The following is a 97,803-nucleotide window of genomic DNA, read 5'->3' as shown; positions in this document are numbered from 1 at the left end:
CAGCATCGCTGCGAGGGGAAACGGCCGGCGGCCCGTTGCCTTGGTCGGGGCGTGCGGCGCAATCAGCGTCAGAAACTCATCCCAAGGTACCGCGCGCTCCATCTCATCGAGAAACACGCGCTTGCGCGTGCGGCGGTTGCTCAGGTCCAGGCCAAGGTCAGTTTGTTTCATGCACTTATTGTCGCTGGAAAACCCCGCCATGAGCGCCCGGTCTGCGGCGAGTTTTGAACACCATCCCTAAGCGAGTCAAGCAGGAAGATTGCTGGTTATGACTTCCTGGCCAAGTTTCGTCGTAGTGAAAAGCAAAAAAGTTCAGGGATAAACAAGGAGGAGATTGAAGATGAAGTATGTAGTTGTCGGGCTCGCAACATTTGGTGCAATGATGAACGCTGTGTACGCGCAATCGAGTGTCACGTTGTATGGCGTTCTGGACACGAACATTGAGTACGCGCGAAATGTCGCAGGGAGCGCGAGTTCAGGGGATCGATTCTCCATGAGTACTACTGGTGGTCCCACAGGGCCGCGCTGGGGGCTCCGCGGCAGCGAAAGACTCAGTGAAAATCTGGATGCTGTCTTTACTCTAGAGAATGGATTCGGAGTTGATAACGGCGTTGCCCAGCAGGGAGGCAGGATGTTTGGGCGTCAGGCGTTTGTCGGATTTCGAAGCAAGCAGTATGGAACGCTGACTTTCGGGCGGCAGTACATCACCAGTTTCGATATGCTGGCGAACTTCGGACCCCTTGTGTACGGGACCACCTATGAGCCGATGGTCTATCAGCTTGGCACAAACGTTCGAAGCGACAATACGGTTAAGTACACGAACGTATATGGTCCGCTTTCAATCGGAGCGCATTGGTCGTTTGGGAACGGTGTCGCGGGGAATAATGGGGAAAATCCGGGGCAATTTCGCCGAGATACGGGTTATGGCGCGGGGATGAACTATCAGTTCGGGTCGTTTAATACCGCGATCATGTACGATCAGGCAAATCCAAGTCAATTCAGTCAAACTGGTGCGGTTCTTGGATCAGGCACGAATAAAAAGGCGGCTGTTGCCATGACCTATTCACTGTCGAAATTCACCCTGTTTGCGGGTTACAGGTGGGGGCAGAACAAGAATCAAGTGGGGCAAACGGTCTATCGAGACAACTATTACTGGACGGGCGCGCAGTATGCGATAACGCCGGCAGTGGTGCTGCAGTTGGGATACTACTATGCTGACGTAATTAAGAACAACAATACCAATCCGTCCAATCCATGGCAGATCGGCTTCCTTGCGAACTACTCTCTTTCGAAGCGAACTGATATCTATATCGGAACAGGATACTCAAAAAATGCCGGGTTGAACTTCGATGGATCCTATGTTCTTGCCCCGGGAAAGGACCATATGATGGCAGTTGCACTCGGGATGAAGCACAAGTTTTGATGAAATGGATAACGTGGATTACGGGTAATTCTTTGAGTTTGGAATGGTGCGATTTTGCATGTATCAATCAATCACATTGAAGACTCACGAGATAGGGTGATTAATATGAATACTTTGGCCTCATCTTCTGAAGATTGGCGGGGATCGAAGGCGGGAAAATACCAGGAATTTACGCGTGGTTGGCGCGCAATTGTTCTCGGATTTTTTGGTGTCGCAATCGCGCCGCTACCGGTATTTCTCTATATTTTTGGAACACTTGTTCAGCCGCTGCAAGAGCAGTTTGGGTGGAGCAGGCCGGATCTGCAGTTGTCTATCAGCTTTCTTTTTGCTGGGCTGGTTCTGGCAACTCAAATCGTAGGTTGGTTTAATCGTAGATGGGGTATGAGGAATGTAACTATATGCTCCCTCATCGTGCTGTCTATGACGTGGGCAATCATGCCGGTCATGCTCAGAACAACCACATCGTTGTATGCATTCGCTTTCCTTTTAACACTTCTGGGACTAGGCGCGACGCAAATTACATGGTCAAACCTGGTTGTCCTCTGGTTTGAGCGCAATAGAGGGATGGCTCTGTCTATGATCCTGTGTGGGTCGGGGCTCGCGGCTACGTTGTTTCCATTTATTGTGACTTCAGTCATTGGTCAATGGGGTTGGCGTAGCGCCTTTTGGCTGATGGCTGTGTTCCCTTTGGCAATCGTGCTTCCTCTAACCATATTTTGGTTCACGACGCCACGTGAACAGTCACCAGTGGATGCAGAGGCGGTGACGAATGTAGTGGCAACTGGACTTGCCTTTAAAGAAGGGGTTAGATCCGTACGGTACTGGGCTCTCACGGTTGCTCTATCTATAGTGGTGGCGTGTGTTTTGTCGATGATGAGCATATCTATTCCGATTCTGCGTGATAAGGGATTTTCCGCAGATTTGGCTAGTAAGATTTTTGGTGTAACCGGTATTTCGCTCATTGTTGGTCGTATCGTTGTTGGCTATATCATCGATCGAGTGTGGGCGCCGTTGGTTGGTGCGATTGTTTTTGTCATGCCGGCTGTCGGAGCTCTGATACTGGCAAATCTTTCATCTCCAGATGCTATGTTGGGTATTTTGGCGATGATCCTGGTTGGTATCGGAACGGGGGCAGAACTAGACTTGGGTGCATTTCTGGTGTCCCGCTATTTCGGAACCCGCGACTATGGACGCTTGTTTGGAGTCCATCTATCCGCGAACACGATTGCCAGTGTGGCTGCTCCCCTGATTTTCAGTCGGGTGTATGTTGCAACGGGAACCTATGACTCCGCGCTGTTTATCTGTGCAGTCGGACTGTTTGGTGCCGCTATGATGCTCTTGACCCTGGGACGATACCCTCGATTTGAAGAGTGAGTTGACTGTCGTGCCCGGACACCGATGCCGATCAAATCAATTTGCTTGGCATCGGTGTCCGGTCGTTGGTCGAAGCATTGCTAAAGCCCAGGTAGCCGGTCGATGGATTGCTTCACGCTCTCCGAGCGTGAAGCAATCTCGACATGCCTTGGCCCTGAGCAAGCGGTGCACGTGAGCATGAGCCTTCCCGGAGACGGCACCCGATGTGTCGGGGCGAGGGCGCCTTGCGCGGACTTCCGCTGTAGACCCGGAAGAATGCACACTGCCCGGCCTGTTTTCGGTCGAAACGGAGGCGAGGTCGCCGGGTGGGATGTGGGTTCAGGGAGAATTCACGGACCTGGGCGACGACAACGGTGGTTGTAACCTTTGTCGGCCTGACTTACTCTTGCTCGAACGGTTTAGTATGTGTGGTGTCGGCCACAACATCCAACTGTTTCCGCAGAAGCGGCGACATTTTGGGCCGCCGGCTTCAGCGCTTGCTGTCGCTAGGCCGGCAAGCGATATCGTTTCGTTTTGAGGGGCGCGGCGAACCGGTAGTCGGAGTTGTCCGGGGCGGACTTTGTAGGGACCGCCCCCGCGCCCCTCGCACCCGTCTAGCGCACTAGCGTCAATCGCTTGCATACCCGAAGTGCTAGCTCGTATACTCCTCGTTGAATTTGGCCTGCCTTGCCAGTGCTCACTTATTGCGGCGGCGGTGTGCGCTTGCCCGCTTCTGCAGTTTGCATGCATTGCGTAGGCAAGGATACGGCCAGACTGGTGCCCCGGGTGCGAGAGGCGATTTTGGACGCCGATCAATTGAACAGTGTCCTCTAGAGGAAATTTTGGAATGCCGACAGTGAAGAAGGACGAGGACCTGGATGGTAAGCACGGCGTGCAAGCGGCAGAGACGGTATTGCAAATACTGAGCGCCTTTATCGATGCCGAGCCGATGCCAATGCTGAAAACTCTGGCCGAGAGGCTTGCGATGCATCCTGCAAAGGTACATCGTTACCTCGTCAGCCTGACTCGCATGGGCTATGTTGAGCAGGATCCTGGCACGAGCCGGTATCGGCTTGGTCCGCTTTCGATGCGTCTGGGCTTAGCCGCCATTTCTTCGGTGGATTCCATCAAAGTGGCGAAGCCGTTGATGCATGGTTTCTGCCAGGACTTGGGCCATACCACGATCTTGGCTATTTGGAACGGTGCTCCGACCATCGCGCTGATCGAAGCCGCGCCAGGTTTGATCACGCTGACCGCGCGAGAAGGCACGGTCCTGCCAATACTGAGATCTGCAATCGGCAGAGCATTTGGGGCGTGGATGCCTCGTGATAAGGTCGCAAATCTGTTGACAAAGGAACTCGCAGATATGCGCTCGAATCCGCAACCGGCCTGTCCCACAAACCTGAACGAGGCGGAGGAGCTTTTCGCCGATATTCGCAAGCGTGGTGTTGCCAGGGTAACGGGTCAGCTCGCCACCTCGTTCCATGGATTGGCTGCGCCGGTATTTCATGGCTCCGGCGATCTGGCGGCGGTGCTTTGCGTTCTTGGCTCTGCGAGCAGCCTCGACTCAGCCTGGTCCGGCCCAACGGCGAAAGGCTTAGTCAAAGCTGCAGCTACGCTTTCAGCAGGACTTGGATACGGAACGTCCGCTTAGGAAATATGCGCCACACGACAAACTCAGTCGATGGTGGCGGCGAGTTCTTGACGCGTGAACTCCGCAATGCTGGATGACCCGGCGACCAATGCGCGCCCGATGCACCGATGCCAGTAGGTCTCGCTACCCGCGGCAATGCGCCATGCATGCAGGCGGCGCGTATGCAATTGCAGGTCGCATTCCTCGGTAATTCCCATGGCGCCGTGAATGGCGTGTGCGAGCGAAGCTACTATTACTGCAGCCTCGCTCGTGCGTGCCTTCGCAACAGCCGCTAGCAGCATCTCGGGCCACGGTGTAGTTCCGGCACACGCCATGCGTACTGACATGCGCGCGGCTTCCACTTGCTCGGCAAGCACGGCGAAGTGGTGCTGAATGGCCTGAAACTTCCCAATCGAACGACCGAATTGCTGCCGTTCATTTGCGTATGTCAAGGTCTCGGCGAACACGTGACGGACGGCCCCGGAAATTTGCGCCGCCAGCACCAAAGCCTCGATCACGCGCAGATCATGCGTCGAATTGAACTGAAGTGAGGCCTCGAAATTGGCTGGCCAGTGCATTCGGATGTCGGTGGCAACGGTGCCCAGCGTGTCGTGCCTCGCCTCTTTCGTGTCAAGTAGTTTAAGTGCTTGGCCATCGCTCAGGAGTACCCAATCGGCAACGGCGCCGTAGAGAACATCCGCCGCGTCAGCCTTTCCCGTGGCAAGAGCAATGGAGCCCGCCGGTGGGATGTGGCCTGCGTCGGCGATTAACGCTCGAGCCATGACGGTTTGCGCCAACGGAATCGGCACTGCATGGCGCCCACAGGCCTCGAAGATTGCCAGGGCATCGCACATACCGAGTCCTGCCCCGCCCTTTGACTCCGGTAGGAGGGCGTCGCAGAACCCGGACTCTTCGACTGTCCGCCATAGCGCCGCGCTCGAAGCCCCGCCCTCGATCATTCGTACCACGTGGGGGGGAGAATGGTCATTGAGGAGTTGCTCGATCGAATCTGCTAATAAGTTATCACTCATCGTAGTTCCTTAACGAAGGCCGATGCCGCGCGCGATCATTCCACGCAGCACCTCTCGGGTGCCTCCACGCAGCGAAAAGGCCGGCGCGACCTGCGTCAGATATGACAGAGTACGTTGCAATTCCAGGTCAGGCTGCATCTCTGGATCTGCGTGAATTGCGTCGGCAAGTGCGGCGGGCAAGGACTGCTCGAACGTGGTTCCGAGATCCTTAACCAGCGCGGCCCCCACAACAGGGCTTTCACCGGCCGCAAGCAGGGCAGTTACCCCTATGGAAAGCGCGCGCAACACTGCCAAATCAGAGGCGATCGATCCAGTCAACGCAAGCTGCGCGTCGGTTGGTGCTTCTTGGGCGCGTAGCCAGTCGAGCCAGGGTTCCATCAGCACAATACTTGAATAGATCCGCTCAGGTCCGCTGCGCTCATATGCCAGTTCAGCAGTGACTTGTTGCCAGCCGGCCCCTTCGGTGCCGATCAGTGCTTCTTCCGCCAATTCAACGTTGTCGAAGAAGACTTCCGAGAAATGCGCATCGCCGGACAAGTCTTTGATCGGACGCACCGTAACGCCCGGCAGGGAGAGGTCGACAATCAACTGGGACAAACCTTTCTGGCGATCTTCTACGGTACCGGAGGTGCGTACCAAGGCGATCATGTACTGCGATCCAGGAGCATGTGTCGTCCAGATCTTCTGGCCATTGAGGCGCCAGCCTGTGGGCGTCCTGAAGGCTCGTGTGCGCACGCTGGCCAGGTCAGAGCCCGTGTTTGGCTCACTCATCCCGATACAAAAAAATGCCTCGGCTCTACAGATGCGCGGCAAATAGTATGCCTTTTGCGCTGTCGTGCCATACTTGGCAAGCAGTGGGCCGCTCTGGCGTTCAGTGATCCAGTGCGCCGCCACTGGCGCGCCGACGGCCAGTAATTCTTCAGCTAGAACGAAGCGTGCGAATGGCGAGCGCCCACCTCCGCCGAACTCGGGGGGCAAGGTAATGCCGATCCAGCCGCGAGCAGCGAGTGCGCGGCTGAACTCCAGATCGTACGCGGCCCAAGAGCGCGCGCGCCGATGCGGCGGAAGATGGTGGACGTGCTCGCGCAGAAAGTCGCGCACTTCCTCGCGGAGCGTCTCATCCTCTGCCGGGATTGAGGCAATTTGCAGGGTATCGATCATGGTCGCATGGATGATGGGAGGTGCCGCACGGTGGTGACAGCTATGGGCGAAGAGTACGTTGGGGCTGCGCTGGCCGTCTAATACAATCTCGGCTCGCCCCTATATCGATTGTGTATAGCTGGCTCGATCCTACGCCCGTCACAACCTGCACGATCGCCATTGCAATTGGGGTGGGTTCCAGCTAGTCGAACAATCCACCACCGGAGTTTTCATGCATCGCTTGCGCTCATTGGACTTTCGCCGAATCCAGCATTTCGTTGTGCTGGCGGAGACGCTCAACTTCAGCCGGGCGGCGGACCGATTGCACATGGCACAACCTCCTCTTTCTGTTTCGATTCGGAAACTTGAGTCCGAGCTTGGGGCGGCCCTTTTTGTGCGCCGCCCGCAAGGCGTTTCCCTTACGCCGACGGGTAACTTGCTCTTGCCCCACGCTCGCAAGATCATCTCGGATTCCAACCAACTCTTCGAGATTGCAAGAGACGCTGCTGTGGGCGCGCGAGGGACCTTGAGGATCGGCTTCGTAGGCTCGTCAACCTATGGGACGCTTCAGCGAGTACTGTCGCCTTTCCGAGAAAAATTCCCCAACGTACAGCTTGTCCTACGAGAAGCGACATCGGCAAGGATCGTTCGGGAAGTGGGGCATGGGGAGATGGATATCGGTCTGGTGCGCACACCACTACTGCTTGCCTCGTCAGTAGCTCTCATCGAACTCGAGCGGGACGCTCTTGTTGTCGCGTTGCCGATTGACAATCCGCTGGTGCATAAGCCGCACCTGTCCGTCGCAGATTTGGCGCATGAAAGCTTCATCATGTATAGCTCTGCTGACGCGGTTGGCTTGTACACGGCCGCAACACTGACGTGCGAGAAGGGGGGATTCTTGCCCCGCATTGCGCAGGAGGCCATTCAAATTCAAACGGTGCTGTCCTTGGTTGAGAGTGGCCTGGGCGTAGCGCTGGTGCCTTCGGTAGTCACCCGACACACGAGCGATCAATTGGTGTACCGGCGCTTTGATGTCGTTCCTTCGACAGCACATGTAGGGCTGGCGCTCGCCTATTTGCCCGACAACGAGAATGCCGCAGTACGTAACTTCTGTGACCTGGCGCTCCAATCATTTGGCTAAACGCGCCCGGCGGCGTGCGCCCTCCGCCGGGGATCATTTTGTGGTTGCGTATTGCGTAAGTAGGTTACGTAAAGCATAATTACGGGAAGATTCTCGATTCGGATGCCAGGATGGACATCGATCCCATCTTTCCGCAGGACGATGACAAGCGAGGCGTCCTGACTGGGGAGACGGCCTTACGGCTACTCTCCGCGTTCCTCGATTGCGAAGCCTTGCCAATGCTAAAGACCCTTGCTCTGCGTGCGGACATTCATCCGTCGAAGGCCCACCGTTATCTCGTCAGTTTGTGCCGCCAAGGGTATGTAGAGAAAGACAAGGCATCCAATCGCTACCGGCTCGGATCCACAGCGCTCAGGCTCGGATTTGCCGCCCGAGCGGTGATGGATGCGGTTTTTGTGGCACGGCCTCTCATGCCGTCGATCTGCAAAGACATGGGATGTACCGTGGCGCTGGCCCTCTGGTGCGAGCAAGGGCCGACAATTGCACTGGCGGAGTCGGCGCGTGGCCCGTTCACATTTGCCGTAGCGGAAGGGACCATCTTGTCACTTGTTGGGTCGGCGATCGGGGAAACATTTGCCGCATGGCTTCCGCGAGCCAAGGTGTCCGCAACACTGGAGACGGAGCTAGCGATCTTGAGTTCGTCACGGATTCCGGGATGTCCGGCGAACTTGCTTGAGGCTGAGCAGATTTTTGCGAAGATCCGAGAACGCGGCTTGGCGCGGTCCATCGGACTCCGTGAGCCCGATGTGCATTCTCTTGCCGCGCCGGTCTTTGCCGCTTCCGGAGACCTGGCTGCAGTGTTGTGCGCAGTTGGATCTTCTTCGGGATTCGATTCCTCCTGGTCGGGCCCAGTCGCCCGCGGTGTGTCGGCTTCCGCCGCCGTGATCTCGCGTAAGCTAGGGCACATATGAAGCCTATGCGCGGCATGCTATAGCGCCTTCCGTCTAGGCAACGGAGCGACGAGAAAAGGCTCGACCAAGGCGCAACAAGGCGCAGGTCACATCCCGATCGCAGATCGAAATCCGTGCCACGTGCATGCATCTGGCAAAGGGACTGCCGCCAGGTGGGGGACTGCGAGGTGCGAGCGCCAATTTCTTGGCGGCGAACTCTGTCAAGTTCATCTGTCCTGTGCATATGGGCTAACTATTCAGGGTTCCCAAGTTCGCGACAGAACAGGAACAACCACCGTCATGCCCGCGAATACGCATCCAAAGGGCACGTGGGCGGGAATTCGGCGTTTTTAAAGCCACTGTGTTCCCGCTTTCGCGGGAACGACAAGCATGAAGCGTTGTCGTGAATTTCGGAGTCCTCAATAGGAGCGGAGATGCCACCCTCCGTGGTGCCATGTGCAGCGAGGCCAGTGCCATTCAGCATTGGATACAACTACGTAGAGCCCCGGGCTTGACAACTTGCTAACCTCAAAATTACTATACTCGTAACATAATTATGCAAAACGTAATTATTGTGTGGAGTCACCCTCGTTCTGCTCGGCTGCACAGTCAGGCCAGCACCAAGAGACAAATCAGTAAGGAGACAAAGCGATGAACCAACATCCTCAAAGCGCGTTGACGGAAGCCGATATCGAGACCTACCGCAAGGACGGGGTGGTGTGCTTGCGAGGGCTTCTGGATGCGGAGTGGATCGAGCATTTGCGGCGCGGGGTGGAAGTGGCGCTGGAGCATGCGGACCGCAGCCCGAACGCGCGCAATATTGCGGCGGAGGCGGGCAAGGCAGGGCGCTTTCACAATGAACAGTCGCTATGGAGGACGCATGATGGCTTCATGCAGTTCATCCAGGATTCGCCGATTGCGGAGGTGGCGGCGAGGCTGAGCGGCAGCCAGGGCGTGCGGCTTTACAACGACCACCTGCTGGTCAAGGAGCCGGGGACGGACGCACCGACGCCCTGGCATCAGGATGGCACGTACTTCCGGCTGACCGGGGATCAGATTCTTTCGGTTTGGGTGGGTCTGGATCCTGTGCGCCGGGAGACTGGCGCGATGAGCTTCGTCAAAGGATCTCACGCCTGGAACAAGATGTTCCGGCCTAAGGCCTTTGCCACGGGCAGCGATCGTGAGTCGGATGCGTTCGATGGCCCGCTGCCGGACATCGACGGGAATCCCGAGGAATTTCCGACGGTGTGCTACGAGATGGAGCCGGGCGACGTGACGATCCATCACGCGTTGACGATTCATGGGGCGCTGGGCAACAGCTCCTCGACGGTGCGCCGGCGCGGGTATTCGATCCGCATGGCGGGTGACGATGTTCGCTATGCGGACCGCAAGTGGACTTCCTACGTGATCGGTGAGGGGCTGCGCGACGGAGACCGGATTGACGGCCACGCCGACTTCCCGTCGCTGTGGCCGCGCGTGGGCGCGAAGGGCTGAGCGGGGCGCGAAGCGCCAGAGTGTGTAGCCGGGGTGTCCTCGCCGAGCAGGCGGGGCGCCGCGAGGCGTTGTTGTTGGGGGTTGCCTGCGAAGGCAAGCGCCGATTATGTCAGGAACATCAATGAACAAGCTGGGTACCGAGCGCGCCAGTCAAGCGCCAGTCCTGATCGTTGGTGCCGGCCCGGTTGGATTGGGGCTGGCGCTGGAACTTGCCTACCGCAATATCCACAGCATCCTCGTTGACCAGGGCGACGGCGTGGTGCGGTATTCGAAGATGGGCCACGTCTCGGTGCGTTCGATGGAGCACTGTCGGCGCTGGGGTGTTGCTGAAGCCGTGCACAATTGTGGCTTTCCGCGGGACTACCCGTTGAATCAAGTGTTCTGCACGAGTCTGAATGGCCAGCACATCGGGACGCTGGAGTATCCGAGCATTGCGCAGGAGCGCACGACCCATGATGTGAGCCCGGAGCACAAGCAACGCTGTCCTCAACTGTGGTTCGACCCGATCCTGGCCAAGGCCGCGGCGGCGCGCCCGGAGATCGTGCAGCGCTATCGCACGAAGCTGCGGGGGTTCGAGCAGGACGGCTCGGGTGTGCGCGCGCAAGTCGAGGATCTGGAGAGCGGCCAGATTGAGACGATCACGGCCGAGTATATGGTGGGCTGTGACGGTTCGGGCAGCACGGTGCGCCAGGGCTTGGGCATCGAGCTGGAGGGGGATGCGGTGCTCAGCTACTCGGTGGGGATCTACTTCACGGCACCGGACCTGATCAAACACCACCGCATGGGGCCCGGCTCGCGTTACTGGCTGGTTGGAGAAGAGGGAACCTGGGGCAACCTGACGGTGGTCGACGCGAAGGATATCTGGCGGCTGACGGTGATTGGCGGCCAGCAACGGGTGGAGGCGAAGGACTTTGACGCCCACTACTGGCTCCAGCGCTGCCTGGGCAGTAAAGACATTCCTTACCACATCGACGCGGTGCTGCCATGGCGAAGGAGCCGGCTGCTGGCGAACCGCTATGGCAAGGGGCGTGTGTTCCTGGCTGGCGATGCGAGTCATGTGAATGCGCCCAATGGTGGCTACGGCATGAACACCGGGCTCGGGGATGCCGTCGACCTTGGCTGGAAGCTGCAAGCGGTGCTCGAAGGCTGGGGTGCAGAACAGTTGCTGTCGGCTTACGAGAGCGAGCGCCGACCTGTGGGGCAAAGGAATGTGGACGCGGCGGCGGTGAACTTCTCGCTGACGCGGCCAAAGCTGTCCTATGCGCATGTGGAGGAGGAAGGCTCGCGCGGAGAGGCCGCGCGGGCCATGCTCAGGCGGGACATGCTGGACGGGACCCGCCAGGAGTGGGAAACGCTGGGTGTGCATCTTGGCTACCGGTACGAAGGCTCGCCGCTTATCTGGAGCGATGGGACTGCGGCCCCACCCGATGACCTGTCGGAGTATGTACCCTGCGCGCGGCCGGGCCATCGGGCGCCGCACATCGGGCTGGGTGACGGGAGATCGATCCTGGATCTGTTTGGCAAGGCGTTCGTGATGCTGTGCCTGGGCGACGGTGCTGCGCCCGCAGGCGAGACAGCATTGGCGGGCGTGCAGGCGGCGGCGGCGGAGTTGAAGATGCCGTTCGAGATCCAGGTGGTGCCTGATCGCGCGGCGCATGTGTTGTATGAGCGGCGCTTTGTGCTGGTGCGCCCGGATGGCCATGTCGCGTGGCGTGGTGATGCCATCGACATCGATCCCCACGCGCTCATGCGAACCGTCGCTGGGTGGGATGCTCAAACGCTTCTGGAGCCGGCAGACCACAACCTCGCTCTGAGCAAGTAGCCAACTCAAGCAAATGCCAAGTTCAAAGTCAGCGCCGCTGACACCGTCAGAATTCATCGGAGAAAATATGAAGCGCTATGACAATTTCATTGATGGAGAATGGGTGGCTGCGCAGGGTACGCGAGCCAACATCAATCCGTCGAATACGAATGACATTATCGGCGAGTTCGCTTCAGCAGGCGGCGACCACGTGCGTCACGCTATTGCCGCGGCAAACGCTGCCTTTCCGGGCTGGGCAGCATTTCCGGTGCAGCAGCGCGCCGATATTCTGTTGCGTGCATCGGAAGCGCTGCGCAACGATAGCAAACGACTCGGGGAGTTGCTGGCGCGGGAGCAAGGCCGGCCGCTCGTGGAGGCCGTAGGTGAGGTCATTCGCGCTGCCCAGATTTTTTCATTCTTTGCCGGCGAAGTTGTGCGAACGGGGGGGGAAATTTACCCGTCTACGCGTGTCGGTGGTGAAGTCTATGTCACGCGCGAACCGTTGGGCGTAATTGGCATGATTACCCCTTGGAATGTGCCAATTGCAATTCCTGCATGGAAAATTGCGCCCGCGTTGGCATATGGAAACTGCGTGGTGCTGAAGCCGGCAGAATTGGTGCCGGCTAGCGCGTGGGAACTGACTCGTATCCTCAGTGAGGCAGGTTTGCCAAAGGGCGTGCTCAATCTGGTGATGGGCAGCGGACGCGAGGTCGGTGCTGCATTGCTGGAGTCGCCCGACATCCAAGCCGTCAGCTTTACTGGATCGGTTCAAACGGGCCGGCAGATAGCAATTCAAGCGGTCCAGACCGGGAAAAAAGTCCAGACCGAAATGGGTGGAAAGAATCCGCTGATCATTCTGGATGACGCCGACCTGGACATCGCTGTTGATTGCGCCATCGATGGCGCATTCTTCTGGACCGGCCAAAGGTGCACCGCTTCAAGTCGGCTTGTGGTGACACGCGGAATTCACGACGCCTTCGTCGAGAGAATGACGAAGCGCATGGCCGATCTGAAGATTGACAATGCATTGAAGCCAGGTACCGAAATCGGTCCGGTGGTTGATGAGCGTCAACTCGAGCAGAACCTGCGCTACGTAGAAATTGCAGGCAGCGACGGGGGTGAGGTTGTTGGCGGTCAGCGGTTGGAGCGCGATGCTCCGGGCTTCTATATGGCGCCAGCGCTGGTCCTGAACACGAACAACGCTATGCGCATCAATCGCGAAGAGGTGTTTGGCCCCGTTGCTAGCGTGATTAAGGTAAGCGATTACGACGAAGCTCTGCACGTGGCGAACGACACAGAGTTCGGGCTGTCTTCGGGCATTTGCACCCAGTCCCTGTCACGGTCTACGCACTTCCGTCGCCATTCGAAGGCGGGCACCGTAGCGGTCAACTTGACCACAACCGGATCTGAGTATCACGTCGCCTTCGGTGGGCGAAAGGGTTCAAGCTACGGCGCACGCGAGCAAGGGCGTTACGCGATTGATTTCTACACATCAATCAAGACATCTTACGTACGGGCCTGAAGTAGAAATCAAGGCGTTTTGTGCGGTCCGGCGGCACCTGGCCCGAAATGAACGGCTACCTGCAGGCGCAGTGCTTGCAGGATTGCGTTCTGCAGCGCTATGGAAGTGATGCAGCGGCGCAATAGCATTTCTGTTCTCGGGCCGATACGACAAATCAGTTTTTCAGATGATCAGAGAGTTCGTATGTCAGAAGTAGCAGAATTCGACCCACGCAAAACGGCCATCCTTGCTATGGATTGGCAGGCGTCGATCCTCGGATTCCTTAGCGATCCTGGCTCTGTGCTGGCCAACGTCGGCCGCGCAATCACAGCAGTGCGGAAGATGGGGGGCAAAGTCGGTTACGTGCGCGTGGCGTTCGAAGATGCGGACTACGGCGCCTTCCCGTCGCATAGTGCAATGGGTGCCCGCATAAAGGCGGCTGGCCCCAACATGCGCGCTGACTCTTCGCAGACCGCGGTCCATGCATCCATCGCCCCCCAGTCTGCCGACATCGTGGTTCGAAAAACTCGTGTCGGGGCGTTTTCCACTACTAATCTCGATGCCCAACTCAAGCTCGCAGGTGTGGAGACGCTAGTGCTGACCGGAGTTCACTCAAGTGGAGTAGTTCTTACCGCCGTGCGGGAAGCACATGATCTGGACTACCGCGTCATAGTACTCTCGGACGCCTGCGCCGATCCGGATGAGCAAGTCCACGAGTTTCTCATATCCACGATATTTCCACGCCAGGCCACCGTTATGACAGTCGCTGAGCTTGTTGGGCGATTGGATGCCGCTTGAGTGGATTATTGATATTGCGCCTTATCTATTTGAAGAGGAGATGCCATGCTTGCTCCATGCGACAAGCTTGAAATCATAGCTCTCTACGCAGCCTACAACCGGGCGATCGATGGTGGTGATGCTGCTGCCTGGGCTCGCACTTTCGTCGAGAATGGTGTCTTCGAACACCCGATGCGTGGCTACCGCGGCACCACGCAGCTCGAAGGCTTTGTTCTGGAGCGGACGGAAAAGCTCGCGACCCATCCGGTCGCTCACCAACGGCACTGGAATGACGCGCTCCGATTGGACGGGGACGGCGGCATCGCTACCGGTACGTGCGATTTGATCGTCGCCGGCGTGAAGCGTGATACTGCCGCGCCGCTAGTGCTAGCAAGCGGCAGCTATCGTGACGAGCTCGTCAAGGTTGGCACCGAGTGGCGCTTCAGCAAGCGGACGCTTCAATTGCGCTAGAGAAGGCTCCCAGGGGTTGCCTGTGCATCATGTGCGTCTGTGCAGTCGCCGGGTCAATCCGAACACGGAGGTCAAGTAATCAATAATCGGGGCGACCGGTAGAGTGCCTTCCCGCTATCGCGTGGGCCCGCGCTTTGATAATCACTGGCGCAAGCACCCGACAAGTTTCTTCGCATTCCTTGTAGGTTATCGAGAAGATCATGGAAAAATTTCTGAGAGTTGAGCGCGACGGCAACATCATGGTGCTTACGATGAGTCAGCCTGAAACGCGAAATGCGCTCACGGGAAACACTGCGGTTGAGGAACTCCTGCAGGCCTGCAATGACGCTTCGATGGATCCGAGCGTGCGTGTGGTGATACTCACGGCAGAGGGGACCGTCTTCAGCTCTGGCGGGAATGTAAAAGATATGCTTCGGTACCAGCAAGAGAACCTGTCGCCCGATGCCATCCGAGAGGAGTATCGTCGAGGCATTCAGCGTCTTCCGAAGGCACTATATGAGCTCGACGTGCCCATCATCGCAGCGATCAACGGGCCTGCTATCGGTGCCGGCCTTGATCTTGCAACGATGTGCGATATCAGAATCGCATCAGATAAGGCTATCTTTGCAGAGAGCTTCGTCAAGGTTGGCATTGTCCCTGGGGACGGGGGAGCATGGCTGCTACCGCGCACGGTGGGCAGGTCCAAGGCCGCGGAAATGGCCTTCACCGGGGAGGCGCTTAGTGCTGAGGAAGCACTGGAATGTGGCTTGGTCTCACGTCTTGTTCCTCACCACACACTGATGGATGAGGCGAAAGCACTTGCGCGAAAGATTGCTGCAAATCCCGGGGGCGCTTTACGCATGACGAAGCGACTGCTGCGGGAGGGCGAGCGTAGTTCGCTGGGCTCGCTCCTGGAGCTCTCTGCAAGTTTCCAGGCGCATGCCCATATGACGACGGATCATCACGAAGCCGTCAATGCGTTTATCGAGAAAAGATCTCCCCGGTTTTCCACCTGAGAGTCTGTTTGAAAAATCAAGACTAAGTAACTACGGGCCGGTGCCACCAGGGCGCACGAGACACCGGCATGTGGTGCTTCGAACCTGGTCGCGCGCGATCCGTGGGGTTCGGACCCGTTTTTCGCCCGCCCCCACAGCGTACCGACGACGGATTGACCGCTGCTCGTGGCGTTGTTGCGTAAATCGAGTTTGAAGGAAAAGGGGCTCGTGTGGTCTTGAGTTCATGCGATGCGGACGGACTGAGGGCGAGCGAGCGCTGCCATGCGGTTCAGCACGCCGAGGCGGATCGCCACCTCGGCGGCAGAGGCCCTTGCAGCCACCGGCCGACGGGAGTTGCCGGGAAGGTATCGGCCCACCAGAGTCGCCAGCGCTTGAGGGTGATCCAACTGACATTCGGCAGTGCCTCGAAGCTGGAGCCGTGGGTACGGCTCGATCGCAGCACCAGGATGATGGCCAGGTAGACCCGCCGGCCCAGGAACCGCACCGATGCCGGTGTCGTGCGTTTGCGGCAATCGGCGCAGCAAAGGCTCAGGCGCGCGCAGCAGTCCGGATGTGCCGCCGGCGGGCATCCTCGCGGTTTGCGCGGATAGTCGGCGCGATGAAGCGGCTGGCCACAATGGCAACAGCCATTCTCCTGAGCAGCTTGCATTGATAGATGAGGACCTATTGTGCTTATCTATGCTTCAACATCTAGACGGTACTGACCGGAGGCTTACAGCGTCGACGACAACAGCCTGAAGAACTTGATTCGTCGGCGGAGCGGTCAAGCGGCGGCTGGAACTACCAAACCTTTACGAACTGCCGGGCGGTCAAGGAATGCGCTGAGTGCGCCAGTCACGTTCGCATAGTTCTCCATACCCACGGTGTCTTTCAGGCCTTGGTTAGCGGCGATAAGGCGTACAGAGGAAAGCACCGCGATATCTACGATTGTGTATTCCTCACCCATCGTCCAGCGTCGTCCGTAGAGCCGCTGATTCAGCACCGCGAGGAGACGCTGCGTTTCCGAGATGTAGCGCTCGCGCGGCCTGGCATCGTCGATGTCTTTGCCCGCTCCGTTTACAAAGTAGACAAGCTGCGCGAACGTTGGAGAGATGCCGCTCGCTTGAAGTATCAGCCATTGAACAGCTTCGATTTTTTCATTGACAGCGCTTGGCATTAACTTCCCGCTCTTCTCAGCCAAGTAGAGGAGGATCGCCGCCGACTCGAATACCGTGATTGGCTTCCCGTCAGGCCCATTAGGGTCGAGGATCGCGGGGATTTTCTGGTATGGATTTATGGAGCGGAACTCGGGAGACAACTGCTCCTTTGCGGCGAGATTGACGAAGTGTGACTCGTAGGGGAGCCCCGTCTCCTCCAGCATGATGGAGGCCTTCGCTCTGTTTGAAGTCGGGTAAGAATAGAGCTGGATGCATTTGGGGTCTGCTGGTGGCCATTCTTCGGTCACCGCAAAGCTTTCTGGCGAGATCGTGAGCATCGTGATTGGCAGTCTTTCGGGTCAAAGAGAGCAGCAATTCAGCAAATGGAGATCGCACTTTCGACGTGAGCGGAAGCCTTGACGTGATCGCGTGCGTGCGGCTCGGCATCTCGGAAACGCCATCAGTTCCGAATCAATTGCGGTTGGCGCATAGGTTCCGGAGGGCGGCCAGAAGGTCAGCGATCTGCAACTCGGTTTCCTTGTCCTTCAACTGACCTTGCTCATTAAATTTCTTGTCAGCTTCTCCTATGAATACCTCTGGCCTTGAGACGGTCACGCAATTCATGCATTGGAGGACTTGTCGCAGGTGGTATTGGGCGCGCGCGGTTCCAAGTCGTCCGGTACTGGCGCCGATGATCGCGACGGGCTTACGTGACAAAACAGGATCAGGAGGTCGAGAGATCCAGTCTAGGGTATTCTTTAGTACACCCGGAATGGAGAAATTGTATTCTGGGCTGGCAAGTAGAACTGCATCCGCGCATCGCAACTGATCCTTGAGTTCAGTCACTTGATCGGGGCATCCGGCACGATAGATGTCGTCGTCATAGAGAGGAATTCCTCGAATATCTGCGATATGGATTCGCATCCCGGTCGGCGCCAACCGTTGGACCGCGCGAAGTGCCATTGCATTTAACGAATTTTGGCGAAGACTGCCAGATATTCCAACAATATTGAGCATATTGGATAGCTTTATGTTTTCCGTTCGGGAAAGTGCCAGAGCCATGGTCCGGCACGACTGCTATTTAAATTATGGAATGCGGAGGGGGGCAGGGGTGACAGCGGCCACCCGGAGCGACCGCAGGCCATCTATTTCGCGCTCGCTTTTGCTGAAGTTTCCGGCTTGGGATCCGGTGTGGCTTGGTCTGCAGTGGCCGCCGTCACCAGCCGGTCCACTTGCGTTTGCGGCAGTCCAAGACTATCCAGTATTTCGCGGGTGTGCTCGCCACTTCGCGGGGCGAAGCGATTCAGTCCGCATGGCGTTGCAGAATATCGAATCGCTGGTCGAATATGATGATAAGACCCCTCCGAGGGGTGTTCAACGACTTCAAACATCCCTGTGGCGACGAAATGCGGGTCGTTCCTGAGTTCATCCAGGCCAAGTACAGGCATGCAAGGAATGCCCACCTCGTCACAGTAGTCCACCCATTCCTTGGTTAAGAACCGGTCTGAGTGCTCTTCAATCAGGGTGTAAAGCTCATCGATATGAGTGACCCGATTCGAGATCGTTGCGAAGCGTTCCACGGTACATAGTTCACTTCGACCAATGAAGGCGAAGAAGTCCTTCCAGTTCTTGTCGGAGTACGGAAGGATGCATGCCCAACCGTCTTTGGTGCGGTAGGGCCGCCGCCGTGCCGACAACTGGCGCGCAAAGCCAGACGGTCCCATGGGCGGCTCGAATGCGCCGGCGCCAAAGTGCTCGGCCAGCATAAAGTCAACCGACACTTCGAACATCGGGACCTCGACTTCCTGGCCACCGCCGCCGCGCACGCGGTGCAAAAGAGCACCGAGCACGGCATAAGCGATGGCCTGGCCAGCGATCTTGTCGCACCACGCTGTCGGCGCATACCTTGGTTCGCCGTGGATAGCTGTGCCGAGCGCCGCAAAGCCGGAACCAGCCTGAAGCAGATCATCGTAGGCGGGCTTGTCGCCGTAGGGGCCCTCGCAACTGAACCCGCGTGCGGCACAAAGGACAAGGTTTGGCGCGACTTTCGAGATGGAGGCCCAGTCGAGGCCGAGTCGCCTTGCCGGGTTGGGGCGAAGATTGTGGATGAGCACGTCAGAGGAGGCGATGAGCTTGTCGAACGCGTCTCGAGCCAGTGGATCCTTCAAGTCAAGCTTCAGGCTGCGCTTGTTGCGGTGCAGGTTGAGGATGGAGCCTCCCATCCCTGGATGCCTTGCGGGGCCGTAGGCGCGGAAGCTGTCCCCTTCCGGCGATTCGATCTTGATTACATCTGCACCCATGTCGGCGAGGATGCGGGTCCCATAGGGACCCATGATGACCGTGGTGAGGTCAAGGATTCGGAATCCGGCAAGCGGCCCATTCAGTTGGGTGACAGAGTCAATCGTCATGCTGAGTCGTTTCTAAAGGGGGGGTGGTTGACGCAGGTTGTCTTCGGAATTATTGTATGAGAAATCGAATTATGCAATCCGTTATTTTGGCGTGTGCTGTAAAAGGCTGTGGCTACTCTGCGGCACACCAGCATGCGCGCAGCAATGCCGGATCTGCAGTGTGGTTGGAACACTGGCCGCGGGGGAGAGGGCGGGCGCTTAGTTCCAAGTGAGGTGAGCTTTCTCTCAGGTGCGGCGAGGCATCAACAGAAGCTCCGGGGTGCCGGGATGCCGCACTCTGCGCAGCGGCCGAGCTGCCTGTTCGTAGTCGGCCAGGCTGGAAATTGCAGTTACAAATAGAAGGAGACAAGGATATGCGCAGAAGAAATGTGTTGATTGCGGGCGCTTCGGTTGCAATGGGACTCAGTCTGCCGTGCATTGCGGCGGGCGAGCCGGAGTGGAAGCCGACGCGCCCCATCAAGTGGGTCCATCCAGCGGCACCAGGCGGGGCGTCGGATGTGTTGGCGAGGCTAATCATGGACCGGCTTGGGCAGCGGCTCGGGCAGCCAGTAGTGATCGAGTACAGGCCTGGCGCCGGATCGGCAATTGCAGCGGAGTATGTGATGCAGCAACCGCCCGATGGGCATGCGCTGTTCTTCACCACTACGACTTTCAACCTGAATCCGCTTATCAACAGAACACGCTACGATCCCCTCAAGGATTTCACGCAACTCATCCTTGTTGCCGACATCAACATGGTGCTCGCGGCTAATGCCTCGGGCCGCCGGTTCCGCTCGCCGCAGGAGTTGGTGGCGTGGGCCAGACAGAATCCGGGTCAAGCCTTCGTTGCATTGCCCAACAAAGGAGGCACTGGTGAGTTGATCGTCAGTCTGATCAACCTGGCGACAGGGGCGAAGCTACAGCCAGTGATCTACAAAGGCGGGGCGCCCATGATGACGGACGTGCTTGGTGGGCAAGTTCCGTTGGCTGTGGAAAGCATGGCGACCTTCGGCGAGTATGTGAAGAGCGGTCAAATTGTGCCGATCGTTGCGTCGGGTAAAAGACATCTTCCTGGTTACCCGCAGGTACCTACCCTGAACGAGACTATTGTTCCGGGCGCTGACATCAATGCGTGGTTCGCGCTACAAATGCCTCCGGGGGTGCCGCCCCGCATCGTTGCGCGGTTGAACCGCGAGATTAACGAAATCATTCGCGATCCCCAAGTTATTGAAGGCTTTGCGAGGGGGGGCGCTACGATGGTGGGAGGGACGCCGCAGGCGGCCGCGGAAACGATCGCCGCTCGTACGGAAGTCTTCAGAAAGATTATTAATGATGCGCATATCAAAGCCGAATAGCGTCGTCATCCCTACCGTCTAACGGTGCGCTGGTCGACCAAGGGGCATGGGCACGGTACTTACTGACATGTCAGCAGCCGTTCCCTGTTGCAGTCCTTGCCGGCCTACATGTGCCCGATAGGCGTTTGCCCCTCCCTGTGGGTGGTGAGTATGCGTACAGGGACCTTAATCGCGGGGCAGTTCGTCAGCGCCATATGGCCGACTACGCGGAAACGCCGAGTACCACGCCGGACAGGGCACGCCACGGTGATTCGCAGTTCGGCTAGCGAGCCATCACGGCCGGACTTGATCTTGCTGCGCTTGAAAGCGAGATGCCATTGTACGAATCCACTTTGCATATCCTCGCGCGGGCTCGATCCCACTCATAAAAGCACGGGCCTAGTGGTTTGTACGGAGTGGAATGATCTCACTCTGTAATTACTATATAGGTAATGCACTTACGAATACAGTAATATGAATCTGACGGGGGAACCAAACCAGTCTGTGCGCGCATTCGCGCTCGATGAGATTTGGGGAGTACTCGCTCGAGGTTAGCAGCGAACTTGACGGAGGGAGTTATGCAGAAAGCGATAGGGCTGGCCTCGATCTCTGATCTTGGCTGGGCGGTCGACGTGATAGGACTTTTTGCTCGATAACGTTGAGCCGAGCGATCGCCTGCGGTTGACTTCGACAGTGGTCACCGGTTTTGAGTAGTTACTGACTGCCCCAATTAGTTCGGACCGCCCCCGGCGCTGCCGCCGACCCTTTTGGTTTGCTGCTGCAGAACCTGTTGAACATCGATATGACGACAGCGCCTTACTGGGAACGGGATTAGATCCAGACCAAAAAACAGGAGTGAAGTAGCAATGACAAGCGACAACGAGCTATTTTCTGTGAACGGCAAGGTCGCGCTGGTTTCGGGCGGGACAAGCGGTATAGGCCAGATGATGGCGGAGAGCCTCGTCAAGGGCGGTGCCAAAGTCTATCTTGTCGCCCGTAACCCGGATGACTGTGCGCGCATTGCCGCCGAGCTAGCGGGGTTCGGTGAATGCCAGCCACTCCCGGGCGACCTGTCAACTCTCGCCGGTATTAAGGCCGTTGCATCTGCCTTTGCCCGCAGGGAGTCTTGCCTCAACATCTTGCTGAACAATGCGGGCATACATAAAGTCGAACCAATTGACGACTTTTCTGAGGAGTCTTGGGACTATTCGGTGAGTCTAAACTTGAAGGCAGCGTTCTTCATGGTGCAGACATTCCTGCCGCTGCTACGCAAAGGTGGAACCTCATGCGATCCGGCACGCATCGTCAATATTGGGTCGGGGCACGGGTTGCGAATTCCGCGATTCGAATCTTATGCCTATCAGGCGAGCAAGGCTGGCCTTCACCATCTGACCCGCTCGCTTGCCGGGCGGTTGGCGCGCGAGCGAATCACGGTGAACGCAATTGCGCCGGGTGTATTCCCTTCGCGCCTCACACAAGATTTCACTGAAGCGCAAGTAAAGGCCATCTCCGATAGCGTGCCGCTTGGCCGATACGGCCAGCCTGATGACGTTGCAGGCGTGATCCGCTTCCTGTGCTCGCGCGCGGGTGCTTACGTTTCCGCGACGATCCTGCCGGTCGATGGTGGGTGGGCGGGAGCCGCGTGATGGCGCGTCGACTCGAAGACAAGGTATGCGTTATCACCGGTACCGGCGGTGCCATCGGCGCGGCCAGTGCCCTTGCATTCGCGCGTGAAGGCGCGCTGGTTGTTGGGTGCGACCTGGTTCCCGAATCCGCTCGGTCAACGGCTACGCGCGTCCGTTCAACCGGCGGCACCATGGTCTCTCTGGAGCCATGCGATCTTTCGAGTGCCATCGATTGCACTCGACTGATCGAATTTGCGTTGGTGGAATTCGGGCGAATCGACGTCCTCTTCAACAATGCCAGCAAGCCGCATTATGGCTGGATGACCGATCACTCTGACGAGCATTGGTACAAGACAATCGACCACGAACTGCACAATGTCTATCTTTTGTGCAAGGCCGCCTGGCCTTCTCTCCGCGTGAGTGGGGGAAACGTCATCAATATGGGATCGATATCGGGCTGGATCGGACTTCCGGCATTACCCGGCATTGCCCATTCTGCCGCCAAGGCCGGAGTGATCGGCTTGACCCGGCATCTGGCAATGGAGGGGCGTGAAGCGAGGATCCGGGCAAACTCCATTTCGCCGGGCGTGATCGGAACTCCGGCAGTGCTAGCGCGCGCCGAGGATCCAGAATGGGCGGCGGCCATGACGCAGCGCATCATGGGTGGCAGATTTGGCACGCCGGAAGAAGTCGCAGCCGTCGCATTGTTCCTTGCGTCGGCCGAAAGTTCGTTTGTGAACGGTACGGACATCAGGGTGGACGGCGGCACGCTGGCCTGGTAGCCGGCGCTGCCTTAAAGACTGCCTTAAAGACCGCTTACGTTCAGGCCTATTCTCCCCGCCAGCGCGGTGATCGCTTTTCAACAAAGGCGCGCACGCCTTCGATCCGGTCTTTGCTGAAATAGGGATTCGGGCCAACGTCTAGCCGCAGGGCGGAGTGAACTGGAAGTTCCCACCCTTTGAGCGCCATATGCTTGTAGCGTTGCAGGGTGATTGGGGCGTTTCCTGCAATCTCTCCAACGAAAGATGCAACACCGTCGGTAAACGCAGCGCGGGGGAGCACGCGGCTGACCAAACCGACCTTGTAGGCCTCTTCAGCGGTCAGAGAACGTCCTGTATAGAGCATTTCGAGCGCGACACTACGGGGTACCAAGCGCGGAAGGAGGACGGAGCCGAAGTTCGCACCCATGCCACGCCGCGCTTCAGGCAGGCCAATGCTGGCATCTTCGATAGCCACGCGCAAATCACATGCGAGCGCCAACTCGCACCCGGCTCCCAATGCCACACCGTTGATTACTGCGATCGTTGGCTTGGGTGTTTCGAGCACCACCTCAAACACATTGCGATTAGGTCCGGTCATTGGCAGCGCCATAGGAATCCCGGCCCGCGCTGCTTCATCAAGCTCCTTTAAGTCGGCGCCGGCACAGAACGCCAACTCTCCAGCGCCAGTCAAGGCGATGACCCAGACACTCGGATCGAGAGCGGCGCGTGAAAATGCGTCGACAAGCTCGCTCGATGCCCGGGTTCCAAGTGCGTTGCGTCTTTCCGGGCGATTGATCGTCACATAGGCCACATGGTCCTTTACTTCGTATTGGACGTGGCAATCGGGAACTGTGGGAGCAGGTAGCATCAGGCCAGCCTTCAAAAGATGATTTGTTGATTACGTAATACGTAATCACGTTATGAATATGGTAATATGATGACGGGTTGTGCGTCAATCTGGTCAATCCGTACCCTCGGACGTGGTTCGCGCGTTGCTGTAAGTGGGCGCGAGGCCGGCGTGATGTTTCCGCTTGAAGTTCGGGATTGAGCATATGTCTGAGGGTCTGGTGGTCGCCTCCATTGGTACATACCCTTAGATCCCTCGAGTTTTGACCCCGCTAACGCTGTTGCCGGTTGACAAGCCAATCTCTCAAAATTACTATTTACATAACACAATTACGTAATACATAATTAGAATCGATGGTGTGAGTGCACACGGGTCCATCGTGGAAATCTGGCTGCGGGGCGTTGTCGCAACGCGGCGAGTTGGCACGTCTGTCATGCCGATAGGGAGATCGATGACCAGGGTACGTCCACCAAACGCATTCGAAGAGGTATCTATCTCTCGCTCAGGAAGCGGCTCAAGAAAAACCATATGGCTAGCCCGGCGCCGTTCGGCGGGCTATTTGAAATGTAACGAAAGCACCGAGAGACAAATCAGTAAGGAGACAAAGCGATGAACCAACATCCTCAAAGCGCGTTGACGGAAGCCGATATCGAGACCTACCGCAAGGACGGGGTGGTGTGCTTGCGAGGGCTTCTGGATGCGGAGTGGATCGAGCATTTGCGGCGCGGGGTGGAAGTGGCGCTGGAGCATGCGGACCGCAGCCCGAACGCGCGCAATATTGCGGCGGAGGCGGGCAAGGCAGGGCGCTTTCACAATGAACAGTCGCTATGGAGGACGCATGATGGCTTCATGCAGTTCATCCAGGATTCGCCGATTGCGGAGGTGGCGGCGAGGCTGAGCGGCAGCCAGGGCGTGCGGCTTTACAACGACCACCTGCTGGTCAAGGAGCCGGGGACGGACGCACCGACGCCCTGGCATCAGGATGGCACGTACTTCCGGCTGACCGGGGATCAGATTCTTTCGGTTTGGGTGGGTCTGGATCCTGTGCGCCGGGAGACTGGCGCGATGAGCTTCGTCAAAGGATCTCACGCCTGGAACAAGATGTTCCGGCCTAAGGCCTTTGCCACGGGCAGCGATCGTGAGTCGGATGCGTTCGATGGCCCGCTGCCGGACATCGACGGGAATCCCGAGGAATTTCCGACGGTGTGCTACGAGATGGAGCCGGGCGACGTGACGATCCATCACGCGTTGACGATTCATGGGGCGCTGGGCAACAGCTCCTCGACGGTGCGCCGGCGCGGGTATTCGATCCGCATGGCGGGTGACGATGTTCGCTATGCGGACCGCAAGTGGACTTCCTACGTGATCGGTGAGGGGCTGCGCGACGGAGACCGGATTGACGGCCACGCCGACTTCCCGTCGCTGTGGCCGCGCGTGGGCGCGAAGGGCTGAGCGGGGCGCGAAGCGCCAGAGTGTGTAGCCGGGGTGTCCTCGCCGAGCAGGCGGGGCGCCGCGAGGCGTTGTTGTTGGGGGTTGCCTGCGAAGGCAAGCGCCGATTATGTCAGGAACATCAATGAACAAGCTGGGTACCGAGCGCGCCAGTCAAGCGCCAGTCCTGATCGTTGGTGCCGGCCCGGTTGGATTGGGGCTGGCGCTGGAACTTGCCTACCGCAATATCCACAGCATCCTCGTTGACCAGGGCGACGGCGTGGTGCGGTATTCGAAGATGGGCCACGTCTCGGTGCGTTCGATGGAGCACTGTCGGCGCTGGGGTGTTGCTGAAGCCGTGCACAATTGTGGCTTTCCGCGGGACTACCCGTTGAATCAAGTGTTCTGCACGAGTCTGAATGGCCAGCACATCGGGACGCTGGAGTATCCGAGCATTGCGCAGGAGCGCACGACCCATGATGTGAGCCCGGAGCACAAGCAACGCTGTCCTCAACTGTGGTTCGACCCGATCCTGGCCAAGGCCGCGGCGGCGCGCCCGGAGATCGTGCAGCGCTATCGCACGAAGCTGCGGGGGTTCGAGCAGGACGGCTCGGGTGTGCGCGCGCAAGTCGAGGATCTGGAGAGCGGCCAGATTGAGACGATCACGGCCGAGTATATGGTGGGCTGTGACGGTTCGGGCAGCACGGTGCGCCAGGGCTTGGGCATCGAGCTGGAGGGGGATGCGGTGCTCAGCTACTCGGTGGGGATCTACTTCACGGCACCGGACCTGATCAAACACCACCGCATGGGGCCCGGCTCGCGTTACTGGCTGGTTGGAGAAGAGGGAACCTGGGGCAACCTGACGGTGGTCGACGCGAAGGATATCTGGCGGCTGACGGTGATTGGCGGCCAGCAACGGGTGGAGGCGAAGGACTTTGACGCCCACTACTGGCTCCAGCGCTGCCTGGGCAGTAAAGACATTCCTTACCACATCGACGCGGTGCTGCCATGGCGAAGGAGCCGGCTGCTGGCGAACCGCTATGGCAAGGGGCGTGTGTTCCTGGCTGGCGATGCGAGTCATGTGAATGCGCCCAATGGTGGCTACGGCATGAACACCGGGCTCGGGGATGCCGTCGACCTTGGCTGGAAGCTGCAAGCGGTGCTCGAAGGCTGGGGTGCAGAACAGTTGCTGTCGGCTTACGAGAGCGAGCGCCGACCTGTGGGGCAAAGGAATGTGGACGCGGCGGCGGTGAACTTCTCGCTGACGCGGCCAAAGCTGTCCTATGCGCATGTGGAGGAGGAAGGCTCGCGCGGAGAGGCCGCGCGGGCCATGCTCAGGCGGGACATGCTGGACGGGACCCGCCAGGAGTGGGAAACGCTGGGTGTGCATCTTGGCTACCGGTACGAAGGCTCGCCGCTTATCTGGAGCGATGGGACTGCGGCCCCACCCGATGACCTGTCGGAGTATGTACCCTGCGCGCGGCCGGGCCATCGGGCGCCGCACATCGGGCTGGGTGACGGGAGATCGATCCTGGATCTGTTTGGCAAGGCGTTCGTGATGCTGTGCCTGGGCGACGGTGCTGCGCCCGCAGGCGAGACAGCATTGGCGGGCGTGCAGGCGGCGGCGGCGGAGTTGAAGATGCCGTTCGAGATCCAGGTGGTGCCTGATCGCGCGGCGCATGTGTTGTATGAGCGGCGCTTTGTGCTGGTGCGCCCGGATGGCCATGTCGCGTGGCGTGGTGATGCCATCGACATCGATCCCCACGCGCTCATGCGAACCGTCGCTGGGTGGGAGATCGAAGCGTCAGTCGAGGGAGCGTAAATTCCGGGCAGTGCAGGGGCAACGCCCCACTGGGGATTGATTGAGAGCGCCGCGCGTGACGGTAGTCATGCAATCGAAGGAATGCGCCGAAACAAGGGAGACATTGCGTGACAAGTACTAGCGAGGCCGCTACACGGGGCATCGGCAACGCGCGGCCCATCGCCTCCAGGGACGGTGTCGGTCGGTTCGTGGCAAATGACGAGGCAACGATGGAAACGGGAGCGATGCCCCGCGCCACTCCGCCCACTCCGCGCGTTTCCTACCCCGAACGCAGGAGAACGATTGGGGCTCGAGTGCCCCTTGTCTCCCTACAAGAGCTGCATGAACATGGGAGCGCTTGTGGACGCCGATAGTTTGGGAACGTTCGACTATGTGATCGTTGGGGCCGGATCCGCGGGTTGTGTCCTCGCGAACCGACTGAGCGAAGATCCATCGATATCCGTGCTGCTGCTGGAAGCGGGACAGAAAGACGATTGGCGCTGGATTCATATACCAGCAGGAACCTTCTATCTCTTCGGCCATCCTCGCTTCGATTGGTGCTACTCGGGTGCCCCGGAACCGATGCTGGACGGGCGGCGGCTTCCATTGAGCAAGGGAAAAGTCCTGGGAGGCAGCTCATCTATCAATGGCATGGTCTACATTCGCGGTCACGCGGAAGACTATGAGCGGTGGAAGCGGCTCGGCAACAGTGGCTGGGGATGGCAGGACGTACTGCCCTACTTCAAGAAGTCCGAGCGACAAAGCCGAGGCAGCGACCGTTACCATGGTGGGGAGGGGGAGTTGTATGTCGAAGATCTGCGCACACACTGGGACATCTTCGACGACCTGGTCCAGGGTGCAGCTTCACTGGGCATCCCGCAAACCAGCGACTTCAATCGTGGCGACAACGAAGGATGCGGCGTGATGCAAGTCACTCAGCATCGAGGCCGTCGGTGCTCGGCCGCGGCGGCCTTTCTTCGGCCGGCACTTTCCCGGAGCAACCTCCATGTACTGACAGGCGCAACGGCCACCCGGTTGCGATTCAATGGGAAGCGTGCCGTCGGAGTTGAGTTTATCCGGGACGGGGTCGTACAGACTGTGAGTACGCGACGGGAGGTCTTGCTCTCGCTGGGAAGCATTGGCTCTCCCCAGCTATTGCAGTTGAGTGGCGTCGGCCCTGCTGCTATGTTGCAGTTGAGAGGAATTCCGGTACGCCACGAGTTGCCCGGGGTAGGCGCCAATCTTCAAGACCACCTCAGCCTGCGCTTTTCCTACAGAATGCGAAATGTCTCGACGCTGAACGAGCAATTTCACAGCCTGCCACGCCGTGCATTGATGGGTCTTCAGTACCTGTTACGCCGTTCGGGCCCACTCGTGATGGGCGCGCCAACCCTGGGAGGGTTTACGCGCAGTGACGCGGGGCGAGTCAAGCCAAACGTCCAGTTTCTTATCGCCCCGATGAGTATGAAAATGCCGGAGAAGATACTGAACCGCTTTCCGGGAGTTTCGGGGGGTATTTACAATCTTAATCCCGAGAGCCGCGGACATGTGCACGTGCGAAGCGGAGACCCACTTGAAGCTCCAGAGATCTTGCACAACTATCTCAAGCACGAAGATGACCAGCGCGTGGCGATCGACTCGGTCAGGCTTATCCGGAAACTATTTGCATCCGAGGCACTTGCCCACACGGAGCCGGAAGAACTCCTGCCTGGGCCGGACGCACGGAGCGACGACGAAATTTTTGCCGCCCTCAAGTTGAGTTGTGGAACGGCCTTTCATCCGGTCGGAACATGCAAGATGGGCGGCGACACCATGTCTGTCGTCGATGAGCGGCTTCGGGTTCGCGGCACCTCAGGTTTGCGGGTGGTTGATGCGTCGATCATGCCGACGATTCCTTCCGGCAACACAAATGCGCCAACCATCATGATCGCTGAAAAGGCCGCAGATATGATAAAGATGGATTCTCGGATATTGATGGAATGTGAGGAAATGAGCTTGTGAGTAGCGTGTGAAGCCATCAGCGACAATCGTTTAAGAAGTCTTATATTTATAAAGAATCGATTTTTATAAAATGGACAAATTGATGCAATCGAGACGAAATTTCATAAAATCTGCAATCGTCATCGCTGCTGCTGGCGGCAGCAGTTTATGCGCGGCCGCAGATGAGTTTCCTTCGAAGCCAATCCGGCTGATCGTGCCGTTCTCGGCTGGCGGCTTTACTGATGTCTTTGCGCGAATCACTGCGGCAAAGATGGCGGAGATTTTGAAGGCTCCAGTGGTGGTTGATAATCGGATCGGAGCCGGGGGAATCATTGGGGCGGCCGCTGCGGCGAGGTCAGATCCAGATGGATACACGATGATGCTGGGAAATAATGCAATCTACGCAATTAACTCGTCTTTGTATCGGAAGCTTCCCTACAAGCCGAACGATGATTTCGCTCCATTGACGATCACTTCGCGTGCCGATTTGTACCTGGTTGTAAACCCCAGTGTTATCAAGGCTACCACGTTCGCGGAGCTAAAGAAGGAGATCTCTGCATTACCCGCGGAGAGCCCATTGCGATCATACGGATCGGTTGGTGTTGGATCGACCCATCATCTCGCTATGGAATTGCTGAAGCGGGAGAGTGGGATTCAGGTCACGCATGTCCCTTACAAGGGCTCGACGCCCGCCATGCAGGATCTGATCGGTGGGCAGATACCGATGATGTTCAATACGTACAGTGAGGTGGGCCAATTTATCAGACAGGGGAAGCTTCGTGTGTTGGGAATGGCACGCAACGGCCGTTCCGACGATATGCCCGAGGTCCATCCGTTGGCCGCCTCCGGCGTACCGGGGTTCGACGTCTGGGGCTGGCAAGCGCTCGCGGTGCCCGCTGCAACGCCTGCACCTATACGCGAGAAGTTGCACGCCGCATACGCGCGTGCGATTCAAGATCCCGCTACCCGGAAGAAATTGATTGACCTGGGCGCTCCGCCGCTGTTGACCTCGGAGCAGGAGGCGCGTGACCTTATCCAGGCCGAGACGAAGAGGTGGGCGAAGGTGATCAAAGAAGCCAATATTCAGGTTACCGATTAACGCCTGAGCAGGGACTAGCCGAGCGTAGGTGGCAGTGTCCTCGCAGTTTGGACGACAGATGCGTTGGTGTCTGCTCCAGACGGAAGGCGACGCCGTGTTCGGGCTTGACCCGGGGTTCGAAGGGGCCTGCGGCGAAGTCTCAGCGTTACGCAGTTGCAGGCAACCTGGGCTGTATGACCCGGCGCGGGAACTACGTGCGGTGCCCTGGCGTGCCCGAGGTGCTGGTCTGCGGCGCAATGGGCGGACCTCTGCAACGCAGAGGTGTCCAGCATTGAAACTTCAAAGAGGCTCCAGGAGGGCGGAATCGCATGAAATCGTTTGAGGAATATGGCATCCGAATCGCCCATTCCAACAAGCTCTTCATTGATGGAACGTGGGTGGCGCCGCTTCATGGTCGCACCATTGATCTCGTGTCTCCAGCATCCGGAGAGACAATCGGGACCGTCGCCGAAGCTACGATAGAAGATGTTGATCAGGCGGTACGCGCCGCACGGGCTGCATTTGATGATGGCCCTTGGCCGCGAATGGCACCTGCGGATCGTATTGCTCTGCTGTACAAATTTTCTGAGGCATTGGCAGCGCGGCGCGAAGAGCTCGCGTCTGCTTGGATGCTTCAGGTAGGCGCTCTGCCAGCAATGACGGAGCGCGGAGTCACCAACGGGCTCGCGCAGATCACAAACGCGATCAAGGTCGGCGAAGCGTTCAAGTTTGCGGAGACCTGTGCCAGTCGGATTGCGGATCGCGCGGTCATCGTGCGTGAGCCGATAGGCGTTGTGGCAGCTATTTCGGCTTGGAATGGGTCGCTCTTGCAGTTGGCCGGGAAGCTAGGTCCTGCACTGGTCGCAGGCTGCACGGTAGTCATGAAGCCAGCATTGGAGTCTCCACTCGAAGCCTTCATCCTGGCCGAGTGCGTAGAGGCGGCTGGACTTCCCAAAGGTGTCGTAAGCCTCGTTGTAGCTGACCGGACGGCAAGCGAGGCATTGGTGAGCAATCCGCGTGTCGATAAGGTTTCGTTCACGGGCTCCACAATTGTTGGTCGCCATATTGCGGAAGTGTGCGCCAGGCGTTTATCGCACTACACGCTGGAGCTGGGAGGGAAGTCGGCTGCGATCATTCTGGATGATTTTCCTATAGAAAGAGCGGCAAAGATCCTAGCTGGCACTATCACGGCGTTGAGTGGCCAATTGTGCTGCATGCTGTCAAGGGTGATCGTATCGCGGGAGCGGCACGATGCGCTCGTATTGGCGATAGCCGCGGAATTAGAGAAAGTCAAAGTGGGGGCACCAGACGAGCCTGGGGTCACAATGGGGCCAATTGTTTCCGCCAGGCAGTTGGCAAACATCTTGCGGTACATCGACCGGGGCATACGGGACGGTGCACGGTTGGTGTTCGGTGGTAGCCGGCCGGAGGGTATGGAACGTGGCTTCTATGTCCAGCCCACGCTTTTCGCCAACGTGGACAATCATTCGGTAATTGCCCAGGAGGAGATCTTTGGACCTGTCATGTGCGTGATTGCGGCGCAAGACGAGGACGATGCAATCAGAATCGCGAATGAAAGCGACTACGGCCTGCACGGCGCAGTGTTTAGCACCGATTCGGACAAAGCATATGCAGTTGCCAAGCGGATTCGCACCGGGTCATTCGGGCAGAACGGCATGAGGCTGGATTTCTCTCTCCCATTTGGCGGCTACAAGCAGTCTGGAGTGGGTCGCGACGGAGGCGAGGAGGGGCTAATGAACTATTTGTTGACAAAAACCGTGCTACTCGACGCATGAACCAACGCAGGTTAAGGATGAAGTGCCTTGCAAAGGTTTCGGGCCGTACGGTATCAAATATTTGTCAAGCACTTGACAGGGAGCGGACGTGGAACGTGAAGTCGTTGTAGTTAGCGCAGTACGCACGGCTATTGGTGAATTCGGAGGCAGCCTTAAAGACATTTCTGCGACCGAACTCGGGTCCAGGGTAGTGCGTGAGGCCTTAAGGCGTGCTTCGATTGACGGTGCGGATGTCGGGCACGTTTTTTTCGGTAATGTTATACAGAGCGAACCGAAGGACATGTATCTCGCTCGGGTTGCATCCGTCAATGGTGGTGTCTCGCACGAGTGTCCGGCCCTAACCGTGAATCGATTGTGCGGCTCGGGCCTGGAGGCAATCATTGCGGGCGCGCAAGCAATCTGGCTTGGCGATACCAACATCGCAATCGGCGGCGGCGCAGAGAGCATGAGCCGCGCGCCGCACTCGACAACACAGGGGCGATTCGGAGTGAGGATGGGCGGTCTGGATTTGGTAGACATGCTAATCGGCACGCTTACCGATCCCTTCAATCGCATCCACATGGGGCAGACGGCCGAGAACGTCGCCAGGAAGTTCGGTATCACGCGGGAAGAACAAGACACCCTGGCACTGGAGTCGCATTTGCGTGCAGCAAACGCAATTCGGAGCGGCTATTTCAAGGAGCAGATTCTTCCGGTCGAGCTTAAGTCGAAAAATGGCGAAGTGCTGTTCGATACAGACGAACACGTGCGCCTGGATGCGGTCATGGAGGATTTTGCCAGGTTGAGGCCGGTCTTCGTGGACAAGAATGGAACGGTTACTGCCGGCAATGCGTCGGGTATCAACGATGGCGCAGCCGCCGTTGTTCTGATGGAACGCTCCGAGGCGGAGAGGCGCCGGGCCACACCGCTCGGAAGACTTGTTGCATACGCGCATAGTGGAGTCGATCCACAGATCATGGGAATTGGTCCCGTGTCGGCGACAAAGATGGTTCTTGCCCGGGCGAATTTGACGATCAATGACATCGGTGTCATCGAAGCCAATGAAGCGTTTGCCGCCCAGGCTTGCGCTGTAGCGGGGGAACTTAAGCTTGATCCGGCTAAGGTCAATCCAAACGGATCGGGCATTTCACTTGGTCATCCAGTCGGCGCGACGGGCGCCATCATCACAGTGAAGGCCCTCTATGAACTACAGCGCATTGGCGGCAGGTACGCATTGGTTACGATGTGCATCGGGGGAGGGCAAGGGATTGCCGCTATCTTTGAGCGAATTTGACCGCTCGCGCGGTAACCTTCCGGCCATGCGCAAAGTGACTCAACCGCCAGCGCTGTTTCCTATGTTGAAGACCGAGGCAGTTCGCCTCGAGCCTCGACAGGAGCGCAGCCATGCCAGTCGGGACGCCTAGCATCAGCTCGCCATCGAGGCTTTCACGCTTCAGCGCTTCCCCCTTCATGGAGGCCTCCGCAGCTTCTTACTACATGCTCCGCACCATCACAATTGCTCGATCCGCCGGCAGCGGCTTTTCTTGGCGTGATCTTGAAAGGGGGCAATGGCATTCCAGTCGGAATGAGCGGCTATTTCGCTGAACCGAATTGCGCCGACGCTCCGCTGCCAAATGCACGGCGACGCGCCGGCGCACCATCAGACGTATGTCCAACGCTCAGCACGGCTTGCGAATAAGGCGGCCGCCAGTGATCGCGTCAGTGGTCGCTAAAGCGAACCAGGCTTTGCTTACTGTCGTTCCAGCCCGGCCTCTTTGATGACCTTCGCGAGCCTGCCCTGCTCGTCGGCAAGAAACTTCGCGTAGTCGGCTGGCGTTCCGCCGTAAGGTTCCGCACCACTCGCCTCTAGCTTCTTGAGGAATTCGGCGTCCTTGAGAGCCATGTTAACCGCGTCGTTCAGCCGTTCCACGACTTCCTTCGGCGTGCCCGCTGGGGCAACAATGCCGTTCCACGCCGTAAGCTCGACGTTGGCAATGCTCGTGGCCTCTGCAACGGTGGGGACGTTTGGCAGCAATGGCGAGCGCTCTTTGGAACCCACCGCAAGCGCCGTGAGCTGCTTGTTCTGCACAAAGGGTAGCACTGTGCTGAGTGTCGTCATAAAGATTTCGGTCTGACCGCCGATGAGGTCCGCGAGCGTCGGTGCGGTTCCCTTGTATGGGACGTGTGTGAGTTGAATGCCCAGTTTGGAATCGAGCATTGCAAAGGCGAGGTGGTCAATGGTCCCGGCGCCGGAAGACGCGTAGTTCATTTTCCCTGGCCTCTTCTTCGCGAGCGCGATGAACGCTTGCATGTCCTTGGCCGACACCTTCGGGTACATCGCAACAACGAGCGGAACGCCAACCGTCCTCACTACGGGGACAAAGTCCTTGAGTGGATTGTGCGTCGCGGAGCTATACGTCAATGCACCGAGTAGGAATGATGAGGTGTTGTAAAGCAGCGTGTACCCATCCTTGGGTGCTCTCGCGGCCACCGTGGAAGCCACGGTACCGCCGGCTCCTGGGCGATTGTCGACGACCACTGGCTGACCTAGCTGATATGACTCCCCCATGTCAATCGAGATTGGTTTGATTTAGTTTCACAGTTGCATGTTGTTCCCCCCTCCCAATTTCCTGAGGGCGACGTAGCAGTAAGTCTCGACGGTGGATCACGCTGATATCCGCGGGTTGGTTACCGCATTACAGAGGTCCGCCCAATGAGCCTGCCGCTATCTTTTGCCGCAAGTCGGATGAAATCCGTTGCCTAGCTAGGTCGCGAGTTGCTCGTGTGCCGGGCTACGCCGCCTTCAGGAAACTGGTCTCATAGTAGTGACAGATAGACTGATTTCTGGCCCTGGTTACGCTGTCTGGGCCGCGTTCGGTACGGCAAGCGACATCGCGAGCTGGCTGATGTCCCAGATGAACCCGCTCAGTTCGCGAGCAACTGCAACCACCGCAATGTTCGGGTTCTTGCCGCGCGCGGCAAGTCTCCGATAGCGCCGGCACAGTCGAAGCTGGGCGTCCCAAGAGCGGTCAACGATGGCCTTTGGGATGCCTTCGTGCCGGCGCTGAATCTCGGGGCTCACGCGTGCCGGGTGCCGGTAACTCCAGGCGGCTTCGATTAGCAGTTTTCTTGCATGGCTATTGCCGTTCTTGGTGATGCTGCCCTGTCGCCGCTTCTCACCGGACGAGTGTTCGGCAGGCGTCACGCCGAGCCAAGCCATCAGTTGGCGCGGATGGACAAAGCGCGAGAGATCGCCTAACTCGGCGAGCATGCCTATCGCCGTGGTGAACTGCACGCCGCGCATAGCCTGCAAGCCGAGTACAGCCGGATAGAAGCGCCAGTTGACGACTGCTTCGCGCAAGGCCGCTTCGAGACGGCTGCATTGCGCGAGCCGATCCTCGATGGCACGTCGATATTCATCAAAGGCAAGTTGTTGCCACACGGCGTCGAACGCAAAGGAACTGATCCAGCGCCGGTGCGCTGGTCCCCAGTCGGCTCTGCCGCTGTAGCGGACACCGTGCGAGAGCAGAAAGGCCTTCAGGCGTTGCCGGGCGCGCTTCAGATCGTCTTTGGCGCTGACCCACGAGCGTGACAGATCCCGGAATGCTTCGTCCTCCACGCTGGGCACATACACCGGCGAGAGGTCGCCAGCGCGTAGCGATCGCACGAGCTTGACCGCATCGCGCCGATCGGTCTTGACGCGCTCACCAGGCTTCTTCGGGATCAGCGAGGGCGCGCACACCATGCAGTCGAATCCCTTCCCTGCAAGCTGCCGGTAAAGGCCATAGCCACAAGGGCCTGCCTCGTAGACGATGCGGATGCGGCGCGCTTTGGACTGCAGGCGCTTGCACAGGCGATCAAGATCGGTCTTCGAGGTACCGATCTTGCCAAGCAGTTCGACCTCACCCATGCCGATTGCATAGGCGACCGTGATCGAGTCCTTATGGACATCCAACCCGACATACAAAGTGCTATCGTGTTCCATGCTGGCCTCCGCGCTGGAAATCGCCGGGTGTGGCACTGTCCACACCATGCGGCTCTGGCAGTCATGCTAACCCGCGTTTGATTCCTCGCGGCGGGCCAGCCCTCTTGCCACCAGGGGAGTCATACTGACTTTTCGGTCATGTACTGGGCGAACAAGCGAGCAGTGACGTCGGCGGGCCCGCCAGCCGGAAACGCCACCAGCATGCGTATTGGCTTGTCGGGGTAATTGCCCTGTGCGAGCACGGCGCCCGCCGATAGCAGAGTGGCGCCGGCTGCCAGACTGCCGACAAACTGCCTCAGAATCTTCGTCATCTGTGTCTGCTGTAGTTGATAGGCCTATGGCCGTGCCGGTGCACTGAAGGCAGCAACACTCAGGCCGAGGCCCCGTTCGCTCTGCCAACGCCGGACACGTCGCAAGCCTTGGGGCGTCCCGGAGCAGCTCATCCGTGTGCTCACCCGGCAGTGGAGCCGGCCGAGCCATCACCGGCGGCGTGCGCGACCAAGTGCGCAGTCCAGACATTTCCACGAACGCTCCCTCCATGGGATGCAAAAAGGCAACCGCTTCCAGATGCGGGTCCTGCAGGAGGCTTTCGACCATGCGCAAGGGCATGACGGGGGTGTCCAGGCGCGTGAACTCTTGTCGCTGATATGCAGTGGGCTAGGACCGAAGGCAATTTTCGACCGCTGCATAGAACTCGCAGATGTGGTGGGTGCGAGTGGCAATCGTCGCAACGCGAGAGTCCACCCGGTACTTCTCGCCGGAACCAACGCGCTCAAAGCAGGGGCGCCAGTGCATGGTGTCGGGGCTGCCCCTCCGTCGTCGCGAATACTCTTAAGTCTCCAATCTTCTCGATAGACTTATTTCCGTAATGGACTTCCGACTCAGGACGCCAGATGAGCATCGGACAATGCCCGCTGCGGTTGCTTACGTAAAGCAGCCTTGGCCCTGACGGTAGTCAGGGCCTCAACTTGCCGCAGCACAAACACATTGTCCTCGTTCAATGCCCTGGCCGCCGAAGCGCGTAGCCTATTCGGCAGATTTCGCTTCGTTGGACTGCGCTACGTGATTGTTTGGCCAGCTACGCCATTGCGGGGACCAACTGTTGAATTCTACTTCGATGCCATCCGGATCGAATACATACACTGAATTCATCAGCCACCCCTCTTGCGGCTCGTGATATTCATTTCGGCTTGTAATTCCACGCATGCCTTGGGTAACGAGCCCCGTGGCTTGCTTCTCGCTAACTTCGGTGTGATAGCGAGTAACGTGGCGATAGGGGATTCCCATATTGGTCAGTTTCTCTGCGTAAGGACGGAGATTCTCCGGAGCAACACGCAGGTTGAGATGCAACATCCCCCCGATCGGCCTGGCGAATCGATTGGCCGGTGTTTTTCCAGTAAAGACATCCTCTTTGCTCAGAGTCTGATAGCCATCTTTCCACCAGAAGAAGGCAATATGGGCATCGGGATTTCCCTCGTCGCCCACACCAAAGAACCAGTGTTGCCCCAATAGGCCACCATTGTCATCGTGATATTCAATGGTGTGCAACACCGGCATTCCAAGCTTGCCGTGGTAGAAGTCGACGGTCTTCTTCATGTCGCTGCAGGTCAGTGCGACGTGATCAAGTCCTTTGAAATCAAAAATCATATTCTTATCCATGACGTATTTCCTTGAAACACAATGTTCTACAACGACACTGTTCATCGGGATTACATGCGCTCTAGATCGTACTCACCCTGTTTGACTTCGGTGACACGTTCCTCCACATCATCATATTCAAGGCGAAGCGCCTTGCAGAGCGTACCCGACATGTCATAAGTCAAAATCATGAACGTAAGCTCAAAAATCTGCAGGTCGTCGAGTTCCTTGCGAAGCTCCTGGAAACACTGATCGCTGGTGCGGCCGCCACCAAGCACCAGGTCGTCCGCATAGGACAACACTGCGCGCTCGATGGGCGTATAGCAGCTTGCGCTGGCCCAGCCAGGAATGGCTTGAATCTTTTCCTCTGGGCAGCCTTCGCGGCGAAGGACCTTGCAATGCTGCGAAAAAACAAACCGCGATCCCCGAGCCCAACCGGCCCGTGTGATACCTAGTTCTCGCAGCACAGGGTCAAGCTTCCTGTCCTTGCTCCACTGCCATTTGTGGCGGTCCAGGAACATGCCAAAAAGCTCTGGATCTAGGGCGTAGACTGTCCACCAGTTTCCTGGCGTACCCCCCTTCGTACCCGGTTCTTTCACCGGATCGCGGCCTTCGAAGTGCTTTTGGTAGGTGGCCATCACGCGTTCGTCGGTAACCTCGTCACGCGATACCTGTCTCAGTCGGGGCATAGTGTCTCCTTCCTTTGATGAATTGATCTGATAAAAAATTACGTAAAACGTAACTCCATTACGTAAATCATAAACATGGAACGAGGGATGGTCAACATGTTGTCTGGCTTGGCAAAGCCAGCCTATCGTCTTAGCGGAGCGGCACGGTACGGCTGTACTGCAAAGCGGCTATTTCGGCACTTCGTCAACTCTCAACTGTTCCCGTTGCCGGCCTCGCCGTGTGCTTCAACGAACTGGTATGACGCGATGATCGCGAGGCGCGGAGGCTCAGGATCAGGCTCGAGCCCGGGCAGCGGGCGCCGCACGAGCAGAAGCCGCTGGAGTTGTGGCCGGCGTTTCACAACGCGTCAAGCAGTGCGTAAAGGCTTGCCCTTGTCGCTGCTGCACTGGGTTGGGTATTGGTTTGCTCTCCGGTCTGCGCCGTGAACGGCGTCGGATCCAGCCGGGAAAGCAATGCCACCTTCTCGCAACCCGGCTACCCGCATTTTCCCTCTGGGCCATGGGGCATATGGCTTGGCGGACTTCCTTTGGCCCGACTACGTAGATCCTCAACCAAATAGGAACAGTCGGCAGCCGCTCAGACTCTGGGTCGGGACGCAGCCGAATTTTTTTCCGAAAGAGGCGTTCAGGCTACTCGGGTGCAGTGGTCACGGCGGATTCATTGGGGGCTCGCGAGCGCCTTCCTTCCGGCGAGCATGCCCTGCGCAGAGCGGAGCGTGCCTGCGCAAGCTGCGGGGCATATGAGCTAGGCTTACCTACCTGATGACATCCAGCCGGCGCGGCGATTCGCCTCTTGACAAGAGTGCTGGCTCATCTTACTCTGGGCGTAATCAAGTTATGTATATAGTAATTACGGGTCGTCGAAAGTGCGGCCGCCTGACCAGAAAGGGAAGAAGATGGAATACAGAAACATTGGAGGTACCGGTCTGAGGGTTTCGCCACTTTGTCTGGGGATGATGTCCTACGGTAGTCCCAGTTGGCAGCCTTGGGTGCTTGAGAAGGCAATGGCTCGGGATTTCGTTTCCCTCGCCCTCGATAACGGTATCAACTTCTTCGATACATCTGATTTCTATTCTTACGGAGCTAGTGAAGAGGCTCTGGGCGAGGCGACGTACGGTCTGGTGCGGCGCGAGGAGCTTGTGATCTCGACCAAGGTCGGCATGCCAATGAGTCAGTTGCCGAATGAGCAGGGAAATTCGCGTAAGCGTATCCGTGAGGGTATCGACGCCTCACTCAAGCGCCTGAAAACCGACTATGTCGATCTGTATCTTCTTCACAAATGGGATCCGGCTACCCCAATCGAGGAGTCGATTGATGCGCTTGATGATCTCGTTCGCGCGGGCAAGATTCTTTACTACGGGGTCTCCAATTTCCGAACCTATCAGCTCGCGCGGGCGCAAGAGCGGGCACGCTGCGGCAAGACCAGCGGACTCGCCGCAGTTCAACTCCAATACAACCTTGTCTATCGGGAAGAGGAGCGGGAGAACCTGCCATATTGCGGCGAGAATGGGATCGGCGTGATGGTCTATAGCCCCCTGGCGCGTGGTTGGCTGATCGGTGGAGACGCGAAGGCGGAGGAGTTGACGCAGCGAGAGCGAACCCGCATTCAACAGGACGTGAAGGGCCACGCACTATATGGGCAGGGTGGCGACCGAGAGGTGCGCGCTCGACTGCACGACGTAGCGGCGCGGCTCGGCTTGCCGCCAGGACGAGTTGCAATGGCGTGGATTCTTGCCCGTCCGGAGGTCAGCACCTGCCTCGTTGGCGCGTTGGAGCCGCATCACCTCACCGAGGCGGTCGCCGCGCTTGATGTCAAGCTGACCGAAGCGGATATCGCATATCTCGAGGAGCCGTATCGGGCAGGCGCGCTGCGAACCGCCGGATACAAGGAAATCATCGCGCAGCAGAAGATGCTCGCGGCAAACTGAGTGGAGGCAATTTTGGAAGCAAAGAAATTCTTGGTCAATGGTGAGTGGCGCTCGGGGCGAGGAGATACCTTCGAGTCCATTAACCCCGCAGATGGGTCGCTTGCAGGTATCGTGTACAGCGCTACTCCAAAGGACGTCGACGACGCAGTGCGCGGCGGTGTGGCTGCATCGGAGGATCCGGCATGGCGCGACATGCCAGCCCACAAGCGAGCGGTGATCCTCAATCGATTTGCCGATCTGATCCACCGTGACCGGGACATGCTGTGTGAACTGCAGACTCGCGACAACGGAAAGACCATCCAGGAAGGCTATCAGCATATCGAAGGGGCAGTTCAAAAGTTCCGATACTGTGCGGCTGTCTGTGAGACGCTGGAGTCGACGCTCATGCCTCCTCGTGGCGATTACTTTGTCTATAAGACATATGAGCCCATGGGTGTCATCGCGTCGATGACGGCATTCAACTCGCCAATTCTGCATGAGGCCGGCAAGATCGCGCCAGCGGTGGCTGCAGGAAATGCCGTGGTACTGAAGTCGTCCGAATTCACGCCGTTGATCGGTCTCGAGTATGGCCGTCTGGCACTCGAGGCAGGATTGCCTCCGGGTATTGTCAATGTGGTGACGGGCGGCGTGGAGGTAGGAGCGGCGCTGGTCAACCATCCGGCGATCAACATGATCGCGTTTACCGGCGGTACCAAGACCGGCAGGATCGTTGGCCACGCCGCGGCAGAGCGCATTATTCCATGCATTCTCGAACTAGGCGGCAAGTCCCCGAACATTGTATTTGAGGATGCAAACCTTGATCACGCGGTCGCTGGAATGATCTACGGGATCTTCTCCAACGCGGGGCAATCGTGCATCGCTGGCTCGCGGATCTTTGTGCAAGCGTCGATCTATGACAAGTTCGTTCCTCGGTTGGTCGAGGCGGCGAAGGCGCTTAACGTCGGCTCGCCACGCGATCCTTCGACCGCAGTCGCTCCGGTCGCCAGCTTTCGCCAACGAGACTCGATCGAGCATTTCATTGAAATGGGCAAGAGCGACCCGAAGGTGAAGTTGCTGTGCGGTGGCGATCGTCCCTCGGGCCCAGATCTTGACAAGGGCGCGTATGTTGCGCCCACGCTATTTGAGGTGAGCGATCACAAGTGTGCTATCGCGCAGGAGGAGATCTTCGGGCCCGTCGGCGTGATCATTCGCTTCGATGATGAAGCCGATCTGGTTCAGATGGCCAACGATACGGTCTTCGGCCTATCGCTGGGTGTGTGGACCGAGAATTACCGTAAGGCGATGCGTACGGTGCGCGCCATCAAGGCCGGGACGGTCTGGGTCAATACCCACAAGATCGGTCAGCCAAGCGTACCGATGGGCGGATTCAAGGAAAGCGGGATCGGCCGCGAGAACGGGATCGACGGCATTCTCGAGTATCTCCAGATAAAGAATACCTATTGGAATCTGAGCGAAAAGCAGATTGCGTGGCCGCCGAGGGGTTGATGGGCGCGCCCGATGCATAGCAACGCCGCCGGGATACCGGCGGCGTGACAATGAGCGCCAACGTTTTAGTTGCGCTCATCACCGCTGACGTACGCTGGCTGGAATCGGAAAATGCCTGATGTCACGACAATGTGTGGGACTGGCAGGCCGGTCGACCTGAGCACGAGGCGGTGGAGTCGTTCGAGGTCATAAGACTGAAGGCGGCTTCTCAGAATGATTGGACGCCGCAGCGTCCTGGTTCACGGAGACATCAACATGAGCACCAGTGTGGGATTGAAGGAACTGGTAGGTGGTTGGCTATCTGCATTTGAAGAGGCACTAAGAGCGAGTGACCGTGCGGGGCTAGAGCTTATCTTCCTTGAGGAGTGCTATTGGAGGGACCAGGTCGCCCTCACTTGGGACATGCGCCAGGCGCACGGCCGGGACCAGGTCCTGGATGCGTTGCTGAGCGTGAAGGACTGGACGCAACCCCGAAACTTCGGATTGGCGGAGCAGCATCCAGATCCCGCCCGTGCGTCCATCCTTGGTCGCGAAGTTGTTGAAGCCTATATTGCCTTCGAATTGCGAAACGGCAAGGGTCAGGGATTTCTGCGCATTGTTGAGGATGCGACAGCGTCCGCCGGCGCGAGATGCTATATGCTCGGCACGGACATTCATACGCTAAACGATGTCGTTGAGGAACTGGGCAACCGCGTCAACCGAGAGCGCTTGCAACCGGTCTTTCCGATCCATGGCTATAAGCCGATGCGTAAAGGCCAGCATTTCGGTGAGTTCGCTGAGGAGAAGATGGCGTTTGCCAATCACGATCCAGATGTACTGATCATTGGTGCCGGCCACACAGGAATGGCCGTAGGTGCGAGACTGGAGCGGATGGGACAGTCGTACCTGATCGTCGATCGTGCGTCGCGGCTTGGCGATAGTTGGCGCAACCGCTATGAATCATTGGCGCTGCATACCGTCGGCGCGGTGAATCAACTTCCATATATCCGCAGTCCAGACATCTTCCCCGATTACGTGCCCAAGGACCAGTGGGCCGATTGGCTTGACGCCTATGGGAGAATGATGCGGCTGAATCTTTGGCTGAAGACTGAGGTAGTCAAGGGCGCATTCGACGAAAACAAGGGGGAGTGGTCCATCGAGCTTCGCACGGCCGACAACGCCAGCAGGACGATCCGACCTAAACACGTTGTGCTTGCAACTGGCGGCATCGGCCTCAACCCCAAGCCCTTTTCCGCTCCGGGGATTGAGGACTTCAAGGGAACGATGATCCATTCCAAGTACTACAAGTCCGGGGCCGAGTTCGAAGGTAAGCGCGTGCTTGTGGTTGGGAGTGGCACTAGTGCGTTCGACATGTGCTATGACCTGTATCTCAGAGGCGCCAAGCCGACGATGCTTCAGCGTAGTGAGACCTCAGTTGTGCCGTTGGAGGAGGGCGTCAGGTACAACCGCGATTACCTTCCCGGGGGTCATTCGGTAGAGACCGCCGATCTTCGTCGCGGCGCAGGCGCGGTATATCCGGTCATCATCGAAATCCTTAAGAACGAGTGCAACGCCTGTAACGAGCGCAATGCGGACCTCTATGCCAATCTGCGTGAGGCAGGTCTCTGGCTCGGAGATGGCGCCGATGGAAGCGGATGGCTTGGCAAGCTATTCAAGACGTTTAAGGGCTTTCACCTGGACATGGGGGTGCTCCAGGAGATTGTGGATGGCAACGTCAGAATTCAGCAGGCCAGCGAGGTCGAACGCTTTGTGGAAAATGGCCTTTTGCTGATCGACGGAAAGGTGCTCGAGTTCGACGCCATCGTCGCCGCCACCGGATTCCAGAACGCGAACGAGAATGTCGCCGAGATTTTCGGCAAAGACATCGCAGACAAAGTTGGGGCGTGCAGCGGCCTCGACGCGATGGGGGAGCCAGTTGGTCTCGCCAAGCCGCTCGGTCAGCGCCAGTTCTGGCAGATGTACGGGGGCATTAACGATTGTCGCCGTCTGAGCCGGCATCTTGCGCTTGAGATCATTGCGCAGCTTAAGGGCTATGTGCCGCCACTTAGTCGTGCGCAGGATGGCTCGCTGGTTGTGCCAGAGTCGAAATAGAGCACGTGCTGACGGCAGCGGGAGGATCGCACAAAGTTGGGACGTTCACCGGGGCGCTCTCACGACCTCTTCGGAGTCGTGGGGTCGCCATCGGCAATCCTGATGACGTAGTGCGGTTCTCACCAGATTTGTCGAGGCGTTCCATTCGGCGATGCCAGCAGCGAAGTACGTGGCATTTTTCCCACCGCATCGCTCATCATTTCCTGAGGTTTCAAAATTGAAAGATCTTGATGACAACGAAGTTGAGCAGCATGCGCCTTCAACGGTGCCACAAGATGCTGCGGCAGCCGGTACCGAGGGCGTCAAATTTCGAGGCTATCAATGCTCGTCCAAGGCCGACATCGATCGCGATCTATCCGGTCGATCCAGGCGTTCATATTTTTTTTCACGCCGCGTCTTTGCCATCGCATGGGTGCTTACCAGTTTGGCATTGCTGGTTGCCATGCCAGTCTTGCCTTCGGCCGCACATGCTCAATCGAGCAAAGGTTCGACCGCCAAGGAGAAATCGGAAATGATCCCGAAGACCTGCACCGACGACAAACTGCTGCCGTCGGTTTTCGAGTTGTCGACGACTCAGCCCCAGCGTATTCCATATCCTGCTGACAGCGAAGGTGGCGCTGGTGTTTATGGCCAACTGACCAATGGGCAGCGCATTGGACGTCACCTCAAGCCGGAGGTTATGACTGGACTGGGCGCTCTGTCCGGGGCCTTGTTAAGGCACGGAGCACTCAGCCCGGCCATGCGAGAAATGATAATCGTAAGAACTGGCTATCGAACTGCGAGCGCTTATGAGGTTATCCAGCACCGCGCGCTCGCCGTTCGCGTGGGTGTTCCAGAGGCAAAGCTTGACGCGCTCGCCTGCATCGATCCGGTAGGTCTTGACGAGACGGAGCGAGTTGTAATCAATTTTGTTGATGAGCTCCTTATTCGGAATCGCGCGACGGATACCGCCCTGAACGGGCTTCGTGACCACTATAGCGATAGTCAAGTCATCGAGATCATCACCGTGACGGGGCTTTGGTGGTCTCTCGCTAGAATCATGGAAGCGGCTGGTGTTCCACTCGATAAGGGCACTATCGGCGAAAAGGGTGTCTCGGTGGAAAAATGATGCCTGGCTGCGGCTGAATCGAATGCGGGGCATCTGACAGAAAAGCGACAGCACCACGATGTCGGGTTCTTGACTTGTGCTGTGCGGTGAGGGGCAATCTGTCGAGGCGCTTCGCTTCGTTTTGAGGGCGGTGTGTCCGTGGGGATCTGCATGACACTGTTGAAGTTCCCCTCGAACCCCCGCTGGGGTGCTCGAGCGGGAATGGTCAATGTTCGCACGACTGACGTCGAGTGCGCGGTTGCCATCGGTGGCTCGAATGTATCCGTCTACGGTACGCGTGAGTGGGATAGGCCAGTTCTTCACTCTGACCACCACGTCGTCTTGCTGGTGGGGATGAAATCTGACTTGGTCTGGCCGGTCCGAGACGGTATTGAGATCATCATGGCCTGCCTGGCTCGACATGGCTTGCCAAACGTTAGCGTGGTCTGTTGAATGTCCGAGCCGATTGACGGAGGACTCCGGTGCTGCCGTACCACTCGTAGCAGCTATTTCGACTTGAACCGGCACGCCGAATCATTGGCCAGGAGAGTTACTTCGGCAGACCTGTTGCACTACATTAGGGCGCTTTCGCGAGAGGTTCGTTGGTCATCGGGTCCGAGCGACGACTGTCGAGACGAGCATGTGTTGCATGCCCTGGCGGATCGACTTAGAGTGGCAATTGCGGTGGGATGTCCCCTTGACATCGCAGTGGTCCTTGGCTGCGCAGCGGAGATGTCGGTCTTTCCGCTGACCTCGGTGCTCGAGCAATGCAGTGCTGCAATGCTTGCAACGAAGCAGCCGGCTCTTTGCGGAGTTGTATGGGCGATCAGGCACCGACAAGCTAGAACGCGCGCGCGTGCTAGAACACTGCTGATTTAGGGGGGGCTTCAGAGTTCTTAAGGGAAGATCGGAATTCGGACGTTAGACGAACTAACATTGGTGACCTGGCAATTCGCACTACAGTGCACTCAACGCACTGAAAGTGGCGGGGCACGTATGAAGGGGGCAGTTGGGTAATGCCGGAGACCGCGCCTGCCGGCCTGGTCGGATTGACTGGCATTTTCCCGACGCCTTCGATGACGGCGTCTTGTTCGAGAATTGAAGCGATAAGGTGGTTGTCGTCGGGTAGATCTCGAACGCTTGCTTCTCGAGCAATGGCAGCCGCCGGCGGATGGCCGCTGCCCATTGTGAAGCCGACGTTCTAATGTCCGTGCAACGACATCGATCAATGACCGAGACTGGCCGAACCCGGAAGTTCGTCGCCGGCCAACGCTCGATCGGCCGACTCAGTGCGGATTTCGGTGAAGGTGATCGGCCGTTTCGGTGAACGTGATCAGGGAAGGAAGGTGGTACTGCGCGGTCATGAGATTGTAGCGTAGGTGATCACGATCCCCGCTTCTTGGTATCTGTTGATGCCCGCTTGCGCATCGACTCGCCCTTGAGCGGCACCTTGTGGGCCTGGTGAACTAGCCGGTCCAGGATGGCGTCGGCGAGCGTCGGGTCATTGAGCCGTTGGTGCCAATGCTCGATCGGTAACTGGCTGGTCACGATGGTCGAACGCGTGCCGACACGGTCATCGAGGACTTCCAGCAGATCACCGCGTGCGCTCTCGGAAGGCTCCTGCAAGCCCCAATCGTCAAGGATCAGCACATCGATCCGCGCCAGTTGCGCCAGGCGCCGGGTAAAGCTGCCATCGCCGTGGGCGATCTGCAGTTCCTCAAACAACCTCGGCACCCTCTGATAGAGCACCGAGAACCCTTGCCGACAGGCCTGCTGACCGAACGCACAAGCCAGCCAGGACTTGCCGGCGCCGGTCGGCCCGGTCAGGATCAGGCTCTGTGCGTTACGGATCCAGTCGCAACTGGCCAGGGTGGCGACGAGCCGCTGATCAAGGCCCCGGCTGCCGTCATAGATCACGTCTTCGACGCATGCCTGGGTATGCTTGAGTTTGGCCACGCGCAGCAGCCGCTCCAGCCTCCGGGTGTCGCGCCAGGCGATCTCCCGATCGACCAGCATCGAGAAGCGTTCCTCGAATGGCAGGCTGGTGCTGGCTGTCAGAGCAGACTGCTCTTCGAAGGCCCGGGCCATCCCGTCGAGCTTGAGTGCCTTGAGTTGGCCAACGGTGTGTTGCATCAGCATGTATTTTCCTAATGGTAGTAGTCAGGGCCACGCACGTTGTCATGCATGGGGGAATGCCACTCAGACTGAGATCCCGGCAGAGTGGCTTGCCGGTCCAGATGGTTTTCAAGGATGGATAGCACCGACTTGCGTGTGAGCGAGCCAATGGCGACGGCGCGAGTGCTGGCCGCTTCCAGCCGGTCCTTGCCGTACTTCCGCGCCAGGCTGAGCAGGCCCAGACAGGCGCGGTAGCCCATTTCGGGATGCGGCCTGCTGGTGAGCTGGTATTCGACGATGACGGCGACACTCGGACCGATCGAAGCCGCCCAGTTCAGCAGCCGGCCCGGCGTCCATTCGAGGTGGGCGCGGTGCGCCGCCGGCATATGGTCCTTGACCGTGCTGTGGCTGCCCTTGCGGGTATTGCGCGCGTGCAGAGCCACGCGCTTGCCGCCGTACAGGATCTCGATGGTGTGGCGCGTCACGCGAGCCTCCACCGCCTTGCGCACCAGGGCATGTGGCACGCTGTAGTAATGGCCGTCGATCTCGACGTGGTAGTCGACGTTGACCCGGCACTGCTTGAACGTCGCCACCTCATAGCGCCGCTCCGGCAGCGCGCGCAGCACCGGGCGATCTAGCCGTTCGAACCATTCCCGTCGCGTGCCGAGCAGCTTCTTGAAGGGGCGGCTGTTCAGGTCGGCGACGAGCTTCTTGATGGCCTTATTGAGCTCGGCCAAGCTGTAGAAGCGGTGGTTGCGCAGCGGTGCCAGGATCCAGCGCTCGACGATCAACACACCGGTTTCGACCTTGGCCTTGTCCTGGGGCTTACGTGGCCGTGCCGGCAGCATGGCCGTGCTGTAGTGATGGACGAAGTCCTCAGCGGTTCGGGACAGCACCGGTTCGTACCGATCCGGGCGGGCCACCAGCGCTCGCGGGTTGTCCGGTACCAGCAATTCGGGCACACCGCCGATGAACTCCATCGCGCAAACCATGCCTCCGATCCAGTCGGCAGTGGTCTGGCCGCGGGTGGCGCATGCGTAGGTGTAGTTCGACGCGCCCAGCACAGCGACGAAGATACTGGCCTCGAAGGCCGTGCCGCCTTCGGGGTTGAGAATCGGAACCATCGGGCCGGCGAAGTCCGCGAACAGCTTCTCGCCAGCATTGTGATGCTGGCGCATGGACCGCTTGAGCGTCGCCGCCCAGTCCCGGTAGCGACAGCAGAACTGTGTGTACTGGTAGATTGGGACACTTGGATTCGCTTCCAGGTATTCCTCCCACAGCAACTGTAACGTCACGCCCTTGCGGCGCAACTCGCGATGCAGATAGGCGAAGTCCGGTGTCACTCGGCCGCCCGGGCTGTTGGCCGGCTTCTGCGCGCCGAACAGCCGCTGCTCCAGGGCATCCTCGTCAAGACTGTCTGCCAGCGGCCAATCCAGTCCCGATGCCTTCGCCATCGCCGCGTACTGCGAGACAGCGCCAACACTCACACCCGTCGCCCTGGCGATCTGCCGGTGCGACAGGCCACACGCCCACTTCAGGCGAAGCACTTCCTCAATCTTGCGCATGGTCATCCGGTTGGCCGGCATCAGCTTGCTTCCTTGAAAAAAAGGAAACAGCGTATCGCCGGCGATCTAGCCCATGCGCAGTACCACCTTCAGCCCTTGATCAGCATCATTTCGGTGCATGATCACCCGTTTCGGCTGCTTGATCACCTATTTCGGCAACGTGATCACTCGTTTCGGGATCGTGATCACTGATTTCGGCGTCACCGCCAAGTGATCACGTTCAGCCGAAACCGGCGATCATCTTCCGGCCGAAACAGGTGATCACGTTGCGCCGAAATCGCCGATCACGCGCCCCGAAATACGCAAAGGAGAGGGCGCCGTCCGGCCACGCTCGCCACAGGCCGGCAATCGCGAATGGCTCATCATCCTTGAGCCCAACGCGCCAGCGCACCGCCTTGCCGCTCTCATAGTTCGGCTCGTAGAAATTCGTCGCGGGTATGAGGCACAACTGGCCTGCCTGCCATGGGCCGGCAAAGGAGCGCAGCTTGCCGATAGTCTCGACCTTGGCGTTGGCCGTGTCGAACTTCTTGACGCCCGGGGGTATGGTCGCCTTGGGTACCATGCTGAACGAGCCGACCACACACTCGCGCAGGCCGTCTCTGGCGCGGATGATGGGGGCCGGGTAGTCCGGCCAAGTTTCGGACTTGTATTCGTCCGCAGGCGGCTCGACGCCGAAGACATCGCGGAGCAGTTGGCGTTGCACGGGCGCGTAATTAACACACATCGATCATCCCCCCTCCACACTAGCTGCTAATCAAACAGGCGCGGCGCAGATTCCGCACTCAGCAGGTCCGTGCGCCTAGCCTTGATTATGGCGAACGCTAGTCTATCTGATCCGCGGCGGAACCTCTGCGCCGTCACGGCGCTGAGGCGCTTGACTTACAGATATCCGTCGACAATTATTGACTTGGGTGGCTTTTGAACACGCTGATGCGACTACGCCGGCAGTCGATCAACACGAGGCAAGGGGGTTAGGAAAGGGAGCTACGAGCTCGGGATCGCGATAGCCCAGGTCATCATCCTGGCGTTGTTGGCCCTGCTCAAGTTCTCTGGGTTAGTCCTCGCAGTTCTGAAGTAAACACTGGAGGCATGGCGGGGAGCCCGAAAGCAACCCGCCATGAACATTCGCCAAGGGTATTAGCTGTCGCGCTATCCATTCCGGCGCCGCCGCTCCGCACGCTTCTCTTTCCACACATCAACTACCTCGGGCGATGTGTCGCCGTCGTAGTGCAGGTACGGCTCGATGTTGAGCTCATTGCGCAAATGCCACGGGATCATCGTCTCGAAGCTGCCCGTGCCATAGTCGGCATTCGGGAAGCAGTACTCATGGCCTATATACTGTATGAATATAAGGGGTATTCTATTGTCTCCGGCGAGCGATAGAATGCGTCGATGAGTGCCATCCCTATCAGTTCCACCGGGTGGCCTCGTTAGTGAGACGTTGGATCCTTGGTACGCATCATGGGTCGATTCAACCAGAGCATCTTGACGCTTACCTGGATGCGTTCGTCTTTCGCTTCAACCGGCGCACTTCGCTTTCGCGCGGATCGCTCTTCTATCGGCTGTTACAGCAGGCAGTCAAAACGGACCCTGTGACTTACGGCGATGTAGTCGAGAAAGCAGGTCGGTCGCAAGACAAGTCGACCGAAGTTGTCATGGCACCGTCGCCCGTGGCCGAACAAAAAAAGCGCCCGCGACCAGGGAGGGATCGCGGGCGTGACAGTAACGTCGCGGGGTCATTGCACGACGGTGCGCGATTCTGTGCACTAAGCCTTAGTGCCGCAACAGCCGTGGCATAGACGACCCGGGGCCTGTTAGATCGCACGCACAGCTTGCTGCCTATGGCAAGGTTAAACATCGCCAGTTCGCGAGCGTTTGCCGTAAGCTGAAGCCGGGTTCGAATCGCCCAAATCTCGTTCAGTTTCAGCGGGGGCTTCTGGCCTGTCAGTCTTCCTTTGTCCCATGGAACTTGACGCCTCAGATTGAGAGAGATGGCGTCCATGATGGTCTCCTTCCAGATGAAGGGAAACCGAGTCTGCGCCTTGCGGGCCAAGCCCCGGCCCGAGTTTCCATGTAGAAACCCGAAATGCCCGTTTTACATGGAAATCCACCGTTCGAGCCCGCCCAGACGGTGACGGGCGCATGCATCGACTGGCAGGTGATGGGAAGAGGCGACGCGCAGAACCAACAGACCTGGCATCCGCGCCGGGGCTGGCATGAATCTGGACCGTAGTAACATGGCCATGTGAAGTAACACGGCCACGTGACTACGATATGAATCCATTATCGCAAGTACTCCCCGCCCACCGCGCTCTGTATGCCTTCCGTGACCTATTCGAGGGTACCGGTTGGCGACTGGTGGGGATTGAGGGGCAGGAGAATTCGGGGGACGCCCTCCTAACCAACGATCACGGTCAAATCTATTGTGCAGTCCTCAAGTCGTACAAGGAGGGACGGGCTGACCGGCTCACCGGCGCGTTTGCACAGGGGCTGCTGGAGGCGCGTTCGTACGCGAAGAAGCAGCAGGTGCGTCCCGCTGTCCTGATCTGGGTGAACAGCGCTTCGCCGACGCTTGTCGACCGTCTTGTGGATTTTCACAAGCAATACGGCGACGGTGAGCCATTCGCCTTGCTTTCGAAGGACGGGACCGTGTACGTTGACCTCCCAAGCCTGCGTCGTTCCGAGCGGCCCGACGCCAAAACGGCTTCCTACCGCACCAGCCACAGCACGCCGCAGCGGCTGGTGTTTTCGGATTTCACCCAATGGATGCTCAAGCTGCTGCTGGCGGTCGATATCAAGCGAGACGACATGATCGGCGTGGATGCGGCTCACTATCGCACGGCGACCAACCTCGCGCGTGCTGCCGGCGTCTCCAAGATGACAGCCACGCGGCTGGTGAACGCTTTGAAGGCTGAAGGTTTCATCGAGTCCGAGCCGTTTCTGACGCTTGTGCGGCGGCGTAAACTGATGGAGAGATGGAAGGCGGTGTACCTGACTCCATCGCTCGCTGTGCCGATGAAAATCCTTTCGCCGGCATCGGTTAAAGATCAGCTTGTCAAGCTCATTAAGAAGGAGCACGGCACTCTTGGGATGTTCGCCGCCACGAGCGCGCTTGGCGTCGGTCATGTCCACGGCGTACCACCGACCATTCGCTTCATCGCGGTCTCCAGGTGGAAGGGTTATTGCGCGGGAGTCTTTTGGCATGTATTAACGTCCGAACCTGATGGTGGCCGAACAATGGCCCCAGATGCGCCGCGCCCGGGAAGGTGAGTCCCCTGATTTGATCCTCCAGCAGCCGAGTTTTCCTCAATCGCTCCAACGTGGCAGCGTCTTCCGCGACGGCATCCCGGTTACGGACATCATCCAGACCTGGCTCGACGTTTCGGCTCACCCCTCACGCGGCGCCGAGCAGGCCGCGGAGTTGGAGCACGGGATTCTTGCAAACGTGTGTGGAGAAGGCGCTTGAGCGACCTCATCGAAATCAGCAAACTCGCCATGCCATTGGAGCCTTGGCGCCCCAAGATCGATCTTGTCCTGATCTGAGAGCGCCTCGAAGAGACCATCGATGAACCAACAACGCAAGTCTGTTCGCGCGGCCGTCCCAACGCAGCGGCCGGCCGTAGCCGTTTAGGGTTGTTCAGCCGTTTAGGGTTGTTCGATGCCTGCCGTCACCCGCAGGAATGTGAGTGCGCCACCGTGCGTTACTGGCAGGCGTCGAACAAGCCTCGATGGAGGAAACGGCGGAGTGCTCCGAGGCGGTCGGAGTATTGGAGGCTATGGCGATTGATAGGCCGGGATGCCCAACGGTGCTGGAGGATGCGCAGTCAAACGGGATGCTGGATAGAGCCTGGTGCGGTGACGAGGCGGTCCAGTCGCGCAATCGCGAGGATGAAGCGGACGTGCGAGGGGCTGCGCGAAGCGGCAAGCGCAAACGTCCGCTCGTAGGCCGCGTTGCCGCAAAGCCGACGGTCGAGTTGCACATCCAGAAAGCGTGGTGCTCATGTCTGGCCTCGCCGCTTGGGTGGTGCGCGAATGGGCGCAGTGCGTTCCAGGATCTCGATGACGATCATCGGCGCACCGCAGTGCCGGCAGACGAAGACCGCAGGGATGGCAACCCCGGGATCGTCGGGCTGGGTGTCGGCCTCAGGCATGACGTCCAGCAGTTCACGGGCCTTCGCGAGACTGGCGCGACGCACCGGGTTGGCGAGCAGGCCGTAGTGACGGATGCGATGGAAGCCGGCGGGCAGCACATGGAGCAGGAAGCGGCGCATGAACTCGCCGGTTTCGAGCGTCATGATCTTGTGGCGGGTGCGTCCCTTTGCGCGGTAGTCCTTCCAGCGGAAGGTGACACCGCGTTCATCGAAGGCGAGCAGGCGCTGGTTGGAGATAGCCACCCGGTGCGTGTAGCGTGAGAGGTATTCGAGTACGGTGGCTGGTCCGGCAAAGGGACGCTTGGCGTAGACGACCCACTCGCAGGTGCGCAGTGGCGCAAGCCACCGTGCAAAGGTAGCCGCATTGGCAAGCTCCGTGTATTCGCCGAAGAACTGCAACTGGCCACGCTGGTGAGCGGATTCGAGCGCTTCGAGGAAGCGGCGCCGGAACAGACGCGACAGGACGCGCACGGGCAGGAAGAAGCCGGTCCGGCATGCGATCCACCGCTCACCATCGGGCGACAGGCCCCCGCCTGGGATGATGCCGTGCACGTGCGGATGATGCGTAAGCGCCGAGCCCCAAGTGTGCAGCACGAGCGTGGCGCCAATCTGGGCACCCAAGTGCCTTGGATCCGCGGCGATGGTACGGAGTGTTTCGGCGGCGATGTCGAACAGCAGCCCGTAGATCACCGTCTTGTTGTACCAGGCGATCGCGCCGACCGGTGCAGGCAGCGTGAACACCACGTGGTAGTACTCGACGGGCAGCAGGTCGGCCTGGCGCGCCTCGAGCCAACGGTGGGCGGCACTGGCCTGGCACTTCGTGCAATGGCGGTTGCGGCAGGTAATGGGTTGCACTCCATTACCTGCCTTATGGTGACCACTCCGTTGCGGGGAGCTGGGATGTGGTTGCAGAGGCAATGCTCGGACTTTCCGTGGCGGGAAGGCGAGTAACTCTCCCCATTAGAACGGGCTCTGGGTACTGTGTGTTGGGCCGCTCATGGCTCAACTCACCGGGAGACCTCGATGCTCGAGAACTTCTTTTGCGCACCCAAGACCCTTCGCCGCCTTCGAACCGGCCCCAGCGGCCCGTACATCGATGGGTTCGCGGCGGAACTCAGTCGTGCCGGATATTCTGCTATGACCGCGGTCCGATATCTGCGAGCAGCAGCTCACCTCGGTCACTTCGTGCACCGCGAACGTACTGATCTCGCGGCTGTCGGCGCAAGCACTCTGGAGGCGTTCGCTCACCACTTCCCCCGTTGCCGTTGTCCGCTATCGAACGGCGACTCAACGGGCTACCACGACTACTTCGGGGCGAAGCTCTTTCAGCGGTATCTATCGCAGCTCGGCATCTGTCGCGACCGCGAGGTCACCGTTGACGGAATCGACGAGCCAGCCCTCGTGACGGCGTTTCGCGACTGGCTTCAAGTGCATCGCGGCGCCAGTAAGTCCACTGTTCGCCGGTATGCGCGCGATGCCACAGAGTTCGTCCGGGAACTCGGTGAGGACGTCAGCATCTGGACCGTTCGTGCTGTTCGTGACTTCGTCACCGACCGCGCTGCTCAATCCGCCATTCGAACCACCCAGAAGCGAATCACATCGTTGCGTTCGTTCCTGCGGTTCTTGAACGCTTCGGGACAGTCGCACACCGACCTTGCGGACGCCGTTCCCGCCGTCGCCAGTTGGCGCCTTGCCCGACTGCCACGCTGTTTGTCGGAAGACGAGGTGGCTCGGCTGATCGCCACATGCGCCGGCACGGCTCCCGTCCATGTACGCGACGGCGCAATCCTGCTGCTGCTGGTACGACTGGGGCTGCGTGCCGGTGACGTAGCCCAGCTTCGCCTTGGTGACATCGACTGGAGAGACGGCACGCTACTCGTGGCGGGCAAGGGGCGCTACCAAGTGCGCCTGCCTCTGCCTCAGGACGTCGGCGACGCGCTGCTTGCATACTTGGATCACCGACCGAAGACCCCATGTTCGGATCGGGTGTTCCTGCGCAGCATTGCCCCAGCCGGGCCTTTCAAGTCGGGCGACGGCGTGTCATCCGTCGTCGAGCGCGCGTTGCACCGCGCGGGCATCAAGTCGCCCGCTAAGGGAGCACATCTCCTGCGCCACACCGCGGCGACGCAGATGCTGCGCCACGGTGTCCCGCTCGATCAGATCGGCCTCGTCCTGCGGCATCGAAGCCTGGACATGACCGCCTATTACGCCAAGGTCGATACCTCGCTGCTTCGGGGCATCGCACAGCCGTGGCCGGAGGTGCAATCATGATGGCCGCCGTCGAAGCCTATCTCGCCTTGCGTCGCACGGCTGGATTTGCGATGAGCAATGCGGAATACTTGCTGCGCAGTTTTGCCAGATTTGCTGCGGCTCGCGGAGAACGACATGTGCGAGTGACAACGCTCGTCGACTGGGCCAGCCAAGGCCCGTCGGTCGCACAACGGCATGTCCGCTATCAGGCTGTCTGCAAGTTTGCCCGCCAAGTTCGCCTGGAAGACCCGGGCCATGAATTGCCGCCGCCGAACTACTTTGGCTATAAGAAGACTCGTCGCATCCCGCACATCTACTCACCCGCCGAGGTCGGCCGGCTCATGCTGGCCGCCAGCCGGCTCACTCCACGGGGCACGTTGCGGCCGCGGACGTACGCCACCCTGATCGGCTTGCTGGCTGCCACAGGCATGCGGGTTTCCGAGGCTTTGGGCCTGCGCTTGGGCGACGTCACTTCGGAGGGGCTGCTGATTCGCAAGACGAAGTTCCAGAAGACGCGCCTGGTTCCGCTGCACGACACCGCCTTGGTGGCACTGCAAAGTTACCTGGAGCAGCGACTGAGGATGCACCCTGAAGGCGACCATATTTTCGTCGGAAGCAACGGTCAGCCGTTGACGTACCGCGCGGTGTATCCGGTCTTTGGCACAGTGCTGAAGGCTGCGGGTGTGCAGGGCTCGCAGGGGCACCGATCAAGGCTGCACGAGCTGAGGCATACGTTCGCCGTCAGAGCGTTGGAGTCAGCGCCGGCGGGTCGTCAACGCATCGGACAGCACATGGTGGCACTAGCTACCTATCTGGGGCACGTGAACATCGACGCGACGTACTGGTACTTGCAGACCACTGCCGAGTTGCTCGCGGATATTGCCGCCGCCGGCGAGAGGTTCTTTACGGGGGAGCAGCCATGACCTCGATCGCACCTCATATCGAAGCCTTCCTGCGTGATCACCTGAGTCAGCAGCGCGGTGCGAGTGGCCACACCTGTGACTCATACGCCTACAGCTTCCAGGCGTTGTTCGAGTTTGCTGCGTCCAGGCTCAAAGTCGCACCGTCGGCCCTTCGGTTGGACCAGCTCGACGCGACGTTGATTGCCGCCTTTCTGCGGCACCTGGAGGTCGACCGGGGCAACTCGGCGCAGACGCGCAACGTCCGCTTGGCTGCCATTCGATCATTTTTTCGCTTCCTGCAACATCGCGAACCGGCAGCGCTCGAACAGATCCGCCGCGTCCTTGCGATCCCATTCAAGCGGACCGATACACGGCTGGTTGCGCATTTCGACAGAGACGAGGTTCAGGCCTTGCTCGATGCACTCGACCCGACCACCCGAGACGGAGTCCGGGATCAGGCGATGCTGCATTTGGCGGTATGCGCTGGCCTGCGGGTGTCGGAGTTGACGGGCCTGCGTATCGCCGATGTGGGCGCGCAGTCGGCGAGCGTCCACGTACTTGGCAAGGGTCGGCGAGAACGAGCATTGCCCTTGTGGAAGCCAGCCGCTGCCGCACTGCGAGCATGGATGGCAGTGCGAGGTGACCTCTCGACGCCGGAGGTGTTCGTCAATGCTCGCGGCGATCCCTTGAGCCGATGGGGCGTGGCTTACATACTCCGGCGCCATGTCCTCACCGCGAGTCAGCGATGCGCGTCGTTGGCCAGCAAGCAGGCGTCTCCCCACGTGTTGAGGCACACCTGCGCAATGATGGTGCTGCAGGCCACGCACGACGTCCGCAAGGTGTCACTCTGGCTTGGACACGCCAACTTGGCCACGACGGAGGTGTACGTTCGCGCCGACCCCGACCAGAAGTTGGAGGCTATCGAGTCAATGGTGCCACCCCACCTCCGCACGGGCAAATTCCGACCGCCAGATCGGCTGATCGCGTTACTGAAGAGCAAGATGTAATGGGGAGGTTTGCGAGCGCTGGTCCAGCTTTCGCGCTGCTTCGGCGCCCGTGCTCCCCGCAACGGAGTGGTCACCATAAGGCAGGAGTTGAAGGCGACCTCGATACGCTCGCAACCTGAACAGCGCAGCACATGCCCGCCCAGCGCCGCTGTGCGGCACTGTTCGATGGCCGACATGACCTTCAACTGCCCCAGGCTCAGGCGTGTCGTTGCTCGCCACGCTGGTCCGTGGCTCCGGAAGATGTCCGCAACCTCCAGCATGAGGTGCTGTAGCGCGTGGGCTTACTCGGGAGGCAGGCGGTCCAGCGGGCTGGTGACCTCGTGCAGCAGGTCGGTGGCCACCTGCACGTAGAGCGCGGTGTTCTCGAGCTTCGCATGGCCGAGCAGCACCTGGATCACGCGGATGTCCACCTTCTGTTCGAGCAGGTGGGTGGCAAAACTATGCCGCAGGGTGTGCATGGACACGCGCTTGTCGATGTGCGCAGCTTCGGCGGCGGCGTGGATGGCGCGGTTCAGTTGCCGAGTGCTGAGCGCGTCGACGGGATCGAGCCCGGGAAACAGCCAGCCGCCATCCAGCATCTTGCCTTGGGCCCGGGCCACGTGCCACCAGACGCGCAGGCGCTCGAGCAGCACTGGGGAAAGCATGGCGTAGCGGTCGCGGCGGCCCTTGCCCTGCTCGATGCGCAGCGTCATGCGCTGGCTGTCGATGTCAGTCACCTTCAGGGCCACCACTTCGCTGGTGCGCAGACCGGCGCCGTAGGCGACCGACAGCGCGGTCTGGTGCTTGAGGTTGCCGGCCGCCTCGATGAGCCGCCGCACCTCATCGGGGCTGAGCACGACGGGTAATGTGCGGGGCACGCGCACCGGGTGCATCCTGACCATCAGCTCAGGCCGGTCGAGCGTGACCTCGAAGAAGAACTTCAGGCCGGTGATCGCGTGGTTCAGTGACACAGGCGATGTGCCGTGATCGACGAGATACAGTTGGTAGCGCCGCAGGTCCTCGACGGTGGCGGTGTCAGGTGAGCGCCCGAGAAACCGGGCAAATTCGCGCACGATGTGTAGATAGGTGTCCTGCGTCTTCGGCGAGAGCTGGCGCATGCGCATGTCGTCGATCATGCGCTGGCGCAGTGGACTGGCGTTTGCCGGTAAGGAGGTCATGATTCGGCTCCGGTTGAAGAACGAGGCGGATTGCCTCATTCGCCAACATAGAACCGTGTGACCGGTGTGACCGGCCTCTCCCTGACCGCCACCGTATGGCCGTAGCCCCTACCGCGCGAGCGGTTTAGTCCGCCGACCGGATGCGGTCGATACCGACCGTGCCTCATATGCCAGCCGATCGGACGCCTGAAGGTTGCCCTTGGACGTGCAAGGCGTGGCGCTGCCCGGGCACGATCGCGCCGCTGCGGCGCGTGAACGGGGTCCCGGAATACTTGTCAAGGGTGGCCGCGCGGGCGCAGGACGGCCGGGCGCGTAGCAGGCCGCCCCGCGGTCCCAGTTATCGACCGGGGCGACGGGGATGCCCCGAGCCCCCCGCTTGCGGCGGGTCGGGGCTGAACCCGGCGTGGGCGCCCCCGCATACGGGCCGCACGGGGGCCAGCCGACAGTCGGCAGCCAGAAGGCCGCTTCGCCAAGGGCGTTGCGTGGCGCAGGTCTGCCCGCTGCACTCGAGCCCCGGACCTGCGATCCCGCATCAGATGTACCCGGCGTCTTGAAGGGACTGAAGAATTACGCCGATCCGTGTCGAGATCAAGACCTTGTTGTGGTGCTCGATGAAAATTCCGGCGAGCTTGGGAACGAATTCCCCATCAGATCTGGCTGACTCCAAGTCGCTGCAATCGCCCAGATCGATCAAGGCGCCTCCACTGGCACCTTGCGGCTTGAGGGAGTCTATTCTTCGTCCGTTTGGCCATTTGGAATGCTTGTCATAACCAATGAAGATGTGATGGACTCCGTCGACCCCCATCTTCTCGGCCGCCTTGGCGCCATCGCGCGTCACCGAGTAGTAGTGCCAAAGCTGCGATTTCACTCGGCGTTGCTTTCTCTGGCGGAATCTGTTCTTGGTGGTGGGATAGCCGAAGACCGAATAGACGTTTCCAGCGGCAGTACTGGGCGCGAGTGAGAATTGCCGGGAACTGATGTATGGCAGGTCACCCAGCGCGGCAATGGCCTGGGCCGACCCTTTCCAAACGGCGAAATCGTAGGGGTCGTCGTTAGCATTGTCGCCGGACCTCGGAGATCGCAGGTAGTCGCCGCCCGAGATTTCGACGAGCGAATCTGCCCCGCCGATATACAGCGCAGAGTCATGCTTGGTCGACGCATCGATGACATGGGAGGCCGTAATGACATACTTCTCTTCGTCTATTTCGACAAGGACGCAGGATCCTTCATGAAGCGGGTACCCGTCCATGTCTACATAGTAAATGGGACGCACGGCTTTCCCCATCAGTTGATGGGCATGCTCGTGGCGCAGAGCGGCCAGCTTTAGACAACGGCTTGTGTTCGGATCGGGCATGAATGCGCCTCCTTTGTTGATCAGGGCGGAAAACGAGGACGTCGATACTAACGGAAACCGAGACGCCGCGCCGTCCTGCGAACGGTCAGCGGTGGTTGCACGAAGCCTCAGCCAGATGCGCCGCGATGGCGGTGGCCTTGATTTTGGGAATGGTCAATGATCAACCGGCGAAGGCGGCACCAAAAAAACGAAGATCGCGGTAGATCGGGCTCATCTTTGTCGATGGGTTTGCCGCAAACGCCATTAGCATTTGGGATGCCGGCCTCCTCGCTCTCATTCACAACAGCCGGTTCACGATGCAACCAGGAAAATGAAATGACAACGAACACGACAGCGCTTGACGAGATGAAGACGATCATGATGGCCCTTTCGCGCCTTGACGAACGGGGCGTTCCAGTGACGTTCGACGAATTGATGGCGAGCCAGATGACAGGAACGCCTGCCGCCGACGCTCTGATTCGGGAAGCCTGGCGGACCTTCATCACCCAGCAGGTAAATGGGGAGGCTGTCCGAGCTGAGTTGCCGCTCGAGGACAACGCCCGCATCTTCGGTCTGACGGCAATCGGCCGTGAGGCCATCGCGCGATGGGGAAAGATCCTGAGCTGATGTATCGGTCGGCGCCGACACTGGTCAGGCGAAAGCCCCATGGATGGGGTGCGCCACGGATTGCCCCCCGGCGTACTGCCGGGTGACCCTCCGAGGGCGCGGATGCGCGACCGTCTCGCCGCCTGCATGCACGCTGCGATCTCTTTTGAGCGCCGGTTTTGCACGAACGGCTGGAACTTCCCATGCTGCCGATGCCGGTCGCCATCACGCCGACCCCAGACGAAAGCCAAGCGACATACTTCACCCACGGATGGGCCAGCGCATGCGTTACCTGCAACTGAACGGCATCAAAAATGGGCGACAGATCCATTTGGCTCTCTCATTGGGAGAAATACATGAAATGCGGGACATGCGCTCCACGGCTGGCACATGGCGGGGGCGAAGTGGGGCGCCCCGGCCTGGGTCACGCGCGCGAGCGCGGGAAAGCCGTCCATTGTGACCCGGAATATGCTTTTTGCAATAGCGCGCCACCCTCAAGTGTCATCACAAAATTTGGACCCTCCAGCCCCGCAGGCGAAGGGTTTCCCGGTTGGCCTCGTTGGTCGCACCAACACCGAGTGAACTGTTGCGAACCGCCAGGCAGAGAAGATGCGTCGGGCGAGTCATGGCAACGTAGATTTGCATCAGACGCTGCGCTGCCGTGTCGTTGGCGCATTTCTTTCCGTTCGAATGTTTCCCGAGGAGCCAAGGCATCAAACTGTCGAGAACATGGGCACGGTTGAATGTCTCCAAGATCAGTGTAGCCAGATGCGTCTGGCCCTTGGCGACATGAATAGAGCTCAGTAGGATATCGACGCTCCGCCCGTTATCACTGTAGCGATAGCAATTCGGCGGTATTGCTTCAGGAGGCTGAACGTGATCTCCGGGTGGTGGAGTGACCACCACACCTTGCCATGCTAGAAAGGCGTCGGCCGCTTTGGGTGCCTTGTCCCCTCCGCCCAGAGTCAATCCAAGTACTTTAAGGTCTTCAGACAAACCTGTCCAACCGGGCCCAGTCAGCGTTTCTTGGTCGATCAGAAAACGAGTGATAACACCGCGGTAGGTGGACAGCGCCACTGGCGAGCTTTGAAGTAGTTGCTCGGTATGCAAATGCTGGCGCGCACGCGCCGCAATTTTCGTGGCCCCGACCATGAGGTTCGCGAGTTGGCCTATGCCGAACGCGACGCTGTTCACGCACTCAGAGAGGGCCGCGCCTGCTTTCGCTGCGTCTTGGGCGAGGCGAATGTACTCAATCAGAGTCTGTGGGCGGTGTCTGAGGTGATTGCCCTTGGGCTGATAGTCTGCCCAATAGTGATGGACGGTCTTGGGATAATGCTTGTGCCCCGGTGGGATGTCATCAAACGCCTTGTGCACCGAGCCTACGGCCCTCACTGCCGCACCAGTAATCGTTGAATCGGCGAGGGTGGTTAATACATGGTGCCCGAATGCGCTCAGGACCATGGATGCATCGTCGTCAGGGAAGACAAATATCGTGTGCGGTAGCGCTCCACCTGGCGCGCCGATGCCGCCTATGCCGATCAGCCCATCGGGCTCGACCGGGACATAGGCGAATGGGCTAGCCAGGGTCGCGATGGAGGTGGGCAAGCGAAAGCTGTCAGCGATACCAATACACTGTTGGGGGTCGGGGAACGCATCTGCAACTGGTTTGATGCCGCGCTCAAAAATCGCTTGGTTCGGATCGCCGATTCGTTGGATGCACACCGACACGGCGTCGCGGGGAAAGAGTCGACTCAGGAAGAGGTTCTGCTGTTCCGTCGTGTCCTGCATCTCGTCCACAAACACGAACGGAAACCGCTGTTGGAGGATCGCCGGCAAGGTCGGCTGCTGCGCGAGTAAGGCCTCTCCAAGCACGAAGATCTCGTCGTAGCAGAAATAGCCTTCCTCTGCCGCGTGGCGCAGTGCGCTCGCCGCAAGCTGGTACATCGGCGTATGCGGCCCATCAGGGAACGCGCCATCCGCAATGGGCGTCTGAAAGTGTGCCGATCCCAGTCTCAGATCCGCAAAACTCCTGTTCTTCTTCTCCAAATAGAAATTCAGGCGAGCGTAGTCTTTTTCTCCCAGGAAGCGACGGCGCACTCCGGTCGTGAGATCGTCGTCAATCGCCGAGATTTTGTACCCGGCGGAGAGTAGCCAAGGTATCGCAAGGAACCGGCTGACGAAGCCGTGAATCGTGTCAATGAAATGCGGATAGGCAAGTAATTGCTTACCAACGACGCTCCCGCCCAAGCGGTGTTCGATCTCTTCCCGAGCCACGTTAGTGTGTGAGAGAACGCAAATGCCCTGCGTGCTGCTCGTCCATTTTCGCGCCAGAATGGCCAACTTGGCGACGACAATCGTTGTCTTGCCGCTGCCGGGGCATGCGGACACATCCCGGGTGGCGAGGATACTGAGAAACTCCCGACGCGAACGATCCAGTGGGCGCAGGCCCATCAGTTGGCTAACCCAGGTGATGTCATCATCGGTCACTGGTGTAATCAAGTCCGTGGGCCTGATCATGCGGGTGCTCCGGCATCAGCTTGCGGCGGTGGCAGCGGCGTGGTGGCATGCTGGATCGCCGTCTGAATGTAGGCAGGTGTTCGCGCCTCCAGCCATGCGCGATCGATGTCTCCCTTGGCCATTCGCCGATCCAGATGTTCGGCCAAATACTGCGCCGCGATCGCTTTGGATGCTCGCTTGCTGGTGAACATCTCGTAGATATGGGAGCAGAGGGCGTCCTTGCCGTCGCCGGCTAAGGCAACCAAGTGGGCGTATTCGACTTTTGCCTCCGCTTCTACGGCCACGCGTTCCTTCTTCGCTTCGTTCAGCGGGTCGTCGTTTGCCGCAAGCTTCGCGGCGATATAGACTTCTTCGGAGAGGCCGGAGTACGCCAGGTCGTACTCGAGCGTCCATTCATCGGCGACGAAGGTTCGGACGTTCTGTCCGTCGCCCTCGCATAGCTTCGCGCGTTTTGCGGTGAGCCCGGCTTTCTGCGCGGCTGGCGCGGCCCCAAAGTCCTTCTTTGATCTCCACCGCCGCTTATTACTCGTCCATTTAGGATCGGCATCATTCTCGACCAGGCCGAGGATGACTGGGGCACAATCCGGCATCACGTCCATATCAGCCAGGCAGGCTGTGGGAAGAGGGAGCAGGCCCTTCGTCGCGTCTTGTCGCTGGAGAATGCGCGCGTAGCGCCGGAGACCGGTCCCACCCACATTCACGACAGACACACCATGCTGCGTCAGGTCTCGTCCCAATAGCGCGGCGAGCGTTGGCAGGAGAATGGCTTCGCCATCTCCTTCGACAATGAGCAGGCCGCGCGCGAAGAACAGGTTCGCTTTGGTCACGTCGAGGAAGCGCTGCAGGAACCGATAGTCGCCGGTCGTGAGCTTCGTCTCGCCTTCAGCAAGGGAGAATGCGCGTTTTCCATGCAACAGCACGAGATTCTTCAGAGAGATCTTGGAGCTTAGGTTTGGACTGTGGCTTGTCACGATCACCTGAACTGGCCGGCGGGTCTGGTCGTCAGTTTCCTGCGCTGCGGCTTCGAGAAACTCCATTAAACGGAGCTGGCGTTGCGGGTGAAGATGGGCCTCAGGTTCCTCGATAATGAGCAGCGGTAAGCCGTCGGCCTCTTTGCCGAGAAGGAGTAGTTCACAGGCCATGAATAACAGGTTGTTGGAACCCAGCCCATACGCTCCACGTGACTGCCCGTCTGGCCCCTGCAGCAATGCTAGCTCCAGGCGCTCGAGAATCTGCCGCAGTCGAGTGGCTTCACTACCGCCCTCGGCGAAGCTAATGCGGCTGTGCAGATTCTCGCCTGTTAGCGAGAGGTGTGCCAAATAGTTTGTGTTGATGGCCGTCTGCGCACCCCCGACGCCGGCGTGCAAGTTGACTAGGTGACGCAGGTAATCCGACAAGCCGACGATACTCAATGATGCCGCCTGGGCCGCTGTCGCGGGCGGAGCGGCACTGTCAAACGACGCCCCTGTCTTGATTTCCGCGAAATTGCTCAGGATTTGCGAGAGGCGGGAGCCTCGGCCAGGCGACATTTCGCGCTCCGCATCGCGAAGCGGGCGTAGATAAGCCGTGGCGAGAAGTTGCCGGGCGGTCGGGTCCAGGCTTGGACCCGTACCGCTTGGACCGCAGCGCACCGAGATGTCGACCCATCGGCGGTTGCCGGGAAGGTCGCTGGTACGGCGCGCAACCCATACGACGTAGAGGGCGACAGACTGGCCCTCATAGGTGAGGTATTCCGCGAAAGCGCCCTTCTCTGCTGTCGTCAAGTCAGAGAAGCGACAGCGGATTGTGATCTCCGTCGCGGGCTGTCCGCCGGAATCGATGTGGAAGTCCTCGGGGGCCAGGCGAAAATACTCCATGTCCCGTGTCGTTAGGGCAAGCCGGATGGCATCGATCACGGTTGTCTTGCCTGCATCATTCTCCCCGATGAGGGCGGTTACGCCCTTGTGAAACTGGACAGAGAAGAGGGGGGCGACGGCGTCAAATTGACGAAAATTCTTGATGTTGATTTCAGCCAGATACATCTTACGATCCCGAAGTCGTTCGCGGTGACGAACTCAAAACGGTCATTGTTTTCTTCGCCTTGTATTCGCTCAGATCCGTCGCGCGGCAGCGTGCGGTGACTCCTCGGCGAGAGCCGGCGACACATCTTGCACAGACAACCGGTCATCCGCGATGGCCGTCTCATTGTTGGTGAGATCGAGGAGCGAGCGGTCTCGCATCCTCTAGCCTTCTGGGCGCTTCCCCTCCGTGGCATGATTACAGTGCGGTCACTGCGCTGATGGCTGCCTTGCATTTTTGGGCGTCCCACGCCTTGGTCGCCATGGCGCGCGGTGCTGGAATGCCGGCAATCACTGCCCAGACCATCAAGTTGGCGTCGCTCGCGTTGAGCCCCAGCTTTACCGAGTGATCCACCAGGTCAGCGCAGAATTGATTGGCTGTGAACGCATCCGCCTCGGCCTTTCCTCCCATGGAGGTGCGAGCGTTGTTGAACCAGCTTTGCTGCATCAGATGGTCCTTGATCGACAGGGAACCGGAGGATGTCTTAATCAATGGATACGCGAGGATGGTCGCGGCGTCTTTTTCCCGGTACACCTCGTTGGCCGCGGCAGAAAAGTTTGGCTTGCAGCGCTGCCCTTGGGCAGGGGTTGTGCAGAGATACCAGTCGCTAAAGATCGATGGCCGAGGCGCTTCGAAATTGATGGTCCAGGTGCCGACCGAACGCAGCGTGCCATTCCAATCGCCGTCCTTGATCGGCAGGTTAAGTCCCACTGCGATGCCACCGTCCGGCTTCCACTTATTGAGATCACGATCGCTGAGATGTCGTTCACTCAACTTGTTGGAGAACAGTCGGCCCAGGACACGATCGATGGCATTAGCCTTGTCCTTGGTGGCGTTGGCACTCAACGTGGTAATCACCCCAGCCTCCGGCGCCACCATCCGAATGCCAGTCAGTGCCACCTGTAGTGCGGCGCCGGCGATCCCGCTTTCGTAATCTCGGCTGCCATTGAACTCGACTAGGACATTGGGCACAGTGCGATCTCGGACCAGGAACCAGGGGAAGCTGCTGCGGTTGTAGGTCAGGTCCCGTAGCCACACTTCTCCGTTCTGATCGCTCACCCGAGTGAGGGTGGCAAGCGGAACCGTTTCTTCGTAGTCCCCGATCTTGAACTTGGTGGACAGATTGACATCATATTTGTCGGGAAAGAAATAGCGCGCCGCGCGATTGCGTTCCGCATACGGCATCGGAGTGGGCGTGTCGGCGCGCCCTGTCGACTTTGCTTGATCCTGGGAGGGCGGCGCCTCCCAGAGGTGGCCGATGATGACAATGCGGGTATAGGCGCCGGAGAAGGGCAGGGCGGATGGCAAGGTGTCGCCATCGGCAAAAGTGGTGAGCGGCGTGACGTCCAGTTTGGCCCCCGGCGGTGCCTGGTTCTCGGCCGCAGATGGTGGAAGGGTCGTTGCGCCCAGGGGAATGTCCGGCCCTGCCAGGTTCCTCGGCGGACCTGTCGAGGCGGGCGTGCTTATCCAGGTCGGGCGCAGGTCGGTCGCGGTGAGCGCCGTCCGATCGGGTGCAGTTCCGCCGGAGAGGGCTGCGAACGGATTCGGCAGATCCAGCGACGGTGCGCGACCCAACGTCGCGGCACAGCCGGACAGCAACAGCCATGCGGTGCAGGCCCCAGATAGACCAAATGTCCCCAGTTTCATTTTTATCTCCCCACTTCTTTCGCGATGCCACGCTATCACGGAGGAGGAGGGGTTTCAACGCGCGGCGCAACCTGCACAGCCAGCCTCCCGAGGGGTATCCAAATGCCAGCGAGCGTGCGCGCTTCAACGCGAGGGAGGGGCCGTGCGGGTGGCCGGTGAGATGGGCCGCTAGTGGGGAACTCGCGCGCCGCCGCCGATATGGTAGCCGACGATCGCCGAGAGTCAAACGCTCTTCGCCGCCGACCGGGTTTGGCGTCGCCTTTTTCGGCCAGTGACACCCCAACATAATTATCCTTATTTTGGGGTCAAAAAATGCCGACGCGTTCCGCACCCCGGCGCCGTGCCGCGCCCGGGGTGATGCGGGCGTCATGGCAAGGGGCGCCGCAAGCCCGGCAGGCCCATGAGCGCTCCCTGGTGCGGGCGATCCCGAGGTCGTTCCCGGCGGCGGCACGGTCGTTTGTGCCGGTTATTTGGCCGGTTCGGTAAAGCCGGAATGCCACTTTCAAAACAATAGGTTGGCGTACAAATTTAGCGACGTTGTGCCGGTTCTATGGCCGGTTACTAGGCCGGTTCTGTGCAACGCGTTGCCTACCGTTTGCATCCGGTCCCGGGGTCTGCCCCCAGCGCGGACCGGCGCGGGCAGCGACTACAGTAGATCAGGCTCCTTCCGCGATCTGCACCGTGTCCGACACCACCGCCGTATCCGCCCGCCTCATTACACGCCCCAGGCTGCACGCCGGGCACTTCGCTTTTTTTCGGGCGGTGGTGCAAGGTTTGCCCGCGCGCAGCATGTGGCAGCGCTATCTTTCCGATCAAGGGGATGTCGGGACGGAACCGGCGGTGCATCGCATGACCGGCTGGATCCGGCGTGAGTTGACGGCGGCCGCCGCTCGCGCAGGCAACTTCGGGCGCGCGCACTTGCTGCGGCTGGACTTGACTCCGCCAGAACGGGGGACTTTGCCTAGCCTGGAGGACTTTGTTGCCGAACAGGGCCTGGACGGCTTTGGCGAGGCCGAACAGCAGGTGCTCTACGCCGAGCGCCACGGTACCGATCTCGCTGCGCAACGCCGACGCCGTACCTTGCTGCGGCGCCAGCTCTGGGCGGTTCACACGCTGGAGGCGCAGTTGTCGCAGCCCGTTTCGCAAAACGACGGTTGCGAGGTGTGGTTTGTCGACAGCCTGGCCCAGCGATTGGCCGCCAACGGCATCGCCACGCTGGGCGCCCTGCATGCGCGCATGCGTGCGGCGCCCGATTGGTGGGCCGGGCTCCGGGGCATCGGCGTCGGCAAGGCACAGGCACTCACGCGCTTCGTCGCGGCGCACGCCGACACGCTTGGGGCGCTCCCCGCTCGGTGCCCGGCCGACGGCCCTCCGGGTGACCTTGATGCGACGCCCGCCCCCGCGCAGGCCGCCGCCGTGTCACCCCTCGCACCGATCGAGAGACTGGTCGTGCCGGAAGCCTTGAATGGGCGGGAAGGGCGCTTCCGGGCCCCTCCGGAGGCTTGCCTGCTGGAGGCCGATAACGACCTACAGGCGATTCAGGCATGGCTGGCTGCCAAGGCACCGATGGCGTCGCACGCATCGGATCACGCAGGCGAAGTGCGACTCACCCATACCCAGCTCAGCTACCGGAAAGAGGCGGAACGCTTCCTGCTGTGGGCGATTTTCGAGAACCTAACCGCATTGTCATCGGTCGCCGTCGAGGATTGCGTCAGGTTTCGCGACTTCCTGCTGGATCCGCCCGCGCACTGGTGCGGCCCAAGGTCCGTGGCGCGCTGGCATGCTGGGTGGCGGCCGATCGAAGGCCGGTTGTCGGCGCGTTCCTGCGGCTATGCGATGTCCGTGTTGCACAATCTGTTCGCCTTCCTCGTGAAGCAGGGATACTTAAGGGCCAATCCCTGGCCGGCGGTGCGGCCGCCTGTCACCCCGCGCGAGGGACTCGACACCGGCCGGGCACTGACAGCCGCGCAATGGCAAACCGTGCGCGAGGTGCTGGACCGTCTGCCGCGCACCCCGGCGAACCGGCGCCTGCAGGTGGCACTGCGCCTGCTTTACGAGACCGGCATTCGACTCAGCGAACTGGTCGGCGCGAGAGCCGGCGATCTCGAGTGGCTCAGCCTCGCGCAGCCGCCGGAAGCGCCCGAGGTAGGCTGGTGGCTGACGGTGCTAGGCAAGGGTGGGCGCCTGCGGCGTGTGCCGGTGAGCGAGGCCTGGATCGAGCAGCTCGGGGCTTATCTGACCGCGCGCGGTCTGCCGGCCGATCCGCGCCGCGCGCCGCCCGGTGCTTTCTTGCTGGGGTCCGCGGCGCCGGGCGCGGATGCGACCATCGGCGTGTCCGGCAACGTCTTTCACACGCAGCTCAAAGCCTTCTTCGCGCATTGCGCCGGGCAGTTGGCAGCAACCGACCCGCAAGGCGCGGTAAGACTGAGGCGAGCCAGTAGCCACTGGTTGCGGCACACCAACATCTCTCACGCGCTGGATCATGGTGCGCCCGTCGAGGTCGTCCAGCAGAACGCGGGGCATGCGTCGCTCACCACCACCACCAAATACATCAAGGTCGCCGATGCGCGCCGCGCACGGGCGATGCGTGGCCTCTGGGAGGCGCGTTGAACGCGGGCGCAACCGCGAGCCCATGGGAACGCCAACGGCCTCGGTTCCTCACCCCTGGCCTGCCGATTCCGCACGGCCTTCGCCGGTTGACCCTTGCCTGTTCTGACGGGGATCGAGAGCCCGGTGTGCACCGAGTGGAAAACACAATGCGCGGTGATCGATGTGCCGTATTATCGTTATTGCTGCAACGCAGCATATCGATTTCGGCGCCAAAATCGACGGCGGCCCCGCGCCTTATAAATCGCCGAGGAACGATTTCGGCGCCGAAATCGATGGTGCGCTGGCGTTCGAATCGGCACGGTCCGCAAGCCGGTGGTTTAGATACGAGTAAGACATCCAATTCTTATAAATAAAATTAGAATTAAATCAATTTAGGTATGAGGTTTTAACAGAAAGGAAGTCATTAAAAATCAGAGGCTTGGATGGTGGAAAAAGCGACACATCCGCGTCGTGCGGACTGTAGTCCCCCAGAGCGGGCATTTTTGCAGAATGATTCTGTATGCGCGCGAGAGCCAGTGGCGCGAAAAACGAAAACCCCGCTAGAAGCGGGGCTTGAATCGAGGGTTGATAGTTTCTATATTACGAGTCACCTCGTGCCGGGAAGCATGAGAGGTGATTATTCCGAGCGCTCCTGTGAATTGGGCACGGCCGCCTAATTCAACTCTTGCGCCTAGCGACTCCCCGAATACTTCGAGGCGTTTGTCGAAGTATTGGGCACGTTTTTGCCTAGGTCAAGCGCTCTTTTACGATTCGCGCAACAGGAGTGGCGCGAACGGAACGACAGGCTGACTGCCATGGCGAACGCTGCACAGTCGAAAGACGCTTCCGCGCCTTCCGCTTTGGACGACGCTGTCTATGCAACGAAGCTGGCCGACATCGCCAAACGCAGCGGCCCATGGTTCGACGACCACCGGCGTCGGCCTTGGGTGGCACCGGCTCACGAATACCGGCTGTCGGCCCCCGACAAACTTTCGATCAGGCTGCGCGCCCTGATCGGGCGGACACCTGCGGCAACGTGGCTGCTTCAGGACGCGCTACGAAACAGGGTGATGTCCGGTGGAGACGGAGACGCGCGGAGGCAGGTCGTCCTCTCGCCGGCAGCCCTGGCAGTGGATCGACGGCTGAGTCGCGCACTTGCGGCCATGTGCCGCGAAGCGGCCGGGATGCGGATGCGCGCACGGGGTGACGTGGATTCCGGACCATCGCGGCTGGTCGTTGCGCGCATGCCGCGCGTGGCGTCGGCAAACGCCGTGATGCGCAAGTTGCTGGGCATGCTCGGCGATGACAGCGTTCCGCGCGCCGACGAAGAGGCGTGCGCTCTGGCGCGATGCGAGCGGCTGGCAGAGCGCAGGATCGCACCCATCGCGCCGATCCGGATCGACGCGGACCTCAGGGCGGACCCCAAGGCGGACGCCGTGAAGTGGGCGAACCCGCGATTCGCGGTGCCCTTGTCGATGTGGCTGCACGCCAGCGGAAACGCGTTCGCGCGAGGCGCTGACCTCTCCCATTGGCTCGACTGCCTGCCGTCATCCGAGTTGGCGTATTCCGATCCCTTGATGGTGTGCCATGGGCTCGCCTGACATTCCCGGCGGTCGGCGCATTCGTGGAGCGCGCGTTGCCCTGGATGACAACCGCGCGCGCGATCGACAGCGACGTAGTGCGGCGCAGCCCGGGCTCACGCAGACGGCGGGACAAAGGGACGGCGCAGATACCCGCCTTGCGGTCAGCGTGCACAAGCCGCTCGGACGCAGTTCTGCAAGGTGCCGCGTGCGCGTTGAGATTGCCTGGGTCCACGGCGGCGACAAGGACTATTGTGTGCAGACGGTGTCTTTTGGGGGGGCCGTGTCGGCCTGGGTACTCGACAGCAGACCGCACGGCAGTACGCCGGACGGTCTCTATGAGATCACCTGTGCCGCCCTTGACCTGCTGTTCGGACCGGAGCGGCGATGGTAGTGCTCGCACTCTCTCCAGCGCGGCATTCGTCACGGTGCGGCGCACGGCCTCCGGATCACCCGCTACGAATGCGGGCGGCCATCGTGCGCCTACGGCAAATGGCAGGACGAGGGCTCGCGTCGCCGAAACAGGTCATGTCGCGCATCGTCCAAGCCGTTCGAGGAATTCTGCCACGCCGTACGGGTGCTCGATCATCCGCCATGTCGCCCGCGCGAACCGAACGCCGCCAATCGCGGAGGCGTGATGGGATCGCGCCGGCCGTCTGGTCAGCTCTGCCCGACGGGATAGGGATCAGTCTGGACAGGCACGCTTTTCCGCACCGAGACCGCGCAGACACCGCGCAGACACCGCGTTAAAGCAATCAGCGAGCTAGCGAGTCACTGCACCAAGTGATACGAAGAGGGAGAACCACCATGTCTCCAACAGATAGGACAGAACTGCACGGAAATGAGGAAACGCGTCTTCGCATCAGCTTTCCGGCGGAGTTGGTGAACAGATTTGGGACCGAGCCCGCGAGTTTGCCTGAGTGGACGGATCGTCTGATGGCCACCGGTGTCGCCGCCCCTGCGCCAACGGTGCGATCGATTTCCATCGATTCGGCACTGCGTGCCCCCTCGCCACCTGACGAGGTGCGATCCAGGTCGCCGGAACGCGGCCGCCGCCTTGTGCTCAGACATGAGTTCGACGCGTTCATTGCGCCCATTCTCATGGAGCCAACGCTCTGTTGCCGGCGCATTGAGCCGGTGCCGGTGTCACTGGTCGGGGGCGAGGCCAAGGCCAAGGCGTTCATGCTGGAATCGCCCGTCTCCATGGAGGTTGGTCGTCAGCTTTTCCCAGTCGTGGAAAAGTGTCTCGATCGGTTAAGTCATGAACAGGCCGTGACAAGGCCTAAACAGGCCATGGCCGCCGAGTCTGTTCCAGACGGTAGTGCGCCGCGGCGCGACGGGATCGCCCCGGTGCGCGCCATAACACCCTCAGTACGCAAGGCGTGCCGCACGAAAGTCGCGCAAGCCGAATCTCCGCCCGAGCGTGGATACGCGCGAGCGGCAGCCCGAGCCCACGATGGGATGGCGAATGCGGGAAGGCATAGGCTGTTTGCGCCTGACCGTGACAGACGCGCCGCGCTTTTCGTACAGACATGCACCTGATACACGATTAGGAGACCGCAAGCATGGCAGCAGCAAGCGAAGCGATAAGCCTGTTCTCCGGAATTGGGCGAAGACGTACTGAACTCAGTGATCCGGCGCAATTCGTGACCCGCTTTGGGACCGAGCCGGCTAGCATGGATGAGTGGACCCAGCGGCTGATTGCAACGGCCGACGAAGACCCTGCGCCGGCCGTGACGAAGGCCCTGTCGCGCATGGAGCGTGCCATGGACCGCGTCGATGCGTCATGCCCGCCTACGCAGGGCGAATCGGCGGCATTGTTCCAGATCTGGACCGCAGGCCGGCGTCTCTACGCAAGCCGCGTAAAAGGCTGGGTGCAGTTCGAACAGAATATCAGCCGCAAGCTGGCGGTCCTCGCGCAACTCGCGAAGCGCAATGCCGACATCGCGCAGGCACCCATCTCCCTTGCGGTCTCGGGCTTCCGCTTCAGTGCGGCCTTCTGTGAACAGCAGTCGATGTGCGCCGACAAGCCGATTTCGGTGCTGGACAAATTGACCAAGGGCTACGACGAGTACGACGTGATCGCGTCGGTCGGCGAACAGCAGGGGCTGGCGCGGGAATGGCGCGCGGTCATCCCGATCCTGCCCGTGCTCCCGGTCAAGCTGCTATCGCCCCTATCCAGATGGTCGGTGGGTCTGTCGATGCTGGCAGCACTGGATCGCGCCACGTCATACACCGAGCTGGCGGAATTGGAACTTAAGAAGAAGCGCACACTGCAATGCAATCCTTACTTCGTGCTCGGCCAACTGTTGCGTGCGAATGTCGGGATTGTGATCTTTCATGGCTTCGGCAACAGCCACCTGATATCGCGCCATCTGCCACTGCTTTGGGACTACATGGGCTTCCTGCGCGATACCGGTGTGGGTGTTGTACTTTGGGGCACCAGTGCGCTGGATCTCTGTGCCGGGCCGAGCTTCTATAAGGCCTTTCCAGGCCGCCCGACCGGGCTTAATCCCTACAGAATCGATGACGCTAGCGCACGACAGCTTGCTGCCTTCTACTGGAATCGACTCGATGTCCACGGGCAGATGCCTGCCGGCTTTGCGAGCATGGTGCAACGCCTGGCGGGCCAGCGCGAGTGGATCGAGATGGCGATCCGCAGCTTTCTGGAGCGCGTCTATCTGGGGGGAAACTCCCCCGAAGATGCTGCACAAGCGGCGCTTGACGAGGTCATCGCGGACGGCATGGTTGGCGCGCTTTCAGCCCTGATCGAATGGCACCGCAAAGAGATCGACAAACAGAAGATGGCCGATTGGCGCGACTGGCTACCCGTCCGGACGGGGGGGAAATGCGCCTGACCACCGTTCCTCAGATTTCCGAGCCGCTGAGCGGAGAGACGGCGGCAAGCATTGCGGATGCGATCCTGGGGGCGACTCGCTCAGGGGGGGACTGGTCTTCCCTGGCGGCAGGCAGCCAGCCGTTCGCCTGCGGCACGGTGAGCGTGCCGCTCTCACTTCTGCTGTCATTGCTGCAGCCGCTCGGATCCACGCTCGAGACGCTGCTATGGCTTCACACGGCATATGGCTATCTCCGCTACGGAATGTCATTGAGCACCGAGGAAGCCGTTGTTGCACGGCTGACGTATGGCGCTGCCAATGGGGCATTCTCGAATCCCCGCGAACCGGCGTGGACGGCACAGCGAAAAATGTCCGCGCGCACCTGCGCGATCTGTGAACGCGATGCGTGGCGGCAAAGAGGCAGACGTGGCGTGCTCTGTGACCATCAGCTTCCCTTTGTGACAGCGTGCAGCCGGCACGGCGTTACGCTGCGTATCCGTGCCGCAGGCGGCGCGCCACCTGCGTTGAGATCGGTGGCAATGGCCAAGGCAAACGATGTGGCCTTCTCCAAAAGCAGCGCCCACATCTGGCGTTGGGGGCGGGATCCTTCGGTGTTGCGGCAGTGGTTTGCCAATGCGTTGGCTGAGCAGGGCTACCGCCGTGGCGATGGCACCTTTGCTGTTCGCGAGCTGGGCGCGGCGCTGGCTGTCTTCGTCCAAGAGTGCGTGAGCGATGCGCGCCTTCGCCGACTCATGGAATACCCGTTGAGGGCACGGCAACTCACCGGTTGGATCAGCGGGCGCCAGTCGGCCGTTCATGCCGCGTATCTCGCGGTGCTGAACATGTATCTGCGATCGCGTAGTGGAGGACCGTATGAAGAATACGCTTAAGGGAACCGGCTCGCGGAAGTATTCGGGCAAGCAATGGCGTCTGAAGCACGCCTACCGGCCGGTGCCGTTCGATGGCCGCCGACGCTTCAAGCGCAGGGAAATCTCCAGCACTCTGCTTCGCGCGGGGTGCACGTGCGAAGAAATGGCTCGGCTCTGCCGCACGGCGCTGTCGAACATCCACTACTACATCCGCTCCCATAGGCTGCGTGCTGCGTTACGCGATGCGCAAATCGTCCGATTCACGGCAGAGGCGCGCGCGCACTGGCTTGCCCACATCGAGCGGCATCCGGGTATTTCGCAGAATAAGCTGGCATCCATGGAGCCCTGCGCCTACAGGTGGCTATGGCGATACGACCCGGCATGGCTTGCCGAACATCGTCCGCCGACGTACGTACGCACGCACCGCAAGCGCTGCGACGGTACGCCGCCCCGCGGGCAAGGTGCAAGGGTCGCGGCAGCGGTGCGCGGTGCCGCGCGCGATATCAAGGCGCAGCGGCCCTGCAGGCTTTGCTCCAAGAATGCAATCCGACTGGAACTGGGCATGACCGTGCATTCTTTCATCCGTGCTCAGCAGAATCGCCAAGTGATCAATGCGCTGGCCGCCGTCGTCGAGTCCCACGATCAATACCGCTTGCGCGTCAGTGCGCAGCTTGGTTCCCACAATACGACGACGAGGAGGGCAGCATGACCCGCGGCGGAGACAGCGTCGGCTTGGTTCTGCCGATCCAGCACGGCGAATCCTGGGGCGGATACGTAGGGCGCATCATTGACATGCCGCGTCGAATCAGCAGCGCGTCGGCAGACGCCATCGACGACGCATTGTTGCATCCACTACTGCCCAGAAACCTTGAGGGTCTGCTTGAACTCTTCGGCGGCGTACTTCCTGACGCGTTGACCGTCGCGCTCGCGCATACGGTTTTCCGTTACTACGCCGCATTCGCGTCGCCTGGCCTCGCCATGCTGCTGCTCCGGGCAACCCTCAGCACCCGAAATGGCGCACTGAACTGGAAGCTGCCCGGCGTCTCACCGTGGCGTTCCGTCAATTCCCGAATGCCAGCCGTCTGCATACCGTGCCTGCTGGAAGGCGAGCGCAAGAAGCTACCTCCTCATTGGAATTTACTGTTCGCTGCACCGGGCGGTGAGTTTTGTCTTAAGCATGAGACTCCCGTCTCGCGCGCCTGTGACGAGTGTCGAAGAATCGGTGCTAACAAGAGGAAGAAGTGGTTCGGCGACATTCCCAATGAGCGGTGCCACTGTGGGGGAGAGAGGCAGGTCAGGGATTGGGGCGATCTGTGGGAACTCACTCTCGGCGTCACAGAGGACGTCCAGGCCATCCTGCACGGCAGACTTGATACCTATACGTCTGACGAGATCCTTCGAGCCATGTCCGAGCGCGCCGCGACGCTAGGATTGCAACAGTGGGACCACGCCCGGAACGCAAGAGATCTACTGCGGGAATCTGGGGGCTCAAGATATCTTCATGCTGTTCATACGACAGCATTCGACCAGGACGTGCTGCTGACAGCGGTACGTGGATACGCGCTCGCGGCAACCCCGCTTCTGAATGTGCTGGCGGTACGCACGCTTTTCGGATCGCTCGAACACATGATTGCTGAGATGGATCGAAGTCGTCACGAAAGGGGGACCACACCGGAGGATGACATCCCGGTGTTCCTTCGTCCAACCGAGGCTGATGAAGACCGCGTTGCCCTCGTGCTTTCTCTTGTGGAGGGCATGCGCAGGCGCGGGACACTGAAGACACGCCAGCACCTCATCAGTGACATCGGAGCCGAGATTACCTACGCCGCGGCGGTCGCCGAAGAGAGGTTGATCGAGGCTTTTGAAGGCCGGACCGAACGCTCTGAAACACCGCGCAGGCGTGGCCGAAAGCAGCGACATGAGGAAGGTTCCCGGATCAATGGCCTGTCAGACGCAGACGCAGCACACCGCGTCGAGGAACGGGCGAAGACGCTCAAGGAGGACCCTTTTCACCCTCCACGCTATGTAAAAGTCCTGATCGAGGGAGTGATGCATCGCGTTACCTATTACAGGAACCGAAGTTCACTACCGAAAATGGCTGCGGCGATCGAGAGGCACCTCGAGACCAAATGGGAGTACGCACGGCGCCTGTATTGGATCATTGTGAAGCACCATCCGGACCGCCTCTTGCCCGGAATGCCCAGGACAAAGGGTCGTCTCGCACAGACATCGAACGTAGAAGTTCTGCAAATGCTGCGTCGGCTCGGTATCAATTTCCGCAGACTGCGAGGGCAATCATGAAACCGCTACGCTTTCTGGACTTCGACAAGCTTTGCGTGCGCGGCCCACGTGCGCCGTTGCCGGCCGAAGATTGCTTCGGCCAGGCTACGGGATCGCAGTACAAACTGGACAGGCGCAATCTACCCAAACCGGGGTCCAGTCGACATGGCGGAATCTTGAGCATCCGGGGTGGTCCGTCCCTGATTCACCACGGCAGCAAGGCAAAGCCGATCAACATGCTGGTACTCACCAGTCCATATGTACGAGACATTCGGACTTATGTCCCCATGCGATTTCCTCATCGTAAGGCGGAAAAGGGGAACAAGCCGCACGCCATTCTGGAGCGCCTGGCCGCAGTCGAGTTGAAGAGCCGCCCTGGAACCTATCACTTCCATGTGATGACGACGACGGCGCCACTCAACGAGCGAAACATTGACGATCTGCAGGCGATGGGCGTCAGTGTGGAATCGCTGCTGCCAGATCAGTTCTCGGCTTTGCAGCATGAAAACGCGGAGCAGTGTTATGCGCGCCTGATGGGTTTCAACGTCCACGGCATGGACAGCCAGGCGTGTGCCATGGCGTCACGCTGGTGCGAGTCGAGGCGTCAAGGGTCCATGGTCCAGAAACTCGGTGCGATCCTTGAAGACATCGCGGCGGAAGTCGCAATGTCGGAACGCGAGCGCCATTGGGTGGGACAAGAGGATCCGCTGCGCCATGCCGATCTCGATGATGCCGTCATGTTCATGTTCAGCGCAATTGTACTGGGGCACCTGGTTCCGGATCCACGTTACTCCTGGGATCCATACAAGAAGTTCCACCTACTTAGAAGATGAGGTGTGCCATGAATCAAGGATGGCAAGAACTTCCGCCGCAACGCTGCATTTCCCCCTTTCCGATTATCCGGCCCCGGCATGACGGCGCTGGGTCGATCCCGGGCAAGAGCCCTACATGCTATCGGGTCGGCACGTTTCACTCCGATAGGAAGTGTTCCTTCGTTGTCGTACCGTTCGAGGCGGAAAAGTTTGTCGTGGTCGAGGATTTTCATGCAACGCCGGGCCTGCGAAAGATGCGTCAAAACGCACTGCTGCAGTACAGATCTGTCGGCTGCGTGGGATATACGGCGCGGGATATAGAGCGTTGGCGTAGAAGGTCGGCTCTGGTCGGGTCGATTCTTGGTGTACACGAACTGATTGGAGGCCGACCGTCGTGGGACTTCTATGCCGCCCCCACCTGGCGAGCTTCCGTATTGCGCGAGATGGCCAGGGCCAATGGCGTCTCGGCGAGAGATGTTCGGGATATCTATTGGCAGGGAGTCCGCTACGGTAGCGACAAGGCCTCGCTGCTGCCGGTATCGAGCCAGAGTGGATGTTCACGCCCACACCGAGGCAAGGGAGCCTGAGATGGCGAGACAGCGTGCGGGCAGCCCTCCGTTCCCGGTGATCCAACGGAGGGATGAGAATGGCAAACTGAAGCCCTACCGGATGATTCATTTTGACGAGGATTGCAAGGTACTGGTGCTCTTTGACCTGGCGCAGAAAGAAGGGGACGGCAAGAAGGAACTCACCATCGTGGATTCGGATGGCACCGATTTCAAGGTCGTGGATGACCACGTTGAAACGTCGCGGATGCGTGCCCGGCGCCTGTACGAACGCGAGATCGAAGAAAGGCATGACGCCAAAACGCGCGGCGAAGCGCGTCGCGACAAGAGGGTGGATCCACCTATACTCACGCCGCGGGACGAAAGGACGTGGAAGGAGAACAAGCAGTACATGCGGAAAATCTTCGGCAATCCGCAGCGCATCGCCGGACTCCCGGCCTACGACTTCTACACGGATCATCGATGGAGAGGCAAGGTCTTGCGCGATCAGGCGAAAACGGCTGGGGTCATCGTGAAGACGTTGACGAGAGCATTCTGGCAAGGCATCCGCTACGGCGGCGATATGGCTGCCGTCATGCCGTTGACGGATCGATCTGGTGCGGCGGGCTCCGAGCGTCCTGCCGAGCCGGGTGCAGGGAGATCCGGTGTAAAGGAGGCTGCCAGCAAGCTGGACGGCATGCCTCAGGAAATGCGGGACGGCATGACGCCAGAATGGCGAAGGCGGGTGCAGGAATTGATGAAGGAGAACCTGCGGGAGTTCTGGGACGACGACTTTTGCGGGATTGACACCTTTGCGGGAAGGGCGCACTTCAAAGCGAAGGCCAAATTCTTCGACCAGCTCAAGGCGCGCTACTTTCTGCCGTCGGACAGCAAGGACGACAAGAAGAACCGGCCGTCCAGAGAGATGGTCAACTACTACGTTGACTGGTGCCTTGAACGCTACTTTGATGATCTCGTCAGAGAGGTCGATCAATGTTTGCGGCAGGAGATGGGACTGCCTCCGGAGCCGCCTAGGCCCCGAAGTCTAGGAACAACACGCGCTCGGGGTGCGGGGATCCTGAAAAAAATCCAGATGGACGGCACCATTCCCTCACACTATATGCTAGTCGTCGAAGACGATGAGGGAAACTCCCGGGATGTGCGGAAGCCAACAGTCGTGCTGGCGTCGTCGGGCAGGCCAATGGTAGTTGTCGGCTGGCACGTTACCGCATGGCCAGAAAATGGAGAAGCATACCGTCGATGCTTGTGGAACGTCTTCTCCGATAAGCGAGAGCGACTTCTGGCGCTGGGTATGGATCCGGATCGCGGCACGGGCATCTTCCAGGGATATGGTGATGAAGTGGAGACGGATCGAAAGCCAGGAATGAGATTTAGTCTATGGGCGCTCGATGAAGCGAGGCTCAATGCAGAACTGACATTGCCCTGGACTCCCCAGCAAAAGGGACAGGTTGAAAGCACCAACGGTCATATCAAGAGACTGCTCGACGAGCTGGTCCGATGGGGACTGTATCTCAGTGAGAAGTTCAAGGGCACTTACGCAAATGAAGAGGCGATCAACAAGGCACTGCCGAAGGGCGCCGACGCCGTGGCGAAGATGATCCGGGGGAGAACCCTGCGGAGGATGGCTCAACGCAAAGCGGCAATGATTCGGTTGACCTATCGCGCGTTTGAAAGATTGCTCGTCGAATGCATCAATCGCTGGAACACGAGAACCAGTCGCAGCCGTAGTACGGCGGCGGTGGTCAACCGCAGACGGACACCGGCCTCTATATACAGACATGCGGCAACGAAGCGTGTCGGTGCGCAGGCCAAGAACGATAGAACCGCGCGCCAAATGGGTCTGGCGGTGCTTCAGAAGTTCACTCAGACAGTCCGCAATGGACACGTTCTTCATAAGAAGTGCCACTACGGAATTGGTGCAAGCAGGTCGGGTGAATTCGATGCAGGCGCGCATGAACTTATCCAATACCTGGACGAAGGCAAGGACGAAATCACGTTTGTTGTACCACCTGACGGGTTGACAATCGAGTGGCTTAAGGACAGGGAGAGAGAGACCTGGATAACCTTGCGGGCTGTTGTTGAGTCGGGGAGCGACTTCGGGACGGACGCGGATCTATTTGGCTTGGAGGCCAACGGCATGCTTGAGAATGCGGACGCTGCCGAAGCCGATCGCCAAGATGCCGATCCGCTCAACGAGAATGATTTCGTCGAAGAGATTCATGAGCAGAACGAGAAGGCCATCAAGGATAAATCTCACAATACGACGGGCTCGCAAAAACGACGCTCAGTGCGGGCACAGCAGGACAAGCAGACTACGCAGGATTTTGCCGAGATCACACGGGCGAATACGGTCGCTCCTTCACCTCCACTGGATGCTCTTCCGGCGAAGTCAATGCTGGGTGACTCCTTCGATATGAACGAGTATCAGACGCTGCTGACTTCCCTTTATCCAAAGGGAAAATCCAAGCCAGCATGACGAAGCCCCCCACCTAGATGACATTGTTTCGGCTGACTGGGCGAGGCGGATTCGCGCCTCCGCGTCGGCCCCAGATTTGCCCGCTTTCGGACTCACGCATTTGCGCGACAGCACGCACTCCGCCGGCATCAGGCCGAGGTGGTTTCCTTTTTCGATGCGAGGGGGACGCGGGTCCTTGCCCTTGCCGCTAAGCGACGGGGTTACGATGGACTCGCTAAGACGGGCGCATCGCGAAATCTTCCAGACTTTGTTCCCGTTCTGCGCTCAGCGCCAGTTTGCGTGAACTTTTCGACAATGCGGCAGTTGACCGCCTTGTCGACTGGTCGTTCCAATCTTCCCGAAACCCTTTCCTGGCAAGGATTTCAGGAATCTCGAAGGACTGAACGAACGCCATTTTCCAAACTTTGTTCCCGTCTGACAAAAGATAGCTCGCTTGTCCCGAGAGAGCGGATATAGGTCATCTTGTGTGAGTTGCACGCTATAGGCCCTGCCAGATTATCCGGCAGGGCGCTGGTGTCCCAGAGTCGCCCCGACCTCCCTGTCTGTGAAGCGCTGGAAATTGCTGACAGGGCCACCCATTTGAGCCACGCGATAGGCGTCCCGAAACGCGGCTGGCAACAGGCCAACCGGGGATGTGGAATTCCCCTGTGAGACTGACGAAGAAACGGTAGTTCCCCCCCAATCCATACCGCCGCCTACATAGATCGCTCTACCCGAGCGAGGAACAGGTTCCACGCCACCCTCGGGCTCAGCGCAGGGCACCTGCGCCGGTTCTTGCCGCCGGCCTAAAGTTACCCACTCGGTTGCCGTAGTTAGCTCTGTGGCGCCTAAGACCGGCCGATGCCGTGGTCTCAGGCACCGTAATAATGCCGCACTCAGACCGACCCACCCAGGTAACATCACTCTCTTCGGTATGTCCGCATCCTCGCTCCGCACCCGCATCGCTCTGATCATGTCCGCCACGGTTGTCGGCGCTCTCGCACTCTCCGGTGCCGCCACCTATGGCATCGTCCGTGCAAGTATGACGGCAACAATGGAGAGCGACCTTAGCGCCATCGCCAGTGGCAACACGCTGGCGATCGAACAATGGGCCGCCGCCAAGGCTTTGGCCGTCAAGACTGCAGCGGAGGTCGTGGAGAAAGGCGACCCCGCTGGCTTGGTCAAGTTCATGGGTGGTGCCAACGGCTTTCCCGTGACCACCATCGGGTGGAGCGACAAGTCATACTACTCGAGCAGCAGCACGACGCCGAAGGACTACGATCCCACCGCGCGCCCTTGGTACAAAGCGGCGCTGGCCGCGGGCAAGCCGACTGTGACCAAGCCGTATGGAGATGTCTCGACTCGAGTGCCGTACGTTTCCTTTGCGGCGCCACTCATCCGTGACGGCGCGGCAATCGGCGCCGTCAGCGGCGCGGTGCCACTGGAAGGCGTGCGAGAAGTCGTGAAGGCGATACATCCAACGCCTTCGAGCTTGGCCTTTGTCGTAGCCAGGGATGGCCAGGTAATCGCCCACGCCGATGCGAATCAGATGCTAAAGCCGGTCAGCGAAGTGACAGCCGCACTGACGCCGGCCACGCTCGAGAACCTGGTTCGGGCTAGTGCGCCGCTAGAAGTGGAAATCCAGGGCGTGCCGAAGCTGCTAAAGGCCCAGCCTGTCGCCGGCACCGATTGGTATCTGGTGATCGCGCTCGATAAGGCTGAAGCCACCGTAGGCCTGCGCCACGTCGTAAGCGCCATGGGCATAGCCTTGGTCCTGCTTACCTTGGCTGCGCTCGGCATTGCCACCTTCTTTACCGCAAAAGCGCTCCGCAGGCTCTCCAGCGTACGTGACGCGATGGATACCATCGGGACTGGCGGGGGCGACTTGACCCGCCGGCTGGATGTCGTGGGCAATGATGAGGTGGCACAGATATCCGCGTCGTTCAACGCCTTCGTAGAGAAGATCGGCGCCGTGTTGGTCGACGTGCGTGCCAGTGTGCAGGGTATGACCTCGGCAACTGGCGAGATCGAGGCAGGTAATCGCGACCTATCCCATCGCACGGAAGCCTCGGCCAGCAATCTGCAGCAGACCTCGGCAGCCTTGACCCAACTGGCATCGAGTGTAAAGCAGACTGCGGAAGCGGCCGAGCAGGCAACGCAGTTGGCGACGGATGCCAGCGCCACCGCGGCGCGCGGCGGCGAAGTTGTCTCTGGCGCTGTGCGCATCATGGACGAGATCGCTAAATCGTCGGGACGGATCACGGAAATAATAGGCGTGATCGACAGCATCGCCTTCCAGACCAATATCCTAGCGCTTAACGCGGCAGTCGAGGCGGCGCGTGCCGGGGAACAGGGCCGCGGCTTTGCCGTGGTGGCTGGCGAGGTGCGGACGCTGGCTCAGCGCAGTGCCACAGCCGCCCAGGAGATCAAGGGGCTCATCGAAAGCTCCGTAGCCAGCGTAAGCAGCGGCACCGAGCGGGTCCAGGCAGCGGGCTCGACCATGACCGATATTGTCAAGGACATCGAGCACGTTCGACGCATCATTACTGAGATACACGGTGCGGTGAGCGAGCAGAACACAGGTATCGGACAGCTCGACCAGAGCGTGTCAGAAATGGATCAAGCCACGCAACAGAACGCTGCGCTGGTGGAGGAGTCTGCGGCAGCATCATCGATGCTTAATGATCGGGCACGGGAGCTCGCGCGAACAGTGGCACGGTTTCAATTGCGCGAGGCATAACACGGTTCTCTAGGCCGAGGGCCTGATGTTTTGGTTCAGGCGAAAGAAGTTGGCCGGATCGTATATGGCTTTGAGCGCGGCGAGACGCGCATGGTTTTCACCATAGGCGGCGCGCACGCGGTCCTCGCCCTCGTCGCCGAGGTTGTTCGCATAGACGCCTCCAGTCGAGAAGGGCTTGACGGCGCTCCACACGTCGCGCGCCCAGCGGATGGCCGCATCCTCCTCGTGCGGAGCATCCCAGATCGAGATAGGGAAGCAGTCGTAGCGCGCGTCACGATTCGCATAGGGCGTTGCCGACGCAGGAACGCGGGCAATGGCGCCGCCGACGTGCTGGAACACCAGTAGTGAGGAAACCGAGGGCGCACGCGCGTAGGTCTCGAGAACGGTGTCGATGGCGGCGTCGGTGAGCGTGCGCAGATACTGCGCCTTCCAGTAGTAGCGGCGTCCGCGCGGAAAGAGGCTGTCGCCGCCGGACTGGATTTGAAGGTAGGGTACCGGGGCCAGCTTGCTCTCGACCGGGGCGCCTTGCTCCAGAAGTGGACGGATGATGCGCTCGCCGAGCTCGTTCGCGCCGCAGTAGCAGGCCGATATGTTGAAGAAGCGCTCGCCCGACGGGGCCGTCACGAGAGCAGCGTCCACGCTGAGTTCGTCCGGGGCCTGGGCGCAGAAATCATCGTAGAACCGCATCGCATCTCGCGCGCGGTCGTAGGGGTGGAGTACCGAGCCGACCAGCAGTACCGGCCCGACCGGGTGGAGCTGGTATTCGAAGGCGGTAACAATGCCGAAGTTGCCGCCGCCTCCGCGTAATCCCCAGAACAGCTCCGCGTTCTCGACGGCGCTGGCTTTCACAAGCCTGCCATCGGCCAACACGACATCGGCGGCCAGAAGGTTGTCACAGGCCAGGCCGTATTTGCGCCCGAGCTTGCCAAAGCCGCCGCCCAAGGTCAGTCCGGCAATGCCCGTGTCGCTATTGATGCCCATCGTGGTGGCCAGTCCATGGGCCTGTGTGGCGGTGTCGAACTCGCCCAGGCTCAGGCCGGCTTCGGCACGGGCCACACGCCGCGCCGGGTCGACGGCAATGTGCTTCATGCGAGACAGATCGATCACGATCCCATTGTCACAGACCGACAAGCCCGCCACATTATGTCCGCCGCTGCGGACCGCCACGAGGTGGTTGCCCGATCGGGCGAACATCACCGCTTCGATGACATCGCGCGTGCTGGCGCAGTACACGACCATGGCCGGCCGCTTGTTCACGGCGCCGTTCCAGACCTTGCGCGCTTCCTCATAGCCGGGATCGTCCGGGAGGACCACATTTCCGTCCAGTTTGCGCCGCAAGGTGTCGATCATTGATGCCGGCCGATCGGTCCCGAGGTGGTTGACCCGTTGTCCAGTGTCCATACTTACCCCCCATTCTCTCGGTGTCATCGGGGCCAGTCCCAGCCGACTGGGAGCATACTGTCACGCGCTCTTTCGCATGGCAAAATCAAAGAACTCAGCTCCGGGTGAGGAAAATTCATCTACGTCCATGAGAAAGCTGCCCCCTCTGCGATCGCTGCAGGCCTTTGAGGCTGCCGCCAGGCTTGGCAGTTTCAAGGCCGCGGCGGCTGAACTCCATGTGACGCCTACTGCCATCAGCCATCAGATCCGGCTGCTGGAAGAGACGTGTGGGCACCGCCTGTTCCAGCGGCACCCGCGGCCTCCGGTGCTCACGGGCGCGGGTGCGAGGCTGTATCCGGCGTTGCGTGATGGGTTCGATGCCCTCGTGGGCGCGGTGGCCGGGATGGCCGAGTCCGGTGCGCCGATTCCGCTACGCGTCACGAGCCCCAATGCGTTCGCGAGCCGATGGCTGGTCCCGCGTCTGCCGCAGTGGCGGGAGCGATACCCCGACATCGCGCTTGAGATCATCGGAACGGACGCGATCCTGGACCTTCGAGCGGGTGAGGCCGATGTGGCGATCCGCTATGCCCGGACCATGCCAACAGGATTCGTCGTGCGGGAGATCTGTCGGGACACGTTTTTCCCGATCTGCAGCCCGGCGCTGCTGGCTAAGGATGGACACACCATCGAGCGCGCCTCGGATCTGCTGCGTTTCCCCCTAATCCACTTCGACTGGATGACGCGGGATCCGCAAGCCCCCACATGGCGGCAATGGCTGGCAACCGCGGGCCTGATCGATCCGAGCCTGAAGGCGGCCGATAAAACGTGGGCGCTGAGTTTCCGAGAGGAAATGCACGCGATCGACGCCGTGGTTGCGGGGCAGGGGGTCGCGATCTGCAGCGACGTGGTGGTGAGCCATGAGCTGAGATCCGGGACACTGGTCAAGGCGCATCCCCTGTCGCTGCCAGGCTATGGCTTTTACCTGGTCGCCATGGCCCGGAACGTGCAGCAAGCGGACGTTGAGGCTTTTGCAACTTGGATTGGGGCAATGGACTGAGCGGAGCCTGCAATCCGCCTGCCATTTCCGCCGAGCGTCGATGCGACGCTCGATCGCTCACCGCTCAACCGCAAGATCATGCGGGCCACGCGAGAAGTCGCACACAAGCCGGCTGACCTCGGCAATGACATCCAGCGCCGCACTGAAGACATCCTCCCGGTACACGGCGGAATAAACCAGCGGCGGTGGCATGGGGGCGCTCTTCACCACGCGCAAGAGCCCTTGCTCGATATCCGTGGCGAAGTAGTCCAGGGCAGGCATGGGCGAGGGGCAGGATGGACTAAAGGGGCATCGACATGGACATCGACATGGACATCGAGAGCAACCAGCCGGATATGGTCCGGGACTTCGCGCGTGTTCGCCCTGACCTGATCGAGCAGGCGTCCCGGTTCGCAGCGTAGCGGGTGCTCGGGGCCTGTCTGCGGCTTTGGCCCTTCCGATATAAATAAAATTAACAAGAATTGTTATCAATATCTTTCTTGTCTGATTTACGTACCCCACGTTGTCCCCACGCCATCGGCGATCTTTCTAGTGGACGAAATAACTTCTGTACGTCATATTCCCCCTTAATACTTCCTTAAGTATTTGCGCTATACCGTACGACTTTAGTCAAAACCTTAATTTGAGGGCTGGCCGAAATGACGTTGGGGGGGCTCGCTGGTCCGGCAGTGGCATGGCTCGCGGCTGGATATGCCGTGGCGGCGGCGTGGGTCAGCCGACGCTCCTCGCCCGGCCCGGCGCCCGCCTGCGTAGCCCCGGATAGCACGAGCGTTCACCCGGTGAGCGTGCTCAAGCCACTCTGTGGCGCCGAGCCGCGGCTCTACGAAAACCTGGCCACCTTGTGCCGGCAACAGCACCCAGCCTACCAGATCGTGTTTGGCGTGCGTGCTGCCGACGATCCCGCCATAGGCGTCGTGGAGCGCTTGCGCGCCGATTTCCCCGCCTGCGAGATCGACCTGGTCATCGATCCCCGGGTGCATGGCAGCAATCTCAAGGCCAGCAACCTGATCAACCTCTGCGCCAGTGCGCGCCACGCATGGCTGGTGGTCGCCGATAGCGACATTGCCGTGGCGCCGGATTATCTGGAACGGGTTACCGCCCCCCTGGCCGAAGCCCCGGTCGGTGTGGTGACCTGCCTGTATCGCGGCCATCCGGTCGGCGGCTTCTGGTCGCGCCTGGGGGCGGGATTTATCGACCACTGGTTCGCGCCTTCGGTGCGGATCGCCCACGCGGGCGGCTCCCGCAGTTTTTCCTTCGGCGCCACCATCGCCCTGCGGCGTGACGCGCTGGCCGCAATTGGCGGGTTCGAAGCGCTCTCCAACCGCCTTGCCGACGATTTCTGGCTGGGCGAGCTGGTTCGGCGCCAGGGGCTGGAGACGGTGCTGTCGGATGAGATGGTCACCACCGATGTGACTGAAAGAACTTTTTTTGATCTCTGGGCGCATGAATTGCGGTGGATGCGCACCATCCGCTCGCTCAATCCGACTGGCTTCGCCTTCACCTTCATCACGTTCACCTGGCCAATGCTGGCGCTGGCCGCCTGGCTTTCGCCGCAGCCGCTGGTGCTGGCCGCGGTGGTGCTGGGCGGGCTGGCACGCAGTTTCCTGGCTGGCGGCGTCGGCGCCGCGCTGATGGCGCCACTGCGTGATACCTTGCTGCTCTTGGAGTGGGCGGTTGCCCTGGCCGGATCGCAGGTGCGTTGGCGCGATCGGATATTGCCGGTGCGAGACCCTCCCACAGCCGAGGCGCCGCTGCAGCCGCGCGCGCCGGCGGCGCGTACGGGCATGGAACCTTACCAGGGTGCTGGCGTAACGCTTCGCCCCCTTCCCTTGATGACCGAGGGGACGGACAATGGCGTGCCGGAACGCCAGTCGTCCCTCTCGACAAACGGCTTGAATCCCCCGAGGCTGCTATGAAAACCCTCTTCCTCCAGGTGCCTTCCTTCGATGGCTTTGACGGCGGCGCCGGCTCGCGCTATCAAGCCAAGCGCGAGATCAAATCGTTCTGGTACCCGACATGGCTGGCGCAGCCCGCCGCCCTGGTGCCGGATAGCCGCGTGCTCGATGCGCCCGCCGACGGCCTGGGTGTGCAGGAAACGCTGGATATCGCCGCCGGCTATGAACTGGTCATCATCCACACCAGCACGCCGTCCTTTCCCACCGACGCCAAGTTCGCGGAAGAGCTCAAGGCACGCCACCCAGGGGTGATGATCGGCATGGTAGGCGCCAAGCCCGCCGTCGACCCCGGTGGCACGCTCGGCGCCAGCCCCGCCATCGATTTCGTGTGCCGCGAGGAATTCGACTACACCTGCCAGGAAGTGGCCGCCGGCAAGCCGCTCAAGGACGTGCTCGGCCTGAGCTACAAACTGCCGGATGGCTCCCAGGAGCACAACGGCCCGCGCCCGATGATCGAGAACATGGATGAGCTGCCCTTCGTGGCACCCATCTACCGGCGCGACCTGAAGATCGACAACTACTTCATCGGCTACCTGAAGCACCCCTACGTCTCGATCTATACCGGGCGCGGTTGCCGCTCCAAGTGCACCTTCTGCCTGTGGCCGCAGACCGTGGGCGGGCACCGCTATCGCACGCGCTCCCCGGAGAACGTGATCGCCGAGGTCAAATGGATCAAGGAGAACATGCCCGAGGTCAAGGAGATCATGTTCGACGACGACACCTTCACCGATTTCAAGCCGCGCGTGGAGGAGATCGCGCGCGGGCTGGGCAAGCTGGGCGTGACGTGGTCCTGCAATGCCAAGGCCAACGTGCCCTACAGCACGCTCAAGATCATGAAGGAGAACGGCCTGCGCCTGCTGCTGGTGGGCTACGAGTCCGGCGACGACCAGATCCTGCTCAATATCAAGAAGGGCCTGCGCACTGATATCGCGCGGCGCTTCACCGAGGACTGCCGCAAGCTCGGCATCATCATCCACGGCACCTTCATCCTCGGCTTGCCCGGCGAGACGCGCGAGACGATCGAGAAGACCATCGCCTACGCCAAGGACATTAACCCGCACACGATCCAGGTTTCGCTGGCAGCGCCCTATCCGGGCACCACGCTATACCGGCAGGCGGTGGAAAACGGCTGGCTGGAAGACAACAAGGTCATCAACCTGGTCAACGACAAGGGCGTGCAGCTGGCCGCGATCAGCTATCCGCACCTGAGCAAGGAAGAGATCTACCATGGCGTGGAAACGTTCTATAAGCGCTTCTACTTCCGCCCGAGCAAGATCTGGGAGATCGTGCGCGAGATGCTGGGCAGCTGGGAAATGATGAAGCGTCGCCTGCGCGAAGGGGTGGAGTTCTTCCGCTTCCTGCGCTCGCACGAGGCCTGACCCTGGCTAGCGATCCTGTGGCGTCTGATCCCGCGCGGCGTGCCCTGATCATCACCGCCGACGATTTCGGCCTGCACGGCGGTGTCAATGAAGCGGTGGAGCTGGCGCACCGCGATGGCGTGCTGAACGCCGCCAGCCTGATGGTGGGCGCGAGTGCGGCCGCCGACGCGGTGGCGCGCGCCAGGCGCCTGCCGCGCTTGCGCGTGGGCCTGCATGTGGTGCTGGCCGACGGCCCGGCAGTGCTGGCCCCGGCCGCCATTCCGGCGCTGGTGGATGCGCATGGCCGTTTCGGCTCGGCCATGGCGCGCGACGGCTTCCGCTTTTTCTTCCTGCCGCATGTGCGGCGCCAGCTGGCCGCGGAGATCCGCGCCCAGTTCGAGGCGTTCGCCGCCACCGGGCTGACGCTGGACCACGTGAACACCCACAAGCATTTCCACTTGCATCCCACCGTGTTGTCCCTGATCCTGCAGATCGGCCGCGAGTTCGGCCTGCGCGCCATGCGCCTGCCCAGCGAGCCCGCGGCGCCGCCGCTGCTGCGGCCCTGGCTGGCTTTGTTGCGCAGGCGGCTGGACCTGGCTGGCATTGCCCACAACGACTACGTGCTTGGCATTGCCAATAGCGGCCGCATGGACGAAGCCGCCTTGCTGGCCGCGCTGGCGGAGCTGCCGGCGGGCGTGGGCGAGATCTACCTGCATCCCGGCGTGGTCTCCGGTGCCGAGGTCGCGCCCAGCATGCGTGGCTATCGCCATGCCGACGAGCTGGCCGCGCTGCTGTCGCCCCGCGTGCGCGAGGCGCTGGAGCGCGCGGGTGTGCTTCGCGGCGGGTTTGCCGACATCTTTGGCGCGCCCGGTGCCCTGGCCCCGGCATGAAGCGCCTGATCTACCTGACCGGGCTGTTGGGCTTGCTGGCCTTGACGGCACTGGTGCTGCACCACGGCGCGTCCGACATTGGCCACATCGTTGGCCAGGCTGGCTGGCCGCTGCTGCTGCTCGTGCCTTTCCACGCGCTGCCGCTGCTGCTGGACGCGCAAGGCTGGCGGGTGTTGCTGACTTCGGCCGATCCGGATGAGTCCGCCGGCCTGGCCTTCCTGTGGTGGGTGGCCACCGTGCGCGAGGCGGTCAACCGGCTGTTGCCTACCGTGGGTGTGGGTGGCGAGCTGGTTGGCATCCGGCTGACCCGCCTGCGCATCGCGGATACCACGGCGGTGACCGCCAGCATCGTGGTGGAAGTCATGGTGACGCTGTTCGCGCAGTACCTGTTCTCCGCGCTCGGCGTGGTGCTGCTGCTGCTGGCGCTCGGTGGCGGCGATGGCCATGCCTGGGTGATCCTGGCTGGCTTGCTGCTGTCCTTGCCGGTGCCAGTGTTGTTTGCGCTCTCGCTGCGCCATAGCGCGCTGTTCGAGCGGCTGGAGGGCGCCGCGCGGCGCTTGTTCGGCACGGACCACCGGGTGGTCGCGCTGATCGACGGCGCCCGGCTCGATGCGCAGATCCGCGCGCTGAATGCGCGCCGCCGCGAATTGCTGGCTGCGCTGTGCTGGCAGTTCGCCGGCCTTGCCTTGGGTGCGGTGGAGATCTGGTTCGCGCTGTGGCTGCTGGGCCATCCCGTCCCGCTCTGGCAGGCGCTGGCGATCGAGTCGCTGACGCAGGCCGTGCGCCATGTGGCCTTCTTCGTGCCGGCCGGCCTTGGCGTGCAGGAGGCGGTGATGATGCTGCTGGGACACCTGCTTGGCGTCGACCCGCAGGTGGCCTTGTCGCTGGCACTGGTCAAGCGCGCGCGCGAGGTGCTCTTTGGCATCCCGGCGCTGCTGTCGTGGCAGTGGGTGGAGCTGCGGCGCTACATGGCCCCCAAGGCCGGGCCGGCCAAGGAGGCGCATCAGCACGCTGCGCCGGAACTGCCTACTTCAGGTCGCTGAACTTCTTGCCCTGCGCAACCAGGTCCTCGAGCAGCTTGGCCGGCTTGAAGTCCGCGCCGAGCGTCGCCTCGAAGTTCTTCATGGTTGCCAGCACCTTGTCCAGCCCGATCGTGTCCGCATAGCACATCGGGCCGCCCCGATACACCGGCCAGCCGTAGCCGTTGACCCACACCACATCGATGTCGGAGGCGCGGATGGCCTTGCCTTCCTCCAGGATCTTCGCGCCCTCGTTGATCATCGGGTAGATGCAGCGCTCGAGGATCTCCTGCTCGGAGACCACGCGGCTGGTCTTGTCCTGCCTGGCGGCAAAGTCGCGGATGATCCCCTCGACCACGGGCGAGGGCATGGCATTGCGCTTCTCGTCGTAGTCGTAGTAGCCCGCGCCGGTTTTCTGGCCGCGGCGGTCCATCTCGCACAGGATCTCGCGCAGCGTGGAGCTGCTGGATTTCTCGCGGATCCAGCCCAGGTCCAGGCCGGCCAGGTCGCTCATGGCGAACGGGCCCATCGGGAAGCCGAAGTTGTACAGCACGCGGTCGATGTCCCACGGCAGCGCGCCTTCAAGCACGAGCTTCTGCGCTTCGCGCTGGCGCTGGGCGAGCATGCGGTTGCCGACAAAGCCCGGGCACACGCCCACCAGCGCGGCGATCTTGCCGATCTTGCGGGCCAGCTCCATCGACGTGCGGATGACGGGTTTGGAGGTCTTGTCGCCGCGTACCACTTCCAGCAGCTTCATGACGTTGGCCGGCGAGAAGAAGTGCAGGCCGATCACGGATTCCGGGCGTGACGTGGCGCGGGCGATCTCGTTGACGTCGAGCGCGGAAGTGTTGGTGGCCAGGATGGCACCCTGCTTCACGATCTTGTCGAGCTTGCCGAAGATGTCCTTCTTCACGTCCATGTTTTCATAGACGGCTTCGATGACCAGGTCGGCGTCGGCCAGCTGGCCGAGTTCCAGCGTCGGGGTCAGCAGCGCCATGCGCTTGTCGACATCGGCGGCGGTGATGCGGCCCTTCTTGGCGGTGTTGTCGTAGTTGGCGCGGATGGTGCGCACGCCGCGGTCCAGCGCTTCCTGCGCGGTTTCCACGATCACGACGGGAATGCCGGCGTTGAGCATGTTCATGGCGATGCCGCCGCCCATGGTGCCTGCGCCGATGATGCCTACCTTCTTCACGTCGATGACCGGTGTGTCGGCTGGCACGTCGGGCAGGTTCCAGACCTGGCGCGAGGCGAAGAAGTAGTAGCGCTGCGCGGCGGATTGCGTGCCGTTCATCAGTTCCAGGAAGAGCTTGCGCTCCACCTTCATGCCTTCGTCAAACGGCAGGTTGACCGCGGCCTCGATGCAGCGGATGTTGTACTCGGGCGCGTCGAAGCCACGGAACTTGCGGGCGTTGGCACGGCGGAAGTCGGCGAACAGCTCCGGCTTGCCGCGCGCGGCTTCCACTTTTTCGTTGAGGTCGCGCACCTTGCGCAGCGGGCGCTGCTCGGCGTTGACCTGCCTGGCGAAGGCAATGGCGCCGGCGCGCAGCGCAGCGTCTTCGGTCACCAGGTCGAACAGGCCCATTTCCGCGGCGGCGGCCGCGCCGATGTGGGCGCCCGAAGTCACCATGTCGAGCGCCTTGGCGGGGCCGACGATGCGGGGCAGGCGTTGCGTGCCGCCAGCGCCGGGCAGCAGGCCGAGGTTGACTTCCGGCAGGCCGCATTTGGCGGACCTGGCTGCCACGCGGTAGTGGCAGACCAGCGCGACTTCCAGCCCGCCGCCCAGCGCGGTGCCGTGGATGGCGGCGACCACCGGCTTGGGTGAGCCCTCGATTGCGGCTTGCACGTCGGCCAGCGACGGGCCTACCGGCGGCTTGCCGAATTCGGTGATGTCGGCGCCGGCGATAAAGGTCTTGCCCGCGCAGGTCAGGACGATGCCCTTGACGTTGCTGTCGGCGATGGCGCGCTCGACGCCAGCGAGGATGCCGGCACGGACTGCGGCGGACAGTGCGTTGACCGGCGGCGAGTTGAGCGTAAGGATGGCGATATCGCCTTCCACGGCGAGATCGGCGACTGCGTTGATCGTGGTCATGCGTGTGGACTCCAGTGTGTCGGTGTATCGGTGTATCGGTGTGTCGGTGTGTCAGTTAAGGCGGCTTGATGCGAGGGCTGGCAAGCGGCTCAGAAAATCTCGAACAGCCCGGCGGCGCCCATGCCGCCGCCGATGCACATCGTCACCACGCCAAACCTGGCGCCGCGGCGCTTGCCTTCCAGCAGCAGGTGGCCGCTCATGCGCGCACCGGACATGCCGTACGGATGGCCAATGGAGATCGCCCCACCGGAGACGTTCAGGCGCTCGTCTGGAATGCCGAGCGTATCGCGGATATGCAGGACCTGGCTGGCGAACGCCTCGTTCAGTTCCCAGATGCCGATGTCGCTCATCGACAAGCCATGCTGCTTGAGCAGCTTGGGAATGGCGAACACCGGGCCAATGCCCATCTCGTCCGGATCGCAGCCGGCAACGGCCATGCCGCGGTACGCGCCCAGCGGCTGCAGGCCGCGGCGTTCGGCTTCCCTGGCTTCCATCAGCACCATGGCGGACGCGCCATCGGACAGTTGCGAGGCGTTGCCGGCGGTGATGAAGCGGCCCTCGGCCACGCGTTGCCCGTTCTTGAAGACCGGCTTGAGGGCCTGCAGGTCGGCCAGCGTGGTGCCGGGGCGGTTGCCTTCGTCCTTTTCCAGCGTAACCTGCTTTTCGCTCACGGCGCCGCTGGCCTTGTCGGTGACCAGCATGGTGGTGGTGATTGGCACGATTTCCGCGTCGAAGCGTCCGGCTTGCTGCGCGGCGGCCGTGCGCTGCTGCGATTGCAGCGAGTACGCGTCCTGGGCTTCGCGGCTCACGCCATAGCGCTGCGCCACGATCTCGGCGGTCTCCAGCATCGTCATGTAGATCTGCGGCAGTGTCTGCGCCAGTTGCGGGTCCTGCGCGCGATAGCGGTTGATCTTGTCGTTCTGGACCAGCGAGATCGACTCCAGCCCGCCGCCCACGGCAACCTGCATGCCGTCGACGATGATCTGCTTGGCGGCCGTGGCGATCGCCATCAGGCCGGAGGCGCACTGGCGGTCCATCGACATGCCCGACACCGTGACGGGCAGCCCGGCGCGCAGCAGCGCCTGGCGCGCGACGTTGCCACCCGTGGAGCCTTGCTGCACCGCGCAGCCCAGGATCACGTCGGCGATTTCCGCCGGGTCGATGCCCGCGCGCTGCACGGCGTGCGAGATGGCGTGGGCGCCGAGCTCCTGCGCCTGCGTGTTGTTGAAGGCGCCGCGATGGGCCTTGCCGATCGGCGTACGTGCGGTGGATACGATGACTGCTTCACGCATGGGAAGTCTCCTGCTGTGTTTTGAGTGAATGCCTAACCGTGGCGATGCGAAACATCCTTGGCGATGGCCAGGAATGTCTCCAGGTCATCGCGGATCTGCTTTTTGTTGTACTTGCCTACGCTGGTCTTGGGGATGTCCCGCGTGATGGCGACGAGCTTGGGCAGCATCCACCTGGTGATCTTGCCGGTCTCGACGCCGTGGACCTTCAGGAAATCGATGACGCTGTCCTCGTCGGCCTCAAAGCCGTTGCGCACGCTGACCAGCGCCAAGGGCTTCTCGCCCCAGACCGGATCCGGCACGCCGACCACTGTCGCCTCGTGCACGAAATCGGCCATCGCGATCAGGTTCTCCAGCAGTACCGTGGGCACCATTTCCGCGCCGCTGCGGATCACGTCCTTCATGCGGTCGGCGATGGTGATATAGCCCTCGGCATCCACCTTGGCGATGTCGCCGGTGTGCAGCCAGCCGTCCTGCCACAGCTCCGCGCTCTTCTCGGGGTTGCGGTAGTACTGCCCGGTTGCCCAGGGCGCGCGCACCACGATCTCGCCGACCGTGTGGTCGTCCTGAGGCACCGGCTTGCCTTTGTCGTCGATGACCTCCACCTCCACGCCAAGAATCGGCAGGCCGGATTTGACCAGCACCGCATCGGTCTCGTCCCGGTCCAGGTGGACCATGGTCTTCTTGATGAACGAGCCAACAATGGTGGGTGCGGTCTCGGTCATGCCGTAGCCCGAACTCATGCGGAAGGTGGGGATCAGGGCTTCCAGCTTGCGCTTGAGCCCGAGCGGCAGCGCGCCGCCGCCCACGCTGACGCGCACCAGGCTGCTGAGGTCGTACTTCTTCAGGTCCGGGTATTCGAGCAGCATGGCCGCGATGGTCGCCACGATGCCCACCGAAGTCACCTTCTCGCGCTCCACCAGCTCGCAGAAGCCCTGCACGGTAAAGGTCCCGTGCAGCACGATCTTTTGCGCGCTATAGACCGCGACGAAAGGCTGCCCCCAGCCGTGGATGTGGAACATCGGCGTATTCAGCAGCGGCACCGCGCCTTCGCCCAGCCGCGCGCCCAGGCCATCGGCAATATCGTGGTCCGGTGTGTTGCCGATGGCGAGCTGCGCCATCATGTGGATCGTCAGCAGGTAGAGCTGGCGATGCGTGAAGGTGGCGCCCTTCGGCTGGCCCGTGGTGCCGGTGGTGTAGCACAGCGTGGCGTTCACGTCCTCGTGCAGGGCGGGCCACTCGATGGTCTCGGCCTGGCGGGCGATCAGCGTTTCGTACTCGATGATGTTGGGGATGCGGGTTTGCGGCAGCCCCGGCTTGTCCGACATATAGACCACCAGCTCGACCACATCCTTGATCTGGTTGTAGATGCCTTCCAGCAAGGGCATCAGGGTGTCGTCGACAAACAGGATCTTGTCCTGCGCGTGCCGGATGGTGTAGACGATGTGCTGCGGGGACAGGCGGACATTGATAGGGTGCAAGGTGGCGCCAATGCCCGTCACGCCGTAGTACAGCTCCAGATGGCGGTGGGTGTTGAGCGCCATCGTGGCGATGCGCTCGCCAGGTTCGCCAGGCGTGCCGGCTTGCACCTTGAGCTCGCCGCGCAGGCCGTTGGCCAGCTGGGCCACGCGCCGGTACCACTGCATCCAGGTAAAGCGGAAATACTCGCCGGTGGCGGGGTTGCGGTAGACGACGCCGATCTCGTTGGGATACATCCGCACCGGGCGCTTCATGATCGTGGTGAGCACAAGCGGGTAGTGCGTGCTGAATTCTGGATAGGTCCTGAATGTCATCCTGTCTCCTGTTGATCCGTGATCCTGTTGATCCCGATGATCCCGATGCTGGCGCTACGCGCTGCCCTCGCGCTGCGGCCGCGGGCGGCGGCGCGGCTCCTCGACCCGCAGGGCGAGCACAAAGGCGATGCTCATGACCACCATGGCCGCGACGAACACCAGCGAGAAGCGCACCCCCTGCGCCAGCATGCCGCCGAGGATCGGCCCGCACGCCATCATCGTGTAGGTGGCGGTGTCGGACACCGCCAGCAGCATTGGGCGATCGCGCCGGTTGCCGAACTCCAGCGCAAAATTGTCCGCAGACAGGAAGTAGCCGCCAAAGCTGGCGCCCAGCCCGCAGAACACCAGCAGGAACGCGCCCAGGCCATCGCAGAGCAGCAGCGCGGCGGTGGACAGCACCCACAGCCCGATGCTGCACAGGAACACCAGCCGATAGCCGTGGCGGTCGGCCAGGCGGCCCCAGACCAGGTTGCTGGTGGTCTGCGCCAGCAGGTAGGCAATGCTCAGGTAGCCCAGCGTGGCGCCCGAGAGCGGCAGATGGCTGCCAACATAGATGGCATAGAACGGCACGGCCATCATGCTGAACGCCACCAGCGCGCGGGCCACGAAGAAGCGCACGTAGTGCTTGTCCGCGCGCAGCAGCGCCGGCACTTCGCGCAGGCGCTGGCGAAAGCCCGATTGCACGCGCACATCGTGCAGCACTGGCTCGCGCATGCGGGTCAGCGCGGAGATGCCCAGGCTGGTAAGGACGAAGGCGGCGAGGAAGGTGGTGGCGTAGCCATTGCCGAACACATTGCCGCCAACCAGGAAGCGGCCGCCCAGATAGGCCACCGCCGCCGCGATCAGCCCGCCGAGGAAATTGCGGAACGCACTCAACGCGCCCCGCCGCTCCAGCGGAATGATCTTGGACGTGAGGTAGTTGAAGGTGACGTTCTGCACGCCGTTGAACAGGCCGAACAGCAGCAGGAACCCGGCGGCGGCGGCCAGCGCGCCGTCGCCCGAGAGCAGGAAGGCGGACAAGCCCAGGCCGAGGATCTGCAGGCGTACCAGCCAGCCCACCAGGTAGATCAGCGGCATCACGCGCTGGCGATGTTCGATCTGCGTGGCGCCCCAGATCGAGGACAACGCCATGCCGGCGTACTGCGCGCCAAGCACGCACCCCACCACCAGCTTGGAGCCGGACAGCAGGTAGATATAGGCCGGCACGAAGGTGGGGGCGGTCACCAGCCGGAAGCCGGTCATGCCCAGCATGCCGTGGACCAGGTAGGCGCGCGCGTTGCGTGGCAGGTGCTGCTGTACGTGGGCGCGGAAGCTGTCCTCCGCCAGTGCGTGCGCATCGCCATGTCCGGCATTCTTGCCACGGGCGTGCGCGGCGAGTTCCGCTTTCATGCCTGAGTGCCTCCACGCATCGCCGCTTGCGCCGCGTAGTGTTGCAGCGCCTGCTCCAGTTCGACCTTCTCCAGCGAGAGCAGCTCCGTCACCGCCTTCAGCCAGTCTGGGCGCTCGCGCGTGCACACGGAGATCGGCCGCGGCGTGTCGGCGTGCTGCGCGGCCAGCATCGCGTAGTTGGCCGCGTAGCTCGGCGGGCGCACGTCGGTTGCCAGGTCGGCGATGGCGTACGGGTCGGGCGGGCCGGTGCGCGTGGTATCCACCACCGGGATATACGGATTGCGTGCGGCGGTGCCGCCACCGGCCAGGCCGGGGCCGTCGCGCAGGATGGCGCCGCGCACCTGCTGCGGGCGCGCGCCGGCCAGCAGCAAGGCGATATAGCCGCCCAGCCCGCGCCCCGCCACGGTTGACGGGCCCAGGTGCGCCAGTGCGATATCCGCGTCCGCCATCAGGAACTCGCAGCTGTAGCCACCGCCGCGTGGAATGTCCGAGAGCCCGTGCCCGGTGAAATCCAGCGCGTGCACCGTGCCGGGCCAGCCGGCGTACTCGGCCGGCAATGTGTCCGGCGAGCGCTCGCCCAGCCCGTGCAGCAACAGCAGCGCGGGCCCGCTGCCGGCCTTGAGCGGATGCAGGGCAAGGCGCAGGCGATTGTGGCGCAGGTAGAGGGTCATGAACGGAGGAAGGGCAGGATGCGTTCCGCGGTCTCTCGCGGTCGCTCGATATGGATGAAGTGCCCGGTGTCGGCCATCACCTGTACCTGGGTCGAGGGCGGGAAGTACGGCGCCAGGTCGGCCGCGGTGGCATCCCACCCCATCGGCTCGCGTTCCGTGCCGAAAATGGCCA

Annotated in this window: 71 protein-coding genes and 5 pseudogenes (1 of these 76 running past the window's edge); 44 read left to right on the top strand and 32 right to left on the bottom strand. The window is 60.6% G+C overall.

What is annotated here, in order from left to right; all coding sequences use genetic code 11:
- Positions 1 to 171, bottom strand: a pseudogene (locus tag A9975_RS17075) (IS5/IS1182 family transposase); the annotation flags it as partial.
- A 169-nt stretch (positions 172 to 340) separates the two neighbouring features.
- Here A9975_RS17075 and A9975_RS17070 point away from each other — a divergent pair.
- The 3 genes from A9975_RS17070 to A9975_RS17060 all read left to right on the top strand — a co-directional run bounded on the left by A9975_RS17070 (position 341) and on the right by A9975_RS17060 (position 4,430).
- On the top strand, positions 341 to 1,423 hold the full coding sequence (locus A9975_RS17070) for a porin (protein WP_174424075.1): 1,083 nt from the start codon (positions 341 to 343) through the stop codon (positions 1,421 to 1,423).
- 105 nt (positions 1,424 to 1,528) lie between these two features.
- A complete protein-coding gene (locus tag A9975_RS17065; protein WP_174424074.1) occupies positions 1,529 to 2,797 on the top strand; it encodes an MFS transporter in 1,269 nt (422 codons plus the stop codon).
- A gap of 826 nt (positions 2,798 to 3,623) precedes the next feature.
- Complete coding sequence (locus A9975_RS17060) at positions 3,624 to 4,430, top strand: IclR family transcriptional regulator (protein ID WP_174424073.1); 807 nt, start codon at positions 3,624 to 3,626, stop codon at positions 4,428 to 4,430.
- Between the two features lie 23 nt (positions 4,431 to 4,453).
- Here A9975_RS17060 and A9975_RS17055 read toward each other — a convergent pair whose 3' ends face one another.
- Both A9975_RS17055 and A9975_RS17050 read right to left on the bottom strand, forming a co-directional pair.
- A complete protein-coding gene (locus A9975_RS17055) occupies positions 4,454 to 5,440 on the bottom strand; it encodes an acyl-CoA dehydrogenase (protein WP_174424072.1) in 987 nt (328 codons plus the stop codon).
- Between the two features lie 9 nt (positions 5,441 to 5,449).
- Positions 5,450 to 6,601 carry an acyl-CoA dehydrogenase family protein gene (locus A9975_RS17050; protein ID WP_174424071.1) on the bottom strand — a complete coding sequence of 384 codons (1,152 nt, stop codon included), beginning with the start codon at positions 6,599 to 6,601 and terminating at the stop codon, positions 5,450 to 5,452.
- Between the two features lie 211 nt (positions 6,602 to 6,812).
- Here A9975_RS17050 and A9975_RS17045 point away from each other — a divergent pair, with 211 nt between their 5' ends.
- The 8 genes from A9975_RS17045 to A9975_RS17010 all read left to right on the top strand — a co-directional run bounded on the left by A9975_RS17045 (position 6,813) and on the right by A9975_RS17010 (position 15,650).
- Positions 6,813 to 7,721: a LysR family transcriptional regulator gene (locus A9975_RS17045; protein ID WP_174424070.1), complete on the top strand. Its 909-nt coding sequence runs from the start codon at positions 6,813 to 6,815 to the stop codon at positions 7,719 to 7,721.
- A 110-nt stretch (positions 7,722 to 7,831) separates the two neighbouring features.
- Positions 7,832 to 8,632 (top strand): IclR family transcriptional regulator, encoded by an 801-nt coding sequence (locus A9975_RS17040; protein WP_174424069.1) that lies wholly within the window; start codon positions 7,832 to 7,834, stop codon positions 8,630 to 8,632.
- A 630-nt stretch (positions 8,633 to 9,262) separates the two neighbouring features.
- Positions 9,263 to 10,105 carry a phytanoyl-CoA dioxygenase family protein gene (locus tag A9975_RS17035; protein WP_183033844.1) on the top strand — a complete coding sequence of 281 codons (843 nt, stop codon included), beginning with the start codon at positions 9,263 to 9,265 and terminating at the stop codon, positions 10,103 to 10,105.
- Positions 10,106 to 10,226: 121 nt separating this feature from the next.
- Positions 10,227 to 11,927 carry an FAD-dependent oxidoreductase gene (locus A9975_RS17030; RefSeq protein WP_183033846.1) on the top strand — a complete coding sequence of 567 codons (1,701 nt, stop codon included), beginning with the start codon at positions 10,227 to 10,229 and terminating at the stop codon, positions 11,925 to 11,927.
- A gap of 67 nt (positions 11,928 to 11,994) precedes the next feature.
- Positions 11,995 to 13,428 carry an aldehyde dehydrogenase family protein gene (locus tag A9975_RS17025; RefSeq protein ID WP_174428650.1) on the top strand — a complete coding sequence of 478 codons (1,434 nt, stop codon included), beginning with the start codon at positions 11,995 to 11,997 and terminating at the stop codon, positions 13,426 to 13,428.
- Positions 13,429 to 13,527: 99 nt separating this feature from the next.
- Positions 13,528 to 14,205 (top strand): cysteine hydrolase, encoded by a 678-nt coding sequence (locus A9975_RS17020; RefSeq protein WP_174428651.1) that lies wholly within the window; start codon positions 13,528 to 13,530, stop codon positions 14,203 to 14,205.
- Between the two features lie 45 nt (positions 14,206 to 14,250).
- Entirely contained in the window at positions 14,251 to 14,655 is a 405-nt protein-coding gene (locus A9975_RS17015) for a nuclear transport factor 2 family protein (protein ID WP_174428652.1), read from the top strand.
- 200 nt (positions 14,656 to 14,855) lie between these two features.
- On the top strand, positions 14,856 to 15,650 hold the full coding sequence (locus tag A9975_RS17010) for a crotonase/enoyl-CoA hydratase family protein (protein WP_174428653.1): 795 nt from the start codon (positions 14,856 to 14,858) through the stop codon (positions 15,648 to 15,650).
- Between the two features lie 61 nt (positions 15,651 to 15,711).
- Here the strand turns inward: A9975_RS17010 and A9975_RS17005 are convergent.
- The 4 genes and pseudogenes from A9975_RS17005 to A9975_RS16990 form a co-directional block, all read right to left on the bottom strand.
- A pseudogene (locus A9975_RS17005) lies at positions 15,712 to 15,816 on the bottom strand (IS5/IS1182 family transposase); the annotation flags it as partial.
- A gap of 597 nt (positions 15,817 to 16,413) precedes the next feature.
- Positions 16,414 to 17,124: a glutathione S-transferase family protein gene (locus tag A9975_RS17000; protein ID WP_183033845.1), complete on the bottom strand. Its 711-nt coding sequence runs from the start codon at positions 17,122 to 17,124 to the stop codon at positions 16,414 to 16,416.
- A 133-nt stretch (positions 17,125 to 17,257) separates the two neighbouring features.
- Positions 17,258 to 17,848: an NADPH-dependent FMN reductase gene (locus A9975_RS16995; protein ID WP_217447036.1), complete on the bottom strand. Its 591-nt coding sequence runs from the start codon at positions 17,846 to 17,848 to the stop codon at positions 17,258 to 17,260.
- Between the two features lie 83 nt (positions 17,849 to 17,931).
- Positions 17,932 to 19,194 (bottom strand): CaiB/BaiF CoA-transferase family protein, encoded by a 1,263-nt coding sequence (locus tag A9975_RS16990; protein WP_174428655.1) that lies wholly within the window; start codon positions 19,192 to 19,194, stop codon positions 17,932 to 17,934.
- 353 nt (positions 19,195 to 19,547) lie between these two features.
- On the opposite strand from A9975_RS16990, the gene A9975_RS16985 reads away from it, so the two are divergent.
- The 3 genes from A9975_RS16985 (at position 19,548) to A9975_RS16975 (ending at position 22,914) form a co-directional block, all read left to right on the top strand.
- A complete protein-coding gene (locus A9975_RS16985; RefSeq protein ID WP_174428656.1) occupies positions 19,548 to 20,528 on the top strand; it encodes a tripartite tricarboxylate transporter substrate binding protein in 981 nt (326 codons plus the stop codon).
- An 845-nt stretch (positions 20,529 to 21,373) separates the two neighbouring features.
- A complete protein-coding gene (locus tag A9975_RS16980; RefSeq protein ID WP_174428657.1) occupies positions 21,374 to 22,153 on the top strand; it encodes an SDR family oxidoreductase in 780 nt (259 codons plus the stop codon).
- A complete protein-coding gene (locus tag A9975_RS16975; protein WP_174428658.1) occupies positions 22,153 to 22,914 on the top strand; it encodes an SDR family NAD(P)-dependent oxidoreductase in 762 nt (253 codons plus the stop codon). The genes A9975_RS16980 and A9975_RS16975 overlap by 1 nt, the downstream gene beginning before the upstream one ends.
- Positions 22,915 to 22,960: 46 nt before the next feature.
- Here A9975_RS16975 and A9975_RS16970 read toward each other — a convergent pair whose 3' ends face one another.
- Positions 22,961 to 23,761: an enoyl-CoA hydratase/isomerase family protein gene (locus A9975_RS16970; protein ID WP_174428659.1), complete on the bottom strand. Its 801-nt coding sequence runs from the start codon at positions 23,759 to 23,761 to the stop codon at positions 22,961 to 22,963.
- A gap of 588 nt (positions 23,762 to 24,349) precedes the next feature.
- Between A9975_RS16970 and A9975_RS16965 the strand changes: the two genes are divergently transcribed.
- The 6 genes from A9975_RS16965 (at position 24,350) to A9975_RS16940 (ending at position 33,096) form a co-directional block, all read left to right on the top strand.
- Entirely contained in the window at positions 24,350 to 25,192 is an 843-nt protein-coding gene (locus A9975_RS16965; RefSeq protein WP_183033844.1) for a phytanoyl-CoA dioxygenase family protein, read from the top strand.
- 121 nt (positions 25,193 to 25,313) lie between these two features.
- Complete coding sequence (locus tag A9975_RS16960) at positions 25,314 to 26,990, top strand: FAD-dependent oxidoreductase (RefSeq protein ID WP_183033843.1); 1,677 nt, start codon at positions 25,314 to 25,316, stop codon at positions 26,988 to 26,990.
- A gap of 321 nt (positions 26,991 to 27,311) precedes the next feature.
- Positions 27,312 to 28,970 carry a GMC family oxidoreductase gene (locus A9975_RS16955; protein ID WP_255503271.1) on the top strand — a complete coding sequence of 553 codons (1,659 nt, stop codon included), beginning with the start codon at positions 27,312 to 27,314 and terminating at the stop codon, positions 28,968 to 28,970.
- A gap of 70 nt (positions 28,971 to 29,040) precedes the next feature.
- The gene (locus tag A9975_RS16950; RefSeq protein WP_183033842.1) at positions 29,041 to 30,048 is read left to right on the top strand and encodes a tripartite tricarboxylate transporter substrate binding protein; all 1,008 of its coding nucleotides are present in this window, start codon (positions 29,041 to 29,043) and stop codon (positions 30,046 to 30,048) included.
- 308 nt (positions 30,049 to 30,356) lie between these two features.
- Positions 30,357 to 31,823, top strand: a complete 1,467-nt coding sequence (locus A9975_RS16945; protein WP_183033841.1) for an aldehyde dehydrogenase — start codon at positions 30,357 to 30,359, stop codon at positions 31,821 to 31,823.
- An 88-nt stretch (positions 31,824 to 31,911) separates the two neighbouring features.
- Positions 31,912 to 33,096, top strand: a complete 1,185-nt coding sequence (locus A9975_RS16940) for an acetyl-CoA C-acyltransferase family protein (protein WP_183033840.1) — start codon at positions 31,912 to 31,914, stop codon at positions 33,094 to 33,096.
- Positions 33,097 to 33,552: 456 nt separating this feature from the next.
- Here A9975_RS16940 and A9975_RS16935 read toward each other — a convergent pair whose 3' ends face one another.
- From A9975_RS16935 to A9975_RS16915, 5 genes are all read right to left on the bottom strand, one after another.
- Complete coding sequence (locus A9975_RS16935; protein ID WP_183033839.1) at positions 33,553 to 34,371, bottom strand: tripartite tricarboxylate transporter substrate binding protein; 819 nt, start codon at positions 34,369 to 34,371, stop codon at positions 33,553 to 33,555.
- Positions 34,372 to 34,656: 285 nt separating this feature from the next.
- Entirely contained in the window at positions 34,657 to 35,787 is a 1,131-nt protein-coding gene (locus tag A9975_RS16930) for an IS110 family transposase (protein ID WP_183033838.1), read from the bottom strand.
- 119 nt (positions 35,788 to 35,906) lie between these two features.
- Positions 35,907 to 36,098 carry a hypothetical protein gene (locus A9975_RS16925; RefSeq protein ID WP_183033837.1) on the bottom strand — a complete coding sequence of 64 codons (192 nt, stop codon included), beginning with the start codon at positions 36,096 to 36,098 and terminating at the stop codon, positions 35,907 to 35,909.
- Between the two features lie 715 nt (positions 36,099 to 36,813).
- On the bottom strand, positions 36,814 to 37,446 hold the full coding sequence (locus A9975_RS16920; RefSeq protein WP_183033836.1) for a VOC family protein: 633 nt from the start codon (positions 37,444 to 37,446) through the stop codon (positions 36,814 to 36,816).
- 50 nt (positions 37,447 to 37,496) lie between these two features.
- Entirely contained in the window at positions 37,497 to 38,114 is a 618-nt protein-coding gene (locus A9975_RS16915) for a carboxymuconolactone decarboxylase family protein (protein ID WP_174424061.1), read from the bottom strand.
- A gap of 896 nt (positions 38,115 to 39,010) precedes the next feature.
- Here A9975_RS16915 and A9975_RS16910 point away from each other — a divergent pair.
- The 4 genes from A9975_RS16910 to A9975_RS16895 all read left to right on the top strand — a co-directional run bounded on the left by A9975_RS16910 (position 39,011) and on the right by A9975_RS16895 (position 44,726).
- Entirely contained in the window at positions 39,011 to 40,042 is a 1,032-nt protein-coding gene (locus A9975_RS16910) for an aldo/keto reductase (RefSeq protein WP_174424060.1), read from the top strand.
- Between the two features lie 12 nt (positions 40,043 to 40,054).
- Entirely contained in the window at positions 40,055 to 41,527 is a 1,473-nt protein-coding gene (locus tag A9975_RS16905) for an aldehyde dehydrogenase (protein ID WP_183033835.1), read from the top strand.
- 255 nt (positions 41,528 to 41,782) lie between these two features.
- Positions 41,783 to 43,618, top strand: coding sequence for an NAD(P)/FAD-dependent oxidoreductase (locus A9975_RS16900; RefSeq protein WP_174424058.1), 1,836 nt, complete (start codon positions 41,783 to 41,785; stop codon positions 43,616 to 43,618).
- A gap of 151 nt (positions 43,619 to 43,769) precedes the next feature.
- Positions 43,770 to 44,726, top strand: coding sequence for a carboxymuconolactone decarboxylase family protein (locus A9975_RS16895; RefSeq protein ID WP_183033834.1), 957 nt, complete (start codon positions 43,770 to 43,772; stop codon positions 44,724 to 44,726).
- Positions 44,727 to 46,088: 1,362 nt separating this feature from the next.
- Here A9975_RS16895 and istB read toward each other — a convergent pair.
- The 3 genes from istB to A9975_RS16880 all read right to left on the bottom strand — a co-directional run bounded on the left by istB (position 46,089) and on the right by A9975_RS16880 (position 49,109).
- Complete coding sequence (istB, locus tag A9975_RS16890) at positions 46,089 to 46,844, bottom strand: IS21-like element helper ATPase IstB (protein WP_174424056.1); 756 nt, start codon at positions 46,842 to 46,844, stop codon at positions 46,089 to 46,091.
- Between the two features lie 8 nt (positions 46,845 to 46,852).
- A complete protein-coding gene (gene istA / locus A9975_RS16885; RefSeq protein ID WP_183033833.1) occupies positions 46,853 to 48,406 on the bottom strand; it encodes an IS21 family transposase in 1,554 nt (517 codons plus the stop codon).
- Between the two features lie 199 nt (positions 48,407 to 48,605).
- On the bottom strand, positions 48,606 to 49,109 hold the full coding sequence (locus A9975_RS16880) for an SOS response-associated peptidase family protein (RefSeq protein ID WP_183033832.1): 504 nt from the start codon (positions 49,107 to 49,109) through the stop codon (positions 48,606 to 48,608).
- Between the two features lie 679 nt (positions 49,110 to 49,788).
- Between A9975_RS16880 and A9975_RS16875 the strand changes: the two are divergent.
- Positions 49,789 to 50,004 (top strand): annotated as a pseudogene (locus A9975_RS16875) (transposase); the annotation flags it as partial.
- Between the two features lie 193 nt (positions 50,005 to 50,197).
- On the opposite strand, the pseudogene A9975_RS38120 reads toward A9975_RS16875, so the two are convergent.
- Positions 50,198 to 50,387 (bottom strand): annotated as a pseudogene (locus A9975_RS38120) (integrase); the annotation flags it as partial.
- Between the two features lie 272 nt (positions 50,388 to 50,659).
- On the opposite strand from A9975_RS38120, the gene A9975_RS16870 reads away from it, so the two are divergent.
- Positions 50,660 to 51,655, top strand: a complete 996-nt coding sequence (locus A9975_RS16870; protein ID WP_255503269.1) for an RpiR family transcriptional regulator — start codon at positions 50,660 to 50,662, stop codon at positions 51,653 to 51,655.
- 728 nt (positions 51,656 to 52,383) lie between these two features.
- Here A9975_RS16870 and A9975_RS16865 read toward each other — a convergent pair.
- Positions 52,384 to 53,454, bottom strand: coding sequence for an IS91 family transposase (locus A9975_RS16865; RefSeq protein ID WP_370564806.1), 1,071 nt, complete (start codon positions 53,452 to 53,454; stop codon positions 52,384 to 52,386).
- A 105-nt stretch (positions 53,455 to 53,559) separates the two neighbouring features.
- On the opposite strand from A9975_RS16865, the gene A9975_RS16860 reads away from it, so the two are divergent.
- The 3 genes from A9975_RS16860 to A9975_RS16850 are packed head-to-tail and all read left to right on the top strand — an operon-like array spanning position 53,560 to position 56,695.
- Complete coding sequence (locus tag A9975_RS16860) at positions 53,560 to 54,807, top strand: tyrosine-type recombinase/integrase (protein WP_220810784.1); 1,248 nt, start codon at positions 53,560 to 53,562, stop codon at positions 54,805 to 54,807.
- The gene (locus A9975_RS16855) at positions 54,804 to 55,709 is read left to right on the top strand and encodes a tyrosine-type recombinase/integrase (protein ID WP_183033831.1); all 906 of its coding nucleotides are present in this window, start codon (positions 54,804 to 54,806) and stop codon (positions 55,707 to 55,709) included. Before A9975_RS16860 ends, A9975_RS16855 begins: the two co-directional genes overlap by 4 nt.
- A complete protein-coding gene (locus tag A9975_RS16850; RefSeq protein WP_183033830.1) occupies positions 55,706 to 56,695 on the top strand; it encodes a tyrosine-type recombinase/integrase in 990 nt (329 codons plus the stop codon). The genes A9975_RS16855 and A9975_RS16850 overlap by 4 nt, the downstream gene beginning before the upstream one ends.
- Positions 56,696 to 56,703: 8 nt before the next feature.
- Here A9975_RS16850 and A9975_RS16845 read toward each other — a convergent pair.
- From A9975_RS16845 to A9975_RS16835, 3 genes and pseudogenes are all read right to left on the bottom strand, one after another.
- Positions 56,704 to 56,955 (bottom strand): annotated as a pseudogene (locus A9975_RS16845) (transposase zinc-binding domain-containing protein); the annotation flags it as partial.
- Positions 56,956 to 56,976: 21 nt separating this feature from the next.
- Positions 56,977 to 57,852, bottom strand: a complete 876-nt coding sequence (locus A9975_RS16840) for a site-specific integrase (RefSeq protein ID WP_183033829.1) — start codon at positions 57,850 to 57,852, stop codon at positions 56,977 to 56,979.
- 532 nt (positions 57,853 to 58,384) lie between these two features.
- Positions 58,385 to 59,206, bottom strand: a complete 822-nt coding sequence (locus A9975_RS16835; RefSeq protein WP_183033828.1) for a hypothetical protein — start codon at positions 59,204 to 59,206, stop codon at positions 58,385 to 58,387.
- A gap of 315 nt (positions 59,207 to 59,521) precedes the next feature.
- Here A9975_RS16835 and A9975_RS16830 point away from each other — a divergent pair, with 315 nt between their 5' ends.
- Positions 59,522 to 59,812: a hypothetical protein gene (locus A9975_RS16830; RefSeq protein WP_183033827.1), complete on the top strand. Its 291-nt coding sequence runs from the start codon at positions 59,522 to 59,524 to the stop codon at positions 59,810 to 59,812.
- 483 nt (positions 59,813 to 60,295) lie between these two features.
- On the opposite strand, the gene A9975_RS16825 is transcribed toward A9975_RS16830, so the two are convergent.
- The 3 genes from A9975_RS16825 to A9975_RS16815 form a co-directional block, all read right to left on the bottom strand.
- A complete protein-coding gene (locus A9975_RS16825; protein WP_183033826.1) occupies positions 60,296 to 62,308 on the bottom strand; it encodes a UvrD-helicase domain-containing protein in 2,013 nt (670 codons plus the stop codon).
- Entirely contained in the window at positions 62,305 to 64,329 is a 2,025-nt protein-coding gene (locus tag A9975_RS16820; protein ID WP_183033825.1) for an ATP-dependent endonuclease, read from the bottom strand. The genes A9975_RS16825 and A9975_RS16820 overlap by 4 nt, the downstream gene beginning before the upstream one ends.
- A gap of 235 nt (positions 64,330 to 64,564) precedes the next feature.
- Positions 64,565 to 66,013 carry a hypothetical protein gene (locus tag A9975_RS16815; RefSeq protein WP_174428728.1) on the bottom strand — a complete coding sequence of 483 codons (1,449 nt, stop codon included), beginning with the start codon at positions 66,011 to 66,013 and terminating at the stop codon, positions 64,565 to 64,567.
- A gap of 681 nt (positions 66,014 to 66,694) precedes the next feature.
- Here A9975_RS16815 and A9975_RS16810 point away from each other — a divergent pair.
- The 9 genes from A9975_RS16810 (at position 66,695) to A9975_RS16770 (ending at position 82,741) form a co-directional block, all read left to right on the top strand.
- Complete coding sequence (locus tag A9975_RS16810; protein ID WP_370564801.1) at positions 66,695 to 68,623, top strand: tyrosine-type recombinase/integrase; 1,929 nt, start codon at positions 66,695 to 66,697, stop codon at positions 68,621 to 68,623.
- Positions 68,624 to 69,417: 794 nt separating this feature from the next.
- The gene (locus A9975_RS16805; RefSeq protein WP_183033824.1) at positions 69,418 to 70,203 is read left to right on the top strand and encodes a hypothetical protein; all 786 of its coding nucleotides are present in this window, start codon (positions 69,418 to 69,420) and stop codon (positions 70,201 to 70,203) included.
- 1,544 nt (positions 70,204 to 71,747) lie between these two features.
- Positions 71,748 to 73,040: a hypothetical protein gene (locus A9975_RS16800; protein ID WP_183033823.1), complete on the top strand. Its 1,293-nt coding sequence runs from the start codon at positions 71,748 to 71,750 to the stop codon at positions 73,038 to 73,040.
- Entirely contained in the window at positions 73,031 to 73,909 is an 879-nt protein-coding gene (locus A9975_RS16795) for a hypothetical protein (RefSeq protein WP_183033822.1), read from the top strand. Before A9975_RS16800 ends, A9975_RS16795 begins: the two co-directional genes overlap by 10 nt.
- Positions 73,893 to 74,597, top strand: a complete 705-nt coding sequence (locus A9975_RS16790) for a TnsD family Tn7-like transposition protein (RefSeq protein ID WP_183033821.1) — start codon at positions 73,893 to 73,895, stop codon at positions 74,595 to 74,597. The genes A9975_RS16795 and A9975_RS16790 overlap by 17 nt, the downstream gene beginning before the upstream one ends.
- Positions 74,594 to 76,189 carry a hypothetical protein gene (locus tag A9975_RS16785; RefSeq protein ID WP_183033820.1) on the top strand — a complete coding sequence of 532 codons (1,596 nt, stop codon included), beginning with the start codon at positions 74,594 to 74,596 and terminating at the stop codon, positions 76,187 to 76,189. The genes A9975_RS16790 and A9975_RS16785 overlap by 4 nt, the downstream gene beginning before the upstream one ends.
- Positions 76,186 to 77,001: a hypothetical protein gene (locus A9975_RS16780; protein ID WP_183033819.1), complete on the top strand. Its 816-nt coding sequence runs from the start codon at positions 76,186 to 76,188 to the stop codon at positions 76,999 to 77,001. The genes A9975_RS16785 and A9975_RS16780 overlap by 4 nt, the downstream gene beginning before the upstream one ends.
- A 567-nt stretch (positions 77,002 to 77,568) precedes the next feature.
- Positions 77,569 to 80,022, top strand: a complete 2,454-nt coding sequence (locus A9975_RS16775; protein WP_183033818.1) for a hypothetical protein — start codon at positions 77,569 to 77,571, stop codon at positions 80,020 to 80,022.
- 913 nt (positions 80,023 to 80,935) lie between these two features.
- Complete coding sequence (locus A9975_RS16770; protein WP_183033817.1) at positions 80,936 to 82,741, top strand: methyl-accepting chemotaxis protein; 1,806 nt, start codon at positions 80,936 to 80,938, stop codon at positions 82,739 to 82,741.
- 9 nt (positions 82,742 to 82,750) lie between these two features.
- Here A9975_RS16770 and A9975_RS16765 read toward each other — a convergent pair whose 3' ends face one another.
- Positions 82,751 to 84,091, bottom strand: coding sequence for an FAD-binding oxidoreductase (locus tag A9975_RS16765; protein ID WP_255503267.1), 1,341 nt, complete (start codon positions 84,089 to 84,091; stop codon positions 82,751 to 82,753).
- A 178-nt stretch (positions 84,092 to 84,269) separates the two neighbouring features.
- Here A9975_RS16765 and A9975_RS16760 point away from each other — a divergent pair, with 178 nt between their 5' ends.
- Positions 84,270 to 85,178, top strand: a complete 909-nt coding sequence (locus tag A9975_RS16760) for a LysR substrate-binding domain-containing protein (RefSeq protein WP_183033815.1) — start codon at positions 84,270 to 84,272, stop codon at positions 85,176 to 85,178.
- A gap of 57 nt (positions 85,179 to 85,235) precedes the next feature.
- On the opposite strand, the gene A9975_RS16755 is transcribed toward A9975_RS16760, so the two are convergent.
- Positions 85,236 to 85,439: a hypothetical protein gene (locus A9975_RS16755; protein ID WP_183033814.1), complete on the bottom strand. Its 204-nt coding sequence runs from the start codon at positions 85,437 to 85,439 to the stop codon at positions 85,236 to 85,238.
- A 377-nt stretch (positions 85,440 to 85,816) separates the two neighbouring features.
- Here A9975_RS16755 and hpnI point away from each other — a divergent pair, with 377 nt between their 5' ends.
- The 4 genes from hpnI to A9975_RS16735 are packed head-to-tail and all read left to right on the top strand — an operon-like array spanning position 85,817 to position 90,424.
- Positions 85,817 to 87,094: a bacteriohopanetetrol glucosamine biosynthesis glycosyltransferase HpnI gene (gene hpnI / locus A9975_RS16750; RefSeq protein WP_183033813.1), complete on the top strand. Its 1,278-nt coding sequence runs from the start codon at positions 85,817 to 85,819 to the stop codon at positions 87,092 to 87,094.
- The gene (gene hpnJ / locus A9975_RS16745) at positions 87,091 to 88,512 is read left to right on the top strand and encodes a hopanoid biosynthesis associated radical SAM protein HpnJ (RefSeq protein WP_183033812.1); all 1,422 of its coding nucleotides are present in this window, start codon (positions 87,091 to 87,093) and stop codon (positions 88,510 to 88,512) included. The genes hpnI and hpnJ overlap by 4 nt, the downstream gene beginning before the upstream one ends.
- Before the next feature lie 17 nt (positions 88,513 to 88,529).
- Complete coding sequence (gene hpnK / locus A9975_RS16740; RefSeq protein WP_183033811.1) at positions 88,530 to 89,381, top strand: hopanoid biosynthesis-associated protein HpnK; 852 nt, start codon at positions 88,530 to 88,532, stop codon at positions 89,379 to 89,381.
- Positions 89,378 to 90,424, top strand: a complete 1,047-nt coding sequence (locus A9975_RS16735; RefSeq protein WP_183033810.1) for a lysylphosphatidylglycerol synthase domain-containing protein — start codon at positions 89,378 to 89,380, stop codon at positions 90,422 to 90,424. Before hpnK ends, A9975_RS16735 begins: the two co-directional genes overlap by 4 nt.
- On the opposite strand, the gene A9975_RS16730 is transcribed toward A9975_RS16735, so the two are convergent.
- From A9975_RS16730 to A9975_RS16705, 6 genes are all read right to left on the bottom strand, one after another.
- The gene (locus tag A9975_RS16730) at positions 90,408 to 92,489 is read right to left on the bottom strand and encodes a 3-hydroxyacyl-CoA dehydrogenase NAD-binding domain-containing protein (RefSeq protein ID WP_183033809.1); all 2,082 of its coding nucleotides are present in this window, start codon (positions 92,487 to 92,489) and stop codon (positions 90,408 to 90,410) included. The genes A9975_RS16735 and A9975_RS16730 overlap by 17 nt on opposite strands.
- A gap of 89 nt (positions 92,490 to 92,578) precedes the next feature.
- Positions 92,579 to 93,781 carry an acetyl-CoA C-acyltransferase gene (locus tag A9975_RS16725; protein ID WP_183033808.1) on the bottom strand — a complete coding sequence of 401 codons (1,203 nt, stop codon included), beginning with the start codon at positions 93,779 to 93,781 and terminating at the stop codon, positions 92,579 to 92,581.
- 32 nt (positions 93,782 to 93,813) lie between these two features.
- A complete protein-coding gene (locus tag A9975_RS16720) occupies positions 93,814 to 95,571 on the bottom strand; it encodes a long-chain-fatty-acid--CoA ligase (protein ID WP_183033807.1) in 1,758 nt (585 codons plus the stop codon).
- A 54-nt stretch (positions 95,572 to 95,625) separates the two neighbouring features.
- Entirely contained in the window at positions 95,626 to 96,960 is a 1,335-nt protein-coding gene (locus A9975_RS16715; RefSeq protein WP_183033806.1) for an MFS transporter, read from the bottom strand.
- Complete coding sequence (locus tag A9975_RS16710) at positions 96,957 to 97,631, bottom strand: alpha/beta fold hydrolase (RefSeq protein WP_183033805.1); 675 nt, start codon at positions 97,629 to 97,631, stop codon at positions 96,957 to 96,959. The genes A9975_RS16715 and A9975_RS16710 overlap by 4 nt, the downstream gene beginning before the upstream one ends.
- On the bottom strand, positions 97,628 to 97,803 hold the 3' portion of the coding sequence (locus tag A9975_RS16705; protein ID WP_183033804.1) for an alpha/beta fold hydrolase. It continues 760 nt past the right edge of the window; only the last 176 of its 936 coding nucleotides appear in the window; its start codon lies off the right edge, out of view — the gene reads right to left on this strand; the stop codon is at positions 97,628 to 97,630. Before A9975_RS16705 ends, A9975_RS16710 begins: the two co-directional genes overlap by 4 nt.

This window comes from Cupriavidus sp. UME77 (assembly GCF_014170355.1).
GTDB lineage: Bacteria > Pseudomonadota > Gammaproteobacteria > Burkholderiales > Burkholderiaceae > Cupriavidus > Cupriavidus basilensis.
The sequence above is the reverse complement of the archived record's forward strand: the minus strand, read 5'-3'. Positions and strand labels throughout refer to the sequence as shown.

Excerpts from the sequence above, each read along its gene's own strand:
- A9975_RS17070 (WP_174424075.1), top strand. The coding sequence starts at position 341 with ATGAAGTATGTAGTTGTCGGGCTCGCAACATTTGGTGCAATGATGAAC.
- A9975_RS17065 (WP_174424074.1), top strand. The coding sequence starts at position 1,529 with ATGAATACTTTGGCCTCATCTTCTGAAGATTGGCGGGGATCGAAGGCG.
- A9975_RS17060 (WP_174424073.1), top strand. The coding sequence starts at position 3,624 with ATGCCGACAGTGAAGAAGGACGAGGACCTGGATGGTAAGCACGGCGTG.
- A9975_RS17055 (WP_174424072.1), bottom strand. The coding sequence starts at position 5,440 with ATGAGTGATAACTTATTAGCAGATTCGATCGAGCAACTCCTCAATGAC.
- A9975_RS17050 (WP_174424071.1), bottom strand. The coding sequence starts at position 6,601 with ATGATCGATACCCTGCAAATTGCCTCAATCCCGGCAGAGGATGAGACG.
- A9975_RS17045 (WP_174424070.1), top strand. The coding sequence starts at position 6,813 with ATGCATCGCTTGCGCTCATTGGACTTTCGCCGAATCCAGCATTTCGTT.
- A9975_RS17040 (WP_174424069.1), top strand. The coding sequence starts at position 7,832 with ATGGACATCGATCCCATCTTTCCGCAGGACGATGACAAGCGAGGCGTC.
- A9975_RS17035 (WP_183033844.1), top strand. The coding sequence starts at position 9,263 with ATGAACCAACATCCTCAAAGCGCGTTGACGGAAGCCGATATCGAGACC.
- A9975_RS17030 (WP_183033846.1), top strand. The coding sequence starts at position 10,227 with ATGAACAAGCTGGGTACCGAGCGCGCCAGTCAAGCGCCAGTCCTGATC.
- A9975_RS17025 (WP_174428650.1), top strand. The coding sequence starts at position 11,995 with ATGAAGCGCTATGACAATTTCATTGATGGAGAATGGGTGGCTGCGCAG.
- A9975_RS17020 (WP_174428651.1), top strand. The coding sequence starts at position 13,528 with ATGGAAGTGATGCAGCGGCGCAATAGCATTTCTGTTCTCGGGCCGATA.
- A9975_RS17015 (WP_174428652.1), top strand. The coding sequence starts at position 14,251 with ATGCTTGCTCCATGCGACAAGCTTGAAATCATAGCTCTCTACGCAGCC.
- A9975_RS17010 (WP_174428653.1), top strand. The coding sequence starts at position 14,856 with ATGGAAAAATTTCTGAGAGTTGAGCGCGACGGCAACATCATGGTGCTT.
- A9975_RS17000 (WP_183033845.1), bottom strand. The coding sequence starts at position 17,124 with ATGCTCACGATCTCGCCAGAAAGCTTTGCGGTGACCGAAGAATGGCCA.
- A9975_RS16995 (WP_217447036.1), bottom strand. The coding sequence starts at position 17,848 with ATGGCTCTGGCACTTTCCCGAACGGAAAACATAAAGCTATCCAATATG.
- A9975_RS16990 (WP_174428655.1), bottom strand. The coding sequence starts at position 19,194 with ATGACGATTGACTCTGTCACCCAACTGAATGGGCCGCTTGCCGGATTC.
- A9975_RS16985 (WP_174428656.1), top strand. The coding sequence starts at position 19,548 with ATGCGCAGAAGAAATGTGTTGATTGCGGGCGCTTCGGTTGCAATGGGA.
- A9975_RS16980 (WP_174428657.1), top strand. The coding sequence starts at position 21,374 with ATGACAAGCGACAACGAGCTATTTTCTGTGAACGGCAAGGTCGCGCTG.
- A9975_RS16975 (WP_174428658.1), top strand. The coding sequence starts at position 22,153 with ATGGCGCGTCGACTCGAAGACAAGGTATGCGTTATCACCGGTACCGGC.
- A9975_RS16970 (WP_174428659.1), bottom strand. The coding sequence starts at position 23,761 with ATGCTACCTGCTCCCACAGTTCCCGATTGCCACGTCCAATACGAAGTA.
- A9975_RS16965 (WP_183033844.1), top strand. The coding sequence starts at position 24,350 with ATGAACCAACATCCTCAAAGCGCGTTGACGGAAGCCGATATCGAGACC.
- A9975_RS16960 (WP_183033843.1), top strand. The coding sequence starts at position 25,314 with ATGAACAAGCTGGGTACCGAGCGCGCCAGTCAAGCGCCAGTCCTGATC.
- A9975_RS16955 (WP_255503271.1), top strand. The coding sequence starts at position 27,312 with ATGAACATGGGAGCGCTTGTGGACGCCGATAGTTTGGGAACGTTCGAC.
- A9975_RS16950 (WP_183033842.1), top strand. The coding sequence starts at position 29,041 with ATGGACAAATTGATGCAATCGAGACGAAATTTCATAAAATCTGCAATC.
- A9975_RS16945 (WP_183033841.1), top strand. The coding sequence starts at position 30,357 with ATGAAATCGTTTGAGGAATATGGCATCCGAATCGCCCATTCCAACAAG.
- A9975_RS16935 (WP_183033839.1), bottom strand. The coding sequence starts at position 34,371 with ATGGGGGAGTCATATCAGCTAGGTCAGCCAGTGGTCGTCGACAATCGC.
- A9975_RS16930 (WP_183033838.1), bottom strand. The coding sequence starts at position 35,787 with ATGGAACACGATAGCACTTTGTATGTCGGGTTGGATGTCCATAAGGAC.
- A9975_RS16925 (WP_183033837.1), bottom strand. The coding sequence starts at position 36,098 with ATGACGAAGATTCTGAGGCAGTTTGTCGGCAGTCTGGCAGCCGGCGCC.
- A9975_RS16920 (WP_183033836.1), bottom strand. The coding sequence starts at position 37,446 with ATGGATAAGAATATGATTTTTGATTTCAAAGGACTTGATCACGTCGCA.
- A9975_RS16915 (WP_174424061.1), bottom strand. The coding sequence starts at position 38,114 with ATGCCCCGACTGAGACAGGTATCGCGTGACGAGGTTACCGACGAACGC.
- A9975_RS16910 (WP_174424060.1), top strand. The coding sequence starts at position 39,011 with ATGGAATACAGAAACATTGGAGGTACCGGTCTGAGGGTTTCGCCACTT.
- A9975_RS16900 (WP_174424058.1), top strand. The coding sequence starts at position 41,783 with ATGAGCACCAGTGTGGGATTGAAGGAACTGGTAGGTGGTTGGCTATCT.
- A9975_RS16895 (WP_183033834.1), top strand. The coding sequence starts at position 43,770 with ATGCCAGCAGCGAAGTACGTGGCATTTTTCCCACCGCATCGCTCATCA.
- istB (WP_174424056.1), bottom strand. The coding sequence starts at position 46,844 with ATGCTGATGCAACACACCGTTGGCCAACTCAAGGCACTCAAGCTCGAC.
- istA (WP_183033833.1), bottom strand. The coding sequence starts at position 48,406 with ATGCCGGCCAACCGGATGACCATGCGCAAGATTGAGGAAGTGCTTCGC.
- A9975_RS16880 (WP_183033832.1), bottom strand. The coding sequence starts at position 49,109 with ATGTGTGTTAATTACGCGCCCGTGCAACGCCAACTGCTCCGCGATGTC.
- A9975_RS16870 (WP_255503269.1), top strand. The coding sequence starts at position 50,660 with ATGAATCCATTATCGCAAGTACTCCCCGCCCACCGCGCTCTGTATGCC.
- A9975_RS16860 (WP_220810784.1), top strand. The coding sequence starts at position 53,560 with ATGCTCGAGAACTTCTTTTGCGCACCCAAGACCCTTCGCCGCCTTCGA.
- A9975_RS16855 (WP_183033831.1), top strand. The coding sequence starts at position 54,804 with ATGATGGCCGCCGTCGAAGCCTATCTCGCCTTGCGTCGCACGGCTGGA.
- A9975_RS16850 (WP_183033830.1), top strand. The coding sequence starts at position 55,706 with ATGACCTCGATCGCACCTCATATCGAAGCCTTCCTGCGTGATCACCTG.
- A9975_RS16840 (WP_183033829.1), bottom strand. The coding sequence starts at position 57,852 with ATGACCTCCTTACCGGCAAACGCCAGTCCACTGCGCCAGCGCATGATC.
- A9975_RS16835 (WP_183033828.1), bottom strand. The coding sequence starts at position 59,206 with ATGCCCGATCCGAACACAAGCCGTTGTCTAAAGCTGGCCGCTCTGCGC.
- A9975_RS16830 (WP_183033827.1), top strand. The coding sequence starts at position 59,522 with ATGACAACGAACACGACAGCGCTTGACGAGATGAAGACGATCATGATG.
- A9975_RS16825 (WP_183033826.1), bottom strand. The coding sequence starts at position 62,308 with ATGATCAGGCCCACGGACTTGATTACACCAGTGACCGATGATGACATC.
- A9975_RS16820 (WP_183033825.1), bottom strand. The coding sequence starts at position 64,329 with ATGTATCTGGCTGAAATCAACATCAAGAATTTTCGTCAATTTGACGCC.
- A9975_RS16815 (WP_174428728.1), bottom strand. The coding sequence starts at position 66,013 with ATGAAACTGGGGACATTTGGTCTATCTGGGGCCTGCACCGCATGGCTG.
- A9975_RS16805 (WP_183033824.1), top strand. The coding sequence starts at position 69,418 with ATGGCGAACGCTGCACAGTCGAAAGACGCTTCCGCGCCTTCCGCTTTG.
- A9975_RS16800 (WP_183033823.1), top strand. The coding sequence starts at position 71,748 with ATGGCAGCAGCAAGCGAAGCGATAAGCCTGTTCTCCGGAATTGGGCGA.
- A9975_RS16795 (WP_183033822.1), top strand. The coding sequence starts at position 73,031 with ATGCGCCTGACCACCGTTCCTCAGATTTCCGAGCCGCTGAGCGGAGAG.
- A9975_RS16790 (WP_183033821.1), top strand. The coding sequence starts at position 73,893 with ATGAAGAATACGCTTAAGGGAACCGGCTCGCGGAAGTATTCGGGCAAG.
- A9975_RS16785 (WP_183033820.1), top strand. The coding sequence starts at position 74,594 with ATGACCCGCGGCGGAGACAGCGTCGGCTTGGTTCTGCCGATCCAGCAC.
- A9975_RS16780 (WP_183033819.1), top strand. The coding sequence starts at position 76,186 with ATGAAACCGCTACGCTTTCTGGACTTCGACAAGCTTTGCGTGCGCGGC.
- A9975_RS16775 (WP_183033818.1), top strand. The coding sequence starts at position 77,569 with ATGGCGAGACAGCGTGCGGGCAGCCCTCCGTTCCCGGTGATCCAACGG.
- A9975_RS16770 (WP_183033817.1), top strand. The coding sequence starts at position 80,936 with ATGTCCGCATCCTCGCTCCGCACCCGCATCGCTCTGATCATGTCCGCC.
- A9975_RS16765 (WP_255503267.1), bottom strand. The coding sequence starts at position 84,091 with ATGATCGACACCTTGCGGCGCAAACTGGACGGAAATGTGGTCCTCCCG.
- A9975_RS16760 (WP_183033815.1), top strand. The coding sequence starts at position 84,270 with ATGAGAAAGCTGCCCCCTCTGCGATCGCTGCAGGCCTTTGAGGCTGCC.
- A9975_RS16755 (WP_183033814.1), bottom strand. The coding sequence starts at position 85,439 with ATGCCTGCCCTGGACTACTTCGCCACGGATATCGAGCAAGGGCTCTTG.
- hpnI (WP_183033813.1), top strand. The coding sequence starts at position 85,817 with ATGACGTTGGGGGGGCTCGCTGGTCCGGCAGTGGCATGGCTCGCGGCT.
- hpnJ (WP_183033812.1), top strand. The coding sequence starts at position 87,091 with ATGAAAACCCTCTTCCTCCAGGTGCCTTCCTTCGATGGCTTTGACGGC.
- A9975_RS16735 (WP_183033810.1), top strand. The coding sequence starts at position 89,378 with ATGAAGCGCCTGATCTACCTGACCGGGCTGTTGGGCTTGCTGGCCTTG.
- A9975_RS16730 (WP_183033809.1), bottom strand. The coding sequence starts at position 92,489 with ATGACCACGATCAACGCAGTCGCCGATCTCGCCGTGGAAGGCGATATC.
- A9975_RS16725 (WP_183033808.1), bottom strand. The coding sequence starts at position 93,781 with ATGCGTGAAGCAGTCATCGTATCCACCGCACGTACGCCGATCGGCAAG.
- A9975_RS16720 (WP_183033807.1), bottom strand. The coding sequence starts at position 95,571 with ATGACATTCAGGACCTATCCAGAATTCAGCACGCACTACCCGCTTGTG.
- A9975_RS16715 (WP_183033806.1), bottom strand. The coding sequence starts at position 96,960 with ATGAAAGCGGAACTCGCCGCGCACGCCCGTGGCAAGAATGCCGGACAT.
- A9975_RS16710 (WP_183033805.1), bottom strand. The coding sequence starts at position 97,631 with ATGACCCTCTACCTGCGCCACAATCGCCTGCGCCTTGCCCTGCATCCG.